Annotated in this window: 100 protein-coding genes, 3 pseudogenes, 1 riboswitch and 2 other annotated features; of the genes and pseudogenes, 76 read left to right on the top strand and 27 right to left on the bottom strand. The window is 36.6% G+C overall.

Features of this window, described 5'->3' with window-relative positions; genetic code table 11:
• The first annotated feature begins 380 nt into the window (after positions 1 to 380).
• The 10 genes from HR057_RS10645 (at position 381) to tcuB (ending at position 10,301) form a co-directional block, all read left to right on the top strand.
• Positions 381 to 602 carry a hypothetical protein gene (locus HR057_RS10645; protein ID WP_173731417.1) on the top strand — a complete coding sequence of 74 codons (222 nt, stop codon included), beginning with the start codon at positions 381 to 383 and terminating at the stop codon, positions 600 to 602.
• Positions 603 to 620: 18 nt separating this feature from the next.
• Complete coding sequence (locus HR057_RS10640) at positions 621 to 941, top strand: PTS sugar transporter subunit IIB (protein WP_173731416.1); 321 nt, start codon at positions 621 to 623, stop codon at positions 939 to 941.
• Positions 942 to 1,000: 59 nt separating this feature from the next.
• Complete coding sequence (locus HR057_RS10635; protein ID WP_173731415.1) at positions 1,001 to 2,305, top strand: PTS sugar transporter subunit IIC; 1,305 nt, start codon at positions 1,001 to 1,003, stop codon at positions 2,303 to 2,305.
• A gap of 32 nt (positions 2,306 to 2,337) precedes the next feature.
• A complete protein-coding gene (locus HR057_RS10630) occupies positions 2,338 to 2,676 on the top strand; it encodes a PTS lactose/cellobiose transporter subunit IIA (protein WP_329955872.1) in 339 nt (112 codons plus the stop codon).
• A 123-nt stretch (positions 2,677 to 2,799) separates the two neighbouring features.
• Entirely contained in the window at positions 2,800 to 3,066 is a 267-nt protein-coding gene (locus HR057_RS10625) for a phosphocarrier protein HPr (protein WP_173731413.1), read from the top strand.
• Positions 3,067 to 4,782 carry a phosphoenolpyruvate--protein phosphotransferase gene (gene ptsP / locus HR057_RS10620; RefSeq protein ID WP_173731412.1) on the top strand — a complete coding sequence of 572 codons (1,716 nt, stop codon included), beginning with the start codon at positions 3,067 to 3,069 and terminating at the stop codon, positions 4,780 to 4,782. It begins immediately after the preceding gene.
• 40 nt (positions 4,783 to 4,822) lie between these two features.
• Positions 4,823 to 5,782 (top strand): 6-phosphofructokinase, encoded by a 960-nt coding sequence (gene pfkA, locus HR057_RS10615; RefSeq protein WP_173731411.1) that lies wholly within the window; start codon positions 4,823 to 4,825, stop codon positions 5,780 to 5,782.
• A 300-nt stretch (positions 5,783 to 6,082) separates the two neighbouring features.
• Positions 6,083 to 7,438: a glucose-6-phosphate isomerase gene (locus tag HR057_RS10610; protein ID WP_173731410.1), complete on the top strand. Its 1,356-nt coding sequence runs from the start codon at positions 6,083 to 6,085 to the stop codon at positions 7,436 to 7,438.
• A gap of 312 nt (positions 7,439 to 7,750) precedes the next feature.
• Entirely contained in the window at positions 7,751 to 9,127 is a 1,377-nt protein-coding gene (tcuA, locus tag HR057_RS10605) for an FAD-dependent tricarballylate dehydrogenase TcuA (RefSeq protein ID WP_173731409.1), read from the top strand.
• On the top strand, positions 9,117 to 10,301 hold the full coding sequence (gene tcuB / locus HR057_RS10600) for a tricarballylate utilization 4Fe-4S protein TcuB (RefSeq protein WP_173731408.1): 1,185 nt from the start codon (positions 9,117 to 9,119) through the stop codon (positions 10,299 to 10,301). The genes tcuA and tcuB overlap by 11 nt, the downstream gene beginning before the upstream one ends.
• 94 nt (positions 10,302 to 10,395) lie before the next feature.
• Here tcuB and HR057_RS10595 read toward each other — a convergent pair whose 3' ends face one another.
• The gene (locus HR057_RS10595; protein ID WP_173731407.1) at positions 10,396 to 11,259 is read right to left on the bottom strand and encodes a LysR family transcriptional regulator; all 864 of its coding nucleotides are present in this window, start codon (positions 11,257 to 11,259) and stop codon (positions 10,396 to 10,398) included.
• 617 nt (positions 11,260 to 11,876) lie between these two features.
• On the opposite strand from HR057_RS10595, the gene HR057_RS10590 reads away from it, so the two are divergent.
• The 11 genes from HR057_RS10590 (at position 11,877) to HR057_RS10540 (ending at position 22,662) form a co-directional block, all read left to right on the top strand.
• Positions 11,877 to 12,917 (top strand): DctP family TRAP transporter solute-binding subunit, encoded by a 1,041-nt coding sequence (locus tag HR057_RS10590; RefSeq protein ID WP_173731406.1) that lies wholly within the window; start codon positions 11,877 to 11,879, stop codon positions 12,915 to 12,917.
• Between the two features lie 112 nt (positions 12,918 to 13,029).
• On the top strand, positions 13,030 to 13,533 hold the full coding sequence (locus HR057_RS10585) for a TRAP transporter small permease (protein ID WP_230474429.1): 504 nt from the start codon (positions 13,030 to 13,032) through the stop codon (positions 13,531 to 13,533).
• Positions 13,511 to 14,791 carry a TRAP transporter large permease gene (locus HR057_RS10580; protein ID WP_173731404.1) on the top strand — a complete coding sequence of 427 codons (1,281 nt, stop codon included), beginning with the start codon at positions 13,511 to 13,513 and terminating at the stop codon, positions 14,789 to 14,791. Before HR057_RS10585 ends, HR057_RS10580 begins: the two co-directional genes overlap by 23 nt.
• A gap of 354 nt (positions 14,792 to 15,145) precedes the next feature.
• Positions 15,146 to 15,964: a cobalamin-binding protein gene (locus HR057_RS10575; protein ID WP_173731403.1), complete on the top strand. Its 819-nt coding sequence runs from the start codon at positions 15,146 to 15,148 to the stop codon at positions 15,962 to 15,964.
• 332 nt (positions 15,965 to 16,296) lie between these two features.
• Positions 16,297 to 17,250, top strand: coding sequence for an alpha/beta hydrolase (locus HR057_RS10570; RefSeq protein ID WP_173731402.1), 954 nt, complete (start codon positions 16,297 to 16,299; stop codon positions 17,248 to 17,250).
• 170 nt (positions 17,251 to 17,420) lie between these two features.
• Positions 17,421 to 17,933 (top strand): hypothetical protein, encoded by a 513-nt coding sequence (locus tag HR057_RS10565; protein WP_173731401.1) that lies wholly within the window; start codon positions 17,421 to 17,423, stop codon positions 17,931 to 17,933.
• A 34-nt stretch (positions 17,934 to 17,967) separates the two neighbouring features.
• Positions 17,968 to 18,214: a binding site (T-box leader), on the top strand.
• A gap of 82 nt (positions 18,215 to 18,296) precedes the next feature.
• On the top strand, positions 18,297 to 19,481 hold the full coding sequence (gene trpB, locus HR057_RS10560; RefSeq protein ID WP_173731400.1) for a tryptophan synthase subunit beta: 1,185 nt from the start codon (positions 18,297 to 18,299) through the stop codon (positions 19,479 to 19,481).
• Positions 19,474 to 20,259 carry a tryptophan synthase subunit alpha gene (trpA, locus tag HR057_RS10555; RefSeq protein WP_173731399.1) on the top strand — a complete coding sequence of 262 codons (786 nt, stop codon included), beginning with the start codon at positions 19,474 to 19,476 and terminating at the stop codon, positions 20,257 to 20,259. Before trpB ends, trpA begins: the two co-directional genes overlap by 8 nt.
• Positions 20,260 to 20,564: 305 nt before the next feature.
• A complete protein-coding gene (locus HR057_RS10550; protein ID WP_173731398.1) occupies positions 20,565 to 21,839 on the top strand; it encodes a LysM peptidoglycan-binding domain-containing protein in 1,275 nt (424 codons plus the stop codon).
• A 209-nt stretch (positions 21,840 to 22,048) separates the two neighbouring features.
• A complete protein-coding gene (locus tag HR057_RS10545) occupies positions 22,049 to 22,252 on the top strand; it encodes a helix-turn-helix transcriptional regulator (RefSeq protein ID WP_173731397.1) in 204 nt (67 codons plus the stop codon).
• Positions 22,249 to 22,662, top strand: a complete 414-nt coding sequence (locus tag HR057_RS10540; protein ID WP_173731396.1) for a hypothetical protein — start codon at positions 22,249 to 22,251, stop codon at positions 22,660 to 22,662. Before HR057_RS10545 ends, HR057_RS10540 begins: the two co-directional genes overlap by 4 nt.
• Positions 22,663 to 22,854: 192 nt before the next feature.
• Here the strand turns inward: HR057_RS10540 and HR057_RS17375 are convergent, their stop codons facing one another.
• From HR057_RS17375 to HR057_RS10500, 9 genes and pseudogenes are all read right to left on the bottom strand, one after another.
• On the bottom strand, positions 22,855 to 23,103 hold the full coding sequence (locus tag HR057_RS17375; RefSeq protein WP_173731395.1) for an IucA/IucC family C-terminal-domain containing protein: 249 nt from the start codon (positions 23,101 to 23,103) through the stop codon (positions 22,855 to 22,857).
• A gap of 313 nt (positions 23,104 to 23,416) precedes the next feature.
• Positions 23,417 to 23,677 carry a hypothetical protein gene (locus tag HR057_RS17075; protein ID WP_230474426.1) on the bottom strand — a complete coding sequence of 87 codons (261 nt, stop codon included), beginning with the start codon at positions 23,675 to 23,677 and terminating at the stop codon, positions 23,417 to 23,419.
• 264 nt (positions 23,678 to 23,941) lie between these two features.
• Complete coding sequence (locus HR057_RS10525; RefSeq protein ID WP_173731394.1) at positions 23,942 to 24,943, bottom strand: DMT family transporter; 1,002 nt, start codon at positions 24,941 to 24,943, stop codon at positions 23,942 to 23,944.
• A gap of 215 nt (positions 24,944 to 25,158) precedes the next feature.
• Positions 25,159 to 25,421: a binding site (T-box leader), on the bottom strand.
• Between the two features lie 100 nt (positions 25,422 to 25,521).
• Positions 25,522 to 25,632: pseudogene (locus HR057_RS17070) on the bottom strand (ATP-binding protein); the annotation flags it as partial.
• Between the two features lie 78 nt (positions 25,633 to 25,710).
• Positions 25,711 to 26,478 (bottom strand): IclR family transcriptional regulator, encoded by a 768-nt coding sequence (locus HR057_RS10520; RefSeq protein ID WP_173731393.1) that lies wholly within the window; start codon positions 26,476 to 26,478, stop codon positions 25,711 to 25,713.
• Positions 26,479 to 26,568: 90 nt separating this feature from the next.
• On the bottom strand, positions 26,569 to 27,720 hold the full coding sequence (locus tag HR057_RS10515; RefSeq protein ID WP_173731392.1) for a CaiB/BaiF CoA transferase family protein: 1,152 nt from the start codon (positions 27,718 to 27,720) through the stop codon (positions 26,569 to 26,571).
• A 73-nt stretch (positions 27,721 to 27,793) separates the two neighbouring features.
• The gene (locus tag HR057_RS10510) at positions 27,794 to 28,600 is read right to left on the bottom strand and encodes an enoyl-CoA hydratase/isomerase family protein (RefSeq protein WP_173731391.1); all 807 of its coding nucleotides are present in this window, start codon (positions 28,598 to 28,600) and stop codon (positions 27,794 to 27,796) included.
• Between the two features lie 184 nt (positions 28,601 to 28,784).
• Positions 28,785 to 29,834 (bottom strand): acyl-CoA dehydrogenase family protein, encoded by a 1,050-nt coding sequence (locus tag HR057_RS10505; protein ID WP_173731390.1) that lies wholly within the window; start codon positions 29,832 to 29,834, stop codon positions 28,785 to 28,787.
• Entirely contained in the window at positions 29,831 to 30,985 is a 1,155-nt protein-coding gene (locus HR057_RS10500; RefSeq protein ID WP_173731389.1) for an acyl-CoA dehydrogenase family protein, read from the bottom strand. Before HR057_RS10500 ends, HR057_RS10505 begins: the two co-directional genes overlap by 4 nt.
• 789 nt (positions 30,986 to 31,774) lie before the next feature.
• On the opposite strand from HR057_RS10500, the gene HR057_RS10495 reads away from it, so the two are divergent.
• From HR057_RS10495 to HR057_RS10450, 10 genes and pseudogenes are all read left to right on the top strand, one after another.
• Complete coding sequence (locus tag HR057_RS10495; RefSeq protein WP_173731388.1) at positions 31,775 to 32,008, top strand: hypothetical protein; 234 nt, start codon at positions 31,775 to 31,777, stop codon at positions 32,006 to 32,008.
• On the top strand, positions 31,995 to 32,561 hold the full coding sequence (locus tag HR057_RS10490) for a nucleotidyltransferase family protein (protein ID WP_173731387.1): 567 nt from the start codon (positions 31,995 to 31,997) through the stop codon (positions 32,559 to 32,561). The genes HR057_RS10495 and HR057_RS10490 overlap by 14 nt, the downstream gene beginning before the upstream one ends.
• A 2,128-nt stretch (positions 32,562 to 34,689) precedes the next feature.
• Positions 34,690 to 36,726, top strand: a complete 2,037-nt coding sequence (locus HR057_RS10485) for a hydantoinase/oxoprolinase family protein (RefSeq protein ID WP_173731386.1) — start codon at positions 34,690 to 34,692, stop codon at positions 36,724 to 36,726.
• 82 nt (positions 36,727 to 36,808) lie between these two features.
• Positions 36,809 to 38,004: pseudogene (locus HR057_RS17455) on the top strand (ISL3 family transposase).
• Between the two features lie 239 nt (positions 38,005 to 38,243).
• Positions 38,244 to 40,223: a hydantoinase B/oxoprolinase family protein gene (locus HR057_RS10475; protein ID WP_173731385.1), complete on the top strand. Its 1,980-nt coding sequence runs from the start codon at positions 38,244 to 38,246 to the stop codon at positions 40,221 to 40,223.
• Between the two features lie 145 nt (positions 40,224 to 40,368).
• A complete protein-coding gene (locus HR057_RS10470; protein ID WP_173731384.1) occupies positions 40,369 to 41,799 on the top strand; it encodes an amino acid permease in 1,431 nt (476 codons plus the stop codon).
• A gap of 149 nt (positions 41,800 to 41,948) precedes the next feature.
• Positions 41,949 to 43,583 (top strand): sigma-54 interaction domain-containing protein, encoded by a 1,635-nt coding sequence (locus HR057_RS10465; protein WP_173731383.1) that lies wholly within the window; start codon positions 41,949 to 41,951, stop codon positions 43,581 to 43,583.
• 427 nt (positions 43,584 to 44,010) lie between these two features.
• Positions 44,011 to 45,342, top strand: coding sequence for an aminotransferase family protein (locus tag HR057_RS10460; protein ID WP_173731382.1), 1,332 nt, complete (start codon positions 44,011 to 44,013; stop codon positions 45,340 to 45,342).
• A gap of 4 nt (positions 45,343 to 45,346) precedes the next feature.
• Positions 45,347 to 46,474 (top strand): alanine dehydrogenase, encoded by a 1,128-nt coding sequence (gene ald / locus HR057_RS10455; protein WP_173731381.1) that lies wholly within the window; start codon positions 45,347 to 45,349, stop codon positions 46,472 to 46,474.
• A gap of 11 nt (positions 46,475 to 46,485) precedes the next feature.
• Positions 46,486 to 47,889: an aldehyde dehydrogenase family protein gene (locus tag HR057_RS10450; protein WP_173731380.1), complete on the top strand. Its 1,404-nt coding sequence runs from the start codon at positions 46,486 to 46,488 to the stop codon at positions 47,887 to 47,889.
• A 147-nt stretch (positions 47,890 to 48,036) separates the two neighbouring features.
• Here the strand turns inward: HR057_RS10450 and HR057_RS17055 are convergent, their stop codons facing one another.
• Both HR057_RS17055 and HR057_RS10440 read right to left on the bottom strand, forming a co-directional pair.
• Positions 48,037 to 48,366, bottom strand: coding sequence for a DUF3986 family protein (locus HR057_RS17055; RefSeq protein ID WP_230474423.1), 330 nt, complete (start codon positions 48,364 to 48,366; stop codon positions 48,037 to 48,039).
• A 323-nt stretch (positions 48,367 to 48,689) separates the two neighbouring features.
• Positions 48,690 to 49,202 (bottom strand): DUF4275 family protein, encoded by a 513-nt coding sequence (locus tag HR057_RS10440; RefSeq protein WP_173731379.1) that lies wholly within the window; start codon positions 49,200 to 49,202, stop codon positions 48,690 to 48,692.
• Positions 49,203 to 49,643: 441 nt separating this feature from the next.
• On the opposite strand from HR057_RS10440, the gene HR057_RS10435 reads away from it, so the two are divergent.
• Complete coding sequence (locus HR057_RS10435; RefSeq protein WP_173731378.1) at positions 49,644 to 51,008, top strand: amino acid permease; 1,365 nt, start codon at positions 49,644 to 49,646, stop codon at positions 51,006 to 51,008.
• Between the two features lie 155 nt (positions 51,009 to 51,163).
• Here HR057_RS10435 and HR057_RS10430 read toward each other — a convergent pair whose 3' ends face one another.
• Positions 51,164 to 51,685, bottom strand: coding sequence for a hemerythrin domain-containing protein (locus tag HR057_RS10430; RefSeq protein WP_173731377.1), 522 nt, complete (start codon positions 51,683 to 51,685; stop codon positions 51,164 to 51,166).
• Positions 51,686 to 51,858: 173 nt separating this feature from the next.
• Here HR057_RS10430 and HR057_RS10425 point away from each other — a divergent pair, with 173 nt between their 5' ends.
• The 5 genes from HR057_RS10425 to HR057_RS10405 all read left to right on the top strand — a co-directional run bounded on the left by HR057_RS10425 (position 51,859) and on the right by HR057_RS10405 (position 55,618).
• Complete coding sequence (locus HR057_RS10425; RefSeq protein WP_173731376.1) at positions 51,859 to 52,149, top strand: hypothetical protein; 291 nt, start codon at positions 51,859 to 51,861, stop codon at positions 52,147 to 52,149.
• Positions 52,150 to 52,232: 83 nt separating this feature from the next.
• Positions 52,233 to 52,373: a hypothetical protein gene (locus HR057_RS10420; RefSeq protein ID WP_173731375.1), complete on the top strand. Its 141-nt coding sequence runs from the start codon at positions 52,233 to 52,235 to the stop codon at positions 52,371 to 52,373.
• Between the two features lie 445 nt (positions 52,374 to 52,818).
• The gene (locus HR057_RS10415; protein ID WP_173731374.1) at positions 52,819 to 54,234 is read left to right on the top strand and encodes a radical SAM/SPASM domain-containing protein; all 1,416 of its coding nucleotides are present in this window, start codon (positions 52,819 to 52,821) and stop codon (positions 54,232 to 54,234) included.
• Positions 54,235 to 54,332: 98 nt separating this feature from the next.
• The gene (locus tag HR057_RS10410) at positions 54,333 to 54,641 is read left to right on the top strand and encodes a hypothetical protein (RefSeq protein ID WP_173731373.1); all 309 of its coding nucleotides are present in this window, start codon (positions 54,333 to 54,335) and stop codon (positions 54,639 to 54,641) included.
• A 182-nt stretch (positions 54,642 to 54,823) separates the two neighbouring features.
• Positions 54,824 to 55,618: an SIMPL domain-containing protein gene (locus tag HR057_RS10405; protein ID WP_173731372.1), complete on the top strand. Its 795-nt coding sequence runs from the start codon at positions 54,824 to 54,826 to the stop codon at positions 55,616 to 55,618.
• 157 nt (positions 55,619 to 55,775) lie between these two features.
• Here the strand turns inward: HR057_RS10405 and HR057_RS17050 are convergent.
• The 6 genes and pseudogenes from HR057_RS17050 to HR057_RS10380 form a co-directional block, all read right to left on the bottom strand.
• Positions 55,776 to 56,110, bottom strand: a pseudogene (locus HR057_RS17050) (VOC family protein); the annotation flags it as partial.
• 356 nt (positions 56,111 to 56,466) lie between these two features.
• On the bottom strand, positions 56,467 to 56,754 hold the full coding sequence (qoxD, locus tag HR057_RS10400) for a cytochrome aa3 quinol oxidase subunit IV (protein ID WP_173731371.1): 288 nt from the start codon (positions 56,752 to 56,754) through the stop codon (positions 56,467 to 56,469).
• Positions 56,755 to 57,351: a cytochrome aa3 quinol oxidase subunit III gene (gene qoxC / locus HR057_RS10395; protein ID WP_173731370.1), complete on the bottom strand. Its 597-nt coding sequence runs from the start codon at positions 57,349 to 57,351 to the stop codon at positions 56,755 to 56,757.
• Entirely contained in the window at positions 57,351 to 59,297 is a 1,947-nt protein-coding gene (gene qoxB, locus HR057_RS10390; RefSeq protein ID WP_173731369.1) for a cytochrome aa3 quinol oxidase subunit I, read from the bottom strand. The genes qoxC and qoxB overlap by 1 nt, the downstream gene beginning before the upstream one ends.
• Positions 59,298 to 59,320: 23 nt before the next feature.
• Entirely contained in the window at positions 59,321 to 60,223 is a 903-nt protein-coding gene (gene qoxA, locus HR057_RS10385; RefSeq protein WP_173731368.1) for a cytochrome aa3 quinol oxidase subunit II, read from the bottom strand.
• Between the two features lie 295 nt (positions 60,224 to 60,518).
• On the bottom strand, positions 60,519 to 61,307 hold the full coding sequence (locus tag HR057_RS10380) for an arginase family protein (protein WP_173731367.1): 789 nt from the start codon (positions 61,305 to 61,307) through the stop codon (positions 60,519 to 60,521).
• 169 nt (positions 61,308 to 61,476) lie between these two features.
• Between HR057_RS10380 and HR057_RS10375 the strand changes: the two genes are divergently transcribed.
• From HR057_RS10375 to mtnA, 9 genes are all read left to right on the top strand, one after another.
• Complete coding sequence (locus tag HR057_RS10375) at positions 61,477 to 61,920, top strand: DinB family protein (protein ID WP_173731366.1); 444 nt, start codon at positions 61,477 to 61,479, stop codon at positions 61,918 to 61,920.
• Positions 61,921 to 62,255: 335 nt separating this feature from the next.
• A complete protein-coding gene (locus HR057_RS10370) occupies positions 62,256 to 62,873 on the top strand; it encodes a DUF47 domain-containing protein (RefSeq protein WP_173731365.1) in 618 nt (205 codons plus the stop codon).
• A 12-nt stretch (positions 62,874 to 62,885) separates the two neighbouring features.
• The gene (locus HR057_RS10365; RefSeq protein WP_173731364.1) at positions 62,886 to 63,884 is read left to right on the top strand and encodes an inorganic phosphate transporter; all 999 of its coding nucleotides are present in this window, start codon (positions 62,886 to 62,888) and stop codon (positions 63,882 to 63,884) included.
• A 725-nt stretch (positions 63,885 to 64,609) separates the two neighbouring features.
• Positions 64,610 to 65,725, top strand: coding sequence for a KamA family radical SAM protein (locus HR057_RS10360; protein WP_173731363.1), 1,116 nt, complete (start codon positions 64,610 to 64,612; stop codon positions 65,723 to 65,725).
• A gap of 85 nt (positions 65,726 to 65,810) precedes the next feature.
• A riboswitch (SAM riboswitch) is annotated at positions 65,811 to 65,918 on the top strand.
• Positions 65,919 to 66,242: 324 nt separating this feature from the next.
• Entirely contained in the window at positions 66,243 to 67,367 is a 1,125-nt protein-coding gene (locus HR057_RS10355; protein ID WP_173731362.1) for a sugar ABC transporter substrate-binding protein, read from the top strand.
• Between the two features lie 201 nt (positions 67,368 to 67,568).
• A complete protein-coding gene (locus tag HR057_RS10350) occupies positions 67,569 to 69,074 on the top strand; it encodes a sugar ABC transporter ATP-binding protein (RefSeq protein ID WP_173731361.1) in 1,506 nt (501 codons plus the stop codon).
• A 1-nt stretch (position 69,075) separates the two neighbouring features.
• Entirely contained in the window at positions 69,076 to 70,065 is a 990-nt protein-coding gene (locus HR057_RS10345; protein ID WP_173731360.1) for an ABC transporter permease, read from the top strand.
• A 17-nt stretch (positions 70,066 to 70,082) separates the two neighbouring features.
• A complete protein-coding gene (mtnK, locus tag HR057_RS10340; RefSeq protein ID WP_173731359.1) occupies positions 70,083 to 71,306 on the top strand; it encodes an S-methyl-5-thioribose kinase in 1,224 nt (407 codons plus the stop codon).
• A gap of 16 nt (positions 71,307 to 71,322) precedes the next feature.
• Positions 71,323 to 72,384: an S-methyl-5-thioribose-1-phosphate isomerase gene (gene mtnA / locus HR057_RS10335; RefSeq protein WP_173731358.1), complete on the top strand. Its 1,062-nt coding sequence runs from the start codon at positions 71,323 to 71,325 to the stop codon at positions 72,382 to 72,384.
• Positions 72,385 to 72,438: 54 nt separating this feature from the next.
• Here the strand turns inward: mtnA and HR057_RS10330 are convergent, their stop codons facing one another.
• Positions 72,439 to 73,200: a DeoR/GlpR family DNA-binding transcription regulator gene (locus HR057_RS10330; RefSeq protein ID WP_173731357.1), complete on the bottom strand. Its 762-nt coding sequence runs from the start codon at positions 73,198 to 73,200 to the stop codon at positions 72,439 to 72,441.
• A gap of 220 nt (positions 73,201 to 73,420) precedes the next feature.
• Between HR057_RS10330 and HR057_RS10325 the strand changes: the two genes are divergently transcribed.
• The 13 genes from HR057_RS10325 to HR057_RS10265 all read left to right on the top strand — a co-directional run bounded on the left by HR057_RS10325 (position 73,421) and on the right by HR057_RS10265 (position 82,383).
• A complete protein-coding gene (locus tag HR057_RS10325) occupies positions 73,421 to 74,200 on the top strand; it encodes a class II aldolase/adducin family protein (RefSeq protein WP_173731356.1) in 780 nt (259 codons plus the stop codon).
• A gap of 13 nt (positions 74,201 to 74,213) precedes the next feature.
• Positions 74,214 to 75,869 carry an aldehyde dehydrogenase family protein gene (locus tag HR057_RS10320; protein ID WP_329955868.1) on the top strand — a complete coding sequence of 552 codons (1,656 nt, stop codon included), beginning with the start codon at positions 74,214 to 74,216 and terminating at the stop codon, positions 75,867 to 75,869.
• A gap of 5 nt (positions 75,870 to 75,874) precedes the next feature.
• A complete protein-coding gene (locus tag HR057_RS10315) occupies positions 75,875 to 76,195 on the top strand; it encodes a BMC domain-containing protein (RefSeq protein ID WP_173731354.1) in 321 nt (106 codons plus the stop codon).
• Between the two features lie 31 nt (positions 76,196 to 76,226).
• Positions 76,227 to 76,517, top strand: a complete 291-nt coding sequence (locus HR057_RS10310) for a BMC domain-containing protein (RefSeq protein WP_173731353.1) — start codon at positions 76,227 to 76,229, stop codon at positions 76,515 to 76,517.
• Entirely contained in the window at positions 76,514 to 76,957 is a 444-nt protein-coding gene (locus HR057_RS10305; protein ID WP_173731352.1) for a BMC domain-containing protein, read from the top strand. Before HR057_RS10310 ends, HR057_RS10305 begins: the two co-directional genes overlap by 4 nt.
• Positions 76,954 to 77,229, top strand: coding sequence for a BMC domain-containing protein (locus HR057_RS10300; RefSeq protein ID WP_173731351.1), 276 nt, complete (start codon positions 76,954 to 76,956; stop codon positions 77,227 to 77,229). Before HR057_RS10305 ends, HR057_RS10300 begins: the two co-directional genes overlap by 4 nt.
• A 65-nt stretch (positions 77,230 to 77,294) precedes the next feature.
• A complete protein-coding gene (locus HR057_RS10295; RefSeq protein ID WP_173731350.1) occupies positions 77,295 to 77,570 on the top strand; it encodes a BMC domain-containing protein in 276 nt (91 codons plus the stop codon).
• Positions 77,571 to 77,583: 13 nt separating this feature from the next.
• Entirely contained in the window at positions 77,584 to 78,252 is a 669-nt protein-coding gene (pduL, locus tag HR057_RS10290; RefSeq protein ID WP_173731349.1) for a phosphate propanoyltransferase, read from the top strand.
• A 15-nt stretch (positions 78,253 to 78,267) separates the two neighbouring features.
• Positions 78,268 to 78,531 carry a EutN/CcmL family microcompartment protein gene (locus HR057_RS10285; RefSeq protein ID WP_173731348.1) on the top strand — a complete coding sequence of 88 codons (264 nt, stop codon included), beginning with the start codon at positions 78,268 to 78,270 and terminating at the stop codon, positions 78,529 to 78,531.
• A gap of 32 nt (positions 78,532 to 78,563) precedes the next feature.
• Positions 78,564 to 79,898 (top strand): CoA-disulfide reductase, encoded by a 1,335-nt coding sequence (locus HR057_RS10280; RefSeq protein ID WP_173731347.1) that lies wholly within the window; start codon positions 78,564 to 78,566, stop codon positions 79,896 to 79,898.
• Positions 79,899 to 79,937: 39 nt separating this feature from the next.
• Positions 79,938 to 80,774 (top strand): CoA transferase subunit A, encoded by an 837-nt coding sequence (locus tag HR057_RS10275; protein WP_173731346.1) that lies wholly within the window; start codon positions 79,938 to 79,940, stop codon positions 80,772 to 80,774.
• The gene (locus HR057_RS10270; protein WP_173731345.1) at positions 80,771 to 81,499 is read left to right on the top strand and encodes a CoA-transferase subunit beta; all 729 of its coding nucleotides are present in this window, start codon (positions 80,771 to 80,773) and stop codon (positions 81,497 to 81,499) included. Before HR057_RS10275 ends, HR057_RS10270 begins: the two co-directional genes overlap by 4 nt.
• Before the next feature lie 377 nt (positions 81,500 to 81,876).
• Positions 81,877 to 82,383 (top strand): DoxX family protein, encoded by a 507-nt coding sequence (locus HR057_RS10265; protein WP_173731344.1) that lies wholly within the window; start codon positions 81,877 to 81,879, stop codon positions 82,381 to 82,383.
• Positions 82,384 to 82,430: 47 nt separating this feature from the next.
• Here the strand turns inward: HR057_RS10265 and HR057_RS10260 are convergent, their stop codons facing one another.
• Together HR057_RS10260 and HR057_RS10255 are read right to left on the bottom strand one after the other, a co-directional pair.
• Positions 82,431 to 82,610, bottom strand: coding sequence for a YfhD family protein (locus HR057_RS10260; protein WP_173731343.1), 180 nt, complete (start codon positions 82,608 to 82,610; stop codon positions 82,431 to 82,433).
• 48 nt (positions 82,611 to 82,658) lie between these two features.
• The gene (locus tag HR057_RS10255; protein ID WP_173731342.1) at positions 82,659 to 82,793 is read right to left on the bottom strand and encodes a YfhE family protein; all 135 of its coding nucleotides are present in this window, start codon (positions 82,791 to 82,793) and stop codon (positions 82,659 to 82,661) included.
• Positions 82,794 to 82,971: 178 nt separating this feature from the next.
• On the opposite strand from HR057_RS10255, the gene recX reads away from it, so the two are divergent.
• Both recX and HR057_RS10245 read left to right on the top strand, forming a co-directional pair.
• Complete coding sequence (recX, locus tag HR057_RS10250) at positions 82,972 to 83,793, top strand: recombination regulator RecX (RefSeq protein WP_173731341.1); 822 nt, start codon at positions 82,972 to 82,974, stop codon at positions 83,791 to 83,793.
• A 263-nt stretch (positions 83,794 to 84,056) separates the two neighbouring features.
• Complete coding sequence (locus tag HR057_RS10245) at positions 84,057 to 84,374, top strand: YfhH family protein (protein WP_173731340.1); 318 nt, start codon at positions 84,057 to 84,059, stop codon at positions 84,372 to 84,374.
• Positions 84,375 to 84,425: 51 nt separating this feature from the next.
• Here HR057_RS10245 and HR057_RS10240 read toward each other — a convergent pair whose 3' ends face one another.
• The 3 genes from HR057_RS10240 to HR057_RS10230 form a co-directional block, all read right to left on the bottom strand.
• Positions 84,426 to 84,581: a YpzG family protein gene (locus tag HR057_RS10240; RefSeq protein ID WP_173731339.1), complete on the bottom strand. Its 156-nt coding sequence runs from the start codon at positions 84,579 to 84,581 to the stop codon at positions 84,426 to 84,428.
• 68 nt (positions 84,582 to 84,649) lie between these two features.
• The gene (sspK, locus tag HR057_RS10235) at positions 84,650 to 84,808 is read right to left on the bottom strand and encodes a small acid-soluble spore protein K (protein ID WP_173731338.1); all 159 of its coding nucleotides are present in this window, start codon (positions 84,806 to 84,808) and stop codon (positions 84,650 to 84,652) included.
• Between the two features lie 73 nt (positions 84,809 to 84,881).
• Entirely contained in the window at positions 84,882 to 85,865 is a 984-nt protein-coding gene (locus HR057_RS10230; protein ID WP_173731337.1) for a metal-dependent hydrolase, read from the bottom strand.
• A gap of 129 nt (positions 85,866 to 85,994) precedes the next feature.
• Here HR057_RS10230 and mutY point away from each other — a divergent pair, with 129 nt between their 5' ends.
• From mutY to HR057_RS10200, 6 genes are all read left to right on the top strand, one after another.
• A complete protein-coding gene (mutY, locus tag HR057_RS10225; RefSeq protein ID WP_173731336.1) occupies positions 85,995 to 87,101 on the top strand; it encodes an A/G-specific adenine glycosylase in 1,107 nt (368 codons plus the stop codon).
• A gap of 79 nt (positions 87,102 to 87,180) precedes the next feature.
• The gene (locus HR057_RS17320) at positions 87,181 to 88,272 is read left to right on the top strand and encodes a L,D-transpeptidase (RefSeq protein ID WP_173731335.1); all 1,092 of its coding nucleotides are present in this window, start codon (positions 87,181 to 87,183) and stop codon (positions 88,270 to 88,272) included.
• Between the two features lie 38 nt (positions 88,273 to 88,310).
• Entirely contained in the window at positions 88,311 to 88,481 is a 171-nt protein-coding gene (locus HR057_RS10215) for a gamma-type small acid-soluble spore protein (RefSeq protein ID WP_173731334.1), read from the top strand.
• A 451-nt stretch (positions 88,482 to 88,932) separates the two neighbouring features.
• Positions 88,933 to 89,976, top strand: coding sequence for a bile acid:sodium symporter family protein (locus tag HR057_RS10210; protein ID WP_329955867.1), 1,044 nt, complete (start codon positions 88,933 to 88,935; stop codon positions 89,974 to 89,976).
• A gap of 160 nt (positions 89,977 to 90,136) precedes the next feature.
• Entirely contained in the window at positions 90,137 to 90,667 is a 531-nt protein-coding gene (ntdP, locus tag HR057_RS10205) for a nucleoside tri-diphosphate phosphatase (protein WP_173731333.1), read from the top strand.
• 151 nt (positions 90,668 to 90,818) lie between these two features.
• Positions 90,819 to 92,591, top strand: a complete 1,773-nt coding sequence (locus tag HR057_RS10200) for an ABC transporter ATP-binding protein (RefSeq protein WP_173731419.1) — start codon at positions 90,819 to 90,821, stop codon at positions 92,589 to 92,591.
• A gap of 408 nt (positions 92,592 to 92,999) precedes the next feature.
• On the opposite strand, the gene HR057_RS10195 is transcribed toward HR057_RS10200, so the two are convergent.
• Complete coding sequence (locus tag HR057_RS10195; protein WP_173731418.1) at positions 93,000 to 94,085, bottom strand: aromatic acid exporter family protein; 1,086 nt, start codon at positions 94,083 to 94,085, stop codon at positions 93,000 to 93,002.
• A 257-nt stretch (positions 94,086 to 94,342) separates the two neighbouring features.
• Between HR057_RS10195 and HR057_RS10190 the strand changes: the two genes are divergently transcribed.
• The 8 genes from HR057_RS10190 (at position 94,343) to perR (ending at position 100,427) form a co-directional block, all read left to right on the top strand.
• Positions 94,343 to 95,362: an ABC transporter ATP-binding protein gene (locus HR057_RS10190; protein WP_173731332.1), complete on the top strand. Its 1,020-nt coding sequence runs from the start codon at positions 94,343 to 94,345 to the stop codon at positions 95,360 to 95,362.
• Positions 95,363 to 95,403: 41 nt separating this feature from the next.
• Complete coding sequence (locus HR057_RS10185) at positions 95,404 to 96,195, top strand: ABC transporter permease (protein ID WP_173731331.1); 792 nt, start codon at positions 95,404 to 95,406, stop codon at positions 96,193 to 96,195.
• A 4-nt stretch (positions 96,196 to 96,199) separates the two neighbouring features.
• The gene (locus HR057_RS10180) at positions 96,200 to 96,988 is read left to right on the top strand and encodes an ABC transporter permease (RefSeq protein ID WP_173731330.1); all 789 of its coding nucleotides are present in this window, start codon (positions 96,200 to 96,202) and stop codon (positions 96,986 to 96,988) included.
• 121 nt (positions 96,989 to 97,109) lie between these two features.
• The gene (locus HR057_RS10175; RefSeq protein ID WP_173731329.1) at positions 97,110 to 97,541 is read left to right on the top strand and encodes a potassium channel family protein; all 432 of its coding nucleotides are present in this window, start codon (positions 97,110 to 97,112) and stop codon (positions 97,539 to 97,541) included.
• Between the two features lie 64 nt (positions 97,542 to 97,605).
• Positions 97,606 to 98,076, top strand: a complete 471-nt coding sequence (gene bcp / locus HR057_RS10170) for a thioredoxin-dependent thiol peroxidase (protein WP_173731328.1) — start codon at positions 97,606 to 97,608, stop codon at positions 98,074 to 98,076.
• Positions 98,077 to 98,319: 243 nt separating this feature from the next.
• A complete protein-coding gene (locus tag HR057_RS10165) occupies positions 98,320 to 99,273 on the top strand; it encodes a D-2-hydroxyacid dehydrogenase (RefSeq protein WP_173731327.1) in 954 nt (317 codons plus the stop codon).
• 2 nt (positions 99,274 to 99,275) lie between these two features.
• Positions 99,276 to 99,824 (top strand): cob(I)yrinic acid a,c-diamide adenosyltransferase, encoded by a 549-nt coding sequence (locus HR057_RS10160; RefSeq protein ID WP_173731326.1) that lies wholly within the window; start codon positions 99,276 to 99,278, stop codon positions 99,822 to 99,824.
• A 165-nt stretch (positions 99,825 to 99,989) separates the two neighbouring features.
• Positions 99,990 to 100,427: a peroxide-responsive transcriptional repressor PerR gene (perR, locus tag HR057_RS10155; RefSeq protein ID WP_173731325.1), complete on the top strand. Its 438-nt coding sequence runs from the start codon at positions 99,990 to 99,992 to the stop codon at positions 100,425 to 100,427.
• A gap of 108 nt (positions 100,428 to 100,535) precedes the next feature.
• On the opposite strand, the gene HR057_RS10150 is transcribed toward perR, so the two are convergent.
• The gene (locus HR057_RS10150) at positions 100,536 to 100,886 is read right to left on the bottom strand and encodes a YgzB family protein (RefSeq protein WP_173731324.1); all 351 of its coding nucleotides are present in this window, start codon (positions 100,884 to 100,886) and stop codon (positions 100,536 to 100,538) included.
• Between the two features lie 161 nt (positions 100,887 to 101,047).
• Here HR057_RS10150 and HR057_RS10145 point away from each other — a divergent pair, with 161 nt between their 5' ends.
• Positions 101,048 to 101,911, top strand: a complete 864-nt coding sequence (locus HR057_RS10145; protein WP_173731323.1) for a nucleotidyltransferase-like protein — start codon at positions 101,048 to 101,050, stop codon at positions 101,909 to 101,911.
• Positions 101,912 to 102,269 lie beyond the last annotated feature (358 nt).

The raw sequence follows: 102,269 nt of genomic DNA, 5'->3' as shown, positions 1-102,269 counted from the left end.
TACAATTCAGCCATCAATATCAAAAATGAAGGATTACGCATAATAGCATAAATAATAATAACTTTCGGAACGAGAGGGTTAGCTCGGTCAATTTCTTATCATTAGATAGGATTACCCGAGAAGCTCCTACTTCAATCAAACCGTAAGGTTGATAAGTGGTGAGTAGTTCACTATTCTAGTTTGATGTGTGCAGAAAATTTTGCACACATTTTTTTGTGTGTGCTTTCAAGCTTGATATGACAACGTTTGTGTAAGTTGGCGCGGTTTTTGCAATATTAAGAGAGCGAAAGGATGAATTATAAAAAATTTTTCAATATGGGGGTGCTTTAAAACTCTCTTCAGTAGGATGAACGAATGAATAGAAAACGGAGGGTTCGAAAATGAAAAAATTTTTTATTATTTATGCCAATATATTCGCCATCATTTGGATAGGTACAGGCTTACATGCATTGATCTCTGGACAACCAAAAGCTTTCAATACATTGCTTTTTGGTTTGGCGTTTTCTATCGTCATATTTTTAGCTTCTTGGTTTTCCTATTGGATGATCAATAGAATCAAACAAATCGATGCGATGGCAAGAGAAATAACAACTAAAAAATAGAAAAGGGAGATGATTGGAATGGCAGAAGAACAAATTAAATTAATTATTTTATGCAGTTGGGGGGCAACTTCCAGCCAATTAGCTAAGAAGGTACAACAAGCAGCTGAAGCTAGGGGAATTAATCTAGTCGTTGATGCAGGCGGTACAGGTGAATTCAATCAAAAAGCAAGCCAATATCATGCGGTTTTGTTGGAACCTCAAGTTCGTCATATGAAAAAAGAAGTAACGAAGACAGCTGAAAAATATAATACTCCGGTTGAATTAGTGGATCAAATGGCATTTGCTTTAATGGATGGAAACAAGGTACTAGATCAAGTACTAAGCATGTTGAACAAATGATGTAGGAAGACGGGTTAAACTATTGATCAATCAAAATTTATAGAGGGGGGTTATCGAATATGTTGAATTGGGTAGAAGAACATTTAATGAGTCCGTTGGCAAGAATTGCGCAAAATCGTTATTTACAATCTATACGTGATGCTTTCGTCATTTTCGCTTTACCTGTCATTCTTACGGGTGCTATTTTCCTAATTATTGCTAATCCACCAACATCATTAGATTGGGGAATTATTGATGCTTGGACAAAAGCCATTGAACCAATCTTACCTCAAATCCTGTTCCCGTTTTATTTGACATTTGGGATTATGGCTTTAACAGTAAGTTTTGGTGTGGGTTATAGCTTAGCATCCAGATATGATGGTATGGATTCGGTTATGGCCGGTATCTTATCCATGCTTGCATTCTTTTTGACTGCATTCCCTGTCGTTGATATTACTCAAATCTCGTTTGGAGAAGTGTTGAATTATTTAGGCGGGCAAGGTTTATTTGTTGCTATTATTCTAGGTATTTTTACAACAGAAGGGATGCGCTGGCTTCAAAAAAGTGGATTATCGATCAAAATGCCAGATGGTGTCCCACCATATGTGTTAAGAACATTTAATTCGTTAGTTCCGTTTATGCTTATTATCCCAACTGTTTGGGCATTGTCCTGGATTGTATGGGCCAACTTTGGGGTAACGATTCCTCAACTTGTATTAGATTTATTCAGCCCATTGGTGGCAGCGTCAAATAGTTATTGGGCAGCTCTTGGTATGATTGTCCTTATGATGTTGTTATGGTCGATGGGTATACATGGGATGAATGTTGTTTCTTCCGTTGCTTATCCATTTTGGATGACTCAATTAGCACAAAATGTTGATGCAGTAAACGCTGGTGTCAAAGCCACAGGGATTGTTACAGAGCCATTTTTCCATATGTTTGCCCATCTTGGTGGTTCAGGAGCTACATTTGGATTGGCATTTTTAATGTTGATGTCAAAGTCACAACAATTAAAACAAATAGGTAAGACAAGTATTATTCCAAATTTCTTTAATATTAATGAACCGGTTATTTTTGGTTTGCCAATTGTATTAAACCCATTTATGATGGTTCCGTTTATTTTGGCACCAGCTGTCATCGTCACGATTAACTATATTTTATTTGCAACTGGAATCATCCCACCGGTCATTGTACAACCTCCATTTACTGTACCTATTTTCTTCGGTGGATTTATTGCAACGGGTGGTTCAGTTTTAGCCGGTCTTCTTCAAATCGTCGATATAATCATAGCAACACTCATTTATTATCCATTCTTTAAACGCTATGAAAAATCACTTATTGGCAAAGAAATCATTGAAAGTGAAAATTCAATTCCAGCATCTTGATAAAAAGATACTTAAAGGATTAGAAGGGTGAGATATTAATGGATTTTGAACAAGTGCCAATGCAGTTGATCCTACATGGTGGAAATGCCAGAGGATTAGCTTATGAGGCGTTAGATAAAGCAGAGGAATACAACTTCGAAGAAGCAGATAAGCTTTTACAGGAAGCGAATGATGAGTTTTTAAAGGGACATAAATATCAAACACAATTAATCCGTGAACAAGATAAAAATATGACTCCGAACTTTCTTACGATTCATGCTCAAGACCATCTCATGACAGCTCAGGCGGAGCTGCAATTAATTAAACGTCTTGTAAGCAATCTAAAAAAACAATTCGAGCTTGAAAAACGGATTAATAAACTAGAAAACTAAAAAACTCATATTCTACTAACTCAACAGATATGAATGATTTTTACATGAACTAAAACAGTGGGACAAGGGATTGATTCCTATGTCCCTCAAAACATTAATACAAGAGTAAGGGAGTTTGATTCGATGGTAACTAAAAAATTTAAAGTCATAGATGCAATGGGGTTGCATGCCCGTCCAGCCGCAAAATTAGTACATGCTGCAAGCCAATTTCAATCTGAAATCAGTATTGAAAGTAATGGTAAGAAAGTCAATTTAAAATCAATTATGGGTGTTATGTCACTTGGAGTTGGTCAAGGGGCAGAAATTACGATCAGTGCTGAAGGAAATGATGAAGTAGAAGCTTTAACATCATTAGAATCCACATTAAATGAAGAAGGGTTGGCTGTTTAAATGAGCCTATTAAAAGGAATAGCAGCTTCCAGTGGAATTGCGATGGCCAAAGCCTATTCTTTAGTTCAGCCAAGTCTTTCTTTTATAAAAAAAGAAGTAGATGATGTGGAGAAAGAAATAAAACGGCTGCAAGGCGCCCTGACCGTAACTATAAATGAATTGGAAGCGATCCGTGAAAAAGCAAAAGTCGACTTAGGGGAAGACAAAGCAGCAATTTTTGAGGCACATATATTAATTGTCAATGACCCTGATATGGTTGCTTCGGTGGAAGAGAAAATCAAATCGGAAAAAGTAAATGCAGAGCATGCATTAAAAGAAGTGACCGATATGTTCATTATGATGTTTGAACAATTGGATGATGAGTATATGAGAGAAAGAGCAGCTGACATTCGTGATGTACGAAAGCGCATTCTTTCTCATTTGCTTGGAGTCAAAATTGTAAACCCAAGTATGATTTCGGAAGAAGCAATTGTGGTTGCAGAGGATTTAACGCCGTCAGATACTGCTCTATTAAATCCCCAATATGTAAAAGCATTTATAACGAATATCGGTGGACGTACATCCCACTCAGCGATTATGGCTCGTTCGATGGGAATCCCTGCGGTAGTTGGGACCAAAACAGCTACTGAAGTAATCAAAGATGGAGACTTGATTATTGTAGATGGTCTAAAAGGGGAAGTTCACGTGAATCCTTCCGAGGAAGTTATTCAGCGATATAAAGATGAACAAATCCGTTTTGAAAAACAAAAAGCAGAATGGGCGGAATTGTTGAATGAAAAGACAGTTTCAGCGGATGGACACCAGGTTAAATTAGTTGCTAATATTGGAACACCCAATGATGTAGAGAGTGTTGTGAATAATGGTGGTGAAGGTGTAGGTTTATTCCGCACTGAATTCTTTTATATGGGAAGAAATGAATTGCCAACAGAAGAAGAACAATTTGAATCTTACAAAGCAGTACTTGAACGCTTGGACGGAAAGCCTGTTGTCGTGCGTACATTGGATATTGGCGGAGATAAAGAACTTCCGTATTTAAATCTTCCAAAGGAAATGAATCCGTTTCTTGGATTTCGTGCCATTCGTCTTTGTTTAGATAAGCAAGATATTTTTAGAACTCAATTACGTGCATTACTTCGTGCAAGCTCTTATGGAAATTTAAAAATTATGTTCCCGATGATTGCTACCTTAGATGAATACCGTCAAGCAAAAAGAATTTTTGAAGAGGAAAAGCAAAAGCTTATTGGGGAAGGTGTTCCAGTTTCAGATGATATTGAGGTAGGAATGATGGTAGAAATTCCATCGACAGCTGTGATGGCAGACCAATTTGCGAAAGAGGTCGATTTCTTTAGTATAGGTACGAATGATTTAATTCAATACACGATGGCTGCGGACCGAATGAATGAACGGGTTTCCTATTTATATCAACCTTATAGTCCAGCGATTTTAAGGTTGGTGAAAATGGTCATTGATGCCGCCCATAAAGAAGGAAAATGGGCAGGGATGTGTGGAGAAATGGCAGGAGATGAAATTGCAATTCCTTTATTGCTCGGTTTAGGTCTCGATGAATTCTCTATGAGCGCAACCTCGATTTTAAAAGCAAGATCACAAATTCTACAACTTTCTAAAAAAGAAATGGAAGATTTAGCTCAAACAGCATTACAAATGAGTACAACGGATGAGGTCATCCAAACTGTAAAAAAGACTATACAAAAATAACCTATTTTACTACAAATTTATAATTTTATGAGGTGAATCCGTGAAGAGAATAGGTGTTTTAACGAGTGGAGGAGATGCTCCTGGAATGAATGCTGCTGTTAGAGCAGTTGTTCGGAAAGCCATTTACCACGGTTTGGAAGTATACGGAATCATAGGTGGATTTGCAGGTTTAATAAATGGAAATATAGAGAAACTCGAGCTAGGCTCTGTAGGTGACATTATTCACCATGGAGGCACAAAGTTGCTTTCCGCAAGGTGTGAGGAATTTAAGACAAAAGATGGTCAACTAAAAGGTCTAGAGCAGTTAAGAAAAAAGGGTATTGAGGGGTTAGTTGTCATCGGAGGAGACGGTTCCTACCGGGGGGCCAACGCCCTTTCCGGGTACGGTTTTCCGTGCGTTGGCGTACCCGGAACGATCGATAATGATATTCCTGGCACCCAGTTTACTATTGGTTTTGATACAGCTTTAAATACGGTTATTAGCGCCATTGATAAAATTAGAGACACGGCACAGTCACATGAACGCACTTTTGTCATTGAAGTAATGGGCCGCCATGCAGGTGATATCGCACTTTGGGCCGGGCTTGCTGGTGGTGCGGAATCAATCCTGATACCCGAAGAGGATTATGACATTCAGGAAATTATCGACCGATTGAAGAAAAGTTACGAGCGAGGCAAGAAACATAGTATCATCATTGTTGCAGAAGGGGTTACAAGCGGTGTTGAATTAGGCAAGCAAATTGAAGAGCTAACCAATTTTGATACTCGCGTCTCTATATTAGGACATATACAACGCGGTGGGTCCCCTACAGTATTTGATCGCATATTAGCTAGTCGTCTTGGTGCACGTGCCGTAGAACTTTTAATGGAAGGAAAAGGCGGTAGAGCTGTAGGGATTGTCAATAACAAAATCGTTGATCATGAAATTTCTGAGATTTTGAAAGAAACTCATACAATAGATAAGAACCTATTAACTTTGACAAAAGAGCTTTCTATTTAATCCTTCATTCGGGGAATTTCACGGATCCTACAGAGGGGAGCCAAATTTAGGATAAAAGGAAATGGAAGAGTTTAGTTTTAAACCATTTAGCTTCCGTTAGATATCGACTGAGCAGATCTAAAAATCCATTTCTTTAGGAACTTGCAAAGGAAAAAAATTCACGTTTCCAAAAAAGGTTTGTGAAGTATTAAAAATAGATAATGACGTATACCACCTTTGTAAAGTGATTGATAAGGCGAGACACGATGAAAGATGCGCAAATTTGGTTCCTCAAGTAAGCATTATAAATGGAGGTAGCACATGACACATATTCAATTTGATTATTCCAAAGCACTATCTTTTTTCGAAGAACATGAACTCACTTATTTACAGGATGCCGTTGAGATTGCTCATCTTGCTTTACATGAAAAAACAGGTGCAGGTAGTGATTATTTAGGATGGATGGATTTACCGGTTGACTATGACAAAGAGGAGTTTTCCCATATCCAAAAAGCAGCAGAAAAAATAAAAAAGGATTCTGATGTTCTTTTAGTCATTGGAATTGGAGGTTCTTATTTAGGGGCCCGTGCTGCAATAGAGGCGTTAAACAATAGCTTTTACAATGTATTGCCAAAAGAAAAGCGCAAGATGCCGCAAGTGATATTTGTTGGCAACAATATAAGTTCTACCTATATGAAAGATGTAATGGATCTATTAGATGGAAAAGATTTTTCAATCAATGTTATTTCCAAATCAGGCACTACAACAGAGCCTGCGATTGCTTTTCGCATATTCCGTAAATTATTGGAGGAAAAGTACGGCAAAAAAGAGGCTGTTAGTCGAATTTATGCCACTACAGATAGAGCAAGAGGAGCTCTAAGAACAATGGCTGATGAAGAAGGGTTTGAAACATTTGTAATTCCTGATGATGTTGGAGGGCGCTATTCTGTTTTAACTGCTGTGGGATTACTGCCCATTGCAGTAAGCGGTGCAAATATTGAAGAAATGATGAAAGGGGCTCAAGCAGCACGGGAAGACTTTAGTCAATCCGATCTGAAAGAAAATGCTGCTTATCAATATGCAGCTATCAGAAATATTTTATATAACAGAGGAAAGACGATTGAATTGCTAATTAATTATGAACCAGCATTGCAATATTTCGCTGAATGGTGGAAGCAACTGTTTGGAGAGAGTGAAGGAAAGGATCAGAAAGGAATCTTTCCTTCATCTGCTAATTTTTCAACGGATCTTCATTCATTAGGACAATATATACAAGAAGGCCGCCGCGACTTATTTGAAACAGTTATCATGGTGGAGAAACCACGTCATGAACTAATGATAGAAAAGACCGAAAACGATTTAGATGGATTGAATTATCTTGCTGGCAAAACGGTTGATTTTGTTAATAAAAAAGCCTATGAAGGAACATTGCTTGCCCACACAGATGGAGGTGTTCCGAATTTAATTATCTCTATTCCGCAGTTAGACGAGTACACATTTGGCTATCTCGTTTATTTTTTCGAAAAAGCATGTGCGATGAGCGGTTATCTATTAGGGGTAAATCCATTCAATCAGCCCGGAGTTGAAGCCTATAAAGCAAACATGTTTGCCTTACTAGGGAAACCTGGATTTGAAAAGAAAAAGGCAGAACTTGAAAAGCGTCTATGTTTAAAATGAGGAAAAATCACACAATTGAGCAAATTGTTTATGGGTTGTAATTGGAAAATTCATACAATGCTAGAACTTCCATTTATAGATAAATATTCTTGCAATTTGTTAATGAACGGCTTCCAAAACAAAAAATCAGCTTTATATAGGATAAGGGGACATGTTTTGTTGTCCCCGTTTTTTATTGCCAAAAAACTCTCTCCAATCAAACTCCATAAGATTCTTTTATCGACTCATATAAAATATTAATATTATTTTTATTGTGAAAAATAAGTTATCTTTATTTCAAGAGAATTTTCATCTTGAAAGGAGCTCTCTATCATGGAAACTGATGTTTTAGTAGTCGGTGGCGGTAATGCCGGGATGAGTGCTGCTTTATCGGCACGGGACCACGGAGCAAGAGTACTAGTAATTGAATGTGCTCCTAAATTTTACCGTGGGGGAAACAGCAGGCTGACTAGGGATTTTAGATGCATGCATTTGGAAGAAAGTGAATACATGTTAGGCCAGTATACAGAAGAAGAATTTATGGATGATTTAAAACGTGTCGCTGGTGGGGAAATAAATCAAAGTCTTGCTAGATTAATCGTTCGGAAATCTGCAGAACTACCAGATTGGTTAGCATCTCAAGGCGTACGATGGCAGCCGACTCTTTCTGGAACTCTTCATCTAGGCAGAACAAATATTTTCCAATTAGGCGGCGGTAAAGCTTTAATGAATTCCTATTATCAGACGGCCAAGAAAAAAGGTGTCGAAGTCTGGTATAACGCGAAACTTGAGGATATTGAATTAGATGGTGCAAAGTTCAAAGCGGCTCTAGTACGGAAAGATAATAAGATGCTAACCGTCAATGCGAAAGCGATCATTATTGCATCTGGTGGTTTTGAGGCTAATATTGAATGGCATAAACGTTATTGGGGCGAGGCTGCTGAAAACTTCATTATCCGTGGCACACCTTATAATCAAGGAAATGTACTTGAAATGCTATTAAACAAAGGTGTTGCTCAAGTGGGTGAAAAGGATGCTTTTCATGCCGTTGCAGTCGATGGTAGAGCACCAAAGTATGATGGTGGAATTGTAACCCGTTTGGACAGTGTGCCTTTCGGAATTGTGGTTAATAAAAATGGCGTACGATTCTACGATGAAGGGGAAGATTTCTGGCCGAAACGCTATGCAATATGGGGCGGCTTAATTGCAAGGCAACCCGATCAAGTAGCCTATTCCATTATTGATAGTGATGCTTTAAGTAGATTCTTGCCTTCCGTTTGGAAGCCAGTGACTGCACCAACGATTAGAGAATTAGCTATCAAATTAGGCCTTAATCCAGATGCCGTGGAGGAAACGGTTAGAAAATTTAATGAGGCCTGTCGCCCGGGAAACTTTAATCCAGCAGAGTTAGATGACTGTCGAACAGTAGGATTAACGCCTCCAAAAAGCCATTGGGCATTAAAAATTGAAAAAGCTCCATTCTATGCATATCCATTAAGAACTGGAATTACATTCACATACCTTGGCGTTAAGGTGAATGAGCAAGCAAGAATTATTTTTGAAGACGGAACGGAAGCGAAAAATATGTTTGCTTGCGGAGAAATTACTGCTGGTAATGTATTAAGACGCGGCTATCTAGCTGGATTTGGTCTTACAATGGGTGCATGTTTAGGTAGAATTGCAGGGGGGGAAGCAGCAAATGTCAGATAAATTAGATTTAATGGCAGATGGAAAACGGCAGATGGAATTATGTAACGCTTGCCGTTATTGTGAAGGGTATTGTGCCGTGTGGAGAGCAATTGAATGGCGGCGTGAATTTAGCGATCGTGATATGACTTATTTAGCTAATCTTTGCCATGACTGTCGAGATTGCTACTATGCTTGCCCATTCATACCTCCTCATGATTTTGGGATCCATCCACCAAAAGTTTTTGCTGGTTTACGTGAGGAAACATATAGAAAATACGCTTGGCCAGGAAAATGGGCAAAGGCACTAGGAGAACGTGTAAGCGGGTTTTGGGCAACATTTGTATTTAGTATCTTATTTATCTTAGGGTTTATGTTTGTAAATGGCGGCGTGGAAGGAATGTTACAGCCGCATACAGGAGAAAATGCTTTTTATGCAGTTTTCCCGCAAAACTTGATGATCAGTGTCTTTACTCTGCTAGGATTATGGATGGTCGCAGGGTGGGGTATTGGGGCTTCTAGATATTGGAAAGATATAAGATCTGGAAAATCAATTAAAGAAAAAGTATTGTTTAAAGATATAAAAACAGCAACCTTATATGCTGCAAGTCTTAAATATTTAGACGGTGAAGGTGCAGGTTGTACTTATCCATCAGAAGAGCCTGCAAAATCACGTAGATTGTTCCATCATCTTGTAGGCTATGGATTCTTGCTTGATTTGGCATCTACTACACTTGCAGCATTTTACGAACACATTTTACATGATCCAGCACCATATCCTCTTTTACACCCAGTTGTTATTTTAGGATCTGTGGGTGGAATCATGCTTATCATTGGTCTCATTGGACTTCTTTATTTGAAATCGAAGAGTGACAAAGATGTTAATGATGAAAAAGCTGTTAAGACAGGATCGGCATTTTCTGTTGCTTTATTAATTGTTGCAATCACAGGAATGGTGTTATTAGCACTTCGTGAAACTGCAATTATGCAAGTTTTATTAGCTATTCATTTAGGAAGTGTGGCTGCGTTATTTTTCACAGCACCATATTCTAAATTTTCTCATTTTGTATATCGTTATTTATCTCTAGTAAACTACGCACAAGAAGAGCGAGTTGCAAATGAAAGAGAAGCTATTAAACATGCTAAACTTGTAAAAAAGGCTGTTGCAGCAACTAGCGGAATTTCAGCTAAACAATAAAAGAGTCCCCTATCCCTCTCCAAAAGGTTTAAAATATCCTTATAGAAAAGAAGAGATCAATATGATTTCTTCTTTTCTTTTTATAAGACAAATATTAATTTAGATCCGAACATTCATGTAAAAAATCGATAAATGCACGAACATATGCTAATTGTAATGTGTTCTCCCGATACATGATCCAAGTATTTCGAACTAGAGGTTTACCATCTTTCATAATCGGAGCAGTAAAAAGTGGTTCATCTTTTTTTACACAAATGCTAGGAAAAATAGCATACCCTAAACCATTAAGAACCATCTGTTTGCAAGTATCGATGCGGTCCACTTCCATAGATATTTTTGGGGGAACTTTATAGGTCTCTTGCCACCAGTTATCAATCTGGTTTTTTAATGATGGATCTGTTTGGTAATTAATTCTTGAAAGTGATGGTAATTCATCGAAATCTATTTGATTTATAGAAGCTACACAAATATGTTCTTCTCGAAATAAAACTTTTTTTCCTTGCCAGTTATAGTCGCCTCGGACAATACCAATATGGACTTCTTCTCTATGCAACATTTGATTAATTTCCGAACTCCAACCAGTTTTTAAATTGATGTCGACATTTGGATACCGATAAAGGAAATTTTTTAATAGAAAGGGGAGTTCATAGCGGGCAAACATTCCAGATGCACCCAGTCTAAGCGTGCCTTTAATCGTATTCTCAAGATTTGCAACATACTCTTTCGCTTTACGGAGCTGCATGAGCATTTCTTTAGAATATTTTACGAGATATTCCCCTTGAATTGTAAATTCAACCCCTTTTTGACCTCTAGAAATAATCGTTGTATTGAATTCTTTTTCAAGAGCTTGAATCCGATAAGATAATGCGGGCTGTGAGATATATAAACGTTGGGCAGCTTTTGTAATATTTCGTTCTTCATAAAGGGTCTGCAATATATTCCAATCTTTTTCATCCATAAAAAGCAGCCTCCTCATACCTTGTGGAGTTGATAAAATATTCCGAATTTAATTTATTTAAAATTATAATACTATATTAAAATATTAGCAATCTAATAAAACTAGGTTTCCCAACAAGTGTTAAAGTTAAAACTCAATAAGTTTTTCTTATGGAGCTGGATAAAATTTTGATATTTTATTTAATTCGAAATATTGATTAACATAAACCTATAGTTTAGATAGCATTGACCAATTATGCATCGGAAATGAGAAGGGGGAGTCATACAAGACAGATGTCGAAGTTATTGAGTTGGTTATTGTTTAATGCAACTTTATCGATCAGCGTTTGAATGGGTCTAACATGGTAGATTTTATACTGTTGCTTTTCGATTTCTTATTTCGGTGTAAAAGACATTATAGCATTTGATTTTGAATCCTATTCAATAGAACTATTTTCCAACTATAAAAAGTGCTAAATTGCAAAACTTTGGATGCGAAACTGGGAAGATAAAAAAAATAGACCTCACTATTCTCTATATGAAAGAGAATTTTACAGTACTTACAATTCGTTCATTACAAGTACGATGAAAATATTTGATTGAAAGGAATTTGAAAAGAATTGAAAGGGGTTACAGCAAATGAAAATTAAAAAGCTAATGACAATGTCACTATTATCTTTATCACTAATATTTCCGCTTGCGGCCTGTGGGAGTGATTCAGCTTCTACAGAAGCATCAAATGGAAGCGAATCTGGAATTCAAGAATTAGAAATTAAATTATCGCACGTGGCTGCAGATAACACACCAAAAGGACTGGCAGCCCTTAAATTTAAAGAACTCGTTGAAGAAGCAAGTGATGGAAAAATTGAAGTAAAAGTTTTCCCATCTGGTCAGTTGTACGGGGATCATGATGAAATAGAGGCTGTACAAGCAGGCAATGTACAAATGATTATTCCGGCTGCTGCTAAGTTAAGTGGATTTGAAGAAACATTTGAAATTTTCGACTTGCCATTTTTATTTAAAAATGAAGAACATCTTCAAGCTTTTGAAGATGGCGAAGGCGGTCAACAACTACTTTCAACATTAGAAGAGTATGGGATGAAAGGTCTTGCATTTTGGCCAAATGGTTTTAAACACATTACGAACAATAAAGTAGCAATTGATGAGCCAAGTGATTTGAAAGGTTTAAAAATTCGTACACATGGCGGTCAAATTATCAATGAAATATATGATGCGATGGGGGCAGCATCAACAAAAATTGCATTCAATGAAACTTATCAAGCTCTCCAATTAGGCACTATTGATGGTCAGGAAAATAGTGTCGTTAATATTGAGACACAAAAATATGGGGAAGTACAAAAATATTTAACACTTACTAGTCACACAAGATCTGAATATGTGGTTGTTACAAACAAAAAATGGTGGGATGGATTAAATCAAGAAACGCAACAATTATTAATAGATGCAATGAAAGCAGCTACTGAAGAAGGAAGAAAACAAGTTGAAAACCTTGAAACATCTTCACTCGAAAAAATAAAAAGTGAAGGCAAGATGGAAATCATAGAATTAACAGATGTGCAAAAAGAAGAATTTAAGAAAGCGGTTCAACCTGTTTTTGATAAATGGGCGGCAAAAATGAATCAAGAAATTATTAATAAAGCGATTGAAGCCGGAGAATAAAAACTTGAAGCTGGAACTAAAAAGGAAGAGTTCGCTCTTCCATTTTTAGTAAGGCTGTCCAATGATACAACTTAGTTACTATTAGCAGAAGGAGGCAAAGACATTGAATGTTATGAAAAAGATCTTTACTTTATTTGAGGATTTCTTTTCGAGTTTATTTTTTCTCGTTGGTCTTGGATTAATGTTTTATGAAGTTATCATGCGATATGTTTTCAATGATCCAACAACATGGATTAATGAAACAGCTAGTATTCTAGTTGTATGGGGAATTTTGTTTGGTTTATCAGTTGCGCTTAGGGATCACCATCATATTAGCGTTGATATTTTTTACGCAATGCTTCCAAGGAGAATAAAAAAGGCTGTGGATATTTTTGCAAACCTAGTTGGAATCGGTTTTTGTTTATTCTTAGTATTTGCTGGCATTGAGTTAGTAAGCCATTCTTTTCAAAGTGGGCAAGTGACGATGGACACTAGAATCCCTTATTGGATTTATTATTTGATTATGCCGATATCCGGGTTGTTATTTTTAGTCCGTTTTATTGAAAGATTAATAAAAGTTATAAAAAATCAAAATGTAGAGGGGGGACATCTAGATGGAAACCATACTGCTTTTTAGTATCTTTGCGATCCTCCTTCTATTAAGGGTTCCGATTGCAGTTGCACTGTTAGCTGCGACGACATTTATGTTTTATCTTGATGGAAGTTTTGCATTATGGACAATTCCACAAAAAATCTTTACTAGTTTAAACCATATCACTTTGATGGCAATTCCAGGATTCGTTTTAGCAGGTACGATCATTGCTAAAGGTGGAATTGCAAAATATTTAATTGAATCCTTAAGGTCATGGATTGGCCATGTATCTGGTGGTTTATCAGTTGTAACGATTCTTGCATGTATGTTTTTTGCAGCAATCAGTGGTTCTAGTCCTGCAACGGCAGCGGCGATCGGCTCCATTATGGTTCCGGCTATGATTGAAGCAGGTTACAGTAAGAAATATGCAATGGGATTAGTGGCATCTGCCGGTACATTAGGAATTCTCATTCCGCCGAGCATCCCATTAATCGTTTATGGGGTTGTTACAGAACAATCGATCGGTGCACTATTTTTAGCAGGGGTGATACCAGGTTTAGGCTTAACTTTAGTTCTTATCATCTATTCAATTATTTATGCTCGCATTAAAGGCTATGGAAAATTACCGAAAGCGAGTATGTCTGAAAGAATTAAAGCTTCAAAAATGGCAATCCCAGGTGCATTTTTACCAGTATTAATTTTAGGGTGTATCTACAGCGGTGCCACAACACCGACGGAAGCCTCCATTGTATCAGCCGTTTATGCGGTCATTATCTCTATTTTTGTATATAAAGAGAGATCCCTTCAAAAATGGAAAGAAATTATTAATGAAAGTATTGGTATCACTTCAATGATTATGTTAATCATTGGTGGGGCAATGACATTCTCTTTGTTCATGACACAAGAGCAAATACCGCAAATGCTCGCTGAAAAAATGTTGGCAATAGAATCTTTAAATATAGTTTTATTCTTTGTATTAACAGCGATTCTATTCTTTATTTTGGGAATGTTCCTAGAGTCTTCTTCGATTATGCTAATAACACTGCCGTTGTTATTGCCAATTATGATTACATTAGGAATTAACCCAATCCATTTTGCGATTGTTATGATCATAAACATGGAAATTGCACAAATTACGCCACCGGTTGGTTTGAATCTCTTCGTAATTTCAGGGATTGCTAAATCAAAATTGGGTGAAGTATTTAAAGGGGCCTTCCCGTTTATCATTGTAATGATCATTTATATGGTTTTGGTTATGGCATGGCCAGACCTTTCGCTATGGTTACCAAATCGGCAAGGTTAATAGAGACTGGAGGCAAAAGTCTGTACTTGCCTATAATCTAATATCAAATGCTCTTATAAAACACCTGTAGAGAAGATTCTCTGCAGGTTTTTCTTTTTATTAGAAAGGTTTTTTTAGTATAAGAACATTTATGCTATTTATATACAACAATAGAAGAATAGAGGCATTCTTTTATAGGTTATATGTAAAAAAATAGTGGTAGACTCATCAATTTTCAATATTGAGCTTTTTACATAACCTAAAAACAATAAATATGAAATAATATATAAAGGGAGAGGGGCGTTCTTTTAAAATTTTTGGAAGATTCTTAACAGCCGTCACGTTTGAAACTGAAAAAAACAAAGGGGAATTTATATGAAAATTATTTCTATCTGTCCAAGTAATACTGAAATAGCAGCATATTTAGGGTTAACTTCTTCCTTAATGGCGGTTGACAATTATTCGGATTGGCCTGAAGAAGTGAAAACATTGCCTAAACTTGGTCCGGATTTAAACATCGACATGGATCAAGTGGAAGAGCTTAAACCTGATCTAGTATTGGCATCGCTGTCTGTTCCCGGCATGGAACGGAATATTAAAGAGTTGGAGAAAAGGAATATTCCTTATGTTATTGTGCCGAATCCAACGTCATTAAAAGAATTGGCAGAGTGTATGTTATTTGTCGGAAAGGCAACTAATCGTGAAGCGTTTGCCAAAGAGTGGGTGGATAAATTTTATCAACTGCTCGAAACCTATCGTGATCTTTCTAACCAAGTAGAAAATCCGAAAAAAATATATTGGGAATGGTGGGCGAAACCGATTTTTACTCCGGGTGCGTCAAATTGGTTAACAGAAATGAGCACGCTAGCTGGAGGGATTAATATTTTTCAAGATCATCCTGAAGCAAGCATTCAAACAAATTGGGAAGAAGTCATTCAAAGAAATCCAGATGTAATGTGCATTGTTTGGGTTGGTGTTCAGAAAGAAAGAATTAATCCAAACCTTATTTTAAACCGCCCTCATGCTGATCAAATAAAAGCAATTCGGGATAAAGAATTATATATACTAGATGAACCGTTATTTTGCCGGCCGTCTCCAAGACTTCTCGTCGGTTTGCAAAAATTAGGAAGTCTATTACACCCTCAGCTTTACCCGCCATTCGATGAACAGAAAGATCCGTTCATTGGAAAATGATTGAATAAAAGGGTTGGCAGTTGTGCAAGCCCAGTCTTCGGAATATAGTTGTCAAGTCAAGGCTGTTCGAAAGTTGGAATTTCAACCTAATAAATATGTAGAGGAAGGAATTTTTCATTCAGAACAGCCTTTGATTGACCTATTAATCTTTCGTATACTCCTATCTTCAGTAAAAATTCCTTGGCAATTTTTCTCACCAATTTTTGCCCCTAATTTGCAGTAGTACGCCCAAAAGTAAAATGATATAATATCTTCTTAAATGAAAAAGGGACTAATCATGATAGGAAATTTATCATATATATTGCATATGTTAGTTTGAAGGAGTTGATTCAATGGAAACTAGCTTAGTATTACAACAAAAAAAGGAAAAAAGGCGAAAAAAGCTTTTCATTATATTAATAGGTACAATTTTGTTTTTATTTATAGGCGTTTTTGCCATTTCGATCATTGTCGGTTTCAGTTTAACAAAACCGATGCGTGATGAAATTGAGCAAAAACCTGAACAATACGGTTTAACTTATGAAGAAGTAGAGTTTAATAGTTTGTATGATGGGACGTTATTAAAAGGCTGGTGGATTCCTGCTCAAAAAGACCAACAATTTATAGAGTCTACTGATGCTGTTGTTTTTGCCCATGGTTACGGTGATAATCGTTCGTTGGAACAAATTTCTGTTTTAAAGTTGGCGAAAAGGCTTGCTAATGAAGGGTTTAATGTCCTTGTCTTTGATTTTCGGGCTTCCGGAGAGTCTGAAGGTGATTATACGAGTATAGGTCTTTATGAGAAAGATGATCTTTTGAGTGCCATCCAGTTTACGAAAGAGCAAAAACAAGCGGAACAAGTTCATTTAATTGGCTGGTCAATGGGAAGTGTTGCCGCCATTTTAGCCGGAGTTGAATCAAAAGATGTTTCAAGCATCATTGCCGATAGTCCTTTTGCGAACTTGCGAGAGTATTTAGAGACGAATTTACCGTATTGGTCTAAACTGCCGTCCTTTCCGTTTACGAACATTATCCTTGGAACACTTCCTGTGATGTTAGATATTGACGTTGATAAAGTAAGTCCTGTTGACAGCGTGAAGCAGTTAACAGATAAGCGTTTGTTATTAATAACGAGTAAAAGTGATCCTGCAATTCCTTATGAGAACAGTCAACGAATTTATGAGGCGGTTCCAAATAAAGATATTGTGCAATTTTGGCTTACAGAAAGTGGCGGACATATTGAATCGTATTTAACAAATGAAAAGGAATATGAGGAAAAAGTTTTACAATTTTTAAGAGGTTTATAGAAGATAGCTTTTGATACCTTCATTTGGGGAGTCCAAATGGAGGTTTTCGCATGCAATGGATTTAATTAGATTCCCAAAGAATTTTCTAGAAATTTTACAAAAAATACAACTTAAAAGGTTTGCAGCGTCTTTTTCTTTTTGTCAAAATATGCTTGAAGGGAGCGTTTATAATGACAAAGGTGAAGGCTGTAAAAATAGATGGAGCAGATATACGCATTTTTAATAGCGCCGTCTATATTTTTGAATCTAGTACAGGATATACGTTGGAACTTGATATCATTGTTAGTGAAGTTGCTGTGAATAAATATCGCAATGAAGAAAACTTGATCGTCGAATTTGAATTGGAAGATGGTAGAGTTTTCAATTCGTATATGCATGTAAAAAGCTTATCGGGAGGCTTGCCGCAGCTTCAATTATTTTGTGAAATTGATGATGTTCGTGAATATCAAGGCTTACCAATTGTCAATGAAAACGACTGTTCCTTTCCAAATATCGAAGAAGGAATCACTTTAGAAGAAATTCGAAAATATGAAATGCCTGATGAAAAAATTACGTTAAAATTGAAATTGCCCATTGTGCAGACGGAATGGCTAAGAAAACAAAAAGGTCAACAATTGGAAAAAATTTTTACAGAAGCGATCTATGACTATTGGAAAAAACATCAGATCGGAAGTGGACAATAATTGTTTTAAGTGTTAAAATATTTCTAAAATTATTTGCAAACCGATGAGCAAGAGTAGTAGGAATAAAGATTTGTATATAGAGAGCTGCCGGGTGGTGCAAGGCAGTTACAAAGATTATTCTGAATGGACTTGCGAGGGAACGCTGAAATCTTTGAAGAAAGTAGGCGGTTACGGGAACCTTTCCGTTATCAGTAGGATGTATATGAATGTATACATGAAGAGTGGGCGTTTTATCGTCAATTAGGGTGGTACCGCAGAAGTCAAAAGCTTTTGTCCCTTATTTAGAAGGGATAGAGGCTTTTTTTATTTCTCGTTTAAAGATCATTACAATGAATTGTTAAGCATAAAAGGAGATTGAGGAAGATGTCAAAAGGAAGATTTGGAATCCACGGTGGGCAATATATTCCTGAAACTTTAATGAATGCCATACACGAACTTGAAGAAGCGTACAATCATTTTAAAAATGACCCTGAATTTAACGAAGAGCTTACTAGATTGCTAACGAAATATGCAGGCCGTCCGTCGCTCCTTTATTTTGCTGAAAAAATGACAAAAGATCTTGGCGGTGCAAAAATCTATTTAAAACGTGAAGATTTAAACCATACTGGATCTCATAAAATTAACAATGTGCTTGGCCAAGTATTGCTTGCCAAAAAAATGGGCAAAACCCGCGTCATTGCTGAAACTGGCGCCGGGCAGCATGGGGTGGCAACGGCAACAGCTGCTGCATTGTTAGGTTTAGAGTGCGAAATTTTCATGGGAAAAGAAGATACAGAACGTCAAGCTCTCAACGTCTACCGGATGGAGCTTCTCGGTGCGAAAGTTCATGCAGTTACAAGCGGGACGCAGACGTTGAAAGATGCTGTCAATGAAACGATGCGGGAATGGACGAAACGTGTTCACGACACTCATTATGTGCTAGGGTCTGTCATGGGGCCGCATCCGTTCCCAACGATTGTCCGCGATTTCCAAAGCGTCATCAGCCGGGAAATTAAACAACAGCTCCTAGAAGAAGAAGGGAGACTACCGGATGCCGTGCTTGCTTGTGTTGGCGGAGGCAGCAACGCGATCGGTGCATTTTACGAATTTATCAAAGATGAGAGCGTGCGCCTCATTGGCTGTGAAGCTGCTGGTAAAGGTGTTGATACAGCACAAACAGCAGCAACTATCGCTGTTGGTTCGCTTGGAATATTCCATGGCATGAAGTCGTATTTCTGCCAAGATGAATATGGTCAGATCGCACCGGTTTATTCCATTTCAGCAGGGCTTGATTATCCAGGAATTGGACCAGAACATGCTTATCTCCATGATATTGGCAGGGCGGAATATGTGCCTGTTACAGATGATGAAGCGGTTGAAGCGTTCGAATATCTTTCCCGTATGGAAGGTATTATTCCGGCTATTGAAAGCGCACATGCTGTCGCATATGCGAAAAAGTTAGCTCCGACAATGAACAAGGACCAATTGTTAGTCATTTGTTTGTCTGGTCGAGGCGATAAAGACGTAGCTGCCATTGCACGTTACAGGGGGGTGCAAATTTATGAATAAACTTGAAAAAGTTTTTGCAAACGGCAAAGCTTTTATACCATTTATTACAGCCGGTCATCCATCACTCGAAATTACAGAACAATTGGTATATGAAATGGCCGCTAGTGGCGCTGATTTGATAGAACTAGGAATTCCATTTTCTGATCCGATCGCCGAAGGTCCAGTCATCCAAGAATCTACCCAGTGTGCGCTTCAAGCTGGCACAACTACGGACAAAATTTTTGATATGGTGAAACGGATCCGTGAAAAATGCGACGTTCCACTTGCATTCATGACGTACGTGAATCCAATATTTACGTATGGCCCTGAAAGATTTATGAAAAAGTGCCAAGAACTACAAGTTGATGCAGTGATCATACCAGATTTGCCTTACGAGGAACATGAGGAACTGCGCCCGTTTTGTTCTAAGTATGGCATTGCGCTCATTTCATTGATTGCGCCAACATCAAAAGACCGAATTCGGATGATTGCTAAAGAAGCAGAAGGATTCATTTATTGTGTATCTTCTATGGGAGTGACAGGTGTACGTCAAAACATTGGCAATGAAGTCGAAGATATGATCAAACTTGTGAAAGAAGTAAAAGACATCCCTTGTGCGATTGGGTTTGGAATCTCTACACCTGAGCAGGCGAAAAGAATGGCGCAAATTTCAGATGGCGTCATTGTTGGAAGTGCCATTGTCAAAATTATCTCTCAATACGGTGTTGACTGTGTACCACATGTAGTGGAATATGTACGGACGATGAAAAATGCGATCGCAACGATTGAAACTCGATAGACGTGTTCAAAAGAGCTGTTAATGAAGAGGCAGCTCTTTTTTTAATGTGAACCCTCTAAAAAAATATGAATTTTCATGTGGAAGATAAGTTTGAAATTTGGTATTTCTTTCTTAATAATAGAAAAATATGAATGCTTACAGGAAATTTTTTACAAAACTTAGTTTTATTTTCTAATGATGCGAACCTTCTGTGGAATGGTGCAAAAGTAGGTAGAGCTCATTTTTCAAATCTACTATACTATTAATAAAAGGAAGAAATAGAAAACACATCCTTACAGATCTACATCTTGCATGGAGGAAATCATATGAAACTTTTAAAAGGTTTGGGTGTTTGTGCTGCTTTGTTTTTTGGTGCCCAGCAGGCTGGAGCTGAGGAAATCATTTTGAAAACAAATACCGTTTTAAATCATAATAACTTAAGCTATGTGCCTACGAAAATGGTAACAGATCAATTGAGGATCCCTGTTTCTTGGGATAATCAAGCCAAATCATTAACGATTCAAAAAGATCATCAAACGATTCTATTTAAAATGGGAGAGCCGCAGGCAAAAGTGAATGGCCAAACGGTGAAAACTCCGCCAATCGTCGTGAAAGACGGTGTTTCTTATCTTCCTCTTCGGTTTATCGGGGAAAATTTACATATGAAAGTTGATTGGAATCGTGATGTCATTACATTGACCACTTTTGATAAATATATCGTTCAAAAAGGGGATTATTTATATAAGATTTCCAAAAAGGTTGGAATGTCTGTAGAGGAGATTCAAAAAATAAATAATTTAAAAGACGATAAATTGCAAATAGGACAAGTTTTATATTTGAAAGCCGATCTAGCATTATCAAACAGCACGTATATAACGGAAACGAATAGCTTGAAAGAAGAGAGCGATAAAAAGGAAAATGAGACGAAAAATTCATCGTCAAATTCATCATCTGAACAAAAAGGCAAGGGATCTTTAACCGAATCGAAAAATAAGATGAAAGATGATACTTTTGAATACACCACTTACATCGTTAAAAAAGGAGATTACCTTTCAAAAATAAGTGCTGAACAAAAAGTATCATTAAAAGATTTACTTGCTGTAAATAACCTGACGGAAAATTCAATTCTTCAAATCGGTGATCAATTGCTGTTGCCAAAAAGAGTGATACCAACGAAAGAAAAAGTAAGTGAGAAACACGGTGAATATTTAGATTGGTGGACGGAAGCGCAATATGTGTTTCCGATTGGAGAAATCGCAACCGTCATAGATTTTGAAACGGGCGTCTCTTTTCAAATCCGCCGCAGTTATGGAGCCAATCATGCCGATTGCGAACCTTTAACGGCTGAAGATACTAGAAAAGCAAAAGAACTATGGGGTGGGTTCAGTTGGAATACACGCGCAGTGCTCGTTCAAGTCGGAGACCGGACGATCGCAGCATCAATGAGCTTCATGCCTCATGATATTGAATCGATTTTAGATAATGATTTTGAAGGCCACTTTGATCTTCATTTTAAAAATAGTACTCGCCATAAAGATGGTAAAATCGATCAATACCATCAAGAAAAAATTAAAATTGCTGCTGGTGTTGTGGATAAATAAGATAGGTTTTAAAACATCAATAAATATGAAAATTAGGAGCCTAAGGGAGGCTCCTATTTTACTGAATTTGTAAAGGAAACAATTCAGAAGAGTTATTTATTAAAAAGAATTTCCTTCGATAGGTGTAAAAAAGTTTTGACAATCAAAAATTGTAAATTTATAATGAAGGTGTAAAAAGTTTTTGACAGGTGGTGCTTCCTAAATCTTATATGAAAAATAAAATACGTGAATTACGTGAAGAAATTGGTTGGTCTCAAGGTGAGCTTGCAGAAAAATGCAACGTTACCCGGCAAACGATTAATGCCATTGAGAATAACAAGTATGACCCTACATTACAATTAGCTTTTCGATTGGCAAAAGTTTTAAATGTTACGGTTGATGAACTATTTCAGGTGGAGGAGGAAGAAAGATGACGGATAAGCAAAAGAAATTTGTAAACTTCATTCTCTGGATCTGTATGTTTGCAGTCGTTGCAAAAATATTGTTTACACTTTTTAGCTCTCATAGGATAGATTCCTATGGTTTATTTGTACTGAGTATTTTCGTTGCTTCATTATTGGAGCTGCACACCTTTGGAAAGATGTCTTATATTGGTGGGGATTCTAAGGGACGGCAAACGGACGAAATGGAGGAACATATCGTTAGAGTTAGTAGTAAAATCAGTTATTTTGCTTTGATGGTCATCGTTTTAATCATAATGTCTGTTACTGAATATTTGGATGGTCAAGAGGGGTTTAACAATATTCCATTAATGTTAGTATTTTGCGCGACCATTGTCACACTTCCATTTGTTCAATTTTTAGTTGCAAAGAAATATAAGTAAAGGCGTAATTGAAACTGTTCATGAGACACTTTTTGGAATAAAAAATGCAAGTTTTGTACCGCTTGCAAAATTTTAAAAAGATTTACCATTACAAACTTATTAATTTTTATTAATCCAATATTTTACACATATTTTTTGATACAAGATAAGACAAACATCATGTATTTCTTAAACGAATGGCTTCCGATTCTACTAATGTTTTTTCATTATTAAACCGGGATAAAGGATTTTGTCTAGTACCAAAAATAGAACTTTCTGTCTCAAATAATAAAAAATTGTAATCATCTTTCGCTTGATCGAAATAAGGTCAAACAACGCTTTTTCATAAAGCCAAAATATATAAACTGCAGCATTTTCCCAAAGTGTTTGCTTAGATAAGTTTCCAACTGAGGCAAGTGCATTCAACATACCATTCAGGTGCTCAGAAAAGAGCTGCTTCAAAAAGCTGCTTCTTGCTTACGTACGCTCATCTTCGGAACTTAGCTACTTGAACCGTATCAACCTTAAAATAATTTTTGGAAGCCATGTTCCGATTGCATAACAGTCCATGATTTCCACATTTTCGATGGAACATTTAAAACTTTATGATGTTAAGTCTAAAGAGAATACCCTACCTTTTTAGTTAATCCTTTTAATTTGTTTAAAAAACAAAAAAGCGCGTACATTCTAAACATACTGTACGCTTCATTTTAGGTATAGTTAAGATTTCTTTCATGCTCTTTTTATAATGTTTACTCAAATTATGATCTTTATATTAAAAGGTCTTGAGCCATTCTTTATCATCTAATGGTGCACCATCTCTAATATAACTCAAGGAAACCGTTCCATGGATTAATCCAGCATCCTTTTGAAGAAAGGATGCAATCTTGTTCAAAATTTCCTCATCCTTTTTATTCGGCTTTCTAGGTACAGATATGATAATAGTAGGTGCCGCATCGAATTCTTTATAACTACTTGGCTCATTTGGATTAACGTTATACGTTATACCGGTTCTTTCTTCATAATTTACCCACAATTTGTCCAACGCTCCAAGCTTTTGCTCAATATAAGGACGTATATGGTTTTCTAATTCCTTTTGCTACTTCTTCGTAATATAAGAGTATTCCATCTGTTTTGTTTCTTCATTGTAGTATACTAAAAACTGTATATGATCTTTTTTGTTCTCTGCTTTAGCGGCGTAATCAAATGTTGGGAAATTGCCCATAAATAGTGTGTCATAAATAACAATCTATGATTGGTTTTTCCTTGTGAGAAGGCTCTTATCTATTTACAAAAAAAATTATCCTTCTTTTGAATTTATTAGATTCTTATTCTTTTTGATGCGGATATTATATAATTCTAAACTAGTTATAGCTAGAAATATTATTAAACACCCACACCATTGAGTTACAGTTAAATGCTCTTTTAAAAAGAGACGCCCTAGTAGTATAGTTAGAATAGGACCTAACATGGAAATAATGGCTGCGCGTTCTGCACCAATTTTTTTAATACCTTCAGTAATTAGCACAAAAGATAGTACTGTTGATATAACAGCAATTAAAATAAACATAACGTAAACTGTGTTACTAAATCCAAAAAGATGTAAAGAATATCCTGCTATTTTTTTGTAGGCTAAATATAAAAACATAAAAAAACTAGCTGTAATCATCCCATAAGCATTTAATTTTACACTGCCTAACTTATGAACCAAATTTCCAGACATAATAAAATATATGGCATATACAAAGGATGATAAAAGTATAAGAAAACTTCCTTTTAAGTTAGCTTGTAACAGACTAAAATCTCCTCCTCCAATAGTCATAAAGATTCCAAAATATATAACGACAATAGTTATTAAATTGCCATATGATATCATTTTTTTCTGAATAATAGATGATATGATAATAACAAAAATTGGATAGGTAACAATTAGCATTCTTTCTACTATGGCAGATACACTGTTTAATCCTAAAAAATCTAATAATGGTGATAAAAAAAAGCCGAATAAACCACATAAACTTGCTCTAACTATGTCTTTTTTATTCGTATTTTTGGGGTATCTTGGCCTATAAAGCCAAAGGATTAATATAAATAAAGGGGCAGCAATTAGTTGTCGAAAGAATAAAGTAGCTTCAGGATTTGCTCCTTCTTCATAAGCTAGCTTAATAAATATTGATTTTGATGCAAAAAAAAATGTACCTAGAAACATAAGAATTAAACCTAATATATCTTTATGCTTTATTTGTATTTTTTTCCCTTTTACAATTAATCCGGAACTCCTTTGGGGGTCTATCTTTCGCATTAAAATTTCAACTCCTTAAAAATCAACAGAATACACTGTTATTCAGCTGATTAAAAATACTGATTATGACTCAATTAGCAAACGACACACAAAGGCTCATCATAATACATAAAAAATTATTTGTTTAAAAAGCCTTAGTTCATATCAACAAATAATAAATACCAGGGATACACCTCCCTTGCTCAAAACAAAAAACCCTCTACATGTTAATACATGTAGAGGGTGATATTTTTACCACGGTGCCACCTCTGTTAGTTTTTTATGCTTTAAATTCAAGCAAAAAAAACTCACTCTTCAGGTACAAGAACAAAGTCTGATACCTTATCCTTTTAACGGTGGAATCCGGGTCGCATACTCCTAAACGTTTCAACGTACCTCTCGTAAGTCCATTCAATATAATCTATCGTACTGGATTTCACCTTTTCCAGCTCTCTGTGACGATTCGATTATATCTACTATTCTTACTCATCGATTTTTAGTTATTTTATTGCTTTTATTTTATAATATTTTTTATTGTTTGTAAATTACTGGAACTAGAGGTAAAATGTTGCAATTTTCGATATTTTATTTTTTACATTTTAGGCAAAAATAGAAATTCTATGTTTCATTCTATAACTATCGCCAGTTAGATGAATGATTTCAGACCGGTGGATAATTCGATCTAAAATAACGGTTGTAATGGCTGGATTATAAAATCTCTCAAACTAGTATTATGTATGTTGGGTGAGAGAAGGGGAGCAAAATCACTCCCACTTACTCGATTTTCATTAGAATAATTGGCTTTCAATTTCTTTTCCTGCTTGAAGCAATTTTTGAATGAGTTCTTCTTCATCATAATCGGAATATCGTATTTCTGGAATGACAATACTGATGGATGCAATCGATTCGTGTGCTGCATTTAAAATTGGAACGGAAATGGAGCAAGCGCCACGAACTCTTTCGCTATTACTTATACAATAATGCTGTTGTCGAACTTGTTCCAGTTGTTCTAGGAGCTGTTCTTTTGTTTTTACTGTATTTTCTGTAATTTTTTCCAATTGCACATGATTTACATACTCCATGTAATTTGGCATAAAAGCAAGCAGTGTTTTCGATGATGCACCAGCATAAAGTGGAGATGTATCACCTACAAGCATTTTTGTTGAGAGCGGGTAGGAAGAATCAAAGTTTAATATACACCGACGTTCCAAACCATCAATGACATTCAAAGAAAGGTTTTCTTTTGTTTCTTCGTTTAAACGTTTTAAAACAGGTTCGGATACAAGAATTAAGCTCGATTCTTGTTTCACCAGGTTTCCTAAGTATAACAATGAATGACCAAGCTGATAACGTTTGGTTTGCTCATCTTTGTGTAAGAATCCTTCAACTACGAATGTAGCCACAATGCGCTGCAAACTTGATATCGTAATTCCTGTTTTTTTGCTAAGCTCTGTTAATGAAAGTTTTGGCTCATTGTGTGTAAATGCTTTTAAGACCCGAATTGCTTTTTGCAAAGATCCAATTGTATAGTTTTTTTCATAAGTTTCTTTATCCAATATTTTACACCTACTTCAAAAATAATGAATTCTGGATCATTTAGCTTTATTTATTATATCGAATTGTTAGGTTGTAAGCATCTTCCATTGTTATTGTTGCGTGTTTAATGATTGTTGCAAAAATTCATTGGAGTGCTCACCAAGCAATGGAGGTGCAAGTTTATATTGGATATTTAAGCCCGAAAATTGCAATGGATTTTTAATGAACTTGATTGTGCCATATTGCGGGTGTTCGAGTTCTCCAACTAGGTTGCGAGCTTTCACTTGAGGTTGTTCAAGGGCTTCGGAAATCGTATGAACTTTACCGCAAGGAATTTTGTACTCTCGTAAAAGGGAGATCCATTCATCTCTTGTTTTTGTTTTCGTTATTTCTGAAATCATTTCGCTAAGTATTGCTTCATGTTCTTTGCGCAATGCATTTGTAAGGAAACGTTCATCTTCCATCCATTCATCGTGACCGAGCAATTTGCATAGTTTTCGGAATTGATCGTTCGTGCCTGCACAAATCATTAATGGGCCATCTAGGCAATTGAATACTTGATAAGGAGCTACGTTGTTATGAAGGTTGCCTAAACGTTTTGAAATAAAGCCGCAATTAATATAGGCACTAGCCACATTTGCCAGGCTGCTAATTTGAACATCGAGCAACGAAAGGTCGATGTACTGGCCTTCGCCAGTTATATCACGCATGCGCAATGCTGCCAATACACCAATGACAACGTATAGAGAAGTTAAAATATCAGCAATTGGGACACCTACTTTTGTCGGCTCGCCGTCTGGATGGCCGGTGACGTCCATTAAACCGCTCATCGCTTGAATGACAGGATCAAAGCCAGGCTCATAAGCGAGAGGACCGGTTTGGCCAAATCCTGTTACTGCACAATGAATCAGGCGCGGATTTATCTTTTTTAATTCTTCATAATGAAGCCCCATCCGTTTCATATCGCCAGTTTTGAAGTTTTCTAGTAAAATATCCGCATCTTTAATTAAGTTTTTTAGTTGTTCTTTTCCTTCCTTAGTTTTCAAATCAAGGGTAATAGATCGTTTATTGCGATTTGCACATAAGTAATACGTACTTTGTCCGTTAATAAATGGTCCCCAATCGCGCATGCTATCTAAGCCATTAGGGTGCTCAATACGAATGACTTCAGCACCCAAATCGCCTAAAATCATCGAGCCGGCTGGAGCGGCATAAACGCGTGATAAATCTATGACTTTTATTTTTTCTAGAGGCTGTTGCATGTTAATCTCTCCTTTCTGAATACCATCCGGTTACTCTAGAGAATTTGGCTAATTATGGACTTCTCAACGATGGTCAATTATAAATAGGTTTACGCTTATTGACGACCGCATCGACACCTTCTTTAAAATCATCTAGTTCTGTTACGATGGCCATTTGCGAAGAAATATAGTCAAGGGCTGAGCGTAAATCCATTTTTTGACTTTGATAGACTGCACGTTTAATAAAACGAATGGCTGTTTGTGGTCCGTTTGCTAGCTTTTCAGCATAGGCGCGCGTATATTGTTCTAGTTCATCGTCATCTACAACGAATGTTACAAATCCCATTTCTTTTGCTTCTGCCGCTGTAAACATGCGTGCTGTCCAGAACATGTCAAGCGCTTTGTCGATGCCAACGAGCTTCGGTAAAAAGTAAGCGCCTCCATCACCTGGCACGATCGCAACATTAATATAGCTCTCTGATAGCTTTGCTGAGGCAGCAGCGATACGAATATCGCACATTAATGCCATATCTAAACCAGCACCTAATGCAAACCCGTGAATTTGAGCAATAACAGGCTTATCGATTTCTTCTAAAAGTAATGGAATCCGCTGTATTTTCTTCCATAGAGAATTTTTACGTGCGAGCCCCGTAGAAGATATATCTTCCTCACTTTTGAAAAATCCTTCGCCAGCGTGCATGGCTTTCACGTCGCCGCCAGCACAAAACGATTTTCCGTTTCCTTTTACGATAACCACTCGAATTGAATCATCATCCCGCACAGTTTCCAAAGCTTCAATCCACTTCGTAATCATTTCTTCACTAAAGGCGTTATATGCCTCTGGACGGTTTAATGTAATCGTTGCAATATGATTTTCAACTTCAAATAACAAATCAGCCATGGAAATTCCTCCTATTTTTTTCATCTATATTAATCGACAGTTTTGCCTCCATTCATTTTGGCGGTCCAGATATTAATGGATATTCTGCGCTAGCTTTTTTTCAAAGGGAAGACCGTTCTATGAAACTAAGTCACTAAGGAACTAGGAAGCTAGCGCTTAAAAGATATGGGAAGTAAAATAGAACCTAACTTTTTACTGTTTCAGCCGTTTTCGTTATATATGGCCAAAGTTTGCCATCATGATTTAATAAATAGTCGGCAATGTGTTCACTCCAGAAATCACAATTTGTACCTTCATCGCGCCAAGACCATAAGCGTCGCGTATATTGATGTAATGCATACTCATGTGTTGTACCAATAGCTGCATGCAATTGATGGGAAACTGTTGCGACAGTTGTAATAGCATCTTCAAAGCGAATACGGGCATACGCAATTTCATGCAAATAATTGTTTGCTAGAATGGCGGCACATACGTTATTGAATGCAGCGATTGCAATGGCTGTTTCACCAGCTAATTGTGCAATTTGGAGTTGGACTAACTGGAATCGATGAATTGGCCGGCCAAATTGCTCACGTTCTTTAGAATATTGGACAGATAAATCATTTATTTTTTCAATGGCACCTGTCATTAAAGCGATTTTAAATGCAGTTTCAATAGACTGAACATGCAAAATTTGTTCTTCTGATAAAACGGATGATAAAGTTGCACTCGCATTGTTCAATATGACAGTATCGCGCGGCTCACTTGCTAAGTTGCAGCTAGGTTTAATCGTTACATCTCCCAAATCGATAAGAGCAACTTGTACGCCTAGATTGCTCTTTACGAAGGCAACTAAGTAGTTTGCATATCTTGCCCATGGAACGTTTTGTAAAGTTCCAGAAATTCGATCATCTTGTAAAATTAAGCCTTCTTGAAGAGAGTAAGTAGCGATTTTATCAACTGCAGCTAGATTCGCAGTTTCAAGTAGTAAATTGGCAAATGTTGTTTCTGCAAATGGGATTGGTGCAGCATATTTACCTGTTAGGCGCACAAGGTTTAGTAAGTCGTCTAAGTCACCACCTGCACCTCCATGCTCTTCTGAAAGCGCAACGTCGACCATGCCGTTTTCTTTAAATAAAGTCCAAATATCTTTTGCCCAGTCACCTTTTTCAAGGACGTCTACTACATCTTTTGTGACACGATCGGCTAACATTCGTTCAGCAACTTCTAAAATCATGTCTTTCATTTCACTCATCTTGCCACAACTCCTTTCGCTACCATGCCGAATAAAATTTCTGTTGTACCACCGCGGATTGTAAAGCCTGGAGAATGTAGAATAGACTGTGCCATGTAACGATCGAATTTTCGCTCTGCATCTAGTTTCGGATATGTAGTCACTAGTAGTCGTGCAATTTCAGGGATACTTTGTTCAAATTTAGTACCAATTGCTTTTACTAAAGAAGCAGGAATGGCAACATCTTTAGCATTGCCTGATTCTAATAACTGTGCGACACCAATTGATAAGTTGCGTAAGCCCCACAATTGTGAAAGAAGTTTCGTTGCTTGCTTTAATCCTTCTTTATTGCGTTGGCGCTTTAATTCTTGAATAAGTTCATCTAAAAGAGGAAACGTACTTAAAATGCGCTCTGGGCCGCTTCGTTCAAACGCAAGTTCCGCTAAGCCTTGTTCCCATCCATTCCCAATCTCTCCAACGACCATATCATCCGGTACAAAAACATCGTCGAAAAATACTTCGTTGAAATGATGTTCTCCTGTTAAAAATTTAATTGGAGCGATGGTCACTCCTTTAGCATGTAAATCAATAATCAATTGACTTAACCCAGCATGCTTGTTTTTTCCATCAAATGGACTTGTGCGCACAAGTGTTACCATGTAATGGCATACATGAGCGTTACTTGTCCAAATCTTTTGACCATTTACAATCCAGCCGCCCTCAACCTTTTCTGCGCGTGTTTTCACTGATGCTAAATCTGAACCACTATTTGGTTCACTTAAACCAATGGCAAAATAGCATTCACCTTTCGCAATTTTAGGTAGAAAAAATTGTTTTTGCTCTTCAGTACCGTAGCGAAGTAGTAATGGACCTGTTTGGCGATCAGCAAACCAGTGAGCTGCTACAGGCGCTCCGATTGCTAAAAACTCTTCCGTTAAAATATAGCGATCAATCGTACTGCGCTCATGACCACCATATTTTTTAGGCCATGTCATGCCAATCCATCCTTGCTCACCGATTAGTTTCGAGAATGCTGGATCAGCTCCGCTTAGCCATGAATCACATTTTGGTGTAAATGTTCCTTTTTCTACATGCTCTTGTAGGAAATTACGTACTTCTAAACGAAAAGCTTCTTGTTCCTCTGTAAATTGAACAGTTGGTAATTGAAACATTTTACCCCTCCTCTTTTTACCGTATTACGGTAATCATTACCGTAAATGTATAAAAATTATAAACCGAATTTCAAAAAAGTGTCAATCGAAAGTATGAAATTTTTAAAAAAATTTTGAATTTATATCTATTATTTTTTGTAATGAAAAAGGGATGGAATGGAAAATTTCATTGGAGAATTAAATTACAAATAATGGAATTAATGAAAGATACCAATAACTGATGAAAAGATAGGAAACCATTCAAAAAATGGTGGAATTCAAATCGAGATGAGCCATTGAATAGATTTAGTAATAAAAAATGAATTTATGTTAGTTCGTTCATTAGAATTTTCCAATCCAATTTCCAGATAGAGGATTGTGATGAAAAAATGCATAACTTTTGAATACTTGCAAATAGAAATGATTTATAGTAGATGGCAAAAAATGGAAACAATTTTAAATAATTCGTTAAAAAATATTTTTAGCAACTCAACTTTAGCAGAGTGAAATTGGCAAATAAGTCTTTAATTGAAAAAAAGAAGGAAGAGAAACTATTAAAACAAATTTTGAGTCGATGGAAATATTTCCTTTCATTTACTTCACACATTTTGAAACAGTTGCACTGGTAGAAAGAAAATAAAAGAATGAAACAATGGGACGGTTGAAACAAGGAGTGTTCTAGTGTTTTCCTCTTCATGATCGGAGTCTTGGTTCTGGTGATAAGTAGGAAAACAACAGAGTTGTCCCTTGGTTTACTAGGAATTCCAACAAAAAAATGTTAAAATATAGGAAAATCGAGAGGTGGATGTAGTGAAAAAAATTGATTTTTCAGATATTGATAAATGGATTCAATCCAATAAGACTAATGTTGAACGGAAAATACTAAAAGAAAAATCTGACCAACGGACATTCCGAACAAGACCTAGAGATCCTGATGAAATTAAAATTCTAGATATACTTTCTAAAAAGAAGTGGGAAAAGGCAGAGCAGGAAGGAAAGGTTAAATATTTATCAGAACGAGTGTGGTATTATGAGCTTGATTGAAAAAGCAAAGGAACAATTACAAGAACTCCAGTCCGCCACTCAATTTGAGAAGATGTTAAAGGTAACGGCAATATTAACGTCTCTTTTAGAGGAAAAGAATCTTCATCCTATAATTGTAGGAGGACTTGCTGTTGAAATTTATACTAGAAGTGATTATACTACAGCGGATATTGATCTGATTATTAGTGATAGGGAAGCAGTTAATGATATTTTATTAGAATTAGGGTTTGTTAAAGAAGGAAGACATTGGTATCACGAGCGATTGTTGGTAAGTATTGAAATTCCTAGTGATATTTTAGAAGATGCGGATGACGAGAAAGTGATAGAGCTTTATCTTGAGGATGGTTATAAAGTATTTGTCATTGGAATAGAGGACATAATTTTAGACCGTCTTCGAGCATGTGTTCATTGGAAATCATCTTCAGACTGTGAATGGGGAAAACGGTTGTTACTTCTTCATTTTGACCGGTTAGATATTAATTATATGGTGAAACGAGCAAAAGTCGATAAAACTATTACCGTTCTGGAAGAATGGTTGCATAGCTTAAAATAGGAGGAAATATCCTTCCAATATTAGGTAGTGCAATAAGTATCTATATAGAGAGTAAGTGTTAAATCCCTTCATCTATACCGAAATTAATAGCTATGAGATAATCTCCTTACATTTTTTGAGGAGGTTTTTCTATGCCCAAATGCAATTCGGAATTACCTTTGGATCTGTACTGTTGCAGTCGTTGTAAAAGTATTGTTTACACTTCCACAACCCAAAATTTGGAAATAATTTCAAGTGCCTTTTTCGTAGAAAACATTAAATTTTCACGCCTGTTTTCACATTTAAATGAAAATGCAAGTATAGTACTACTTCATTACAAACTTATTTATTTTTTTAATCCAATCAATAAACATTTTTTCTAATTCATCCCTATTTTTGGAACAAGGTTGACTAAATAGAAATATTTCATCATTGTTAGAAGCAAACTTTTTTTGTAATTCTCCTTCGACATCATAAACATCCCAATCCCCATTTTCATTTTCATAAACGATCCCTTCATGAAAATCATCACCTATGAATACTGGAAGATAAAAGTGTTTTTTTTCTTTTTCAAATATTTCATCAAAATTAAGCCCTAGATTTTCGATGGTGTTTTTTAGATTTTTAAGCTGATTTTCTGTTAGCCGCAGCTGATACCCAATTGCTTTTTCTCTCCCTATTATCGAAAAGGAGTGAATAAACGATTTGTTATTATTGAATAAATTTGAAAACTGTAATAGTATATTTCAACCTGAATATGAGATTCTTTATTTTTATCCAAATAACACTTATAACCAAATAATTTTTGATTAGACATTACAATAATCCCCCAATGCGGTATTATTAATAGAAATACATTTCTGTTGATAGTTAATGAGGTAAGGGATTACTTAAACTTTCCCTAACCCTGTAAAATGTTACAAAATATTCCGTTTTATGTAAATATAAAATAATTAGACAAAAAAGTTGAGGAAACGACAAATTTAAAAGAAGAAATCTAAGTAAAACAAGAATATCCTCTGACACTTTTAAATAATTTCTATAAAAACATAAAATCTTTCATCTACAACATCGAATGAAAATAATTATCTCTCGTCCATAATGTTGAAACCGCAATAGTGAGTATATATAGTGGCTTTTAAAAGTGGTTTTAATGTAAACTCTCGCTTTATTTCCTTAAAAAAGCATGTAATATTTTCAAAGTCCTCCGGCAAGAGGACTGGATATCCTCCTGGATAATATGTAAAATTTTTTCATATTATCCAAGAGGATTTTTTTGATTTTGGAATTGATTTAGTCACCTACCATCAAAGGGGAAAAGCAAATAATTTTCCAATTATTACTATATGCAGTCATTGTCATGAGAAAGGAACGTTTCCCGAGAGTGTTTTTTATAATCGTTATGCTATTACAGACAAATCCACCACTATTTGTCGACTTAAATGCTAAAATTGAAGCTGTTCAAAAACTTTTTCGATGATTCCTTTCTAATCCCTTATTTCCAGCATACCATTATCGAATGTTTAAAAATGTTAACAGAAAAGAAAACATCCATGGTCTTGCGGCCGCAACCCGAATGAAAATAATTTCCCACCGTCGTATTTTCACAGAATTGATGAAGGAATTCATATCGAGCGGTTATTAAAGATCGGGTAGAAATGATAAACATGAAAGTTATGAACAAATTTCAATATGGGGCAGCGTGATGCAAAAATGCATAACTTTTGAATTCATGCAAATAGAAATGATTTATTGCAGAAAGCAAAAAAATGCAAAGACTTATAGAAAATTTACTTATTAATATTTTTAAATAACTTTAAGATAAATTTCCTTTTTTTCGATATAAATAAACAGACATGCTTACAACAGATAATGATTCGTTTGAAACATTAATTGTAATTAAAATTTACAGTCCTATTCTTTACAAAAGTTTTTAATAAGTTTTCTTATCGAGATAGATTTCTATATATAACATTCATGAACATTAAATGTTTTATTAATAAAGTAATTAAGAAATGGGCTGGTATAGTTGGCATTTGTTTTGCTTTATAATTTTGTGAACGATTTTTGGGTAATGAAATTCTAACGGTGGGTTTATAGCTCAATTTTGTAATTGAAATTTACAGAATATTTAGAAAGAAGGGGTTTTATGATTGCTGCTAAAAAACGTTTAGCAATTGATGTTGGAGGTACTTTTACGGATGTTTTTGTATTCGATGAGGAAACTGGAGAAATTTTTGTTACTAAAACATCATCAACTCCATCAAACCCTGAAAAGGGGATTTTAGAGGGAATTGCAAAAGCGAAAATTAATGGTAAACATATTAAAGTTTTTTCCCATGGGACGACGGTAGGTACGAATGCACTTATTGAAAGGAAATTGCCTAAAACAGCACTAATTACCACAAAAGGTTTCCGAGATGTAATTGAAATAGGCCGCGGTACTAAAGAAGATATTTGGGATACTTATAAAGATAAAGCAAAACCATATATTAAACGACGAGATCGTTTTGAAGTGACAGAGCGTACTGACTATGAAGGAAAAATATTGGTGCCCATCGATGAAAATGAAGTTCGTGAATTAGCTAGAAAACTAAAAAAGCGTGGAACAGAATCTATTGCAGTTTGTTTTATTAATTCTTATGTAAATGGTGAAAACGAAGCAAAAGTTAAAGAAATTCTTCAACAAGAATTACCTGGGGTATATGTTTGTATCTCAAGTGAAGTTTTACCTGAAATCTTTGAACATGAGCGTATGAGCACAACAATTATTAATGCTGTATTAGGACCGATCATGACTTCTTATATTAATAGGCTAGAAAAAGAAATGCATGAGCGTGGTTATAAAGAGGATATTTTAGTTTTACATTCAGGTGGCGGTGTAATGACATCAAGTACAGTTCCCCGTTATGCTGCACGTCTAGCAAGTTCAGGAATTGCAGCGGGTGCGATTGCAAGTAAACATATTGCTAAATTATGTGGTTATAACAATGCAATAGGTTTAGATATGGGGGGAACAAGTACCGATATTTCCTTAATGTATGATGGTGACATTCGAATAACGAAAGATTGGGCAATTGAATATGGTTATCCAATTGGGTTTCCGAGTATTGAAATTTTGACAATTGGTGCAGGTGGAGGAAGTTTAGCTTGGATCGATGAGGGCGGTTCATTACGAAATGGTCCACAAAGTGCAGGAGCTTCACCCGGTCCAGCATGCTATGGTCGCGGTGGTACGGAACCGACAAATTCCGATGCGAATTTAGTGTTAGGACGTTTAGGTGTTGAATTATTAGGCGGCTCTATGAAATTAGACGTAGAAAAGGCGAAACAAGCTGTACAAAAAATTGCAGATCAATTTGGTTATTCATTAGAAGAAGCAGCAAACGCAATCATTGAAGTAGCAAACGCGAATATGAGCGATGCGGTCAGATTAATTTCGGTTCGGCGAGGATTTGACCCAAGAGACTTCGCATTAGTTGCATTTGGTGGTGCAGGTCCATTACATGGTGCGCATTTAGCAAAAGAATTAAATATCCCGACTGTAATTATCCCGCCTCACCCAGGTGTAGCTGCAGCGATGGGATGTTTACTCGTTGATGTACGGCATGATATTTCGAAAACATATTTAAAGCAAGCTTCGGAAGTAACCTTGGATGATTTATTGAAGGAATATGAAAGCATGAAAGCTGAGGCAAGAGCACTGCTTAGAGAAGAAGGAATTCCAGAAGAACATTCAACCTTAATGAATTTTATTGATCTAAGATATCAAGGTCAATGGCGTTCGTTATCGGTACCAATTAGTGAAAGTAATTCATCTATAGAAGATATTTTAGAATTATTCCATAAAGAACATGAACGTGAGTTTGCTTATTCAGATCGGGAACAAAAAGTTGAAATTTATGGACTTCGTGTTACAGCCATTGGTACCGTTCCAAAACCTGAGTTTCCGAAATACGAACAAATCGGAAAAATTGAAGATGCAATTAAAGGGACGAGAGAAGTTTACTTTGATGGCAAATATGTTACAACGAATATTTATGATCGAGACAAAATTCCAGTCGAAGTTGAATTCATAGGTCCAGCTATTATTGAGCAGTTAGATGCAACAACAGTTATTCCTCCGAATTTTACAGCAAAGGTTGATGTATACAAAAACATTATGATTCTTCATCACTTTTGGTGATTTTACAGTAAAAAAGAAAACATTTTAGAATTCCTGGCAATAATGTTAGCTAACACACCACATTAATTAGGAGGTTTCTAAAATGTTTTCTGTACCACTAGAATTGCCAGAATTTAAAGTTATTAAACAAGAAATGCATTCTACTCATTATACCGTCCATGTTGAAAGAAAAGAGAAGGAGACACGCTGTCCCCAATGTGGCTTTTTCACCTCTTTCGTCCATGACAGGAGGACAAGAAAAGTACGTGATTTATGCATACTAAATAAGCCACTATATCTTTTGGTGTGTGTAAAACGGTACAAATGTGAAAACTGTCAAGAGATTTTTACAGAAACGTATGAATCCATTATGTCACGCCAGCACTATACCAATCGATTTCGACTTTTTCTGTATGAACAAGTCTTGGGAACAACCATTCAGGATGTCAGCCGTAAACATGGTATAGCTTATTCCACTGTAGAACGTATTTTTTATACGGTTGCCCAGGAAAAGGTGGACCTTCATGAAGAATATCTTGAAAAAATGCAGGACAAACAAGACATGGCCCTAAGTCTGGATGAAGTATCCGTCCGAAAAGGCCATAAATACGAAACGGTCCTCTTAGATGCCAACCTAGGTGCTGTCATGGGGATGGGCCAGAACCGCGATTATGAGTCAACGCTGAAGCTTTTAAACCAAAAAAGGTAGTGGCTTCTGACCGGGTAAAAACCATTGTCATGGATATGTGGGACCCTTTCCACAAGGCTGTCCGGAAGGCTTTTCCATGCGCCGATATTGTCATTGATAAATATCATGTGGTTCAAAAGGTAACTCAAGCTTTAGATCAAGTTCGTAAGAAAATTCCTGGCTTGAAAAAAAGTCGTTTCCTCCTCTTGAAAAGTTATGAAAACTTAAAAGAATATCAAAAAGAACAGTTAGATGAACTCTTGGAAACACATGATGAGCTGGCTTACAGCTATGGTCTGAAGGAACTGTTTCGGGACGTGTATAGATCCCCTGACTATGAGACAGCTCAAGTGCTCCTAACCGAGTGGATTCAATTCGCATGGAGTAGCCCTTTTCCGTCTTTTCATAAGGCCGCCAAGACACTGGAAAATTGGAAAGTGCAAATCCTGCAATACTTTAAGACACCTTTTACAAACGGAAGAACAGAAGGAACCAACCATAAAATTAAGAACATAAAACGCCGGGCTTATGGATATAGGAACCTACATCGATTTAGAACACGTGTATTTTTGGAATGTACAGGCAAAACTTATCAAGAACAGGCGTCCTAGCCCCTCCTTCTTCAGCATTATGGTGGATGATAGTTGGTGGAAAGGAAGCCGTCAAGGAAAGCACTTGACCGCTTCCTTTCCACCAACTGGCCGGTCTGTAAGCTGAAGAAGGAGAGATTGTGAGGGGCCATAATCTAGCTAACTAATTGCCAGAATTGTGCTTAAATCACAAACTATGGTGAAGAGACAACATTATTATTTCTGTAAATCAAGAATAGCTTCAGAAAGGTGGAATGGGTATGCTTTCTGCACAAAAACCGATTCAAATACAGGAAACAACTTTAGATCCTGTTACATTTGAAGTCTTAAAAAATGGTTTCGTGAACTTAGTCGATCAAATGGCAGAACAGATGTTAAGAACTTGCTATTCTTTTGTGATATATAATCGTGATTTTAGTTGTGCTCTTTGTGATGCAGAAGGAAATACGGTGATGCAAGGAACACAAGATATTTCGGTTCATGTAGGGACATTGCATTTAACGGCTAAAGCTGTTTTAGAAGATTTTAAGGGAGATATTCATCCGGGGGATGTTTTCTTAGTAAACGATCCTTATCGTGGTGGTACTCACTTTTGTGATACAAGGGTCATTTTACCTGTGTTTTATGAAGATCAATTAATAGCTTTCATGCAAACCAATGGACATTGGGCAGACGTTGGTGGTTCTAATCCAGGATCATTTGATGTGAAGTCTCGTGACCATTTTGGAGAAGGTATACGCATCCCGCCAGTTCGAATTTATAGCAAAGGTGAGTACTTATCTGATGTAGTCAATCTTATAATTTCGAATATGCGTGTGCCAAAGGAACGATTAGGTGATTTACGTTCACAAGTGGAAGCCGCAAAAGTTGGCCAAAAACAGTTGTTAGAATTGATTAAAAAATACGGTTTAGATACAGTTTTAACTGCGTTTAAAGAGGTGCAAGATTACGTTGAACGGTTAACGAGAAAAAAGATCGAGTCTTTGCCGGAAGGTACTTGGGAAGCGGTTGATTATATTGATATGGATCCTGAAGTTGGAGATGCGCTTATCCCAATTCGTGTGAAAATGACAATTAAAAATAATGAAATTTATTATGATCTAAGCGGATCTCATCCATATATTAGTTGTTTTCTAAATGCAGGCTTTGGTTCCGCTTTATCGGGATTATATGCAGGTACGAAAACATTTTTCCCAGAAGTACCACTAAATTCCGGATTTTATCGAGTTGTGAAAGCGTTTTTACCTGAAAATTCAGTAGTCAATGCTCCTGAACCTGTTGCTGTTACTGGATTCTGTTCAGGTGCTTTTGAAAAAATCATGAATGCATGTTTTGAAATTTGGTCTGAAATCATGCCAGAACGTGCGATTGCGTGTTCATTTAACTTGGAATACTTATTAATCGGTGGATATGATCGACGCAATACATCCAATAATTATTTTATGTGGTATGACTGGATGGCAGGCGGTCATGGAGGCCGTATAGACCGAGACGGGGCTAATGCAACATCACCGGTTTTTGGTGTAGGACTTAGTGTGCAGCCTTGTGAAGGACAAGAGCGTTTGTCACCAGTTATTACTACAAAACATGCTATTATTACCGACTCGGCTGGACCAGGAAAGTATAGAGGCGGGTGTGGTGTTGAAAAAGGAGGCGTTTTAACCGAAGTATTTGGTGGTGTTATGTCTTATTGTTGTGATCGTTCACGTTCCATAACATGGGGAATTAAAGGTGGTTTACCATCCATTCCGCAAGGGGCAATTTTACACCCGAATACTGAACAAGAACAATTTTTAGGTACAATTTTCTCTAATGTCAAAGTGAACAAGGGGGATTCGTTTACGAGGCCTTCAGCAGGTGGAGGAGGTTTAGGTGATCCGTTAGAACGTGATGTCAACGCCGTATTAGAAGATGTCATTGATGAGTACGTTTCAATCGAAAGAGCCCGAAAGGATTATGGTGTAGTTATTAAAGAAATTGATCGAGATCTTGATTTATTTGAAATTGACCATGAAGCTACTAAAAAAGAAAGAGAATACATTCGAAAAAATCGTAATGCTTGGCTTCATGTATGCCCATATGAAGTAGAAAAGATGTATAAAAACGGAGAAATTGACCAATTAGATGTCATTCGACGTTACGGGGTAATAATGGATTATACAACGAATCAAGTATTAATTAAATCAACCGAGCAGTATCGTAAATCGATGCTGAAACGTACATTGGCCTATTGGGATTAGCTTCGAACTTTTCGAAGCTTCCTTCACGCATTTTATGTAGAGGAGAAGTTCAAGCGAAATTCACTTGATTAATTTCCGAAAATTCCAAAAAGTATATAAGTTAAATTGAAAATTTATCACGTCGCTTTGATAAAGGAGGAGTTAAATGGGAAAATTACAAAACTCTTTAAAGACCCGGCACATTACAATGATTTCGATTGGTGGTGTCATTGGAACAGGCTTATTCGTTGGTACTGGTAAAAATATTTTAAGTACAGGTCCTGCAGTTATATTTTCCTACGGAATTGCCTGTTTGATTATTGTGTTAATTATGCAAATGGTTGGTGAAATGGCTTCAGGTGAATTAGCATTAGGGATGAAGCAAAGTGGTGACCCAGAGATGGGGACTTTTGCTTCCTATGCTTCTAAATATGTTGGAGAATGGGCGGGCTTTACCGTAGGCTGGCTATACTGGGCAAGTTGGGTATTCATTGTAGGCCTTGAAGCAGCATTAATTGGCGGGATGATTAATGCTTGGTTTCCGGTTATACCTGTTTGGGTCGGTTCAGTCGGAATTACATTGCTTATGACATTGATCAATGTATACTCTGTAAAAACTTTTGGTGAATTCGAGTATTGGGTCTCTTTCTTTAAAGTGACAGCCATTGTTGTGTTTTTAATTGTTGGTACGTTAATGATTTTAGGTGTATGGCCGACTTTTGAGCCAGAAGGATTCGGCATATTGTTTAATCATGGTGGTTTTGCTCCACAAGGGTTTGTTCCGATTTTAACTGCGATTGTGTTTGTTATTTTTTCCATTTGTGGTGCAGAAGTAGCTGCAATTGCAGCAGCTGAGTCCGAAAATCCAGCAAAAAATATTGTGCGGGCCATTCGCAACGTTGTATTCCGTTTAGGGTTATTCTTTGTAGGTTCGGTTACAATTATGGTTTTCGTTTTACGATGGAATGATGCGGAAAATTTAGCAGCACCATATGCGAACATTTTAAGGATGGCAGGGCTGCCTATTGCAGCTGAAATTATGCAAGTCGTTATTTTCGTATCATTAGTTTCGGTTTTAAACTCAGCATTATACACAAGCTCACGTATGTTATTAGAAATGTCGCGCCAAGGGGATGCCCCGAAATTTTTCTCGAGGATTAAAAATAAACGTGGTGCACCAGTACCTGCAATTATTGGCAGTACAATTGTGGCGTATATTTGTGCAATGCTATATTTTATTTCGCCAGATGTTATTTTCTACTTCCTAGGAAACTGCGTAGGCGGTTTAATGATTATCGTTTATATTTTCATTGCGATTTCACAAATCCGCTTCCGTAAAGAATTCATAAAGGCGAATGGACCTGAATTGCCGATTCGTATGTGGATGTTTCCTTATTTAACGTATGCAACGATATTCTTGCTTATCGCTGTTTATATTTGTCAAGTATTCATCGAAAGCTTGAAACCACAGTTTTATTTAAGTACGGCTGTGTTTCTTGTGTCAGTTGGATTATTTTTCTTTATGAGAAAGATGAAGCCAAGTCTATCGCAATCGAAGAATGAGGAAGTGGAAACGTTAGTATCTGAAGTAAATTAAGAGAGGTAAGAATCTGCTTCTATTGAATGTAAGCCTTTTCATTAGGTGGACATTTTAGATGCAGATTCTTTTTTTTATATTTGTGATTAACAGATGAGAGTCATAAAATAAATAGTAGGAAATAACTGGTGAAGGGAGATTAAAAATGGATGCATAAAACAGAGCATTTTTTTTATGTTCAAGAAAACGAGGTAAAGTTTTCAAGCAACCTTCCCATGGAACAAGTAGAAAAAATTTATGCACAATATGAGGAAGGCGTGGAGAATTACACTTCAGAAGATTTTTATGTTCATGTCATTCATTCGCCAACTGGGAAACTTTTTTACGCAAGACCCATTCAACAGTACAATGATACGGACATTTTAAATCCTCTATCTATGAAATTATTAAATTCTTTATCCGATGGAATTACGATTAGTAACAAGGACGGTAAAATCATCTTTCAAAACGATCTTGATATTGAAATTGTAGGGATTAACTGTATCAATCGATATGCAAAGGATTTAGTGGCCGAAGGGGAAATGAGCGATTCGTTAACATTGAAAGTGTTAGAAACAAAGGAAGATGTCACGATTTTTCAGACTTTTTTGAATAATAAATGTTTTTTAGTGACAGGAAAGCCAATTTTTGATGAGGTTGGGGAACTGCAATATGTGCTCATTATAACTCGGGATATGTCGAGGTTAAAAAATCTTGAGGAAGAAGTGAAAAAACTAGAAATTCAAAATGAGAGATTTAAACAAAGAATTGAAGAGTTGAATAATCAAGAGCAAAAGAAAATGAATATCGTTGCGGCATCTCCTGCGATGCAAAAAGTGTTAAAAAGAATTTTAAGAGTAGCTGAAGTAGATTCAACAGTTTTGATTGAAGGAGAGTCTGGTGTTGGTAAAGAGGAAGTAGCAAAACTCATCTATTTAAATAGCCGAAGAAATACAAAACAAATGCTAACGATTAACTGTAGTGCGATTCCAGAATCGCTGTTGGAATCGGAACTTTTTGGTTATGTGGAAGGGGCTTTCACTGGTGCAAAAAAAGGTGGTAAAGCGGGCATTTTCGAAACGGCTAACGGAGGTACGATTTTTTTAGATGAAATTGGAGAAATGCCCCTGCAATTGCAGGCAAAATTATTGCGGGTTTTACAAGAATCAGAGGTTCAGCGAATTGGAAGTACGAAGCCGATTCCTATTGATGTGCGAATCATTGCGGCAACCAATCGGAATTTAGCTGAAATGGTGCAACAAAGAAGTTTTCGTGAAGATTTATATTATCGTTTAAACATCATTCCGATCGAAATTCCACCATTGCGAGAGCGACGCGAAGATATTGTCCCCCTTGTTTACCATTTTTTAAGGATATTTGAACAAAGGTATCATATACATCGAACGCTTGATAAAGAAGCATTAAAGGTGCTGGAAGAGTATGATTGGCCAGGAAATGTACGTCAGTTAAAAAATATTATCGAACGGGTATCATTATTAGCGAATCAGCCGAAAATTACTGCCAGTATGATTCGAGAAGAACTAAAAGGAGCGACGAAAAAGAAGAGCAATAATATAGTAGGTCAACCACTATCAAAATCAATAGAAAGTAGCAATATGGACATTTCTCAATATACCGGATCACTGAAGGAGCAAGTGGCGGCCTTTGAAAAGGAAGTTATTAAAAAAGCATTGTCGCAGCATAAAAGTATAAGGCAAGCCGCTGAAGCATTAGGCTGCAATCAGTCTACATTAGTAAGAAAAATTCAACGTTATCAGCTAACGAAGAGTGTGGTGTATGAATAATTGAAAAAACAATGGTGAATTTTTGCATGAAGTGATGCAAAAATGCAATAATTGTTTATTTTAGCAAAGAGTATTCAAAAAAACCCAAAATAATTCAAAAATGCATAATGTATTTTGAAATAATAATGAAAAATGAAACATAGTTCGGTTGAATGTAGCTGTCTAGAAAGTGGGGAACTTTTTGGACAGTTTTTTATTGCTTAATTGATTAGACCTGAATTGACATCAACGAATGGAAGTCGTTTAAAGAGAACGCCTCGTCTTAAAATGTTTTTTCAATATCGTTTTTTGAGCTTGGAATAAGAAAATTTTTCATCACCAGTAACTTGGCATCAAACTTGCTTTTTATTTAGTAAACAATCCTGTAGTAAATGGAAGTTTTATTGTTTTGTTTCTAGCGTAAACTTACAAGAAAGAGGTTGATAGAATGACAGTTCAATTAGTAGAGCAATTAAAATCATTGGATCAAAAGCATTTCCTGCATCCTACATCCTCGATTGAGGAGCAACAAATCTATGGGCCAGCAGCCATATTTTGTGAAGGAAAAGGAATTTATTTAAAAGATTTAGGGGGAAAAACGTACATTGATGGGATGTCATCTTTATGGAATGTAAATATCGGCCACGGACGGACCGAGATTGCTGAAGTGGCGAAAGAGCAAATGGAGAAGCTAGCATTTAGTTCATGTTTTGCTACGTTTAGTAATGAGCCGGCGATTAAACTTGCAGCGAAAATTGCCCAGATGGCACCAGGGGATTTGAATACAGTGTTCTTTACGTCCGGTGGATCAGAATCTAATGATACAGCTATAAAACTTGCACGTCATTACTGGATTTTAAAAGGTCAACCAAATCGCCAAAAAATAATTTCCCGCACATTGTCGTACCATGGGGTCGCTTTCGGATCTACCAACGCAACAGGGATTGAAGGGTTTCGCAAATTTACTAACTCACCGGCACCGGACTTTTACTATGTAAATAAAGATTCAGCAGCGGAACTCCGAAAATTGATTCTAGAGCTCGGTCCAGAAAATGTCGCGGCGTTTATATCAGAGCCTGTCCAAGGTGCAGGCGGTGTCAATGTGCCAAAGCCGGATTATTTCAAAGAAGTGCGTGAAATTTGTGATGAATACGGTGTTTTATTTATTGCAGATGAAGTTATTACGGGCTTTGGACGTACAGGGAAAAACTTCGGCATCGAGCATTTTGGTGTAGTGCCAGATATGATGACTTTTGCAAAAGGTGTATCGAGTGGGTATGTGCAGCTTGGCGGGGTTTTGATTTCTGAAAAAATTCATAGAGATTTATGCGCATTATCAAAAGGGATCCTTATGCATGGCTATACGTATAGCGGTCATGCATTAGCTTGTGCTGTAGGATTGAAAAATATTGAAATTATTGAGCGGGAAGGTCTTGTACAAAATGCGAAAGAAATGGGCGAAGAGATGCTGAAAGGATTTCAAGCATTGCAAAAAAAGTATGATTTCATTGGAAAAGTGCGTACATTTGGTTTATTAGGTGCGATTGAATTTGTGAAAAATCGTGAAACGGGTGAACGGTTTGATCCGCTATTAAGTCCAATTGCAGTGAAGGAAATGGTCAAACGCGGATTAATTTTACGTACAGTGACATATGATCAAGATACGCTTGTTTTTTCACCGCCATTAATCATAACAAAGGATGAATTAAATGATATTTTACGGATCGTTGATGAAACATTGGCTTATTTACAAAATGAAGTTGTTGTAAAAGGAGTGTAATAACATGATTATCGGGATTCCAAAGGAAATTAAAGATAATGAAAATCGAGTAAGTCTAACACCAGCAGGGGTTTATGACTTAGTACAAAGGGGACACGAAGTGCTCGTTGAAAAGGGAGCAGGTGTAGGAAGCGGCTTCAGCGATGAGGCATATATCGCGGCAGGAGCGAAAATTGTTTCATCTGCAGCTGATGCTTGGGATGCTGAAATGGTCATGAAGGTAAAAGAGCCATTACCATCAGAATTTGATTATTTTAAAAAAGATCAAATCTTATTTACATTTTTACATTTAGCGGCAGAACCTCTATTAACGAAAGCTTTAATGGAAAAGGGAGTTATAGCGATTGCTTATGAAACGATTCAGCTAGCGAATGGAACATTGCCGATTTTAACACCGATGAGCGAAGTAGCTGGCCGCATGTCTGTGCAAATCGGTGCACATTTCTTAGAAAAACACGCTGGTGGGAAAGGAATGCTTCTAGGTGGTGTACCTAGTGTAGCACCAGCCAATGTAGTCATTATTGGCGGCGGTGTTGTAGGTACGAATGCAGCCAAAATGGCATTAGGATTAGGTGCAGATGTTACGATACTAGATACGAACGTTGAGCGATTACGTCAATTGGATGATTTATTTGAAGGGAAAGTAAGAACGTGTTTTTCAAATCTGTTTAACGTTGAAGAACAAGTGAAAAGAGCGGATTTATTAATTGGGGCAGTGCTCATTCCGGGAGCGCGCACACCTCGTATTGTATCAGAAAAAATGGTCAAACAAATGACACCGGGAAGTGTAATTATTGATGTTGCCGTTGATCAAGGCGGAGCTATCGAAACCATTGATCGAATTACAACCCATAGCAATCCGGTTTATGAAAAACATGGGGTCCTTCACTATGCGGTGGCCAACATTCCGGGAGCGGTATCACGTACGTCGACAATAGCTCTATCAAACGTCACCGTTCCATATGCGTTGCAAATTGCAAATAAAGGTTATGAGCGCGCTTGCTTAGAAAATACGGCACTTTTAAAAGGGTTAAATGTAATCGCTGGTCAAATTACTTATAAGGCAGTGGCTGAAGCGCACAATGTACCGTATACACCAGTTGAAAAATTGCTGGAAGTAACTGTAGGTTAGGAGGGATATTAATGGTCATGAGTGTAAGGGAGATTCGTGTACAGTTTAATCCGGCTAATACATCGGAATGTATTGGAAAAATCGAATTACACACGATTTCAGAAACAGAAGCTAAAATCAATGAGAGTGAGGAAGCGTTCCAAAAGTGGAGTAGAATGTCATCGGTTGCACGTGGCGAAATTTTACAGGCAATGGCAAATTTATTAATGGAACATATGGAACCTCTAGCAGGGCTCGCTTCAAAAGAGATGGGAAAAACGGTACCAGAAATGATCGGAGAAGTCAAACGTGGCGCCTCCATTTTACGTTATTTTTCACAGGAAGGCATGCGTGCAACTGGCGAGGTGCTGCCATCGGCTTCTGACGATAAAATGATTTTTACGAAACGTGTTCCTTTAGGAGTTGTCGCGGTCATTACACCATGGAATTTCCCAATTGCAATTCCTCTTTGGAAAATAGCTCCGGCGCTCGTTTATGGCAATACGGTTGTTTGGAAACCGTCGATTGAAGTAGCACTTACAAGTCAGTATATTGCGGATTTATTTGTAAAAGCAGGCTTGCCGGATCATGTATTAAATATTGTGCAAGGGCGCGGTTCGAAACTAGGGAAAGTTTTAATTGAATCACCAAAAGTGAAAGCGATTTCCTTTACAGGCTCGAACGCTGTAGGCCAACAAATTTTAGATGTGGCAGGTCCGACGAAGAAAAAAATTCAGCTAGAGCTAGGCGGGAAAAATGCGGCCATTATTTTAGCGGATGCCGATTTAGACTTAGCAGCCGCCAAAACAATAGAAGGAGCGATGAAACAAACAGGGCAGCGCTGTACAGCGACAAGCCGCGTGTATATTGAAGCGCCGGTATACGATGCGGTAGTGGAAAAACTAATCGAAAATGCGAAGCAAATAAAAGCAGGAGTAACAATGGGCCCTCTTGCTTCGAAACAACAATTTGAAAATGTACTTGAGCATATTGAGCGGGCAAAGGGACAAGGAGCGAAATGTATTTTCGGAGGCAAGCCTGTTGCTGAGTTGTCAGAAGGGTATTTTGTAGAACCAACATTGTTTACAAATGTTACGCACGATATGGATTTAGCAAAGGAAGAAGTATTTGGACCGGTTTTAGCTATTTTTAAAGTGGCAGATTATGAAGAAGCTGTGCGCTTAGCGAATGAATCGGACTTTGGATTAAGTGCTTCGATTTACACAACGAATATTCAAAAGGCTTTCGATTTTATCGATCGCAGTGAAGTCGGCCTTGTACAAATTAATGATGAAACGGGTGGAGCTGAACCGCAAGCCCCGTTTGGCGGAATAAAAAATTCAGGTACTGGCGCTCGCGAGCAAGGTCAAGCAGCGAAAGAATTTTTCACTACTTTAAAAACGATAACGATTAATGGTATTCAATATAAGGAATAGCTGACTATATTAAATGAGATAGTTTTATAGATTTTTTAAGCCTTTTAAGTGCCCCCAAAAGTTAGAAGCAATAATCTAATGTTTTGGGGGCAGTATCAATTAATTAGCGTTTCTATAATTTTCGAACATTGTTTATGATGTATTCGTTTATTCCTTCTTCTGTTTCGCAATGATATCCTCAACCAATTGAAAAAATTTTTCCTCGGCTTCTGCTCTTAATTTGACTGTAAAAAGAAACGGATCATTAGGATCATCAGGATTTTTCTTACAGAATGAATTAAATAGTTTTTTATAATCTTCAGGACAATCATTAAAAAAGATGTCCCACGTCCCTTGTTCATTTTTATAACCAATAGCTTCAAAATAATCATCTTTTTCTTCGCAATAATAGGTAATGTGCCAATGGCGATATTTTAAATGTTCTTGTATTTCTTCAGCGTAAGGTTCAAATGATGTCTCTATATCGATTAATTCCATCCCTTCGGAAATGTCATTCTTATTTATAGGTATGGGTTCTGGAAGCTCTTCATTGTCGTATAGGGTTCACGGCAATGAGTAAGCTAAATCCTTTTTTGCATTTTGTATCGCTTTATATCTTGTTTCCCCTGTTGATAAAGGAAAGTCCCATCCTGCTTCAGGAAACAGAGTAGGGAAAAAACACAAAAAATCCATCATCGTCTTTTTTATGAATGCAGGATAAACGAATTTAACGGGATTTGTTATAGCCACAGATCCTTCATGATAACGATTATTTGGGGGTTCATAGATAATAGAACCTATGCTTTCTCTTTTATACAACTCTATGACATTTCATTGACCTTATAAAAATATGGACCACACATTAATTCATGGGTACGGACATATGTCCAAGTGAAATTTGTATCAAAAATATAAATGTCTTGTTGTGAATCAAAAACCTTTGCCTCAACCTTATTCGCATTTGTATAAAGATAAATCAAAGGTAACCCTTGATACATGACATAAACTTTTTCCTTAGGCAACGCATCAAATGCTTTTCTTGCATCATCATCTTTTAAACAATCTTTCTTTTCATAACTGAAAATATGCCATTTAAACTGATCGTAATAGATTTCTTTTTTTACTTCTTCACTAATGTCTTTTGCAAATGTGCGGTCCCATAAATCTATAATTTCTTCTGCTTCCTCAACGAGGGTTGTAACTGTTACACCTTTTTCCTGTAAGTTTTTATTAAATAAATACTCTTCCTGAATAGACGAAATGGACCAATAAACTTTTTTTAACTCTTCTTCTGGTAAACTATCTAAGATTTTATCAATCTTATCTCTAATCATCTTATTCCCCCAAAAAAATTACAAATTTTACTTCTTAAACAATACTACTTCGTTTATAGATAGATGTTTACAAATATTACCATACTATATTGAATGGTTAAATAAAAGGAAAAATTTTTCAAAATTTGTGTGAAAATGTGAGCTACTTACGCATTTTGTTAGGCTAATTTTTTCTTAAATGTGAAAGGTAGTTTGTTCGGATATTTTTATAACAGTATTGATAAATCATGAAAACAGTTTTGAAAAACAAATAATATTCAAAAATATCAAACTGTTTTATTGTTCATAGATTCATGTTGCAAAAATTTTAAGAAAAATGATATATTAGTAGAGGATTGCTTTAACGCTAAAAAGCGTTTAATCAAAAAAGAATAGTGCCGGACTAGAGATGAAAAACTATTTATAAAATAATATTAAAAAAATAGCAAGGTGTGAAAATTTATGAAAGAAGAGCAGCAAGTTTTAAAAAGAGAGTTAGCACCGCGTCACGTTCAGTTTATTGCTTTGGCTGGAATGATCGGAACAGGTATTTTTAAAGGAAGTTCTGATACATTGAATATGGCCGGGCCAAGTGTCGTGATCTCTTATTTGATCGGCGGGCTGTTACTATTTATTGTTATGGCTGCTTTAGGAGAAATGGCAACAGTCTATCCGAATTTAAATGTTCAACATTTGATTCATAAAGCGTTTGGATTTCAGCTTTCTTTTATTGTTGGCTGGTTGTATTGGATTAACTGGATTATTGTAACCGTTGTAGAATTGTTAGCTGCCGGCAGCTTTTTGAAATATTGGTTTCAAGATATTCCGTTATGGCTATTAAGCATCCTCTGTGGAGCATTAATCGTCGGAATTAATATGTTTCAGGTGAAACATTACGGGGAACTTGAATTTTGGTTCGCCAGCATAAAAATTATTACGTTGGTTGCCTTTATTATCCTCGGAAGTTTGATATTATTCGGTGTCTTTCCTGCAGAAAATGTTTCATTTTCCAATTACACCGCACATGGAGGCTTTTTCCCACACGGCATTGGTGGTGTTTTAAGCGCGTTTTTAGTCGTTATGTTTTCTTATGGCGGAGCTGAATTAATCGGCATTGCTGCTACTGAAACAAAGGATAGCGAAAAGGTTATTCCGAAAGTTATTAAGACGACTGTCTTTCGTGTGATTCTATTTTACATTTTGCCAATTTTAATTATTTGCGGCATCATTCCATGGAATCAAGTTGGTTCCGAAGATAGTCCGTTTGTTCAAGTATTTAGCTCAATCGGTCTTCCTGGAGCTGCCCATGTCATGAATTTCGTGCTCATTACAGCGCTTCTTTCAGCGGCTAATTCCGGTATTTATGCCACTTCAAGAACACTGTTTACGATGGCACAAAACAAAGAGGCTCCGAAAGCTTTCGCAAAAACGACGAAAAAAGGGATTCCTTTGAATGGGATTCTCGTTACGACGATGTTTATTTTAGTTGGGGTCTTTTTAGCTTATATGACACCTGAACAAGTTATCAGCTATTTGATGACAATTCCAGGTTTCACTGTTTTATTAATTTGGATTGGCATTTGTTTAGCACAGTTAAGATTAAGGAAAGGTTATGCTGACAAATTAAAGGGCTTTAAAGTTATTTGGCACCCATATACAACGTTCACTGCGGCTTTATCGCTATCTGCCATTTTTATTGCATTCATTTTTAATAAACAAAATATGATCGGAACAATCGTATGTCTAGTCATTGTAGCTTTGCTAGTTTTAGTTTCTTTTATCGCCAAAAAAGACAAAGCTAGAAAAGCGGAAAAATCTGTCGCATGAAAAGAAGAAGCTGTCTGAAAATCAGGTTCCCTGATATTTCGGACAGCTTTTTTGCACGATGCTGTTAAATTTTGTGATATTTTTATTTATTCAAAAATGCCGTCTATTTCGTAAAGCCCCTTTCACGGAACGGAAAAAACGCCTCCTTTTATATGTTAATTCTGGACTTTTTCTTTTAACAGGTCTTTTTCATCTTGAGATAACAATTTTTCTGCCATTGGGTATAACACTTGTTCTTCTTTGGCAAAATGATCAAGTAAGATTTGCTTAGCATTTTTTATTAAATTTGCGTTTTCAATCATGTCATCATTTGTTTGCTCTTTATGGCTTTCGATATTTTGCAAAAATTGATTAATATACCCATGGGCCATTTGATGCTCGTATTCCATAACAGCAATCGGTCCACCGTTTTTTCCAATATACTTTTCCATCATTGTAAACAAATGATCTTCTTCTTTTGCTGAATGACGGGATAGATTTTCATTAAACGCTTTCACTTCTTGGATCAATTGCTGAAAAACAGTTGCTTTTTCTTCTTCAAACTCAATTTTGTTACTATATGATTCCAATGTTTCTAAGCTTTTTCGTAAAGGAGCATGTTCGTCCACTAAAATTTGCAACCCTTCTGAAAGTGTTACCGGACCATCACCAAACAAACCGCTTGCACATCCTATCATACAAAAATCTCCTTTCCACAATGGTAATAGTAAAAATATGTACCAACACTTTTATTTTACGTGAATAATGTTTTAAGGGCAAAATAAAAAATTGTTCTATTTTTCTAAAAAATTATAGTATCTTTAATTATAAGATATGGACGATTTTTTCATGGAAGAGGGTAGGCCAACAAATGGAAAACCATATGAAGGTGTTGCGTCTGTTAAAATATATCAGTGGTTCTTTAGTTTTAATAGGAATGTTATTTTTATTAATTCCAATTTTTGAAAGCGATTCCAACGATGTTCTCTTAAACGGTATTGGCATTGGATTTATATGTGCCAGCATTTTTATTTTTCTCATCGGGATATTTTTTATTACAACAGAAGAGATGTTAGCGAAAAGGGAAGAAGGGGTTAAGATTGCCCCAAAATTACGTAGAAATTGTAAACACCACTTAATAAGAATTACACAAAGAAAATGATTTCCCGTGTGTTCCTAAAGAGGATTAAATAATATTAAAAAAGCTCAAGATAAATAAAGAAGAAAGTTAAGGGGAGTGAAAATATGGAAAAACATGATGAAAACATTCATATTAAAAGTAATAATTTAAAGAATAGAGTAGAAAACCAAAAAATTAATGAGGAAAATAAATATAAGAAGAATCAAATAGAATATATAAATATTTATTGGGATGAATGGAGATAGCAGGTTTTATTGGAGACATGGAAGGGGCCTTTACTTTTTGAATGATAATGAAATAACAATGTAGCGGAGATAGGTATGCATGGTACCATGAAGGAGTACATGGTATAGAGTATATGATTTCGGATATAAGATAGACAAAAAGAACCGGGCGGTATTGCCTGGTTTTTGTATGTAAAATTATATAAAATATGGAAGAAAATGTTTGACTATTATATCCAATAAATGTAAACTAAAATCAAATCAAATATTTGGAAAATTCAAATATATGTTCACTTTTTTCGGCTAATAGTTCTACGATTTAAGATAATAAAATTAATAAATTAGCATAAATATATACGATCTTTAAGTGTTTCCCTATTTTAATAGTTTAGGAGAGGAATAAATTATGCCAAGATCCCTATTTAATTTTTATGATGCTGAATTAAAGAAAAATGAGAGCTCTACATTGGATGATGAATATTTATGGGTTGAAGGATTAAAAACTATTAATATAGGTGATTCCACAGTTGCAGTCAATCCTTCCAATGGAGGCTGGGCAGTTTTTGACCAGGATGAAAAAGACTTACTTGATATAAAAGGACTTCTTCCGAATAACGCAATTAGCGAGTTTCTTTTTGAAAAAGGCCTTTGTTCAAAAAATGGCAAGGTTTTTTCTCCAAATGTCAGTAATAATGACCCTGGTATATTTCACTTCTTTGAATTTGCTGTCACAACTTCTTGTAACCTGAAATGCAACTATTGCTTTGCTGATGCTTCACCAGCTAAAGGTTCTTTTACAACGAAAGAGACCGCCCGCATTTACATAGACCGAATAGCTGAATATATAGCCGCTACACGATCTACTCTACCAATTACCCTCGAATTTACCGGAGGGGAACCACTGCTTAACTTTCCATTGATACGCTATACAATTGAATATGCAAAAAATACTTACGGGGATTTATTGAACCTGGAATATTGTTTGCAATCCAACTCAACTCTATTAAACTCGGAAATGATTAATTTTTTTAAAGAGCATAACGTTGGTATAGGGATCAGCTGTGACGGATTTGAATCAGTTCACAACGCACAAAGGCCTTTTATTAACGGGAGTGGCAGCTATAAAAACGTTGAAAAATCGTTGCTCGCTCTCCATCAAGAATACCCCGAAAATTCCGGAGGGGTAATAGCAGTGATTTCGGATGAAAGCGTTAAACAAATGACTGAAATTGCTCTTTATTTGCATCTTCTTGGTTTTAATAGTATGGTGATGCGGCCCTTATCAAAGATTGGAAGAGGGTTTGAATATGAGCGCCAGCATGCTTTTGTAAAAAAATATAATAAAGGATTGTTTAACATTCTTCATTCTGTTATTACTCCTATTTATGAAGAAACAGGGCAATTGATAAAAGAAAGATATCTATCCTTGACGTTCAAGCATCTCTTACAGCCATACCGCCCATTTATGTGTGAACGAACGCCATGTGGAGCAGGCAGGGAAATTTGTGTGGTTGCACCTGACGGCAATGTATATGCATGTAATCAATCATTAGGCGAGGATCATTTTTATTTAGGGAATTTATACGAGCATTCTTTTATTGAAATGGCAAATAGCGAGGCAGCCCAAAGACTTTCCCAGAGAACAATAGATAGGATTGAAGATTGCAATGAATGCGTTATAAGCAGTTGGTGCGGATCTCCTTGCCCTTTTGAAACTTATAAAAATTCGGGTACGATTTTAACCAACTCAAGCGAATGCCAGCTTATGAAGGATCGATATATAAGGGCTTTGAAAGGGCTTATTAAAAATGAATATAATCTTGAAGTTATCAGTAGGATAGCAGAATTGGAAGTAGATTTACAATGGGATTCTGTTAAATGAAGGCAGCATTTGAATGAAAAATGAAACACTCCTTTCTTGCAGAAATATATCTGTAAAATAAAAAAACTGAAACAAAACATTAAAAAGGAGGAATTTGTATGCCGGAAATTAATCCAAAAATTAATTCAAACGTAAATATTGATGACATCAAAAAGGAATTACTAGATATTAAAACTGGAATCATTACTGAAATCAATAAGAATACTCAATCTGAGTGGTCAGCGCATGCAAATTGGAAAAACTCTTCCCGTGAGCTAAATGGTGATTTCCAGATTTCTTCAAGATTAGTACTATCTGATAAATTTAATGCAGATAAGGATTTAGTCAAATTAAGTCAACAAGCTTCAAGTGATAAACTGATAGAGGTGGCTAACTCATTAAAAGAAATACTTAGTGAAAAAAAATAATCCTATTTGTTTTGTTTCAGTGTATAAAAGATTTTACAGATATTATTTCTAATGAAGGGGGTTGGGAAAGAATATTATTCATCTTTCTCAGCCCTTTTTGTGTGGTACAATAATTTCCAGAAAGAAGTAAGAGACCGACTTCTTGCTTCATTCTTATATTTATTTATAAGGAGATGATATTCATGAACAAGAATACTGTAAAAAAATTATTCGGTCTGCTGCTTACTAGTTTAATAGTATTTGCTGCCCAAGCTTTTGCTGGAGGTACGGCAGCTTATGCAAGTGATGTTGTAAATAAAAGGTCTATCAGTGTCAGTGGCACATATACTGTCAAAGTTGCACCGGATATTGCCTATATTGATATTGCTGTTCGAACATTTAATGTTGATGCGATTAAGGCACAGGACGATAATAAAAATAAAATGAATCGGGTAATGGATCAGTTGAAAAAACTAGGAATTCAAGAAAAGGATATCCGTACAGTAGACTACCGGATTCAGCCAAGATATGAGTGGACAAACATAGAAATTAAAAATAATCAGGGTACGATTGAATCAAAAAGGGAACAAATTCTCGTTGGCTACGAGGTTATTAATAATATAAAAGTTACGGTTAACGATCTTCAGAAAATAGGTACGATCTTAGATTTAACAGTTAAAGAAGGAATTAATGAGGCAAACAATATCACGTTTGATTTAAGTGAAGCAACAAAAACAGCGAAGTATCTGGAAGCATTAAAGGGTGCTGTTAAAAACGGAGAAGAAAAGGCAAAGGCAATCGCTGGTTTATACGGAATAAGCTTGTCTGTTCCTTCTGTTATCAATGAATCAGGAGCATATTTTCCATCTCCTATTCGTTATACAGGCCTTGAAAAAGCTTCAGGAGGCGGTATTGCATATAATGAGGGATCTTCTACTCCGATATCAGGCGGAGAAATGGAAATACGTGCAAATGTAAGTATTATTTATGAATATTAATTATTGGAATGAAGCAAGATAGACAGACCTCTTGCTTCATTTTTATTATATCGCGCACAAAATCTCTTTAAGATTAGGGAATAAATGCGAGAGTTTGATTAACATCTTTACTTTTTAATGGCTTTCCAATTCCTTGAAGAAAGAATGAATTTTTTTGGCAAATGATTTCAATGGTAAATCCTCCAGGTGCCTTTATGTAAAAAGCTAGCCGTGTAAGTGATTGGATTCCGTTACATAAAATCCATCTTCCTTTAGGCGTTGATACATGTTGTTTACCTGTTCTTCATTTTCTAGTGGAAAACCAATAAAGAAGGTTTTGGATATTCCACTTCCTTAGCTTTCAATAAAGATAACACAAAACCCTCTTCATCAATCATTACAGGAAGTCCGTTTCCACGGGTTCCTATGCACTTCCAAACCAAAATAAGTTTCCAAAAATTCTCGTGCAGATGAAACATCTGTAACTGTTAAATGCATATGGTTAAGTTTCATATTTTACCTTTTTCAATTTTTTATGAAAAAATTGTATCAACATTGATATGAATTTAAAAAATTTTCATTTGGGAAAAGTTTAGTGGAGATAGAGTTTAGAGAAGTCTTTAATAGTTTAGAAGAAAAGGGGTTCAGTGATTGAAAATACAACTGAACCCGTTTTGGCATAGATTAGTTTTATGTTGCAATTTTCATAAAGGCTTCTGCAACCTTTTTTTCTATTATATTTATGGGAGGCGATGCGCAAATGGCGGTTGTTTCCTGACATTGCCCATTTGGTATTTTATTTAATTGAAGAAAGCCTTTCAATTATGACCATTTATTTGGAGGCCTTGTAAACAATCGAAACGATAGTTTTAAATAATCCCCCAAATCATACATAACAGTGTACCGAAAATCGTTGCAAGACCGATCACTAAGGAATAAAAAATATTGGTATAGATTGCACCTTTATCTTTTGTTTCACCGGAATGCATGAAAACGACTAATTGCAATCCGGCTTGTAAAAAGGCTGTTGTTAGAAGAATGGTCATGCTGACGGCAAAAGACAAATCAAAATAATAAACGGCCAATGCAACTAAAGTTAGAACTAACGAAAACAGATAGCCGATCGTCTGATTGAATGGAAATAATTGTTTTAACATTTACATCATTCCTTTCAAATAGATGAAGCTGAAGATGAAAATCCAGACAACATCCAGGAAGTGCCAATATAAGGAGAAAACAAATGCTTTATTTGCTGTTTTTGGTGTTAATCCGCGCTTATGAATTTGCATAAGAATGCATAATCCCCAGAACAGGCCGAACGTTACGTGGGCACCATGCGTACCTAATGTTGTCAGTAAGATCGCTGTAAAAGCGCTCGTTTGAATTCCGGCACCAACATGTACATAATGAATGAATTCATAAATTTCGACCCCAAGGAATACAAGGCCAAGGAGCAACGTTACAGCAATAAAAGCCATCATGGCTTTTTTAAAATGAATTCTTGCAGCATGAACAGCTAAGCCAATTGTAAAACTGCTTGTTAATAAAACAATCGTTTCAATAAGGACCGGCGTGATATCAAAAATATCCGCACCAGAAGGACCGCCCGCTGTGCGGTCCACCAGTGTAAAATAAGAAGCAAACAGCGTTGCAAACAACATAATTTCCGCGCCGATAAAAATCCAAAAACCTAATATATTTAATTGATTTTGATGTGTTCTATATTCAAGAGGCAGCGTATGATCCATTTTCATTAACTGACACCTCGCAATTCTCTTTCCGTTTTTTCAACTTCTTCCGCAGAGATGTAATACCCGTCGTCTTCTTTAAATGAGTTGTAAACCATGCAAAGGAAGATGGCAATGGTTGAAAGGATCACCAATTTCCATAAGCTGAATACCATGGCAAATCCCCAAATGAAGAAGAGAACACCCATTATAAATGGAACACCGGTATTGCTTGGCATATGAATTTTTTCGTATTTTCCTTTGAATAATACGTGGCCTTTTTTCTTTGCATCCCACACCGCTTGATAAGACGCAACTTGCGGAATGATTGCAAAGTTATAGGCAGGTACTGGGTTGAGAGTTGCCCATTCAAGCGTACGCGCATCCCATGGATCAATGCCAACATCCCTTGATGCATAACGGAAGCTATAATAAAGGTTATAGCAAATAAACACGAACCCAATGGCTAATATAATTGCACCAACAAATGAAACCATATTTAACGGGCCGAAACCAGTTGCTTCAGAATACGTATACATCCGGCGTACTTGACCATCTAGTCCGGTGATGTACATTGGCATAAACGCCAATACGAAACCGATAGAAAGAAGCCATACGGTCCATTTACCGATCCGTTCATTTAACATGAAACCAAACATCTTTGGCCAATAATAGTGGAGACCGGCAAGCATTGCAAATACAACACCAGGAATAATGACGTTATGAAAGTGAGCAACTAAGAACATTGTATTATGGTATTGATAATCGGCTGCTGACATCGCCAGCATGACGCCTGTTACCCCACCAATTGTGAAAAGGGGCAGGAACATCATTGCATAAAGCATCGGGGTTGTGAATTCAATCTTTCCTTTATAAAGGGTAAACAACCAGTTAAAGATCTTAACCCCTGTTGGAATAGCAACAGCCATCGTTGTTATTGAGAAAAAGCTGTTTGCAAGTGGTCCCATGCCCATCGTAAAGAAATGGTGAGCCCATACAAAGAATGAAATTAACGAGATGATAACCATGGAGGCTACCATTGATTTATAGCCATAAAGATTTTTCCGTGAAAACGTTGAAATGACTTCACTGAAAATACCAAAGGCTGGCAAAATTAGAATGTAAACTTCTGGATGACCCCAAACCCAGAACAGGTTGGCCCAAAGCATATCCATACCGCCGTTGTTCATGGAGAAGAAATGAGTGCCGAATAAACGATCCATCGTACCCATCGCCAATGCAACTGTAAACGGTGGAAAAGCAAAAACGATAATGATGTTAGCTGCTAAAGCAGACCAAGTAAACATTGGTATTTTCCCTAATGTCATACCTGGAGCTCTCATTTTTAAAATGGTTGTAATAAAATTAATACCTGTCATTAGTGTTCCAAGACCTGCAATCTGGATGGCAATCATATAATAGTTGTTTCCGACAGTCGGACTTAGTTCCGGTCCTGCAAGTGGAAAGTAAGCCGTCCAACCAGCATCTGGAGATCCACCGACAACAAATGAAATATTAAATAACATGGCACCAAAGAAAAATAACCAAAAACTTAAAGCGTTCAACCGTGGAAAAGCAACATCACGCGCACCGATTTGGAGCGGTACGATAAAGTTCATTAACGCCATAATAAATGGCATGGCCATAAAGAGCACCATCACAACTCCATGGGTTGTGAAAATTTCATTGTAATGCTGCGCATCTAAAAGCGTGTTTTCCGGTCTGGCAAGCTGCGCACGCATCATCAGTGCATCGACGCCACCGCGGAAAAGCATCAAAATAGCTGAAATCAAATACATTATTCCGATTTTTTTATGATCAACAGTGGTCAACCATTCACGCCACAAATAACCCCATTTTTTAAAATAAGTTAAACCGGCGATGATCGTGATCAATGTTATGATAATCGCAACCATAGAAGCGTAAATGGCTAGACTTGGATGTGGAACTTTAAATTGTTCAAAGAAATCCATTTTTTATACTCCTTTCGTTCGTATTAATGGTGTGAACCATCCATGTGATCGCTCTCTTCTTCGTGTTGAAGGTTAGCACTTGATTGATGGTTATGCCCTCCATTTTCCGCCGTTGGCGGCGGTAAGAACTCTAAATGAGTACCAGTGAACGTCATCTGTCCAAGATGTCCGGGTTTTAATAGTTCGTTAAACTTTTCTTCCGTAAGGGGTTCGGCTGTTTCTTTTACATCATCAACCCATTGGTCAAATTCAGCTTGACTCATTGCCTTTACGTAAAAAGTATTTTCCGCAAAACCTTTTCCGCTGAAATTTGCATTTCGTCCTGAATATTCACCTGGTACGTCTGCCGCTAAATGCAAAGTAGTTATCATATCGGACATTGCATATTTTTGTCCCCCTAGCTGAGGAATCCAAAAGCTTGTAATTGGCCCATGAGAGTAAAGTTTAAATTCAAGAGCACGATCAGTTGGAATATAAAGGTAGTTGACAGTTTCTATTCCTTGCTCTGGATAACTAAAATGCCATTTCCAGTTTGAAGATGAAGCATAGATGACTAATGGTTCTTGATCTTCATATCCTTTTGGTGTTGCTTCGACAATATAGTTGCTTCGAACAGAAACAATTGAAAGAAAGACAATAATTAACACCGGGATTCCAACGCAGAGAGTTTCAACAAGCGGGCTTCCTTCGATGTGAGGTGGTTCATAATCTTTTGGCTGCTTAGAAGCACGGTATTTTATCAGCATATACACTAAGATGGCAAATACAGTGATGACGATCAATAACATGATCCAAAGAGTAAGCATAATGTCATCTGCTTGACGTGCAGCCTGCGGACCTTTAGGATCTAAAATAGTTAACGGCTTACATCCTGTAAGCACTGTGGTAATAGTAAAAATAAAAAATAAAAAAAGCTTTTTAAACATTTTCTATATGCTCCTTTCCTTTCATTCAGTTCCACAGATCGTTTAAGAGTGAATTTAAGGTGTGATATAAATCACATGCTTTTAATGTAATGTTAATCCCTGAAAGAAAGAAAAACTATATAGATACGCTTTATTTCACAAAACGTTCAAAAAGAGAAAATAATTATGCAATTTCCATTTATTCTTTCTAGCATTTTTTTTCGTAGCTTAATAAAATAGTTTTTTATACATGTTTAATTTTTTAAAAGAAAAAGTATAAAAAGTATTTAAAAAATAAAATAGAGCCTAGAAATTACTAGGCTCCAATCGTCTGTCTATCAATAGCTTTCAAACAAGTTTGTAAGATTCGTAAATTTGCTTCTTCATTTTTTTTCACAATTGTTAAACATTCAGGTTGCAAAAGCTGCAACGGATTTAGCTGAGCTTCTCCGCATATATCAATCCCTTCCACTAGCTTTTTGGCAAGAATTTGCTCAAGGATCGTTGTTAATGTTTCGATTTCCATAAGCCCTTGATCCCAGTTTGTTTGTACAATACGGGGATGTAATACATCTTTATCAATGCTAATGTAAACGTGTTTGGTTTGGATTGTCGTTAAAAGTTGTTGTGAAGAAATTTCGTGGATTTTTGAATAGGGAAATATGATGGTTCTAGGATGTGTATTTTCGTTATTAACAGAAACCGTTGGACCGATGATAACCACCCGTTCTAATAGTGGAATATTGGCAAGCGCATGAGAAACCCATGTACCGCATGAAAGCATGCTACTGCCCATCAAGTTTGTTTTAAGTTCAAGATCGAGATGGTTATCAAACAATACAAGTGTAAAAGGTTTTGTCATTTCTTTAAGAAAAAAATATGTAAGGTAATGAAAGTTTCCGCTTCCTATAAACGTAATACCTTTTTTTCGTCTAAGCTGAAGTCTTTTTTGCAGTATTTGGAGAGAATGAGGATCGCAATATAAATGGACATGTTTTAAATGCTGAAAATTCAGTCTTTCTTGAAAATAATTTTGAAGATTCGTTGTTGCAAAATATGTTTCGTCAAAATCAACGGCGCAAATGCCGCTATTGACCAAACCCATTTTACATCCACTCCCAAAATTATTTTTTATGAATCTATTATTATTTTAACAAATTTCGATACATATTGTAGAGTGAATGCTTGTATAGTAGCTGTTTGTTTTACATTCAAATTAAAGATTGGATATAATTTTTAAAACAAATGAAATTTTTAAGGAGGCAAAGGTATCGATGAGTCAGCTCATTAAAAAGCAGTTTGAATTAACGAGAACAAATATTTTTAAATCCATTGAAGGGGTAAATGAGCAAACTTTTGATGTAGCGCCAAAAGGTTTTAACAATACTATTCACTGGCAATTAGGTCACATTTTAGTTGCTGCTGAAAAATTTTTATTTGGAGAATCAGGGAAACTCTCTGCTGAGTATGGTGAATTTTTTGGGTATGGTACAAAGCCTGCGGATTGGAAAGGGGAAGCTCCATCGGTTGCAGCCCTTGTTGAACAATTGAAGGATCAGTTAAACCGCATTCAAGAAATTCCTGATGAAAAATTCAAAGAAAAATTACCTGAACCGATTTTAGGAAATACGACTTACGGGGAATTAGCAGCGTTTACAGTTTTCCATGAAGCACTTCATGCTGGACAAATTCATGCAATGACCCGTTTTCTCGGCTAAAGTTTAATCAATTAGTAAAACTATAATTTGAATAGCTAAAAATGCAAGGTCTCTTGAAAGATGCGTTTGAAAAGGGGCTTCAAACGAAAGATTTTGCAATATTTGTGTTGGATAGATGCCATTTTTTGATGATTTTTCGAAAATGAATAACAAAAATAGATAATCGTTACAAGCAATGGTAATTTTTGGGGCATACTCTATAACAGAGTTTGCCTTTTTCTTTTGTTAAGTTTTTGTAAATTTGATGAAAAAATATTTTCTTGGTCGACATTTTTCGTTTACAATATTTACGTTTGGACAAATTCATTAGTTAGACGACAGATGGAGGGTATTCAATGGTTTTTAAAAAAAAGGACAAGTTCATGGATTTATTGATGAAAATCTCTACGAACATTAAAGAAAGTGCCAACTATTTTGCAGATTATAAACTTAGAAATACAAGCGATCTCAAGATTTTTTTTGATACGATGAAAGAATATGAAAATAAAGGCGATGAATATGTTCATGAGGTTATTGTTGAATTAAACAAAGCATTTATCACACCGATCGAGCGTGAAGATATTCTTGCTTTGGCGATTAGCCTTGATGATGTTTTAGACGGTTTCGAACACTGTGCGGCATTATTCGAAATGTATTCAATGACCCATGCAGACGAGTATATGTTGAAATTCGTCGATGCATTAAGAAACGCTGCGATCGAAATCGAAAAAGCTGTTGAACTCCTATCAAGCAAAAAATTGCTCAATATCCGTGAACATGCGATCAAAATTAAAGATTATGAATCAAAATGTGATGGTGTGCTTCGCCAATCTATAAAAAATCTATTTGCCGTTGAGAAAGATCCAATTCGCATTATTCAATACAAAGAAATTTATGAATCACTTGAAGAAATTGCAGATAATTGCCAAGAAGTTGCGAATACTCTTGAAACTATCATTATGAAAAATGCGTAAGGAGCTTTTAGGATGGATGTAATATTAATAATTACAATATTAATCGTCATTGGCGCTTTAGCTTTTGATTTTATTAACGGATTTCACGATACCGCCAATGCCATTGCTACTGCTGTATCGACAAAAGCATTAAAGCCAAGGCATGCCGTTATATTGGCTGCAGCCATGAACTTTGTCGGTGCGATGACGTTTACGGGTGTTGCCAAAACCATTACGAAAGATATTGTTGACCCATTTACTTTAGAAAATGGCTCGGTCGTTATATTAGCAGCGCTTGTTGCAGCTATTTCTTGGAACTTAATTACATGGTATTATGGAATTCCTTCGAGTTCATCTCATGCGATTATCGGGTCAGTTGCAGGTGCTGCGATTGCTGCAGCTGGTTTTGGCGCTTTGAACTATAGTGGATTTTTGAAAATTATTCAAGCTCTCATCTTTTCACCGCTTATTGCATTTGCGGTCGGGTATATTGTTTACACTATTTTCAAAATTTTATTTAAAAATTCTAATTTAACTAAAATGAATCGTAGTTTTCGATTTATTCAAATCTTAACTGCATCTTTACAAGCATATACACACGGTACGAACGATGCTCAAAAAGCAATGGGTATCATTACGATGGCGCTTATTGCCAATAACTATGTAACAACAACAGATATTCCTTTTTGGGTACAATTTTCCTGTGCGCTTGCAATGGGATTAGGAACGTCTGTTGGTGGTTGGAGAATCATTAAAACAGTCGGTGGACGCATTATAAAAATTCGCCCGGTAAATGGGGTTGCTGCCGACTTGACAGGTGCTGCAGTTATTTTTGGAGCGACATTTATCCATTTGCCTGTTAGTACAACACATGTTATTTCATCTTCCATTTTAGGTGTTGGTGCTGCCCATCGCATCAAAGGTGTTAAATGGGGAACAGCCCAGCGAATGGTTTGGACGTGGGTTATTACATTGCCAATTTCTGCACTAATAGCTGCTCTTTCATATATGATTATTGATTTAATTTTATAATGAAAACAAGGTGCTAGTAAAAAATTAACTGCTCCTTGTCCAGTAGACTGTACGGCTTTAGCTCGATATTGTATTGAGTTAAAGCCGTTTATTTGTTTAAGGGCATTTTATTTAAATGTTGCAGTTTAATTTAAGTCACCCTCAATTCATTTATAAATGTTTGGGTGTATATGAGATTTTTCAAAAAAGCATCCATGATCTTTTACTCAAAACACTAATAAATGTTAGTAAGTCGGCCGAAAAATACTGAAATATTAATAGAATATCAAATGAATCTAATGAAGTTGTAATAGATTAGTTTTTCGAATATTAACTATATCCCATTGATTTTTTATGGTTGTATGAAAAGTGAAGAATTATTAGAAGGAAAATGATGTGAGGGGGGACTTAAATTAAGGAAATAATAGAAGAACTAACGGGAATGATGAAAAGTTATACAAGTTGATAGAATAATCTACCCATGAGGTAACATGACTGTATTGATTGTTTTTTTAATTGGTCCCCATTCTTGTTTTTATTATCAAAATAATTTGAATAATGTAAGGGTGCTAGTATTCGTTTAATCTAATATGTAGTGCCCTTAATTTTTTTATCGAAAATACCAATTCTTTGTCAATTTTTCGAATTATTCATTTTTTTTATAGAAAGGTATTACTATTATAGCTTTTTTACGATAAGATTAAAGTGTAAGGCTAAAAAACAAATTGTACAAGGAGGCGACTTTATTGAAAGCAACTTACATCACAAATATTGATCAAATTGAGCAGCTTTCATTAGAGGAAAAGGAAAAGTTAAAGCCCATCACTGATAATTTCGTATTTCGAGCGAATGATTATTATTTGCGGCTGATTGATTGGAACGATCCGAATGATCCAATCCGAAAAATTATTATTCCAAATGAAGGAGAGTTAATGGAGTATGGAAGCTGGGATGCCAGTGATGAAGCGACAAACTATGTAGTTCCTGGCTGTCAGCATAAATACGGCACGACGGCTCTTCTTGTAGTTTCGGAAGTGTGCGGGGGTTATTGCCGATTTTGTTTTAGAAAAAGATTGTTTGTAAATGATGAAAAAGAGGCTTATGTAAACCCCGAACCGGGATTGGAATATATTCGCAATCATCCGGAAATAAATAATGTCCTTTTAACGGGCGGAGATTCTCTCATGCTCTCAACAAAAAGACTGAAATCGATTATTTCACAGCTAAGGGAAATTGAGCATGTGAAAATTATTCGATTAGGATCTAAACTCCCCGTCTATAACCCGATGAGAATTTATGAAGATGAAGAGTTGCTAGAGCTCTTTAGAACTTATTCTACCCCTGAAAAACGCATATATGTTATGGCTCATGTCAATCACCCTAGAGAAATAACGGTTGAAGCGAAAAAAGGTTTCTATGCTTTAACAGAAGCTGGAGTCATCGTTGTCAACCAGACGCCAATTTTAAGAGGGGTCAATGATAACCCTGAGGTGTTAGCAGAATTGCTCGATAAACTATCTTGGGCAGGCGTTAATCCGTATTACTTTTTCATCAACAGACCAGTTGCCGGAAACTATGACTTTGTAGTTCCTTTAGAAAGAGCTTATAAAATTGTAGAAGAAGCAAAAGCGAAAACTTCTGGACTAGGCAAACGCATCCGTTTAGTGATGAGTCACAGTTCGGGAAAAATTGAAATTTTGGCGATTGAAAACGGAAAAGCTTATTTAAAATATCATCAAGCACGAAATGGAAATTATGGACAAATGATGATTCTTGATTGTCCGAAAGATGCTACATGGTTTGATGATTTGCCAGGAAATGAAAAGTATTGGAAAAATAAACAGTATTCGCACCAAATGTAATAGTTTAATAATTTTATTGAAATGATTGTTGACAACTATCATCTAAAAATGTAGAGTTAAAAGTACATTAAACCAATAGGAAAACTCCTTATCGAGAGAGGTGGAGGGACATGGCCCAATGAAGCCTCGGCAGCGGACTCTGGTTGAAGAGTACTGTGCCAAATCCATCAAGCAATTGCTTGGAAGATAAGAAGAGTGAACGATCTATTACTTTTGGTGAATTTTGATACAAGTATGATCAAACCTCTTCTTTATTTTTAAAGAAGAGGTTTTTTTATTTTATACAATAGAGGTACCTCTGAATAGCCAATTTGTTTCTTTTCAATAGAATTTAAGTATAATGCCACAATCAAAATTTCATAAAACCAAAACAAATCAATAAGATTTCGTTATAAATCAAAAAAAATCTTGTATAAACAGTCTTTAGCATGGTAAAATTTAGACAATTTATAATGTTCAAATCTTCATAAAATTATTTATTAATAAAAAAACATACATAAGAAGAGGAGGATTGAAAATGAAGAAAAATTTTATGAAAACAGCCATCGTTTCACTAATGTCAATGGCGCTTTTATTAACAGGTTGTTCTTCTGGCGGGAATTCGTCCAGTCAGGAATCAACAGAACCGAAAGAAACGGTAACACTGGAAAATGTTCCGGAAAGATTTGCATCTGGTGAAGGTGCAAAAATTAAAGTTATCCGCAAAATTGGCGGTGATGATCATACTGCTCAATTTTTAGCTGGTGCGAAAGAAGAAGGGGAAGCATTAGGATTTACAGTTGATGTTTTCACAGCAAATGGTGATACTGCAAAGTTCCATGATGCAATTGCTCAAGCTGCACAGCAAGATTATGATGGAGTGATTATTTCTCATGGTGATGACGCTGCAACCGTTGATGCAGTTAAAAAGCTTGTTGAAGCTGGTAAAAAAGTAGTCACTTTTGATTCCATCGGTGATCTCTCACAAGTAGAAGGGGTTACACTTACTTCACAAGACGATGAAGCACTAGCAAGACTTGCGTTAGAACAATTAGTAAAAGATACAAATGGTCAAGCTAAAATTGTTTACCTTTGGGTTGACGGTTTCCCTCCAATGGTTCGCCGCAATGCCGTTTATCAAGAAGTGTTGAAAAACAACCCTGGTATTAAAGAGATTGAAAGATTTGGTGTAGCAACTGCCAACACCTCTGTTGAGACACAAAATGCTGTCACAGCTATGTTAAATAAATATCCAAAAGGCGAAATTGATGCAATTTTCGCAACTTGGGATGCATTTGCGATTGGTGCTGCCCGTGCCATTAAAGAAGCAGGAAGAAATGAAATTAAAATTTATGGTATCGACGTATCAAATGCAGACCTTCAATTAATCCAAGAAGAAGGAAGCCCTTGGGTTGCAACTGCAGCGGTTGATCCAAAATTGATCGGTGCAGTAAATATGAGAATTCTTGCGAAAAAACTTGCTGGTGAAGAAACACCACAAACTTATGATTTAGAAGCAGCATTAATTACCCAAGAACAACTAAAAGCTTCAACAGAACCAGTAAACATGGTTAATCTTGCAAATATCATTCCTGGATGGGGCCAATCTGATGCATTTGAAGAAGATTGGATGAAAGTATTAAAAGAACATCATAAAAAATAAGAGTTTCAATGATTAGGCGGTTATTTCCCGAATGGGAGTAGCCGCCTATTATGCGAGTTTAGTAAATTTGGATAAAAATTGAAATTTGAATTGATCATAACCGATAAAATAGCTTCAGTTTGAGTGAAAAGAAAAAGCCTTGAACCATAAATATTCTCGTATTTTGAGATGAGTTTATGGGGAGAAAAGGAAGGGATACCGATGGAAAAGACCATTTTAGAAATGAAAAATATTTCTATTGAATTTCCAGGTGTAAAAGCTTTAAATAACGTTAATTTTACGACTGAAACAGGAACGATTCATGCATTGATCGGCGCCAATGGTGCTGGGAAATCAACCTTGATGAAAGTGCTTGCTGGAGCATACAATCATTATACTGGTGAAATTTTTATCGATGGAAAAAAAGCATCTATTAAATCTCCGAAAGATGCTCAAAACTATGGAATCCAGATTGTGTATCAAGAAGTAGATACCGCATTGATCCCTTATTTAACCGTTGGCGAAAATATAATGCTCAATGAAATGGTTAATGGAATGGGGACTAAACAAATTGTAAAATGGAATGAGATTCATGAAAAAGCAACAGAAATATTAGCAAGTATGCATGTCCATGTTCCATCAAAAAAACTAGTTTCCGAATTAACATTAGCTGAAAAACAAATGGTGTTAATTGCAAGATCTATATCGCAACAATGTAAATTTTTAATTTTAGATGAACCTACTGCACCTTTAAGCATGTCTGAAACGAAAGAGTTATTTCGAATTGTAAGAGACCTTAAAGCAAAAAATGTAGCGGTTATTTTTATTTCTCACCGCTTGCCGGAGCTTTTTGAAATTTGTGATGATATTACAGTCATGAGAAATGGAGAATTTGTTGTAAAAGAAAAAATTGCTGAAACAACACAAAATAATATTATTGAAGCGATGTTAGGAAAGAAATTGGAAGAACAATTTCCAAAATATAATGTGAAGATTGGCGATTCAGTCCTGACCGTGAAGGGGCTTTCTGATAAAGAGAAAATAAAAGATTTTAGCATGTATGTAAAAGAAGGAGAAATTGTTGGTCTTGCCGGCCTTGTTGGAGCAGGTAAAACAGAAATTTGCAAAGCTTTATTTGGTGCTTCTCCTATTACAGCAGGAGAAATTTATTTAAAAAATAATCAATTGAATTTGAAAAGTCCTTATGATGCAGTAAGGGCAGGAATTGCTTTAGTGCCGGAGGAAAGGCGCAAAGAAGGTGTGCTCGTCTTTGAATCTGTCACTACGAATCTTACTGCTCCTAGTCTCAAAAAATTTACAAAGTATCTAAGTTTCTTAGATTTTAACAGTGAAAAAAACGCAGCCAAGGATATGATCAATCAATTAGGCATTAAAACACCAACAACTGAAACGAAAGTACAAAATTTATCGGGTGGTAATCAGCAAAAAGTTGCCATCGGCAAATGGCTTTTGACTGATGCCGATGTATATATTTTTGATGAACCGACCAAAGGTGTTGATGTTGGTGCGAAGAAAGACATCTTTGAGTTGATTGCCGAGCTTGCAAAACGAGGAAAAGCGATTATTTACGCAACTTGTGAGCTGTCGGAAATTATGGGGATTACGGATCGTGTATATGTCATTTACGATGGACAAGTTGCTAAAGAGTTGGAAACTTCCAAAACAAATGAAGAAGAACTGCTATTTTATTCAACTGGAGGGCGGTAGGATGAGAGGACAAGTATCGATCAAAAAACAAAATACCTTTGATTTGTTTGATTTTTTATATAAGTACGGCACGATCATTACTATTTTTGCCCTAATCATCATTTTTGCTTTAGCAAATCCAGCTTTTATTCAAACATCAAATATTATTAATATTTTACGCTCCATTTCAATTGTGACGATCATTGCTATTGGTATCACAATTTCCTTATCTGTCAATGGGTTTGATTTATCTGTTGGATCTGTGGCATCACTTAGTAATGCGATTGTCATATCGATGTTTGTATGGTATTCACAAAATACGTTTACAGCGATTGCTGCTGCTCTTCTAGCTGCATTCGTTGTTGGTGCCTTAAATTCATTTTTGATCGTAAAAGTAAAAATTCCTGATATGCTGCTTACCCTTGCAACGATGTTTGTCGTCCAAGGGATTGCATTGACTTATACAAAAGGGGCGACTGTTTCCCAAAACATGGTTATGCCTGATGGGACTTTTGCAGAAGGAATCATTAGCCCGCTATTTGCGAAAATTGGACAAGTTCCTTGGATAATTATCATTATGGTCATCGTTGTCATTTTAGTTCATTTATTTTTGACGTACACGAAGCATGGCCGCTATATGTATGTCATCGGCGGCAATATCGAAGCTGCAAGACTTTCCGGTATTCCAGTCAATAAATATAAAGTTCTCGCTTATTTATTATCTGCTTTCTTTGCAGCCGTTGGAGGCATTGTTCTTGCATCACGTGTCATGACCGCTGAAATTAATGCAGGTGCTCCTTATTTGATGGATTCTGTCGCAGCTGCATTCATCGGTTTTTCCGTACTTGGTGCGGGGAAGCCTAATGCAGTAGGAACTTTTGTCGGTGCGGTCTTGATTGGTATTTTGCAAAATGGTTTAGTTATGTTGTCAGTCCCTTATTATGCGATGGATATCGTAAAAGGAACTGTCTTAGCATTTGCGTTAGCATTAACTTATTATAAACAAAAATAGCTTGGGAGGTTGTTCAAATGGCAGACTTTCAAACGAAGTATTTTACGATGACTGAATCAGATGCGGTAGAGTATGCAAAGACAAGATTGAATTTTTTTGATGCGGATGCTGAGCTTTCTTGTAAAGAAATTGGCGATGGCAATTTAAACTATGTATTCCGTGTTGTTGATGAAAAAAATAACAAGTCCATCATTATTAAACAGGCAGGTCCTGTTGCTAGAATTTCAGATGAGTTTAAAGTATCTCCTGACCGCAACCGGATTGAAAGCGAAATTTTAGCATTGCAAAATGAGCTTGCACCTGGTTTTGTTCCAAAAATGTATCAGTATGATCCGATTATGAACTGCACCGCAATGGAAGATTTATCTGACTACGAAATTATGAGAACGGCGCTTATTAAGCATAAGAAATTCCCGTTATTTGCCGATCATATTTCTACATTCATGGTTAATACGCTTTTATTCACATCTGATGTGGTTATGAACCATAAGGAAAAGAAAGAGCTTGTAAAAAAATTTACAAATCCTGAGCTTTGTGAAATTACTGAAGATCTTGTATATACAGAACCTTTTTATGATTGTCCGCGCAATGATGTTTTTGAAGGTTCAAAGGAATTTGTAAGAGAGTATATTTGGAATGACCAAAAGCTTGCCTTTGAGACAGCGAAGCTTAAGTTTGAGTTTATGACGAATGCCCAATCGCTTATTCATGGTGATTTGCACACGGGCTCCATTTTTGTGAAAGAAGATTCAACGAAAGTGATCGATCCTGAATTTGCTTTCTATGGACCTGCTGGTTATGACGTAGGAAATGTTATTGCCAATTTAATTTTTGCTTATGCAAATGGCTTGTTTACGATTGAAGATGAAAATGAAAAGAAAGAATATTTGAGTTATATCGAGGATACGATTCGTGATGTAATCGACCAATTTACTGAAAAATTTAAAATTGCTTGGGATGAAAAGGTGACGGAACAAGTTGCCAAACAGCCTGGCTTTAAAGAATATTATTTAGATTCTATCTTACAAGATACATCAGCAGTTTGCGGATTGGAGTTGTGCCGAAGAATTATCGGTATTGCCCATGTAAAGGATATTACATCGATTACGGATGCTGACAAACGGGCTAAAGCTGAAAAAATATGTTTAATTGCTGGTAAAACATTTATTTTAAATCGTGATTCGATCCGTCAAGGTAAAGATTTTGTGAAAGTCCTTCAAGATGCTATTAAAGAAGTGTAAAAGGGGGAATGCGTTTATGCCAGTAGATGTAATCCAGTCTGTGAAGTTGGACGATGAAAAAAACGCGCTGATTCTTTTGGATCAAACATTGCTTCCAAATGAAAAAGTGTTTTTAGAGCTGACGAAAGTAGAAGGTATTTGGGATGCGATTTATGAATTGAAAGTTAGAGGGGCTCCAGCCATTGGAATCGCAGCTGCTTATGGCGTCTATTTAGGTACGAAAATGTCAAAAGCGGAAAACTATGATCAATTATATGAAGATTTTAAAAAAGTAAAAGATTATTTCGCAACATCCCGTCCGACAGCTGTGAATTTATTTTGGGCGTTAGACCGTATGGAAGCTCGTTTCAAAAAAGAAGCCGGGAAAACGGCCGTTGAAGTGAAACAAGCATTGAAAGAAGAAGCCGATCTGATTCGTGCAGAAGATGAAAAAGTTTGTGAAGCTATCGGCCGCTATGCGCTTTCATTGCTAAAGCCAGGCATGGGGCTTTTAACCCATTGCAATGCCGGAACGATTGCGACTGCAAAATACGGTACAGCTTTGGCGCCAATCTATCTAGGCCAGCAGCAAGGATACAATTTTAAAGTGTATGCAGATGAAACAAGGCCACTCCTCCAGGGAGCAAGGCTAACAGCTTGGGAGTTACAAGAAGCTGGTGTTGACGTCACTTTAATTTGCGACAATATGGCATCGATTGTCATGAAAGAAGGAAAAATACAAGCAGTATTAGTAGGCTGCGACCGTGTGGCTGCCAATGGCGATGCCGCCAACAAAATCGGAACATCAGGGGTTGCAATTTTAGCGAAACATTACAATATACCGTTTTATGTTTGCGCACCGCTATCAACGGTTGATTTGAATTGTAATACAGGAGCTGATATTCATATTGAGCTTCGTCCAGGGGAAGAAATAACGAAGAAATGGTATGAAAAACCGATGGCACCAGAAGGAGTAAAAACATATAATCCAGCTTTTGATGTGACCGACAATGAATTAATTACGGCAATCATTACAGAAAACGGCATCGCTTATCCGCCGTATACAGAAAGTTTGCCAAAGATGTTTAAAAAGGAGTAAGAAAAAAATTCTGTAAGAGGCTGCCCCCGTCCTCTTACAGAATACATTTCTTTACTAATCACATTCAATTAATTTTACGTTTCTCTCCTTCAAAAATTCATGCCATTCTTCAGATAGTTTCTGATCGACAATAATGGCATCAATTGAATCAAAATCACAAATGCTGGCAAAGGAAGTGCGGTTAAACTTCGTATAGTCAGCTATTAAAATTGTTTTATTTCCATGTTCTGCTGCTAGTTTTCTCATGCCAGCTTGCAACTCATTTGAATCGGTGATGCCATGATTCATGCTGATGGATCTGCATGAGATAAAAGCAGTATCGAAAAAATATTGTTTTAAATGAAGTTCAGCATTTCGACCGACATTCGATAATGATGATCGATCAAGCGTACCGCCAATGACGACAATATTAATATTTGGATTGTCGCTAAGGGCGTTCACGATTTTAATGGAATTCGTGACAACCGTTAGTTTGATGTCTTTCAGCATGCTTGCGATGACTAACGAAGTTGTCGAAGCATCTAAAAAAATGGAATCACCATTTTTTATGTATTGCAAACATTTGGAGGCAATTTTTTGTTTGCCTTCCACGTGGATATGTTCCCTTAACTTGACATCTACGTCATTTTGGACGCCTTCTGAAATGTAGGCACCGCCATATGTGCGGATCAAAACACCTTCATCTTCAAGCTGTTTAAGATCACGGCGGATCGTTTCTTCCGTCACTTTAAAAAGCTTTGTAAGTTCTGCGACGGTTACGCTTTTTTTTACGAGAATCATTTGTTTGATTTTATTTTTACGAGCGATTGGCAACATGGGAATACTCCTTTATTTTGCTTTTATGAACGTATTATTCGATACGATTATATCATTGATTTTTTTGTTCGGTTGTATTTTATACGAAAAATAGAAACAACCAAAAATAAACCCACAAAATCAAACATAAATTATGTATAAAACCTAAAAAGTTATTGACAATTACGTGTTTCAAGGTAGAAACTTTTTATAAAGAAAACTCTTAAGGAGGTGCTTACGTTTGATAGATAGGAAACAATATTATTCTGACTTTGAAGCGAAAAAACTAATTTGTGAAGTAGGGAAACGTCTTTATAACCGCAATTTTGTGGCAGCCAATGACGGAAATATTTCGATCAAAGTTGGACCAAATACACTTTGGACAACCCCTACGGGCGTCAGTAAAGGTTTTATGACCCCGGATATGTTAGTAAAAATTGATCTAAACGGAAAAGTAATTTCGGGAAAATTAAAACCTTCATCCGAAATAAAAATGCACTTAAGGGTATACAAAGAAAACCCGGAAGTAAATGCAGTCGTTCATGCCCACCCGCCAGTGGCTACTGCATTTGCGATAGCCGGCATTAGTTTGGACAGACCGATTTTGCCGGAAGCAGTCGTCTTGTTAGGAACAGTGCCAGTTGCACCTTATGCTACGCCAGGAACAGAAGAAGTACCGGATTCCATTGCACCTTATTGCAAAAGTCATAATGCGGTTCTTCTTGCTAATCACGGGGCGCTGACTTGGGGAAGAGATATCATGGAAGCTTATTATCGAATGGAATCATTGGAGCATTACGCTTTAATTACAATGTATTCCAATAACATCATTAATAAAGTAAATGAACTGAACTGCACACAAGTTTCGGATCTTTTAGGCATTCGCAACCGATTAGGAATAAAATCAGGCGGTGTTCCCCCATGCAAGATTGATAATGAAAATGATAAAGCAAAAGAAGAACTTTTAGAAAACATCATCCAGAAAGTAACAGAAAATGTATTGGCACAGTATCGAAAGTGAGGCGAGAAGTCACGTGTCTATCAATTTATCCGAACAGGATATCCAAAAAATCATCCAATCTGTCATGAAAAATGTTGAAGAGGCTCTTGGACAACCACCCCAAGAAACAAAAGAAGTTGTTGGGGCGGCCAGTCCAATAAAGCCAATTAAAATGAAGACGATCAATCATGCAGAATCAAAAACGGATGGTTCATTAAATCAGGAACAACAAAAACCAATGATATTTCCTGGCATGCTAACACCGCTTGGTTCAAAACCAGGAACGCATGCAGGAAACAAAACGGTTTCGTCTGTTCAGAGCGGAAGTGAAAATGGTGTTTTTGAAAACATGGAAGATGCGATCAATGCAGGGTACAAAGCGCAGCAAATTTACGTCAAAAACTACTCAATGAAGAACCGTGAGCAAATCTTAACAGCTATTCGCGAAGCTGTCATTAAAGAAAAAGAAATACTTGCGAAAATGGTTTTTGAAGAAACGAAGATCGGTCGCTTGGAAGATAAAATTGCTAAACATGAACTGGCAGCAAAAACACCTGGAACGGAAGATTTAAAAACAGATGCTTGTTCAGGCGATGCCGGTTTAACGATTGTTGAGCAGGCACCATATGGATTAATCGGGGCTATTACTCCAGTGACAAATCCAACCGAAACGATCATTAATAATACGATTGCGATGCTTGCAGCTGGAAATGGGGTTGTATTCAATGTCCATCCATCATCGAAAAAGTCATCGGCTTATGTTATCAATCTTATAAACAATGCAATTAAAGAGGCCGGCGGACCAGAAAACCTTGTATCAATGGTAAAAAATCCTACGATGGATACCATTCAAACACTCATTGAAAGTCCAAAAGTTAAATTGTTAGTTGGAACCGGTGGACCGGGACTTGTGAAAACATTGCTTCAATCAGGAAAGAAGGCCATCGGCGCAGGAGCTGGAAATCCGCCAGTTATCGTTGATGATACTGCAGATATTGAAAATGCAGCGAAATCGATCGTGCTCGGTGCATCGTTCGATAACAATATACTATGTATTGCTGAAAAAGAAGTTTTTGTTATAGATTCAGTCGCTGATGATTTAATCTTCCACTTGCTAAACAATGGCGCTTATATGCTAAGTCCAAATGAACTAGCACAAATTGAGCGTTTTGTTTTAGAAGAAAATAAAGAGAACAAAGCATTTGGGTGTTCATTAAACAATAAGCGGGAATATCATGTGGCTAAAGAATGGATCGGCAAAGATGCGGGAGTGATCCTTGCTCAAATCGGTGTAAAAGCAAGTTCTGATATCCGCTTACTTATTTGCGAAGTTGATTTCGATCATCCGCTTGTTCAGCTTGAACAAATGATGCCAATCCTACCAATCGTACGAGTGGCCGATATTGATGAAGCGATTGAACTCGCAGTAAAAGCTGAACATGGAAACCGCCATACAGCAGTGATCCATTCCAAAAATGTTGACCATATGACGAAATTTGCTAGAGCCATTGAAACGACGATTTTCGTGCAAAATGCTTCCTCTTTAGCAGGGGTTGGCTATGGCGGAGAAGGCCATACAACGATGACAATTGCTGGGCCAACTGGCGAAGGTATTACATCCCCTCGGACATATACAAGACAACGACGATCTGTCCTTGCTAATGGCGGATTTCGTATCATTGGTGGGTGAAAATGATGGGGAAAGCGATTGGCTTTTTGGAAGTGCAAGGCTATAGTGTCGCTATGGCGGCCATGGACAAAGCGTGTAAAGCAGCGGATATAACGATTGAAGGAATTGATTGCAACAACCCGCTATTAGGTGATAGAGCCCCGATCCCGGTTGTCATTCAAGTAAAATTCAGCGGCAAAATTGATGACGTCAAAGCAGCACTAGAAGTTGCAGAGCAAACTGCTGTACAGTTAATCGACGAAAAAGATGTACAAACCCATCTCATATCTTCGGCTGCTTGCGGCTTAGAAAAGCTGCTTGCAATAGGGAAGGTTACTAAGAAGTAAACGCAAGTTTCGTTAGGAGTGTAAAAATTAAATGAATCAATCGATTGGAATTATTGAAGTGATTGGTTTAACAGCAGCCGCTGCCTGTATAGATGCGATGGTAAAATCAGCTTTTGTAGAAGTTTATAATATTAAACAAACGGGGTCGGGAATGCTTACGATCATCATCCAAGGGGATTTAGCTTCTGTTCAATTCGCCGTTGAAAAAGGAGCGGATATTGCCCAGTCGTTTGGTGAGCTCATCGGGGCCCATGTCATCCCTAGACCTTATAGCGGTTTAGAAAAAATAATTGGATTCAAAAGTAAAGGTGATCTGCAATGAAAGTTGTTGAAGCGATCGGAATCGTTGAGTTGCAATATTTTACTTATGCATTAGAAATTGCAGATCAAATGATGAAGGCAGCTGGTGTTGAGCTTTTAAAAAGTGAGAATTATTTGGGCGGCAGACTCGTTTCTTTAGTCATTGGAGGCAGTATTTCTGATGTTAAAACGGCTATTGAGGTTGCAAAAGAAACGTGTGAAAGCAAACAACAAAATCCATTGAAAATGGCTGTTTTGATTACTAATCCACATCGGGAAATTTTGAAATTTATAGTGTCTTCTGAAAAAGAAGATGAAAAAAATCAAAGTGAACAAGAAGCGATCGAACAAAAAGATCGTGATGAAAATAAACAAAATGAGACTCAAATGAAACAAAAACGGCAAAGTAGAAGAAGAAATTCAAAAAATAAAACAGACGATTCGAGGAGGAACGAACCATGAATGAATCATTAGGAATTATTGAAACAAAAGGATTAACTGCAGCCATTGAAGCGGCTGATCAAATGTTAAAAGCAGCTAATGTTGAAATCGTAGGCACTGAAAAAATCGGTTCTGGTTTAGTATCTGTCATTGTCAAAGGCGATGTTGGCGCTGTAAAAGCTGCAACAGAGGTAGGTGCAGAAGCAGCGCAACGAATCGGCGAGTTAGTTGCTGTTCATGTCATCCCAAGACCGCATCAAGATATTCAAAAAATCTTGCCTTTCATTAAATAAGCTTAAGATTTGTTAAGCTGTAAAAAACAAAATAAAAATAAGAGGAAAAGCTAGGAGGAAGAAAAATGAGTGGATCATTAGGAATTATTGAAACAAAAGGATTAACAGCTGCAATTGAGGCAGCTGATGCAATGTTAAAAGCTGCGAACGTACAAATCGTAGGCACTGAAAAAATCGGCTCAGGATTAGTTTCTGTTATTGTTACTGGTGAAGTTGGTGCGGTTAAGGCAGCAACAGAAGTAGGTGCAGAAGCAGCGCAACGAATTGGCGAGTTAGTTGCAGTACATGTAATTCCAAGACCTCATTCTGATGTAGAGAAAATTTTGCCTATTTTAAAATAAGCGGTGAATACAGGTGAATGAAGTCAACAGAAACGTTCTTTTGGAAGAGATCACGAAAGCAGTTTTTGAAGAATTACAAAAACAACAATTGATTACTATTAACGATTGGAAGAACAAATACGTTCCAATCAGCGTTTCGGCAAGACATATACATCTTGAGCAAGAACATGTTGATATTTTGTTTGGAAAAGGCTATCAACTGACAAAATATAGAGATATTTCTCAGCCTGGCCAATACGCTTGCAATGAAACGGTAACTATTAAAGGACCGCGAGGAATGATCGAAAACGTACGAGTCCTTTACCCAATTCGTAAACAAACACAAGTAGAAGTTGCTGAAAGCGATGCAAGACGTTTAGGAATTCATCCGCCAGTAAGAGAATCTGGGGATTTAAAAGGTTCTGCGCCTATTACTGTCATAGGTCCGAAAGGCGTAGTGAACTTAGAAGAAGGTTGTATTATTGCCGATCGCCATATTCATATGACTCCAGAAGATGCAAAACGATTTGGTGTTAAGAACGGTCAGAAAGTTTCCGTTGAAATTAGCGGGCCAAAAGGCGGCATCATGCACAATGTTACCATTCGCGTAAAAGATACTTATGCTTTGGATATGCATATTGATGTCGATGATGCCAACGCTTTTGGACTGAAAGGAAATGAATTTGGAAAAATCATACCTTAATTGGAGGTACGAACTATGATTATTGGCAAGGTCATTAGTAAAGTCGTATCTACGAGAAAGCATGAAAGCCTTCAAGGACATAAATTTCTCGTAATACAACCTTGCTATGGAAAGAGCGATGAATATTTTGTTGCAGCTGATAATATTGGCGCTGGTGAAGGAGAACTCGTACTTGTTACACTCGGCGATGCGGCTCAACATGCCCTAACAAGACAAGCTCCGATCGATGCGATTGTTGTCGGGATCATCGATCAAGAGCCGAACATTGGGAAAAATTAATTTTTTCCCAAGAGAATGGACGGTGTAAATGAATGAAGCTTGTTGTCATTGGTGGGGTAGCAGCTGGTATGTCTGCTGCCTCTAAATTAAAAAGAATCAATAAAGATGCCCAAATTATCGTATTTGAAAAAGGCAATGTTTTATCTTACGGTGCTTGCGGCCTTCCTTATTTTGTATCCGGGGAAAATGACGATTACAAAAAATTAATCGCAAGACCGAAAGAACATTTTGATAAGATGGGGATTCAAACATATCTTCAACATGAAGTCGTTAAAGTTGTTCCAGAAAAGAAGCAAGTGATGGTTAAAGACTTAGTTGAAAACCGGTTGTTTATTGAATCATTCGACAAGCTGCTCATTGCAACTGGCTCGACGCCGATCGTTCCTCCACTCCCAGGTATAGAACTTGGCAACATCTTTGTTCTTAAAACGTTGGAGGATGCCATTCGACTGAAAGAGAAAGCAACTCATGCGAATGTCAAACACGTAACGATCATTGGAGCCGGCTATATCGGCATTGAAGTTGCTGAAGCAATGGGAACGTTAGGCAAACAAGTGAAAATCATTGAACTGGCGGAAAGAAGCTTACGGCCATTTGATCCGGAAATTTCTGATCTTGCAGAAAATGAGTTAAGGCGCCAAGGTGTTGAACTTCATTTTAATGAGAAAGTGGAAGCATTTTTTGGATCAAATGGTGTAGTGGAATCGGTCAAAACAAACAAAAATGTGTATAAAACGGATTTAGTTGTGTTGGCCATAGGGACAAGACCAGCCACAAAGTTTTTAAAAGGGTCTGGCATTGCGCTTGCACCGAATGGGGCGGTCATCATCGATCGTGAAATGAGAACAAATGTGAAAGATATTTATGCCGCTGGCGACTGTGCTGAAGTTTACAATAAAGTCATGGAAGAAAATTCTTATCTACCACTTGGCACGAATGCCAATAAATGCGGGCGAATAGCCGGTGCCAACATCGCAGGTAGTCATATTAAATACGTCGGCACATTAGGAAGTGCAGCGATAAAAGTATTTGATTTAGAGCTAGCTCGGACAGGGATGTCAGAATCGGATGCTAAAAATCTAGCTATCGATTACGCGACTGTCTTTGTTCAAGCGGTTGACCATCCCGGCTATTATCCAAATCAAACACCGATTTGGATTAAATTAATTTATGAGAAGCGGACAAGGCGAATATTAGGTGCGCAAGCGGCAGGGGCTAAAGGAGCTGTTCTTAGAATTGATGTGTTTGCCGTTGCGATCCATAACAATATGACAACCGACGAACTAGGCATGACAGATTTATGTTATGCACCTCCATTTGCAAGTGTTTGGGATGCGATTCATATTGCAAGCAATGCAGCGAAATAGCCTGCTTCTTGTTTGAGGCAAAACAATGGTGGTGAAGTTATGAGCAAAATTATCACGTTAAATGAAGCGGTTGCCACGATCAATAATGGTGACACGGTTGGCATTGGCGGAAATGTTTTGCATCGGGCGCCAATGGCTTTTGTTCGGGAAATGGCAAGGCAAAAGAAAAAGCAACTAAAAATAGTCAAAACCGCAGGCGCCCACGATATCGATTTGCTTTGTGCAGTCGGGGCCGTTTCTTCTGTTGATGCTGGCTTTGTCAGTTATGAAACAAAATACGGGCTTGCCGAGCATTATCGGAAAGCGGTGCAAAGCGGCGAAGTGATCGCCAATGAACATGCTTGCTATACGGTTATTTGTGCGCTTCGCGGTGCTTCCATGAACGTTCCATTTATGCCGGTCAAAGGTTTAAATGCTGGTGACCTTCTCTTAGAAAACGATTATTTTATCGTTGTGGAAGATCCATTTGGCAGCGGAGAACCAGTCACGCTCGTTAAATCGATTTTACCGGATGTTGCCGTCATCCATGTTCATGAATGTGATAAAAACGGCAATTCCATTATATACGGTCCTAAATTTGAAGATGTCTTATTAAGCAGAGCGGCCAAACGGGTTATTATTACGACTGAACAAATTGTGCCGGAATATAAAATAAAAATGAAAAGCGACCGCGTGGATATCCCAGGATTTTTAGTAAGCGCAGTTGTGCACGCGCCTAAAGGAGCAAGCCCGTGCAGCTGTTATCAAAAATATGATGTCGATCATCAAGCCCTTTCAAGCTTTATTGCTAGAAAAGAAAAAGCGGAAATTGAAGCTTTTATTAAAAGCTATGAAACGAAAGATTATGCAGGGGAGAGGGGGATACAAAAACGATGAAAACAAGTCTTTACCGTGTCGTTGATTTAATGACTTGTGCAATTGCCAACATGCTTTCAGATCACGAAACCGTTTTTCACGGCGTATCCTCCCACCTGCCGATGGTTGCGATTCAGCTTGCGAAACAGAAGCATGCACCTAATCTTGTCCATTTGAACATCCCCGGTGGTGTGAACCCTGCTTCTATTTCTGAAGAATGTTATTCATCAGCGAGCGGGAACTTGCTCAAAGGTGCGGAGGCTTATTTTCCGTTAGAGCAAATTTTTGATTTATCGATGCGCGGCAAATTGGATGTAGCTTTTTTAAGCGGTGTTCAATTTGATATTCATGGCAATGTCAATGCCTCTGTCATTGGTTCTTATAAAAAGCCAAAAGTGCGGCTCCCTGGAGGAGCTGGAAGTGCTGTACTCATACCGACTGCCAAAAAAGCGATAATTTGGCGCACGAAACATGATCGAAGAACGTTCGTTGAACAAGTGGATTTTATTACGACAAGAGGAAATGTGTGGAAAATCGTAACACCGCTTTGCATTTTTATTTTTAAAAATGGCAAGCTGCATTTAGAAAGCATCCACCCAACGTCATCGTTGGAGGAAGTAAAAGAAAATACCGGTTTTGAACTTCTGTATGATGATATCAAATTTACAACACCGCCAACAGAAGAAGACTTAAAACTGTTGAAAAAAATCGACCCGAAAGACTTTCGTTCATTAGAATTCAAATAGAAACAATAGCAAACCCTTTGCGAAAATATCGACTTTGGCAAAGGGTTTTTCTGTTGGCTAAAATTGTGAAAAAAGTGTGAGAAAGTTGTGACTTACATTTGAATAAAAAATGTCATCATTGTGAAGTCCATTGAATAGTAAATGGCAAAAATGTATAGTTAAAGTAAAGAAAGATATTAAAAAAAATTTACAAAAGAAAGAGGTAAGTCCAATGGATCACTTACTTATAAAAATATTACAAAATGGACAAGCGTTTAGATAAGTCAAATTGAAAAACTTATTGAATAATTTGTGAAATACTGAGCAATCATCTTCTTTAATCATATGATATTATATACTATTAAAAACTTTTAAATATTTAAAAGGAGTGGGAAACTATGAAATGGATGAAAGGGCCTATAATGTCAGGCGTGTGGACGATCGTTAGAATTTGGTTAGGTATTCAATGGATAGAAGCAGGTTGGCATAAAGTAGTAGATGGATTTGACGCTAGTGGATTCATTCAAGGAGCAATCGGCAAAGCAGCAGGAGACCACCCAGCAGTATCTTCTTGGTACGCGGCATTTCTTGAAAATGTGGCATTGCCAAACTCTGGTTTATTCAGCTTCCTAGTCGCATGGGGTGAATTGTTAGTCGGAATCGGACTTATTATCGGTTGTTTAACAATTCCTGCATTATTAGCCGGTGCATTTATGAACTTAAACTTCTTATTAGCAGGTACAACAAGCACAAACCCAGTGTTATATACAGTTGCAATCATCTTGTTAGCTGCAGGTTCTGCAAGCTACTACTACGGTGTCGACCGATTCTTAGTTCCTTATATGAAAGAAAAATTCGGCAAAAAACGTATGAAAGAAGAAACAGAAGGACACGCAACGGTTTAGTAAACAAACACGGGACGGCCATTACACACCGTCCCGTTTTTTTATATTTATTCTTTCTTTTTAGATTTCACACGGCGGTCGGCTGCTTCAGTACGTGCTTGTGCTTCAAGATCATCTTGATCAGCTAATTCTTGAGAAAATTCGATATCCCGTCCATCAGATGTTGTTTGTGCATATTTTGGTGTTTGATCTCCTTTTTTATTTTGACGGCTTTGTCCTCTTGTCATAATAATCCCCTTTCGAAATGATTTAAAAAGTAAATATGTATGTCGGCTTTAAGCGTTAGGATTTCGCGGTGCAAACCCGCCTGCACGATCAGCTTTTTTAAAAGCTCTTTGATATAAAACTTCTTGTGCTGCTGTTAACGATCTTTTATTTTCCCTGTCCCGCCTTGCTTTACTTTTAGACATAGGTAAACCTCCATGAAAAAATTTTTTCTTTTAAAAGTATGAACGGAAAAAAATGAAGTTATTCAAAATGGGACAAATCTTTTTGGAAACAGTTTGGGAATAGGAAATCGGTAAATGAAGACAAATCAAATAACCTTTGCCGTCCTTTCGTTGGTATAATAAGAACTGGGTGATTTCCATGTTTAAAATAGTAAAGATTACAACTCAAAAAAATAATAAAGAGCGGTTTAACGTTTATGTTGATCGCATCACCGGTGATGGTGAGGATTATTTTTTCAGCGTCGATCAAGATGTATTAATAGAATTTCGATTAAAAAAAGGAAATACATACACGGATGAAGAATTGAAAGAAATTTTATATAAAGACAAAATAAAAAAGGCTTATCAGTTGGCGTTAAAATTTTTAACTTCACGAATGAAATCAGAAAAAGAAATGCGTGAATATTTGCTTTCAAAGTCGTATGAGGAAGAGATTGTTTCCATTGTCATAAACAAACTGAAAGAACACCAATATATTAATGATTTAGAGTTTGCGAAAGCTTTTGTCCGATCTCGAATGAACCAGCAAGTTAAAGGACCGTTGTTGATTCGTCAAGAGCTGCAGCAAAAAGGCGTCTCTGAAGAATATATAAATGAGGGTTTGAAAGAATATCCTGAGGAAAAACAGTTTGAAATTGCCAGCCAATTTGCTCAAAAATTTGCTAAACAAAAAAAAGGGCTGACGGAATATCAAGTTCGGCAAAAAATTGGCCAAACTTTACTTTCAAAAGGATTTACATTACCGATTGCCAAAAGAGCATCCAACGAATTAGTGATTGAACAAGATGAACAAGAATTGCTTCTAGCTGTAATGAAACATGGAGAAAAAGCTTATAAAAAATACAGCAATAAATATGAAGGATGGGAATTAGAGCAGCGGGTAAAACAATATTTATACCAGCGCGGTTTTAGAGTAGAGGAGATTGAAGCATTTATTGCACAATATAAAGAAATGAACTAAATGGATTGGCGGAAAGGTTAATTGCTATAGTAGATGTTGGAAAGTTCTAGCATCAGTTGCGAAAAATGAGTAGCTAGCCTCACAATTGCTATAAAACGAACGAACGAAGGTGCGAATCCAAACAAACAATGAAAAAGCTTAATCTCAAAATATTGTCTTCCACCATGGTGTAGACTAAAATAAGTAAAATTGTTCTTTGTCACATCTGAGAGAATCCTTTATACTAAAACTTATGGTCCAATACAAAATGTGGAGTGGGGAACATGGAAAAACGTTATAGTGAAATGACGGAATACGAATTGAAGCTCGAAATAGGAAAGTTGCAAGAAAAAGCGAGAAAAGCGGAACAAATGGGTATGATTAATGAATTTGCCGTGTATGAAAGAAAAATTGCGATGGCGAAAGCATACCTTTTAAGCCCAAGCCAATTTCAACCGGGGGAAGTATATGAAATTTCAGGCGACCCAGGTTCATTATTTACAATCGAATATTTGAAAGGTGTATTTGCTTGGGGAAAACGTCAAGGTAAAGAGGAATTGGAAGGCATTCCGATTTCGTTATTAATAAAGCCAGAGAAGTAAATGATTCTCTGGCTTTTTTGAGGTGTATATTTGCATCCGTAATTGGCTAGGCTATGAGCGTTTTCTTGTTTCTGTTTCTAAAATAATTTGATTGACGGTTTGACGTGTTTCACCGTTTATTTGATGCCAAGAATGCTTTGGATTTGCATGTCCTTTTAGGAACGGATCTTTATACAAGTTGTCATAGAACTTTTTATATTTTCCCATGGTGGTCATCTCCTGTTGGAAGAAAGTCTAACCAGCTTGGAACAAGTCTTTCTCTATAGTGCACACATTTACTTAGAAGGACGTCTTTCATTGGACATCCGCATGCGCTCTTGTGGATGGGTGTTGATTTGTCCGTTTGCCCTTAATGATGAATATTCAGGCTTTGCCCTTCCTTCACCGTTAAAACTTTTTCGGGCAGGAAAATTTGTTTCTTTATTCCGGACCATTCGAAACCCCTCCTTATGAGTTGTGAATGTTCATTCGAACATCCATTACATAGTGTAAGTTAAACGGCGACATTTAATTCTCCGGAGCGATTTCTAATTTCTTCATTAACTTTTCTTCACTAAATATCCAGCCAGTGTACGAACTTACAATATTTAATGATTGGTCAAGCTGTACTACTGCGACAAATGGATAATAACCTTTGCTTCGATAACGAAGATCAATAAACCGCACTTCGTAATGGTCGTTATATTCATCAATTTCCCAACGATACACTGGAGAGAACGATAAAAATGCCGATAAATTTTCATCTTTCATCGCTGCTTTGATGATAGGTGTATCTGGTACAGGTACTTTTTCATATTCATCAAGAATGTTAATTTCCAGATCAACCGCCCGTGCAACATAAAATTTTGTTTTCGTTGTAATCGCTAAATGCCATTGATTGAAACGATAAGTTGGCGAAATAATGATTTGGGTTGTATCAGGTATTCGTTCTTTTACTTTATGGATAATTTGCCTTTTTGTATAATAACGAAGGACGTAATAACCGATTAAAACGATATAAACCCCTAAAAATGTATAGCCCGGATCAACACCATAGCGCCAAATGGCAATTCCGACGATATGGGCAAAAAAGATGAATGGATCAAACGTATTTATAATGCCTAAGGCAATCCATTTTTTCGTAAACGGGCGCAAAGCTTGTGTCCCATATGCATTAAAAATATCAACAAACACATGCAGAACAACTGCAATGAATGTCCATAGAAATAAATGAAACACATTGGCTTCAGGCGAAAACAATGTGATCGCCCCAGTAATTAATAATGGCCAAATAAACAAAGCGGGGATCGAATGGGTAATTCCGCGGTGATTGCGAATATATTTTGCATTATTTTTCAGCTTAAGAATCGTATCGAGATCAGGTGCTTGAGAACCAATTAATGTTCCGATCATGATTGTTTGTGCTGTAATTTCATGGTTCCCAACGACGGGATCGAGGGTAGCCAAGCCTCCTAGTGCAATTCCCATTACGACGTGGGTGCCAGTATCCATGAGTAAAATCCTCCTAGCGATTTGCAAAATAATTCAATTCAACTGTATTATACTTCAAAAATTTTAATTTCATTTGAAATACAATGTAAAATTTGTCTACATTTATTTTAACACCATGGAGGTACAGCTGTGGAAACAAATCTAGAAAAAAATTTAAAAAATTTCAATATACTCCAGTTTCAGCAAGATTTGATTGATTGGTTTATTAGGGAGCAACGCATTTTGCCTTGGAGAAAAGATAAAGATCCATATAAAATTTGGGTTTCAGAAGTAATGCTTCAACAAACGAGGGTAGAAACGGTAATACCTTATTTTAACAATTTTATAGAAAAATTTCCAACCATTGAAGCGTTGGCGAACGCCGAGGAAGAAAAAGTATTAAAAGCTTGGGAAGGTTTAGGGTATTACTCAAGGGTGCGTAATTTGCAAAGTGCCGTCAAAGAAGTTGCCGAAAAATATGGCGGCCGCGTTCCAGATGATGCGAAAGAACTTTCCAAGCTGAAAGGTGTCGGCCCTTATACGAAAGGTGCTATTTTAAGCATCGCTTATGGCATTCCAGAACCTGCTGTAGACGGCAATGTCATGCGCGTATTGTCGCGTATCCTGATGATCGAAGATGACATTTCTAAGCAAAAAACAAGAAAATTGTTTGAAAACGCTGTTCGTGAGCTTATTTCGCCTGACCAACCTTCTGAATTCAATCAAGGTTTAATGGAGCTTGGGGCGTTAATTTGTACTCCTAAATCACCATCATGTTTATTATGCCCGGTACAAAGACATTGCCTTGCATTCGGTGAAGGTTTGCAAGATGAACTTCCTGTAAAAACAACGAAAAAAACGACCAAAACCGTTGTCATTAATGCTTTAATCTTAAGAAATGATACGGGACATATTTTAGTGCAAAAAAGACCAAGTGAAGGTTTGTTGGCAAATTTATGGGAACTGCCAAATCACGAAATGAAGTTGCATTCCGCTCAAGATCAAATGGAACAATTAAAACATTTTATGAAAGAAAAATATCAATTAGACGTAACGATCGAAAACCATTTTATGAATTTGAAGCATGAATTTTCCCATTTAATATGGAATATCGCCGTTTATAACGGTTATGTAAGCGGGTCTTCAGCTGAGCATTTTGTCCAAAAAGAAAATTGCATGTTTCTCCCACTGGAAGATGTTTTAAGGCTTCCTTTTCCGGTATCTTATAGAAAAATTTTAGCTGAAATTAAGGTGTAAATATTGGATTTATTTAAGTAATGTTCTAATTTGTCCCCTCATACAATGCCCTTAGAGTGTTTTGAAAGGGGAGAGGAACATGGGAAAAAACAGGCTTTTTTTTCTATTAATTATTTGTATAGTGTTTCTATTAGCAATTCTGGCACCGTCGCACATTTATGCAACTGAAGCAAAAACTTCTAAGTTCATGCCCCATCTTCTAATTATTAATAAAGCCGTGAATGAGTTGGCCTATTTTAAGGACGGAAAATTGGAGAAAGTGTTTCCGGTAGGAACAGGCAAAAGCAGAAAGCTGACACCAGAAGGAACATTTACAATTGCAAATAAAATTAAAAACCGCCCTTATTATAAAGAAAAAATACCCGGTGGTTCTCCGAGAAATCCTTTAGGAGACCGTTGGATGGGTTTGGATGTGCCGGGAACATGGGGTCAAACGTATGGCATTCACGGAACGAATAACGAGAAATCGATTGGAAAATATTCAAGCGCTGGCTGCATTCGAATGCATAATGCAGATGTGCGTTGGCTATTTGAGCAAGTCCCGGTTGGAACGACTGTGCATATCACATATGCGGATAAAGATTTTCTCACGATCGCTCAAGAAAATGGATTTAAGGTTAAATTGCCTAAAGTTGAAAAAGTTGATAAAAAAGTGACTTTATTTGCTGAAAAAACGTTGTATAAAAAAGCAGTTGATTATAAAAGTTATATCGTTGGAAAAATCGCTCCTCAAACTGTAACAGCTTTTGAAGAAACGGATCACGGTTGGTACCGTATTTACACATGGTTTGGAGACGCTTGGATATCAAAATCAAATACGATCGAAGGGCAACTAGAAAAGAAAGAAAAAAAGATTACTTTATCGTCGAATACACTTTTATATTCTTCACCAACGATAACGGCTGTATCCATTGGTGCTTTAAGTCCACAAACGGTCACCTCCTTTGAAAGAATTGGAAACTGGCACCATATTTATACTTGGTTTGGCGATGCTTGGATCTATGTAAACGAAAAAGTTTCAGACTCGCCAATGGCAACAGCTGAAAACGCAAGTAAGATGCGGTGTCAGGGCTTTTCAAAATTTTTTTGTATAGAAAACGGTCAACAGAACAAAATATACTCGTACAAGTCAAGGAAGCATCATCTCTTCTCAAATGATGCTCTTCATTGACAGACTTGTTAAAAAAATACTTACTGGAGGTGCCGTTCATGGCAAAGAAAACACAAGCTGGAACAAATGTTCAACAAGTAAGACAACAAAACGCTCAATCTGCAAATAATGCTGGTCAATATGGAGCAGAATTTGCGAGCGAAACAAATGTTCAGCAAGTAAGACAACAAAACGCACAATCTGAACAAAACAAAAGCCAAAATTCATAATTTAACGGCTAACGAAAAAAGCATTCCCTGATCTTTGAAGAAAGGGAATGCTTTTTTCATGTTTGGAGATTGTTCGGCTTGCAGACCTAAAATTTTTTCAATAATTGGAGTTGGACAGTACAACCAAAAGATTTTCATGGGCGTAAATGGAATATGTGTTCCTTATGTGGAGTTGGTGCTGCTAGACCCCTAAAGTTTTTATGGGTGAAAACGGGATGATTTTTTATGTTTGGGGTTTTTACACGGCTTTAGGTCTAAAGTTTTTATAGATGAAAACGGAGTTTTGGTAAAGCAATAGGCCAAGAAGTTTCAAGGGTGTAAGTGGAATGCTTTTTTCATATCTGGAGATTCGGCTACATTCAAAATTTTTTTGGCCGTAAACTAAATGCTTATTTTAATGTATGGATGTTTCTTTCGTGTGAAAGAAGTACAAAAGGGAAGCAAACACCTAATGAAATTTTCCGAAAACAGGAGTAAAATGAAAGAGCAGCATGAACTTTGTATTATTTTTTCGATTGAAAGGATCTTATTTATGTTTTTTCAAACGTTAAACAAAGTATTATTGAAGCTCATGCCGATTATCACTCCGACAAGTGTAATAATCGGCATCGTTTTTTCGGAAAGTTTGCAACCTTTTATTTTTTTAGTACCATGGATCTTTGCTTTTATGACTTTTTCAGGTAGCTTGCAATCAAAATTTGCAGATATTAAGTCGGTTGTCCACTTTGCACGCCCGCTTTTAACTTGTCTGATCGTTTTACATCTTTTAATGCCATTCATCGCTTATGGTATTGGAAAAATCGCTTTTCAAAATGACCATTATACGATTATAGGTTTAGTCCTAGCTTTTTTAATTCCAACGGGTGTCTCCAGTTTAATTTGGGTATCGATTTATAAAGGAAATGTCATTTTGACGATCTCCATCATAGTGCTCGACTCATTTTTGTCTCCTTTTATAGTACCGGCTGTTTTGCAATTGTTGTTTGGGACAACTGTTCATATGGATGCCTTTGAAATTATGGAAGGTTTAATTTGGATGATCGTTTTACCGTCGATATTAGGTATGGTTTTAAATGAAACGACAAAAGGAAAAATTAATGAAACGCTTGCGCCTATCTTTGCTCCAGTTTCAAAACTTTGTCTTGGCGCAGTCGTTGGGTTAAATGGTGCGGCAATTGCCCCATATTTCCACGAGTTGAATGGGAAGTTGTTATTTATTTCTGTAGTCGTCTTTGTGCTTGCATGCAGCGGTTATTTAGTCAGTTGGGTCATTTCGAGTATGTTGAAAGAAGAAGCTGGTATTAAAATTGCGTTAATCTTTAATGGGGGAATGCGAAATATTAGTGCAGGTGCAGTTATAGCCATTACTTATTTTCCAGCTCCTGTAGCTATTCCTGTCATCATTGGAATGTTATTCCAACAAATATTAGCATCGTTAACAGGGAATTTTATAGCACGGCCTATAAGCAAACGAGTGAAAGAAATGAGCGCATAACGTGCATGAAACTTTCTAAAATGCTTAATTTGGAAATTTGTAAATCAGATTAGTTTTAAATTGTTATTGAAACCGATATAATAGTATAAAAGTGGGTAGGTATGCTTATTTGTAGAAAGGAAAGACTAAGTATTCTTATTCGTAGGGAAAGGAAGATAGTATGTTTGTCCCCAAAGCAGGAAGTAAAATACAAATACAAAGCTATAAGCATAGTGGGACGATACACCGTGTATGGGAAGAAACGACTCTCTTAAAAGGAAATCGGTCGGTCGTTATTGGTGCCAATGATCGGACCCTTGTGACGGAAGCTGATGGGCGGACATGGATAACAAGAGAGCCTGCGATCTGTTATTTTCATGCCAACCATTGGTTTAATATCATTGGTATGATTCGTGAAGATGGTATTTATTATTATTGCAATTTAAGTTCGCCATTTGCTTGGGACAATCACATACTTAAATATATTGATTATGATTTAGATATTAAAGTTTTTCCTGATATGACGTATATGATATTAGATGAAGATGAATACGAACTTCATAAAAAACAGATGAAATACCCAATGGAAATTGATTATATTTTGAAGAAAAATATTTCCGATTTAATCCGATGGATCCGGCAGCGCAAAGGACCTTTTGCACCCGATTTTATTGATAATTGGTATGAAAGATATTTAACTTATCGGTCATAACTACATATTTTTAGGTAAGGGGCTGCATTTTCACAGCCCCTCCTGTACTTTATGTACAAAGTTTATAATCGAATTGCAGTAATCCGCTAAACTATATTTGGAGTTGTAGAATTTTGCTTTATTCCCCTTTAAAAATTAGGTGGTGGTTTGTCTGGATAGTATCATCCGATATTTAAAATTTGTATGGCCATATAAGAGTAAAATTATTTTAACGATTATCATCGGTTTACTTAAATTCGGCATCCCGCTTTTAATGCCGTTAATTTTGAAGTATGTACTTGATGATATTATTGCGAATGAAACGTTGACGACTGATGAGAAAATTCATGAACTAATTGTAATGATGGCGATTGCTTTTGTCATCTTTTTTGTGTTGCGTCCGCCTATTGAATATTACCGGCAATATTATGCTCAATGGGTTGGCAGTAAAATCCTTTATGATATTCGTGATCAGCTCTTTTCCCATATTCAAAAATTGAGTTTGCGATATTATGCGAATTCAAAAGCTGGCGAAATCATTTCAAGAGTCATCAATGACGTTGAGCAAACAAAATCTTTTGTCATAACAGGATTAATGAATATTTGGATCGATATGATGACAATCTTTATTGCGCTAGCGATTATGTTTACGATGGATTTGAAATTAACATTGATCGCTATTATCTTATTTCCGCTCTACGCTTTTTCGGTGAAATATTTTTATGGAAGACTTCGCCATTTAACGAGAGTTCGTTCACAGGCGCTTGCTGAAGTTCAAGGGTATTTGCATGAGCGGGTTCAAGGAGTATCCGTCATTCGCAGCTTTGCGCTTGAAGATTATGAACAAACATTGTTTGATAAAAAAAATCAAAATTTTTTAAGAAAAGCGCTGGAACATACGAGCTGGAATGCGAAGACGTTTGCAGTCGTCAATACGATTACTGATTTAGCGCCGCTCCTTGTCATCGCCTTTGCTGGTTATGCTGTTATTACCGAGGAAATCACTGTCGGTACAATGGTCGCTTTTGTTACATACATGGATAAATTGTATAATCCTTTGCGTCGTTTGATCAATTCATCCACAACGTTGACTCAATCGATTGCTTCGATGGACCGTGTATTTGAATTTATGGATGAAAAATACGATATTGTTGATAAAGAGGATGCGATCGAATTAAAAGAAGTAAAAGGGCACGTGACATTTGAAAATGTCAGTTTTAAATATAACGAGAACGGGCCTTATGTGTTGAAAAATATATGTCTTGATGTCAAACCGGGAGAAACGATTGCCTTAGTTGGAATGAGCGGAGGAGGAAAATCATCGCTCGTTAGTCTCATTCCTCGTTTTTATGATGTCAGCGAAGGACGTATTTTGCTTGATGGTGTTGATATTCGTGATTTTAAAGCAAGGTCACTTCGGGATAAAATCGGAATGGTTCTTCAAGACAATATTTTATTCAGCGATTCGGTAAAAATGAATATTTTAATGGGAAATCCAAATGCCACTGATGAAGAAGTCATTGAAGCGGCAAAAGCAGCGAACGCACATGATTTTATTATGGATTTGAAGGATGGATATGATACGAAAGTAGGGGAACGTGGCGTGAAGCTTTCCGGCGGTCAAAAACAGCGTGTCGCTATTGCGCGCGTATTTCTAAAAAATCCGCCGATATTAATTTTAGATGAAGCAACATCAGCACTAGATCTAGAAAGCGAGCATTTAATCCAAGAAGCGCTTGAGAAACTTGCGAAAAACCGGACAACCTTCATCGTTGCCCATCGGTTAGCAACGATTACCCATGCCGATCGCATTGTACTCATTGAAAATGGAGAAATTAAAGAAATCGGTACTCATGAGGAACTGATGGAAAAAAGAGGAGGATATTATAACCTCTTTAAAGTCCAACAATTGGATGAAACGAAAACCGATTCGGTTCTTCAATAAAATGATTACATAAAGTTTTGAGAGAAAAATATAAGAGGGCGTTTTGACCTAACAACGCCCCAAAATGTTTAATGAAGGGCTTTAAATGTTAAGCCCTTTCTTTTTTGTTTATGATTTAGGTACCTTATGCTGATAAAAGGTGCATATCATCACTTTCTATTAATAGTCTTTCGCCAATTGAAAAAGAAGCTGTAAACAGTGTTTTTATATAGTTTTTTAGAGCTGGATAAGAAACCGTGCTCAAGGTCTTTTACATGAATAGTCTTGCAAATGGAAAAGGCCCCATCCAGCGCCAATTTTATGATTGTCTTTGGCAGCTGAAAACGAGGCCCCATTTATCTTAGCGCCTTTTACATTATTGCCTATAGGTAGCTTAAAAAGAGGCCGCACATAAACGACTGCTAACCTTTATATTTCTTCCTTTTCGGAAATTTTTACTTTATTTTCTTCGGTATGATAGCTTTGAAAACTATTAATTAAATGATCTAAATGGAAGATTGCTTCATAATATTCGATAATCGTTGTAAGAAGCGGCAATGTATGAATCCAATCTTGTTTATTTGCTTCGGTCTCGCTTTTAATCACTTCCATGTAAGCCTCAATGATTTGTTCTTTTTCATGAATGATGTCTTTCGTAATGGCTTCTGCAGGAATTGCCCCTGCTTTGCTAATGTATTTTTGAAGAATTTGTTCATGATAAGTTGTTAATGAATCAAGTATTTCTTTCGTCATTTGCTGCACGGATTTCGGCAAATCGCTATAGCTATGTTCTAGTTTGTGCAACTTTTTTAAGATCTCAAAAGCTAGATGGGTGGAAGCGATCATTTGACGAAATAGGACAAGCTTGCGCGCTTTCACAAATTGTTTCTTTTTTGAATATGTCCGCTCTTCTTTATAAAAATGATACAGATTTTCCATTCTTTCCAGCTTATCTTTAAACTTTTCAATCTCTTCTTTTAGTGTGGCATGGTCGGTTGCGTTTCTTGAGCTTACCCGAATCCACTTAACAATTCCTTCGGTCGTTTCTACAACCTTATAATAAAGTTTTGTTTCGTATTTAGGCGGAATAAACAATAGATTCACTAGGAAAGAAGAGAGAACGCCGATCATGATTGCGATAAAACGATCAAGGGCGAATGTAATAAAATGTCCATCTACACTTTCCATAATCGCGATAACCGTTACTAAACTTAAAGCAATTGTTCCTTCAATCTTTAAACGGAGATGGATTGCTATGACGATAATGACGGCAATTCCAATGACGAAAGGATCAGTACCTAATGTAATTACGCTAAGGATCGCAATAGCTGCACCAATGACATTCCCTTGGACTTGCTCTAAAATGGATTGGTAGGTCCGATAAATCGAAGGTTGAATGGCGAAAACAGCAGCAATCCCACTTAAAGAAGGGGATGGCATTTCTAATAATTTTGCAAGAAAAAGTGCTAATGTAACAGCAATCCCTGTTTTCAATATTCTTGCGCCAAGTTTCATATTCACCTATAATCCTTTCTTAGTCATCATACATAAATGGTACTATACATCGAATACAGTTAAGATTCAACCAAAAACATTTTAAAAAAATGTAAAAAGATCAACAAAAAATCGACATTCTTTTTTTATTTTTTCGAAAAAATTATCGAGTATTTTAAAGCAAGAAATTTGTGTGCAGTTTAACAATTCGATAAACTCATTGTTAGCAAAATGAATAAGAGCGGAAGAGGAATTTATTTTTCTTTGGGGGGAAGTTCATGGACTATATTATCGATGTCGAAAATTTGCGTAAAGAGTTTAAATCCTATTCAAGCAGGGGCGGGTTGAAAGGCGCTTTCCGCGACTTATTCAATCGGCAATATAAAATCATTACAGCGGTTGATAATATTTCACTAAAAGTAAAACCTGGCGAAATGGTCGGCTATATTGGTGAAAACGGAGCTGGTAAATCAACAACGATTAAAATGTTAACCGGTATTCTTGAACCGACGTCCGGTAAAGTTTTAGTCAATGGATTGAATCCACATAGAGAACGGGAACGATTTACACGAACGATCGGTGTTGTGTTTGGTCAACGTTCGCAACTTTGGTGGGATATCGCTGTTCAAGAATCATTTCGTTTGTTAAAAAAAGTGTATAAAGTTTCAGATCGGGATTATGAAGAACATATGGGCCATGTCATTTCTACACTGGATATCGAGCCGCTTTTGGACAAACCTGTTCGAAAACTTTCGCTTGGTCAACGAATGCGCTGTGAATTGGCAGCAGCGTTAATCCATAATCCGCCACTTTTGTTTTTAGATGAACCAACGATCGGTTTAGATGTTTTAGTAAAACTAAAAATTAGGGAATTTTTAAAGGAGATCAATGAAAAATTCAATACGACAATTTTATTAACTACCCATGATTTATCGGATATTGAAGCATTATGCGAGCGCGTTGTCATTCTTGATGAAGGGAAAATCATTTATGACGGTAGTTTAACAGATCTTCATTCCAATTGGGGTGACGGCAAGCAAATACAGTTCCAATTTGTTTATCCAACAAAACAAAACGAGTTGGAGAAATTAACAAGAGACCTTCCAGTAGAATGGCAAAAAGGGGAAGAAGCAAATTGCTGGATTGCAAATGTCAACAATGAAGATGATGTTGTTTCAGCAGTTATTACGAGAGTTGTTGCCGCAAGTCAAATTAGCGATATGAAAATGAAAGAAATATCAACGGAAGAAATTGTTCGCAATATTTATGAACGAGGATTGAAAGATCCTGCTGTTTAAGGAGAAATGGCCTTAAGGAGGCCTGTAGGTGGGTGTGATAGATGTCCAAATATATAGAGATGATACGAATTCGTTTTTTAATGATGTTAGCTTACCGGACGAATTATTATAGCGGTATTCTTAACTACAGCATCAATATTGGTGCTTATTATTTTTTGTGGAAGGCAATTTATGGTGACAAACAGGAAATTGAAGGATTAGCGGTTTCGCAAATGGTGACGTATATTGCCATTGGTTGGATGGCCCGAGCTTTTTATTTTAATAATATTGACCGCGAAATTGCTCTAGAGGTTAAAGATGGAAAAGTGGCTGTGGAATTAATTCGTCCGTATAACTATTTAACGATGAAGATGATGGCAGGACTTGGAGAAGGTCTTTTCCGTTTATTGTTTTTCTCTTTACCGGGGATGGTTTTGATTAGTTTTATTTTCCCGCTTGAATTTTCAAGCAGCTTAACTACCTGGTTCTATTTTGGAATTTCTACGATTTTAAGTTTTGTAGTGAATTCCGAACTCAATTTGTTGGCAGGAATCATGACATTCTTCTTTTACAATATTGAAGGTTTATTGAGGGCAAAAAGAGTGTTAATCGATTTGTTTTCCGGCTTAATTTTGCCGATTAGCTTTTTCCCTCAAGCAGTCCAGCAAATCATGATGTTTTTTCCATTCCAAGCGATCAGCTATATTCCTAGCATGATTTTTACAGAAGGGCTGCAAGGACATGCCATGTTTCAAGCACTTTTATTCCAACTGATTTGGGCGGTTTTACTAGTCATTCCAATTCAAGTTTTATGGATCTTTGCTAGAAGAAAGCTCGTCGTGCAGGGGGGCTAAAAAGATGAAGTTTTATGTTTCGATGTTTTTCCAATATTTGAGCCAATATATGAAAACAAGATTGGAGTACAGGACAGATTCTCTAGTTGAAATAGTATCCGATTTGTTATATCAAGCTGTTAATTTAACTTTTATTCTCGTTGTTTTTGGCCATACTCAAGTTTTAAGCGGCTGGAGCAGGGATGAAATCATTTTTATTTACGGTTTTTTCCTCGTTCCTTATTCGCTTTTCTCAGCTTTTTTCAATATTTGGGATTTCAATGAACGTTATATTGTGAAAGGTGAAATGGATCGGATTTTAACAAGGCCGCTTCATAGCTTGTATCAAGTTTTGCTTGAACGAATTGAAGTAGAATCTTTATTTGGTGTTATAACTGGTTTTGTCATCATGATTTATGCCGGAAGATCTTTAGATTTACAACTTCATTGGTACGATCCGTTTATATTTGTTGTCATGGTTATTGGTGGGATGCTCATTTATGGCGGCATTCTTATTATGCTTGCGAGCATCGGTTTCTGGTCAGATGCACGTACGGACATTATGCCGATGGTTTATAATATCGGAAATTACGGCCGTTATCCTGTTGATATTTATAACCGGATCATTCGTTTTATTTTAACTTGGGTTTTGCCGTTTGCTTTTGTTGGCGTTTATCCTTCCGCGTATTTTCTAGGTCGGACAGAATGGTATGGCTATGCCTTTTTAACCCCGGTAATGGGAATCGTCTTTTTCATGTTGTCTGTTTGGATTTGGAATAAAGGAGTCCGGAGATATCGAGGGGCAGGAAATTAGGGCAAAAGCAATTTCATGAAGCAGTCTTAGCCTGGCAATAGTGAATGGACACATTTTTATTCTTTTCACTGCCTGTCTTTCATATGAATATATCAAGCAATGAAGGCAGGTGGAGATAGAAATGCTTTTGGTTAGTATAGGTTCATTACTTTGCATTATTTATAAAAGCCTAGAATGGCTTTGGCTAAGCGACCGTTTTGGAAGAAACCAGAAACATTTTTTGTCCATTGAATATTTCGTTGCTCTTATTATTACATATGTTATTTTGCTAATCGGTTTTGGTTTTATTTACACATTTATAGAAATGGCAGGCTATTCAATCATCTTAGAATCGGGACAGGAGATAGAACCACCATTTTTCCATATATTAGGCACGTGCATTTATTTCAGTGCCGTCACTTTATTTTCTTTAGGTTATGGCGATATTGTTCCGATTGGCATTGGCCGGTGGTTTGCTGTTGTTGAAGCGTTAATTGGTTATTTGTTGCCAGCAGCCTTTGTTGTAAGATCTGTTATTTATTTTGAAGGCTCTTTTTTTAAAGAAAGAGGTTAATCATTTGTAATTAAAGGAGCAATTCGTTAATCTATTAAATAACAAATAATGGAGGTGTTACAATTTGACAGTTGAAATTGGAAGTAAAGCACCGGATTTTGAATTGCCGGCATCGAATGGAGAAACAGTGAAATTATCTGACTTTCGTGGGAAACATGTTGTTTTGTATTTTTATCCGAAAGATATGACACCTGGTTGTACGACTGAGGCTTGCGATTTTCGGGACAAGCATGAAAGTTTTGCAGAGTTAAATGCTGTTATCCTTGGAGTTAGCCCAGATCCTTTAGATCGCCATGCAAAATTTATTGAAAAATATGATTTGCCATTTTTGCTTTTAGCAGATGAAGAGCATAAAGCGGCAGAAGCTTATGGCGTTTGGACGTTAAAGAAAAATTTCGGAAAAGAATATATGGGCATTGAGCGCTCAACGTTCATTATTGATAAAGAAGGTACGCTCGTAAAAGAATGGCGTAAAGTAAAAGTAAAAGGTCATGTAGAAGAAGCGCTTGAATATATTAAGGAAAACTTATCGTAAATAGATAGAAAATTCGTATACGGTCGATCTAGAGAATTGACCAAGAGCCTATTTTCATTCGATACAGGCGATGACCTATACAAACAGTGCTACTCGTTCGTATGTTGTAAGTGTAGGGCATACCTCCTCAGATGATAGCATTTTTATACGGGACCGGTCCGTCCCGTATTTTTTTATAAAAAAATATTCTAAATAAAGAAAATTGTCGAAAATTATATATAATAATAAAAGAGGTGAAATGAATTGAATATTATCACATCATTAAGAGTTAAATCTGCCATTCAAAAAGAACTTCAAGAAAAATTTCCAGAAGTGCATTTTTTCTTTCATCCAACGATGGAAGAGGCAAAGGCGGATATAGAAAATGCTGATATATTAGTCACATATGGCGGCGATTTAAATGAAGAAATATTAGAAAGAGCCAAGCGGTTAAAATGGATCATGGTGTTATCAGCAGGAATAGAAAAGCTGCCGTTTGAAGCTTTAAAGAAAAGGAATATATTAATTACAAATGCGCGTGGTATACATAAGGTGCCAATGGCTGAATATACATTCGCCATGATCATGCAAGTGACGAAAAAAATGAAACAATTAATTGAAAATGAAAAAAATGAGGTATGGGATCGAACCATTCGATTGGTTGAGTTGGCTGGAAAAACAATTACTATTCTAGGAGCTGGAGCTATTGGCTGTGAAATTGCTAGAGTTGCCAAAGCTTTTAATATGAAAACGATCGGCGTAAATCGCAGCGGACAAAACGCTGATTACATGGATGAAATTTATTCGGTTCAAGATCTTGAACAGGCGTTGGTACAAGCGGATTTCGTCGTTTCAGTATTACCTAGTACAAAAGAAACATATCATTTATTAAAAGAAAATCATTTTAAAATGATGAAAAATGAGTGTGTTTTCATCAATATTGGCCGCGGCGACATCGTAGAAGAAAGCGTTTTATTGAAAGTCTTGGAAGATGGCGAAATTGCCCATGCAGTATTGGATGTATTCGAATCGGAACCGCTTCCAGAAGGACATCCGTTTTGGAAAATGGAAAACGTAACGGTTACTCCGCATATATCAGGGCTTTCCGCTTTATACCAACAACGTGCATTTCAAATTTTTGAACATAATTTAATAAATTATTTGTCCGGAAATAATAATAATTTAAAAAATGTAATTGATTTAGACAGGGGGTACTAATATTGAAAATTTATACAAAATCAGGAGATAAAGGAATGACGTCGTTAGTATACGGCGAAAGAGTTTCAAAAACCGATCCGCGGGTGGAAGCGTACGGAACAGTTGATGAAGCAAATTCGATGATCGGTCTTGCTTTAAGCTTTTTAAAAAATGAAACATTCGAAGGTAAAGAAGAAGTTCTCGCTATCTTTCATAAAGTTCAAACAAGCCTCTTTCATGTAGGTGCTGAAATTTCAACCCCTGCAGGAAAAGAAGTAAAATGGACTGTTACAGCTGATCAAATAACCGAATTAGAACAAATCATTGATAAGTGGGATGAAAAAATACCCCCGCTCAAAAACTTTATTTTGCCAGGCGGACATCAAGCTGGTGCCTCTTTACATGTTGCTAGAACAATGATTCGTAGAGCTGAAAGAAAAACAATTGCAATAGGTGAAAATATCAATCCGTATGTTTTATCTTATTTAAATCGTTTATCAGATTTCTTATTTGTCGCAGCGCGTTATATTAATTTTAATTTGAATGAAACAGAAAGAGAACTCCACCAATAATGACCATCTTTGACAAATAATAAAAATAAAAGCGTTTAAGCATTGCTTATGCGCTTTTATATATATTAATGTTGACAATATTGAGGAAACAAATGTACAATATTTATAAGATTATAACAATTATAAAGTAAGAATTATTTATAAGTGGAAGTGAGGTGCATGACGATGTCAGAAATGCGCATTCAGGAAGCGATGGAAACGTTGAAAGGCTCAGGAGTACGAATTACACCGCAACGTCATGCGATATTAGAGTATTTGCTTCAATCGATGTCACATCCAACAGCAGATGAAATTTACAAAGCGCTTGAAGGAAAGTTCCCAAATATGAGTGTGGCAACTGTTTATAATAACTTACGTGTTTTTAAAGAAGTAGGTTTAGTAAGAGAGTTGACATACGGCGATTCTTCCAGCCGTTTTGATTGCAATATTTCAGACCATTATCATGTCATCTGTGAAAAATGTGGCAAGATTGTCGATTTCCATTATCCAGGTTTTTACGAAGTAGAGAAACTAGCAGAACATGTAACTGGATTTCAAGTGAGCCATCATCGTATGGAAGTGTATGGTACTTGCCCTGACTGCAAAGAAAAAGAACAACATTAATGCCCGCGGTAATATGTCTCCTGCATATTGCCTTTTTTATTTTTCTAAAATCGATGGTGCAAAAGAATGCCGGAACATAAGTTTATATAGTTCCGGCTTTTTTTACGTTTATTTTCTTTTCGAATTATATTTTTCATCAAATTCTTTGCCTTCTAGACTTCGATCTAATGTTAAAGGTTCGCTGCAGTGCATACACAAATCAACCCGGCCAAGCATTTTTGTAGGTTTTTGGCAAGAAGGGCAAACCACTTGCACAGTTTTCGTTGAGAGCATTCCAATCCAAAAGTAAACAATAGTACTGGCGATAATAAACAAAAAACCTAAAATAATAAAACTAGTCATTACCCAAGCGTTTGCTTTAAAGATGATGCCAACATACATGACAGCAACTCCTATAAATATAAGAAGGAGTGCGAATGAACGGATTTTGTTAATTTTACTAGAATATTTTAAGCCCATTTGACGATTACCTCCTAATTTGCCATTATATCATATCCGTGTGTCGAAAAGTTAGTTTTGTAAATCGATCAGCAGAAAAGGAAATTTTATTGCTAATGTAGAAATATAAATGTAAGTTATTTATAAAATCATGCAAGTTGAAATTTGTTGGAGGAATAGATATGGATGAACGGCTTCGGCCAATACTTGAGGAAAATGCAGCAGATGAAAATACGCTGGGAATCCTTTTGTATGAAAACGAAAAAAAGAATTGGCTCGGTTCAGAACAGCCAGATGTGTATTTAATTGTATTAATGAGAGAATTAGAATTTGATAAAAATCCGTACATGATTGACCATTACATAGTTGATCAATTGAAAATTACTGTTCATACGGTCAGTGAACAACAACTATGCAGACATTTAAAATATAGCAATTACTTGCAATGGATATTGAATGGTCAAGTTTTATTTGAAAAAGAAAACTCAATTCAAAAATTGAGAATTAAATTGCAAGAGATACCGATTAATATAAGAAAAAAGAAGATTTGCATCGAATTTGCCAATTTAATAAAATGTTATTCCATGGGAAAAGAATTTTATGAAAGAAAACAATATTTAGATGCTTTTACCCTAATGGTTCAAGCCTTACAGCATTTAGCTACTTTATCGGTGCTTGAACACGGTTTATATCCGGCAAATAGCTTATGGAATCAAGTAAAAAAGCTTGAACCTGAAGTTTATACATTTTATTTGGAATTGTCAGAAAGCAACGAACCAATTGAAAAGAGAGTGCAACTTTTGTTTTTAGAATTGGGATTTGCAACGAGTTCCCGCACACGAATCGGAAGCAGTTATTTGCTTGAAATCATGAAGTCAAAAGATGAATGGACTTTAAAAGACTTAGTAAATGACGAAAGATTAATAGAATTTGCACCTAACTTAGAACTCTTCCTTCAATATTTAGCATTGAAAAATATAGTAGCTGTCGATGATCAAAATTCCAAAGGGTCAGCTGTTTATCAAAGAAAATATAAAGTGAGATAAAAATATGTTGACATTAAAAAATGGCCGTGATATATTAAAAAACGTCGCTGCTGAAAATAGACAGCAGCGATGAATAAAAAAATGTTGACAACATCTTTCTAAGATGTTAAATTAAGAAGGTCGCTGTTTGAAAGAAGAAAGCAAAAAAACTTTTAAAAAAATGTTGACTTCTATGAAGTGATGTAGTAATATAATTAGTGTCGCGAACAGCGATAAAAAACTAGAAACGATAGATGATCTTTGAAAACTAAACAAAATGTCAAGCGTGCGGCAATGTTGAATTTTTCATTCAACGGCCAAGTCAATTTTGAGTAAGGATTTTCAACAAACTTTTTTTCGGAGAGTTTGATCCTGGCTC

The sequence above is a fragment of the Calidifontibacillus erzurumensis genome, assembly GCF_013303125.1.
GTDB lineage: Bacteria > Bacillota > Bacilli > Bacillales > Bacillaceae_J > Calidifontibacillus > Calidifontibacillus erzurumensis.
The sequence above is the reverse complement of the archived record's forward strand: the minus strand, read 5'-3'. Positions and strand labels throughout refer to the sequence as shown.

Bases quoted from the DNA above. Each gene is read 5' to 3' on its own strand.
- HR057_RS10645 (WP_173731417.1), top strand. From the start codon at position 381: ATGAAAAAATTTTTTATTATTTATGCCAATATATTCGCCATCATTTGG.
- HR057_RS10640 (WP_173731416.1), top strand. From the start codon at position 621: ATGGCAGAAGAACAAATTAAATTAATTATTTTATGCAGTTGGGGGGCA.
- HR057_RS10635 (WP_173731415.1), top strand. From the start codon at position 1,001: ATGTTGAATTGGGTAGAAGAACATTTAATGAGTCCGTTGGCAAGAATT.
- HR057_RS10625 (WP_173731413.1), top strand. From the start codon at position 2,800: ATGGTAACTAAAAAATTTAAAGTCATAGATGCAATGGGGTTGCATGCC.
- ptsP (WP_173731412.1), top strand. From the start codon at position 3,067: ATGAGCCTATTAAAAGGAATAGCAGCTTCCAGTGGAATTGCGATGGCC.
- HR057_RS10610 (WP_173731410.1), top strand. From the start codon at position 6,083: ATGACACATATTCAATTTGATTATTCCAAAGCACTATCTTTTTTCGAA.
- tcuA (WP_173731409.1), top strand. From the start codon at position 7,751: ATGGAAACTGATGTTTTAGTAGTCGGTGGCGGTAATGCCGGGATGAGT.
- tcuB (WP_173731408.1), top strand. From the start codon at position 9,117: ATGTCAGATAAATTAGATTTAATGGCAGATGGAAAACGGCAGATGGAA.
- HR057_RS10595 (WP_173731407.1), bottom strand. From the start codon at position 11,259: ATGGATGAAAAAGATTGGAATATATTGCAGACCCTTTATGAAGAACGA.
- HR057_RS10590 (WP_173731406.1), top strand. From the start codon at position 11,877: ATGAAAATTAAAAAGCTAATGACAATGTCACTATTATCTTTATCACTA.
- HR057_RS10585 (WP_230474429.1), top strand. From the start codon at position 13,030: ATGAAAAAGATCTTTACTTTATTTGAGGATTTCTTTTCGAGTTTATTT.
- HR057_RS10580 (WP_173731404.1), top strand. From the start codon at position 13,511: ATGGAAACCATACTGCTTTTTAGTATCTTTGCGATCCTCCTTCTATTA.
- HR057_RS10575 (WP_173731403.1), top strand. From the start codon at position 15,146: ATGAAAATTATTTCTATCTGTCCAAGTAATACTGAAATAGCAGCATAT.
- HR057_RS10570 (WP_173731402.1), top strand. From the start codon at position 16,297: ATGGAAACTAGCTTAGTATTACAACAAAAAAAGGAAAAAAGGCGAAAA.
- HR057_RS10565 (WP_173731401.1), top strand. From the start codon at position 17,421: ATGACAAAGGTGAAGGCTGTAAAAATAGATGGAGCAGATATACGCATT.
- trpB (WP_173731400.1), top strand. From the start codon at position 18,297: ATGTCAAAAGGAAGATTTGGAATCCACGGTGGGCAATATATTCCTGAA.
- trpA (WP_173731399.1), top strand. From the start codon at position 19,474: ATGAATAAACTTGAAAAAGTTTTTGCAAACGGCAAAGCTTTTATACCA.
- HR057_RS10550 (WP_173731398.1), top strand. From the start codon at position 20,565: ATGAAACTTTTAAAAGGTTTGGGTGTTTGTGCTGCTTTGTTTTTTGGT.
- HR057_RS10545 (WP_173731397.1), top strand. From the start codon at position 22,049: ATGAAAAATAAAATACGTGAATTACGTGAAGAAATTGGTTGGTCTCAA.
- HR057_RS10540 (WP_173731396.1), top strand. From the start codon at position 22,249: ATGACGGATAAGCAAAAGAAATTTGTAAACTTCATTCTCTGGATCTGT.
- HR057_RS10525 (WP_173731394.1), bottom strand. From the start codon at position 24,943: ATGCGAAAGATAGACCCCCAAAGGAGTTCCGGATTAATTGTAAAAGGG.
- HR057_RS10515 (WP_173731392.1), bottom strand. From the start codon at position 27,720: ATGCAACAGCCTCTAGAAAAAATAAAAGTCATAGATTTATCACGCGTT.
- HR057_RS10510 (WP_173731391.1), bottom strand. From the start codon at position 28,600: ATGGCTGATTTGTTATTTGAAGTTGAAAATCATATTGCAACGATTACA.
- HR057_RS10505 (WP_173731390.1), bottom strand. From the start codon at position 29,834: ATGAGTGAAATGAAAGACATGATTTTAGAAGTTGCTGAACGAATGTTA.
- HR057_RS10500 (WP_173731389.1), bottom strand. From the start codon at position 30,985: ATGTTTCAATTACCAACTGTTCAATTTACAGAGGAACAAGAAGCTTTT.
- HR057_RS10490 (WP_173731387.1), top strand. From the start codon at position 31,995: ATGAGCTTGATTGAAAAAGCAAAGGAACAATTACAAGAACTCCAGTCC.
- HR057_RS10485 (WP_173731386.1), top strand. From the start codon at position 34,690: ATGATTGCTGCTAAAAAACGTTTAGCAATTGATGTTGGAGGTACTTTT.
- HR057_RS10475 (WP_173731385.1), top strand. From the start codon at position 38,244: ATGCTTTCTGCACAAAAACCGATTCAAATACAGGAAACAACTTTAGAT.
- HR057_RS10470 (WP_173731384.1), top strand. From the start codon at position 40,369: ATGGGAAAATTACAAAACTCTTTAAAGACCCGGCACATTACAATGATT.
- HR057_RS10465 (WP_173731383.1), top strand. From the start codon at position 41,949: ATGCATAAAACAGAGCATTTTTTTTATGTTCAAGAAAACGAGGTAAAG.
- HR057_RS10460 (WP_173731382.1), top strand. From the start codon at position 44,011: ATGACAGTTCAATTAGTAGAGCAATTAAAATCATTGGATCAAAAGCAT.
- ald (WP_173731381.1), top strand. From the start codon at position 45,347: ATGATTATCGGGATTCCAAAGGAAATTAAAGATAATGAAAATCGAGTA.
- HR057_RS10450 (WP_173731380.1), top strand. From the start codon at position 46,486: ATGGTCATGAGTGTAAGGGAGATTCGTGTACAGTTTAATCCGGCTAAT.
- HR057_RS17055 (WP_230474423.1), bottom strand. From the start codon at position 48,366: ATGGAATTAATCGATATAGAGACATCATTTGAACCTTACGCTGAAGAA.
- HR057_RS10440 (WP_173731379.1), bottom strand. From the start codon at position 49,202: ATGATTAGAGATAAGATTGATAAAATCTTAGATAGTTTACCAGAAGAA.
- HR057_RS10435 (WP_173731378.1), top strand. From the start codon at position 49,644: ATGAAAGAAGAGCAGCAAGTTTTAAAAAGAGAGTTAGCACCGCGTCAC.
- HR057_RS10430 (WP_173731377.1), bottom strand. From the start codon at position 51,685: ATGATAGGATGTGCAAGCGGTTTGTTTGGTGATGGTCCGGTAACACTT.
- HR057_RS10425 (WP_173731376.1), top strand. From the start codon at position 51,859: ATGGAAAACCATATGAAGGTGTTGCGTCTGTTAAAATATATCAGTGGT.
- HR057_RS10420 (WP_173731375.1), top strand. From the start codon at position 52,233: ATGGAAAAACATGATGAAAACATTCATATTAAAAGTAATAATTTAAAG.
- HR057_RS10410 (WP_173731373.1), top strand. From the start codon at position 54,333: ATGCCGGAAATTAATCCAAAAATTAATTCAAACGTAAATATTGATGAC.
- HR057_RS10405 (WP_173731372.1), top strand. From the start codon at position 54,824: ATGAACAAGAATACTGTAAAAAAATTATTCGGTCTGCTGCTTACTAGT.
- qoxD (WP_173731371.1), bottom strand. From the start codon at position 56,754: ATGTTAAAACAATTATTTCCATTCAATCAGACGATCGGCTATCTGTTT.
- qoxC (WP_173731370.1), bottom strand. From the start codon at position 57,351: ATGAAAATGGATCATACGCTGCCTCTTGAATATAGAACACATCAAAAT.
- qoxB (WP_173731369.1), bottom strand. From the start codon at position 59,297: ATGGATTTCTTTGAACAATTTAAAGTTCCACATCCAAGTCTAGCCATT.
- qoxA (WP_173731368.1), bottom strand. From the start codon at position 60,223: ATGTTTAAAAAGCTTTTTTTATTTTTTATTTTTACTATTACCACAGTG.
- HR057_RS10380 (WP_173731367.1), bottom strand. From the start codon at position 61,307: ATGGGTTTGGTCAATAGCGGCATTTGCGCCGTTGATTTTGACGAAACA.
- HR057_RS10375 (WP_173731366.1), top strand. From the start codon at position 61,477: ATGAGTCAGCTCATTAAAAAGCAGTTTGAATTAACGAGAACAAATATT.
- HR057_RS10370 (WP_173731365.1), top strand. From the start codon at position 62,256: ATGGTTTTTAAAAAAAAGGACAAGTTCATGGATTTATTGATGAAAATC.
- HR057_RS10365 (WP_173731364.1), top strand. From the start codon at position 62,886: ATGGATGTAATATTAATAATTACAATATTAATCGTCATTGGCGCTTTA.
- HR057_RS10355 (WP_173731362.1), top strand. From the start codon at position 66,243: ATGAAGAAAAATTTTATGAAAACAGCCATCGTTTCACTAATGTCAATG.
- HR057_RS10350 (WP_173731361.1), top strand. From the start codon at position 67,569: ATGGAAAAGACCATTTTAGAAATGAAAAATATTTCTATTGAATTTCCA.
- HR057_RS10345 (WP_173731360.1), top strand. From the start codon at position 69,076: ATGAGAGGACAAGTATCGATCAAAAAACAAAATACCTTTGATTTGTTT.
- mtnK (WP_173731359.1), top strand. From the start codon at position 70,083: ATGGCAGACTTTCAAACGAAGTATTTTACGATGACTGAATCAGATGCG.
- mtnA (WP_173731358.1), top strand. From the start codon at position 71,323: ATGCCAGTAGATGTAATCCAGTCTGTGAAGTTGGACGATGAAAAAAAC.
- HR057_RS10330 (WP_173731357.1), bottom strand. From the start codon at position 73,200: ATGTTGCCAATCGCTCGTAAAAATAAAATCAAACAAATGATTCTCGTA.
- HR057_RS10315 (WP_173731354.1), top strand. From the start codon at position 75,875: ATGGGGAAAGCGATTGGCTTTTTGGAAGTGCAAGGCTATAGTGTCGCT.
- HR057_RS10310 (WP_173731353.1), top strand. From the start codon at position 76,227: ATGAATCAATCGATTGGAATTATTGAAGTGATTGGTTTAACAGCAGCC.
- HR057_RS10305 (WP_173731352.1), top strand. From the start codon at position 76,514: ATGAAAGTTGTTGAAGCGATCGGAATCGTTGAGTTGCAATATTTTACT.
- HR057_RS10300 (WP_173731351.1), top strand. From the start codon at position 76,954: ATGAATGAATCATTAGGAATTATTGAAACAAAAGGATTAACTGCAGCC.
- HR057_RS10295 (WP_173731350.1), top strand. From the start codon at position 77,295: ATGAGTGGATCATTAGGAATTATTGAAACAAAAGGATTAACAGCTGCA.
- HR057_RS10285 (WP_173731348.1), top strand. From the start codon at position 78,268: ATGATTATTGGCAAGGTCATTAGTAAAGTCGTATCTACGAGAAAGCAT.
- HR057_RS10280 (WP_173731347.1), top strand. From the start codon at position 78,564: ATGAAGCTTGTTGTCATTGGTGGGGTAGCAGCTGGTATGTCTGCTGCC.
- HR057_RS10275 (WP_173731346.1), top strand. From the start codon at position 79,938: ATGAGCAAAATTATCACGTTAAATGAAGCGGTTGCCACGATCAATAAT.
- HR057_RS10270 (WP_173731345.1), top strand. From the start codon at position 80,771: ATGAAAACAAGTCTTTACCGTGTCGTTGATTTAATGACTTGTGCAATT.
- HR057_RS10265 (WP_173731344.1), top strand. From the start codon at position 81,877: ATGAAATGGATGAAAGGGCCTATAATGTCAGGCGTGTGGACGATCGTT.
- HR057_RS10260 (WP_173731343.1), bottom strand. From the start codon at position 82,610: ATGACAAGAGGACAAAGCCGTCAAAATAAAAAAGGAGATCAAACACCA.
- HR057_RS10255 (WP_173731342.1), bottom strand. From the start codon at position 82,793: ATGTCTAAAAGTAAAGCAAGGCGGGACAGGGAAAATAAAAGATCGTTA.
- recX (WP_173731341.1), top strand. From the start codon at position 82,972: ATGTTTAAAATAGTAAAGATTACAACTCAAAAAAATAATAAAGAGCGG.
- HR057_RS10245 (WP_173731340.1), top strand. From the start codon at position 84,057: ATGGAAAAACGTTATAGTGAAATGACGGAATACGAATTGAAGCTCGAA.
- HR057_RS10240 (WP_173731339.1), bottom strand. From the start codon at position 84,581: ATGGGAAAATATAAAAAGTTCTATGACAACTTGTATAAAGATCCGTTC.
- sspK (WP_173731338.1), bottom strand. From the start codon at position 84,808: ATGGTCCGGAATAAAGAAACAAATTTTCCTGCCCGAAAAAGTTTTAAC.
- HR057_RS10230 (WP_173731337.1), bottom strand. From the start codon at position 85,865: ATGGATACTGGCACCCACGTCGTAATGGGAATTGCACTAGGAGGCTTG.
- HR057_RS17320 (WP_173731335.1), top strand. From the start codon at position 87,181: ATGGGAAAAAACAGGCTTTTTTTTCTATTAATTATTTGTATAGTGTTT.
- HR057_RS10215 (WP_173731334.1), top strand. From the start codon at position 88,311: ATGGCAAAGAAAACACAAGCTGGAACAAATGTTCAACAAGTAAGACAA.
- HR057_RS10210 (WP_329955867.1), top strand. From the start codon at position 88,933: ATGAAATTTTCCGAAAACAGGAGTAAAATGAAAGAGCAGCATGAACTT.
- ntdP (WP_173731333.1), top strand. From the start codon at position 90,137: ATGTTTGTCCCCAAAGCAGGAAGTAAAATACAAATACAAAGCTATAAG.
- HR057_RS10195 (WP_173731418.1), bottom strand. From the start codon at position 94,085: ATGAAACTTGGCGCAAGAATATTGAAAACAGGGATTGCTGTTACATTA.
- HR057_RS10190 (WP_173731332.1), top strand. From the start codon at position 94,343: ATGGACTATATTATCGATGTCGAAAATTTGCGTAAAGAGTTTAAATCC.
- HR057_RS10185 (WP_173731331.1), top strand. From the start codon at position 95,404: ATGTCCAAATATATAGAGATGATACGAATTCGTTTTTTAATGATGTTA.
- HR057_RS10180 (WP_173731330.1), top strand. From the start codon at position 96,200: ATGAAGTTTTATGTTTCGATGTTTTTCCAATATTTGAGCCAATATATG.
- HR057_RS10175 (WP_173731329.1), top strand. From the start codon at position 97,110: ATGCTTTTGGTTAGTATAGGTTCATTACTTTGCATTATTTATAAAAGC.
- perR (WP_173731325.1), top strand. From the start codon at position 99,990: ATGTCAGAAATGCGCATTCAGGAAGCGATGGAAACGTTGAAAGGCTCA.
- HR057_RS10150 (WP_173731324.1), bottom strand. From the start codon at position 100,886: ATGGGCTTAAAATATTCTAGTAAAATTAACAAAATCCGTTCATTCGCA.
- HR057_RS10145 (WP_173731323.1), top strand. From the start codon at position 101,048: ATGGATGAACGGCTTCGGCCAATACTTGAGGAAAATGCAGCAGATGAA.